Here is a 114527-nt window from a genome sequence, read left to right on the forward strand (position 1 = left end):
TGGCGACTTGTTTCGGCGTCAGATTATTAAGACCCTGCAAGCTCTTCCAGTGAAACTTGACGTAATGAACTTCACCCTTGGCGTTAATCAACTTGTAAGCATGTACGCCATTACCGTCCATCTCTCGATAACTGGCGGGAGTTCCCGAGTTCGAATACAACTCGGTCAATGTACGGGTTGCCTCCGGTACATGTGAGAAGAAGTCGAAACGGCGTGAGTCGTCGTCAAGGTTAGTACGCGGATCGGGCTTGAACGCGTGAACCATGTCCGGGAACTTGATCGCGTCACGAATGAAAAAGGTCGGGAAATTGTTGCCTACCAGATCCCAGTTGCCGTCAGCCGTGTAGAACTTGGTGGCGAACCCCCGCGGATCACGCAGGGTTTCCGGCGAGTGATTACCGTGCACCACCGCAGAGAAGCGCACAAACACCGGTGTGCTCTGGCCGGCGGCGAATACCTTGGCCTTGCTCAGGTCGCTGAGATCGTTGGTGACAGTGAAGGTGCCATGGGCGCCGGTGCCGCGGGCGTGAACCACTCGCTCAGGAATGCGCTCGCGATCGAAGCGCTGCAGTTTCTGAATCAGTTGTACATCCTGCAGCAGCACCGGGCCGCTGGCGCCGGCGGTCTGCGAGTTCTGATTGTCGCCGACGGCGGCGCCGTTATCGCGGGTCAGGGGCGCGGCGTTAACCGAAAAGGTCAACAGGCTGGCGGTGAGTACACCGAGGGTGCGGCGACGGGGAAAAGCCCCCAGTCCAAGTGCGGAGTTCATATCAGGATCCTCTGGTTATTTTGGGGCGCATCCAGATGCGCCAAGCCAAGGCTAGAGGCCTGAGACGTCGAACATAAATAGAAAGAACGTAACGCCATGATTGAGAAAATTGGCTGTTCGATCAGCGAGTTACCGTATATTTCGCGCGCGATTGATGGCACTTTGCAAACTAATCGTCGATTGATGTGTCGATAAAAACGGGCATTGTAAGAAGGTGTTTCGCGCAGGACGCGTTTTGCTGATTTACACTGCGTACACCAAACTCATCTGTAACAAGGAAATAACTATGGGCGTGCTAAGTGAGTTCAAGGCCTTCGCGGTCAAAGGCAATGTGGTCGACATGGCCGTCGGTATCATCATCGGGGCCGCGTTCGGCAAGATTGTTTCGTCGTTTGTCGGTGACGTCATCATGCCGCCAATCGGCCTGCTGATCGGTGGGGTGGACTTCAGTGATCTGGCCATCACGCTCAAGGCCGCCGATGGCGCTGCACCTGCGGTGGTAATGGCCTACGGCAAGTTCCTGCAGACCATTCTGGACTTCGTGATCGTCGCTTTCGCGATCTTCATGGGCGTCAAAGCCATCAACCGCCTCAAGCGCGAAGAAGCCGTGGCCCCTACGCTGCCACCGGTTCCGACCAAGGAAGAAGAGTTGCTGGGCGAGATCCGCGACTTGCTCAAGGCCCAGAACACCCGGCCTTGATCCTTTGCACGATAGAAACAACGGCGCCTTCGAGGCGCCGTTTGTTTACCAGTAGTTTTCCACGGCCACTTGGCCTGGCCGGCGGGTGAGGCTGAGGCTCATGTGGCGTTTTTTCAGCAACGCGCGCGTGTCATCGATCATCTGCGGATTGCCGCACAGCATGACCCGCGAGTGCTCCGCCGACAGCTCCACGCCCGCTGCGCGCTCCAATTCTCCGTTTTCGATCAGCGTAGTAATACGGCCGTGCAGTGCGCCGGGGTGCGCCTCACGCGTCACCGTCGCGATGAACTGCAATTTGTGGGCATGTTCGCTGAGGTACTCGCGCTGCTTGAGCCCGGCAATCAGATCGTGATAGGCCAACTCCCGCGCTTCGCGCACGCTGTACACCAGAATGATGCGCTCGAATTTTTCCCAGACTTCGAAGTCCTGCAAAATCGACAGGAATGGCGCCACCCCCGTACCCGTGGACAGCAGCCAGAGATCACGCCCGTCGACGAAGCGATCAAGGGTCAGATAGCCGAATGCCTGGCGCTCCACCAGCAAAGTGTCGCCAACCTGCAACCGGCTCAGCTCACTGGTGAACTCTCCCCCCGGCACCACGATGGAAAAGAACTCGAGAAACTCGTCAAACGGCGACGACACCATCGAATACGCGCGCCACACGGTACTGCCATCGGCCTTGGTCACACCGAGCCGGGCGAACTGCCCCGCACGGAAACGAAACCCGGCATCCCGGCTGGTGCGCAAGGTAAACAGGCTCGGCGTCAAGGTTTGAACATCGAGCAAGGTCTGCGTGGTGTATTTCTCGGCACTGGCGGTCATGGGGCACTCCATTGATCGGTGACGGCCAGTGTCGCGCAAATCGAGCCTGCGAAACACCGACGACTGATAATGGTATTCAACCGTTTCCAGACACCGTCAAAGCATTAAACTGTTAAAAAAGTCAGAATTAGAGCAACAACTTTACATGAAGACTCAAATGTAAAGTTTCTGAGCACTAAGAACTCTTTATAGACAGATCATCAATGTTCAATACCGAAAAAATTTAAAGCACTCCGTAAGAAACATCCTACACTTCGTTGCGTGCCGGATCCTTTGGATCCATTCCGCGCCCCCCCGCAACGTCGATGGAGTGTTCAGAAATGGAAACATGGAAGGAATCACAATTGAAACAACTGACGTTTGCCAAGGGAGTAGATGCTGCTTATCCGATTCTGCTGCGATTCGCCGAAAACCTCGGATTCAATTTTTGTGAAATTTCGGTTGTTTCACTCCATCGGGACCTGCCTCTTAAGACCTTGCAAATCAATAACTACCCTAAAGAATGGAACTTACAATATGAAGAAAACCGTTACAGTAAAGTCGACCCACTAATAGCACACTGCAATCACTCAATGACTCCCATTGTCTGGTGCGAATCAGTATTTGCCGAAGCCCGGCCGATATGGGAGGGATTACAGCAACATGGACTGCAGAATGGCTGGTCGCAGTCGTTCCATCACGAGCAGAGAGGCTTGTGCAGTATTATCAGCCTGGCGCGAAAACATTACTCGATCAGCCCTCTGGAGCTGTATGAGCATTTCGGTTACATGTTCTATGCCGCCAGTCACTTGAGTGAAATGTTTGCCCGGACACTGCCGCCTCATTCTCTCAAACCCCGCCATCCACACCTTTCCCCAAGGGAACTGGAGGTTTTGCAGTTATCCGCAGGTGGCAAAACGGCCTATGAGATATCGAAGATCCTTAGCCTGAGCGAACGCACGGTGAACTATCACGTGCAGAACGTGATCGAGAAGCTCAACGTCTGCAACAAGATTTCCGCTGTCATCGCCGCCGTCAGAGCGCACATCATCTAGTCGATCAGCCTTGCCTCCTTTACAAAACATGCGGGTAATAACAGCAAAAAAACCGTACCATTTGAGACCCTCTTGAGTGATGACGTGAACATTCTGCGTTGCATTACACTCAGTCGGTTCCGCCGCACATTGTCAGGCTGCGGAACACCCCGTTGATTACCCTGAGTTCCCGCCCGATGCCTTTGCTTGAAACACCCTTCGCCCAACTCGACCTGATCCGCCAGCCCGAGCAGCAGAATGAACCGTTGCAGGCCTTCGATGCGGCCGACGAATACCTGCTCAACCATCTGGCCGCGCAGCAACCGACGGCTGACACGCGGGTATTGGTGCTCAACGACAGCTTCGGTGCGCTGGCGGCCAGTCTGCTCGGCAAGGTCAAGGTCAGCAGCAGCGGCGACTCGTTTCTGGGGTTTCAGGGGCTGGAAAAAAACCTGCTGCGCAATGGCCAGGCGTTCGACGCCATTCGCGGGATACCCGCCAGCGGGCCATTGGTCGGACCGTTCGATCGTGTGCTGATCCGCGTGCCGAAAACCCTCGCGCTGCTGGAAGAACAACTGATCCGCTTGCAAGGGCAGCTCGCACCCGGTGCCGAAGTGGTCGCTGCAGCCATGGTCAAACACCTGCCACGCGCTGCCGGTGACTTGCTTGAGCGCTACATCGGCCCGGTACAAGCCTCTCTGGCGGTGAAGAAAGCGCGGCTGTTGATCGCCACACCTGAAGCGAAAGCCCCGGCCGTCTCGCCCTACCCTTCGCGGTATCGCCTCGACGAACCGTCGATCGAGTTGCTCAACCACGCCAACGTGTTCTGCCGCGAAGGCCTGGACATCGGCACGCGCGCCTTCCTCCCGCATCTGCCGAAAAACCTTGGTAGCGCCCGAGTTGCCGATCTGGGCTGTGGCAACGGGGTTCTGGCCATCGCGAGTGCGCTGCAAAACCCCGATGCGCATTACACGCTGATCGACGAGTCGTTCATGGCCGTGCAATCGGCTGCCGAGAACTGGCGCGCAGCGTTGGGTGATCGCGAGGTGATCGTGCGGGCCGGCGATGGTCTGGCCGGGCAGGAACCACAATCGCTGGACGTGGTGCTGTGCAATCCGCCATTCCATCAGCAGCAGGTGGTTGGCGACTTCCTCGCCTGGCGTATGTTCCAGCAGGCGCGCGAAGCGTTGGTGGTGGGCGGCGCGCTGTACATCGTCGGCAACCGTCACCTGGGTTACCACAGCAAACTGGCGCGGCTGTTTCGCGGCGTTGAGCAAGTGGCTGCCACGCCGAAATTCGTGATTCTCAAAGCCCGCAAGTAAACCGCCAGGCAAAAAAAACCCTCCGCAAGGAGGGTTGCAAAGCCGTACCCGAAGGCGCCGGGACGGGGAAGATTCAGTGTGTGGTCAGACCTGCGGCATTCATGAACATGCGCATCAGGCTGGCGGCGATAAACAGCACACCGACGCTACCGGCCCAGATCAGAGCCAACCAGCCGAGCCGCTGCCAAAGCGGCTTTTTTTCGGCTTCTTCAATGTCGTGCAGGGAATGTTTTCCAGTCATTTTCTTCAAACCTCTTCAAGATTGATGGCGCCATTGCCGACGCCATCGCGAGCAGGCTCGCTCCCACAGGTTTTGCTTAGTGATAGCCGTCTTCATGGGTAACCTTGCCGCGGAACACGTAGTAGCTCCAGAAGGTGTAACCCAGGATGAACGGGATGATGAACAGCGTCCCCACCAGCATGAAGCCCTGACTTTGCGGCGGTGCGGCGGCGTCCCAGATCGAGATCGACGGCGGCACGATGTTCGGCCACAGGCTGATGCCCAGACCGCTGTAGCCGAGGAAGATCAGCACCAGGGTCAGCAGGAACGGCATGTAGTTGGCGTTGCGCGCCACGGCGCGGATCAGACCGTACATGGTCACCAGCACCAGAATCGGCACCGGCATGAACCAGAACAGGTTGGGCATGCTGAACCAGCGGGTGGCAATATCCGGATGAGCCAGCGGCGTCCAGATACTGACAATACCGATCACGGCCAGCAGTACGAAAGCCAATGGCCGTGCCAGGTCATGCATCTGTTCCTGGAGCTTGCCTTCGGTTTTCATGATCAACCAGGTGCAGCCGAGCAAGGCATAGGCCACCACCAGCGCGGCGCCGCAGAACATTGTGAACGGTGTCAGCCAGTCCAGTGATCCACCGGCGAACTGCCGATTGACCACCGGCAAGCCATCGATGAACGCGCCCAGCGCCACGCCCTGAAAGAACGTTGCCGCCACCGAGCCGCCGATGAATGCCTTGTCCCACAGGTGACGCTTGTCATCCTTGGCCTTGAAGCGGAACTCGAAGGCCACACCACGAAAGATCAGGCCGATCAGCATGAAGATCAGCGGCAGATACAGCGCTGACAACACCACCGAATAAGCCAGCGGGAACGCGCCAAACAACGCCGCGCCGCCCAGTACCAGCCAGGTTTCGTTGCCGTCCCAGACCGGGGCGACGGTGTTCATCATCACGTCACGGTCGACTTTACCGGGGATGAACGGGAAGAGAATCCCGATCCCCAGGTCGAAGCCGTCCATGACCACGTACATCATGATGCCGAAGATGATGATCACGGCCCAGATCAGCGGAAGATCAATACCCATGAGTCAAATCTCCTTGGTCACGCGAATATCGTCGTCGCCGTGATCGGCATCGGCCGAGTCGTCGGCAGCGGACAACGGACGGGCCGGTGTGCGTTTCTTGCCTGGACCACCGTCCGGCGTTTCCGTGCCTTCGCTGATCTTCGGCCCTTTGCGCACCAGACGCATCATGTAACCGAGACCAGCACCGAACAGGGCGAAGTACACCACTACAAACATGATCAGGGTGATGCTCATCTGCATGAAGCTGTGGTTTGAAGACGCGTCCGCCGTGCGCATCAGCCCGTAGACCACCCACGGCTGACGGCCGATTTCAGTGGTGAACCAGCCAGCGAGAATCGCGATCAAACCGGACGGCCCCATCCACAACGCCAGATAGAGGAACGGCCGTGAGGTGTAGAGCGTGTCGCGCTTACGCAGCCACAGGCTCCACAAACCGGTGAAGATCATCAGGAAACCAAGGCCAACCATGATCCGGAACGACCAGAACACAATGGTCGAATTCGGCCGGTCTTCCGGCGGAAACTCCTTGAGCGCCGGCACCTGTTTGTCCAGCGAGTGGGTCAGGATCAGGCTGCCGAGGTATGGGATCTCCACGGCGAACTTGGTTTTCTCTTCTTTCATGTCCGGCCAGCCGAACAGGATCAGCGGCGTCGCTTCATCACCGTGGTTTTCCCAGTGACCTTCGATCGCAGCGATTTTTGCCGGTTGGTGCTTGAGCGTATTGAGACCATGGAAGTCGCCGATGACCGCCTGGATCGGCGCGACAATCAGCGCCATCCACATTGCCATCGACAGCATCGTGCGGATCGCCGGATTGTCCTTGCCGCGCAGCAAGTGCCAGGCCGCCGAGGAGCCGACGAAGAATGCCGTGGCGACAAACGCAGCCGTTGCCATGTGCATCAAGCGATACGGGAACGATGGGTTGAAGATGATCGCCAGCCAGTCAGTAGGAATTACCTGACCGTTGATGATTTCAAAGCCCTGCGGGGTCTGCATCCAGCTGTTGGAGGCGAGAATCCAGAAGGTCGAAATCAGCGTGCCGATTGCCACCATGACGGTGGAAAAGAAGTGCAGGCCGCGCCCGACCTTGTTCCAGCCAAACAGCATCACCCCAAGGAAACCGGCCTCGAGGAAGAACGCCGTGAGCACTTCATAGGTCAGCAATGGCCCGGTGACGGCGCCGGCGAAGTCCGAGAAGCGGCTCCAGTTGGTGCCGAACTGGTAGGCCATGACCAACCCCGAGACCACGCCCATGCCGAAGTTGACGGCGAAGATCTTCGACCAGAAATGGTAGAGGTCACGGTAGGTGTCGTTATGGGTTTTCAGCCACAGGCCTTCGAGTACCGCGAGGTAACTCGCCAGGCCAATGGTGATGGCCGGGAACAGGATGTGGAACGAGATGGTGAACGCGAACTGAATTCGGGCGAGATCTAGTGCCTCTAAACCGAACATATGGCTTCCTCTGTCAGGTAATACCGGCTGCGGACCCGGAGGCCTGCACCCACTGCCCCCACGGATATGGAGTGCGGCGAATTCTGATTCGTTCTTTTTAAACAACCATCGCAACGCAGGGAGTCTGGCCAACTGGCCACCGGATCAATTCCGTTCGGGGTCTTGATCTGGATCAATCAACGTTGAAAGAGTAGTCCCATTTTTGCCGATGAACTGCGTGGTCGTTTGCCGCGTGACAAGTTGCCTCACAACCTTGGCAAAGCCCTGCAACAAATCCCCAGAGCGCTGGCAGCGGGGAAAACAGTACAGATCGGGAAGGCGACACAAATCCGCGAACAGCAGAATCCATCTGCACCGTAAAAAATTCGATGTCCTCCTAACTAAATTTTTTGTCATAGCAACTTCCTGTTACAGACTGGTGATAACCTCGCGGTTCCCCTCGAGCCAGACCTGCCTTCAGATGCCCAGTCAAGAGCCCCTGCTGTTACGTCACCATCGTCCGTTTCTCGCTTTCTGGTTCGCACGGATCTTTACCGCCAGCGGATTTCAGATGCTCACCGTGGCGATCGGCTGGAACCTCTACCAATTGACCGGCAACGTCCTCGATCTGGGCCTGGTCGGGCTGGTCGAATTCGCTCCGCGCGTACTGTTCATGCTGCACACCGGGCATGTCGCCGACCGCTATGATCGACGCAAAGTGGCGGCGATCTGTCAGTCGTTGCAGGCGTTGATCGCCTTGGCGCTGGCGATTGGCAGCGCCACCGATCACGTGACCCGCGAGATGATCTTCATCCTCGCCTTCCTGCTCGGCGCCGCGCGCTCGTTCGAGATGCCGACCACACAGGCGTTGCTGCCAAGTATTGTGCCCAGCGCGCTATTTCCTCGGGCCGTAGCGGCGGCGCAATCGGCGCAGCAGTCGGCGACCATCGTCGCACCAGCGCTTGGCGGTTTGCTCTACGCGTTCGGAAGCGTCTGGGTGTACGGCCCGACAGTGCTGCTTTATGTGATTGCCTGCACGCTGATGCTCAACCTGCCCGCGCGGCAAATGCCGCTGAACAAAGGCAAAGCCACACTGGATTCGTTACTGGCGGGGATTCGTTTCATTCGCAGCCGCCCGGACATTCTCGGGGCGATTTCGCTGGATTTGTTTGCGGTACTGCTCGGCGGGGCCACGGCGCTGCTGCCGGTATTTGCCAAAGACATTCTGCTGACCGGGCCGTGGGGCCTCGGGTTGCTGCGTTCGGCACCGGCGGTCGGCGCACTGGGGATGTCGCTGTTCCTCGCGCGGTTTGCCGTGGAGCGCAATGTCGGTCGGGTGATGTTCACAGCGGTGGGCATCTTCGGCGTCGCCACCATCGCCTTCGGCCTGTCGACCTCGTTCTGGTTCTCCCTGGCAGTGTTGGTGGTACTCGGCGCGGCGGACATGATCAGCATGGTCATCCGCGCGTCCTTCGTACAACTGGAAACCCCGGACGAAATGCGCGGCCGGGTCAGCGCGGTGAACGGGCTGTTTATCGGTGCTTCGAATCAGTTGGGCGAATTCGAATCCGGCGTCACCGCCCACTGGTTCGGCACGGTGCCGGCGGTGGTGATGGGCGGAATCGGCACGCTGGTGGTGACGGGGACGTGGATCAAGTTGTTCCCGACGCTGGCGAACCGGGACCGGATGCATGTGCCGGTGGAAGAGGTGAAGGTCTGACAACCTCCAAAACACAAAATAACTAAAAAGGTGCGGTACATAGTTACCGCACCGAGTGTAATGTATCGCCTTACACTCCAGCCCATGATCAAATCCTTTCAGCACAAAGGCCTTCGAGGCTTCTATGAAACAGGTTCGACTCGCGGGATTCGTGCCGACCACGCAAAACGGCTGTCGCGCATGCTGCAGTTCATGGATCGCGCTACGATTCCCGCAGACTTGGATCTTCCGGGCTGGCGCCTGCATCCATTGAAAGGTGAGCTGACGGAGTACTGGTCGCTGAGCGTTTCAGGCAACTGGCGAGTGATCTTTCGTTTTGTCGGTTCGGACATCGAATTGGTCGATTATCTGGACTACCACTGACAGGAGGCAGGCTCATGCCCATGCACAACCCGCCACACCCCGGTGAAACACTGCTGATGGATGTCTTGCCCGAGCTTGGCATCAGCGTGACCGAATTGGCCCGACACTTGGGCTTCGCACGCCCGCATCTTTCACGTGTATTACACGGACATGCGCCAATCAGCCCGGATCTGGCTGTACGTCTTGAGCGTGCTGGCATTGGCAAGGCGCGCGTGTGGCTAGGCGTACAAACCGACTATGATCTGTGGCAAGCGGAGCATCGGGAGCAACCGGTTATCGAACTGATCGCTGTCCACGCCTGACACCTCCAGCCACTACAACTCCCCCGCCACTTTCACCCGCAAGGCCTTGCCGCCGAGTTGCTCGACCAGCGTCAAGGCAAACTCCAGCGCAGCGCTTGAGCCTTGTGCGGTGACGCAGTTGCCGTCGACCACCACCGGTTGATCAACAAACGTACAGCCCGAGAGTTGATGGCTGGCGCTGGGCAGGCAGGTCATGCGCCGCTGGCGCAGCACGCCGAAGGATTGCAGGGCGACGGCCGGAGATTCGGCGATGGCGGCGAACAGGCGTCCGGCGCTGGCCTGATCCTTGAGCAACTGTTGCAGAGGTTGGTGCGCGGCCAGATGTTGTGAACCGACAACACCGCCGGGAAGGACGATCAGGTCGAAAGTTTGCGCCAGCACATCGACCAGCATGCCGTCGGCGGTCAGGCGTGTGCCGCGCGCGCATGTGAGCATGCGCCGACCTTCGATGCTCGCCGCCACTACCTCAATACCGGCGCGGCGCAACACATCGATCAGGGTCACGCTTTGCAGATCATCGATGCCCTCGGCGAGGGTAATCAGGGCTCTAAAGGTCATGGGCGTTATCCGCTGGGTGATACGTGAAGCGTAGTCAGCTTCACCCGGATCGCGCTGCAACAGCCGTTACTTGATGTAAAGCTGGGTCGACATCGTGTTGCGTGGCGCGTTGATGGAAGTGTTGCTGAAGCTGAAGGTGCCTTCCTGCTTGCCCGCCAGATCGAAGGTATAAAGAGAACCGACGGTTTTATTACCGGGAGTGCATTCGGTCAGGTTGCCGTTATCAAAAGCACACACCGGGGCACGTGTGCCGTTCACTTCAAAACCGTCCAGTGCGACCTGAGGCTGGCTCTTGCCGTAGCCGACTTCGAGCACATAGACCTTGATATTCGGTCCGCTGTGATTGCACTGGGTCTGCGCCTGCCCATCGGCGATGTCTTCAAGGCCGCAGGCCGGCGATTGCACCTTGATGACTTTCACTTGTGTCAACGGCGGTGCCGATGCCGCCCAGGCTGTCGACATCCCGGCCATCAGTACGGCAATCAAACCCAAAACCTTCATCCAGCACTTGCTCATGCGCTTCCCACCCCGAAAAAATCAGCGCGCAGTATGGCGCAGTTGGCATCAACGCAAAACTTCGCCGACGATCGACACCAACAACCGCCATATTCCTCACGCTGCTGGTATGATGCGCGGCTTTTTCCGGCCCACCACAATTTTTCAGGCGCTTGCGACGGTCTGTGCTTTGCTGTTGAGGTCGATACATTCACGGCGCCACGCGCGCCACGGGGAGCAGACATGCTGGAAAGGCTGTTTCAACTCAAGGCACACAACACCAACGTGCGCACCGAGATTCTGGCGGGCATCACGACTTTCTTGGCCATGGCCTACATTCTGTTCGTCAACCCGAGCATTCTCGGTGAGACCGGTATGGACAAGGGTGCGGTGTTTGTCGCCACCTGTCTGGCGGCCGCCATCGGTTCGACCGTCATGGGTCTGATCGCCAACTACCCGATCGCCCTCGCCCCAGGCATGGGCCTGAACGCCTTCTTCACCTACACCGTCGTCTTGCACATGGGCCACACCTGGCAAGTGGCGTTGGGTGCGGTGTTCATTTCCGCCGTGCTGTTCTTCCTGCTGTCGATCTTCCGCATCCGTGAATGGATCATCAACAGCATCCCGCTGCCGCTGCGCTCGGCAATTGCCGCTGGTATCGGCCTGTTCCTCGCGCTGATCGCCCTGCACAACGCCGGTATCGTCGTCAGCAACCCGGCAACCATGGTCGGCCTCGGTGACCTGAAAGCGCCGGCACCGATTCTCGCCACCCTGGGTTTTGCCCTGATCGTTGCCCTCGAAGCGCTGAAAGTGCGCGGTGCGGTACTGATCGGCATTCTCGCGGTGACCATCATTTCCATCGTGATGGGCTTCACCCCGTTTGGTGGCGTTACCTCGATGCCACCTTCGCTGGCTCCGACTTTCCTGCAACTGGACATCAAAGGCGCACTGGACATCGGTCTGGTCAGCGTGATCTTCGCCTTCCTGTTCGTCGACCTGTTCGACAACTCCGGCACCCTGATCGGCGTCGCCAAGCGTGCCGGCCTGATGGGCAAGGACGGCCACATGCCGAAAATGGGCCGCGCCCTGATCGCCGACAGCACCGCGGCCATGGCCGGTTCGTTGCTGGGTACGTCGACCACCACCAGTTACATCGAATCCGCTGCCGGCGTGAGTGCGGGCGGCCGTACCGGTCTGACGGCCATCGTCGTGGCGATTCTGTTCCTGCTGGCGCTGTTCTTCTCGCCACTGGCGGCCAGCGTTCCGGCTTTCGCCACGGCACCGGCGTTGCTGTTCGTCGCCGTGTTGATGACTTCCGGCCTGGCGGAAATAGACTGGGACGACATCACCGTCGCCGCGCCAGTTGTCGTGACCGCGCTGGCCATGCCGTTCACTTACTCGATCGCCAACGGCATCGCGTTCGGTTTCATCTCCTGGACCGTGATCAAGCTGCTGTCGGGCCGCGCCCGTGAGCTGAACCCGGCGCTGGTGATTCTGTCGATTCTGTTTGTGATCAAGTTGGGTTGGTTCAACGCATGACTTTCGATTCCCAGGCTTACGCCGAGCAACTTGAAGCCAAGGTCACGCGCTTGCGTGATCTGCTGGCGCCGTTCGATGCCCCCGAGCCAACGGTGTTCGACTCGCCGCTGCAGAACTTCCGTCTGCGTGCCGAGTTCCGCCTGTGGCGCGAGGGCGGCGATCGTCATTACGCGATGTTCGCTCAGGACGACAAACGCACGCCGATCCTCATCGAAGAGTTCCCGATCGCCAGCCTGCGCATCAATCAGTTGATGCCGCAGTTGAAAGCGGCGTGGCAGGCCAGTTCGGCGCTGAGCCACAAGCTGTTTCAGGTGGAATTCCTGACCACGCTGGCCGGCGATGCGATGATCACCCTGTGCTATCACCGTCCGCTGGACGAACACTGGCACGCGGCAGCCACCAAGCTATCGGCGGATCTCGGCGTCAGCATCATCGGTCGCTCGAAGGGCAAACGCGAAGTGCTTGGCCTCGATTACGTGGTCGAGAAACTCGAAGTCGGCGGTCGCACCTTCAGCTATCGCCAGCCGGAAGGCGCGTTCACCCAGCCAAACGGCACCGTGAACCAGAAGATGCTGAACTGGGCGTACGAGGCATTGGGCGATCGCACAGACGATCTGCTGGAGCTGTACTGCGGCAACGGCAACTTCACCCTGCCGCTCGCCACTCGCGTGCGCAAAGTCCTGGCCACCGAAATCAGCAAGACCTCGGTCAACGCTGCATTGAGCAACCTCAGCGAAAACGCTGTGGATAACGTCACTCTGGTGCGTTTGTCTGCCGAAGAACTGACCGAAGCGCTCAACGAAGTGCGCCCGTTCCGCCGCCTGCAAGGCATCGACCTGAAGAGCTACGAGTTCGGCAGCGTCTTCGTCGACCCGCCGCGCGCCGGCATGGACCCGGACACCTGCGAGCTGACCCGCCGCTTCGACAACATCCTGTACATCTCCTGCAACCCGGAAACTTTGGCGGCGAACATCGCCCAGTTGCACGACACGCACCGTATTACCCAGTGCGCGTTGTTTGACCAGTTCCCGTGGACGCATCACATGGAATCGGGTGTGTTGCTGACCCGGCGTTGATGGCGGGATAGCAGATACGAAAAAGCCGTCGTGATTGACGGCTTTTTTGTGGGCGTTCATTTGTTTGTGCGATCACCGAACATAAATCGGCCAGACCATTTTTTGTTCAATTGACCATGGTAACCATCTAGTACATTTTATCTCCACAGGCTGAAACCCTCGGCCAAATCCAAAAACAATAAGTGGAGTTACCCCTCATGCCCCCTATCGTTCTGGTGCTTAACGGCCCGAACCTGAACCTGCTCGGCACCCGCGAGCCGGCCACTTACGGTCACGAAACCCTGGCGGATATCTCGGCCTTGTGCGGTCGAGCAGCCGAAGAATTCGGCCTGGCTGTGGAGTTTCGCCAGACCAATCACGAAGGCGAACTGCTTGACTGGATACACGCCGCCCGTGGTCGCTGCGCCGGGATCGTGATCAATCCGGCGGCGTGGACGCACACCTCGGTGGCGATTCGTGACGCGCTGGTGGCCAGTGAATTGCCAGTGATTGAAGTGCACCTGTCCAACGTCCACGCCCGCGAGCCGTTTCGTCATCACTCGTTCGTCTCGGCGATTGCCACGGCGGTGATGGCCGGTTTTGGCAGCAATGGCTATCGCCTGGCGCTGGAACATTTCAGTCAGCGGTTGAAGGGATAACTCGCATGTCTCGCTCTAACGTCATACTCGCCGGGCTGATCGGCGCCGGCATTCAGGCCTCGCGCACGCCAGCGCTGCATGAGCACGAAGGCGATGCCCAAGGCCTGCGTTATCTGTACCGACTGATCGATCTCGATCAACTGAAAATGGACAGCACCGCCCTGCCCGACCTGCTGCTGGCGGCCGAGCGGATGAACTACACCGGGCTGAACATTACCTTCCCGTGCAAGCAGGCGATCATCCCGCTGCTCGATGAGCTGTCACCGGAAGCCAAGGGCATCGGCGCGGTGAACACCGTGGTGTTGAAGGACGGCAAACGTGTCGGTCACAACACCGACTGCCTTGGATTCGCCGAAGGTTTTCGTCGAGGTCTGAAAGACGCCGCCCGCGAGCGCGTAGTCCAGATGGGCGCCGGTGGCGCCGGTGCGGCAGTGGCCCACGCATTATTGAGCGAAGGCGTGCAGCAACTGACTATTTTCGATGTCGACCGTGAGCGCGCCGAGAGCCTGGCGAACAATCTCAATGAGCATTTTGGCTTTGGTCGTGCGGTGGCGGGTCGGGATCTGCCGAGTACGCTGAATCTGGCTGACGGTCTGGTCAACACCACGCCGATGGGCATGGCCAAACTGCCGGGCATGCCGGTGCCGGTCGAACTGCTGCGCAAGGAATTGTGGGTGGCCGAGATTGTGTATTTCCCGTTGGAAACCGAGCTGCTGCGCAACGCCCGCGCATTGGGTTGCCGAACGCTGGATGGCGGCAACATGGCGGTGTTTCAGGCGGTGAAGGCGTTTGAATTGTTCAGCGGCGTGGTGCCGGATGCGCAGCGGATGCTCGCGCATTTTCAAAGCATGAATGGTTAACACTGTAGGAGTGAGCCTGCTCGCGATGGCGTCCTGTCAGCCAACACATTAGTTGCCTGACACACCGCCATCGCGAGCAGGCTCACTCCTACAGGGGGTCAGCGTCAGGCCTGCAGGTAGCGCAACACCGACTCGCAAATCATCTCGCGATGACGTTGCTTGACGCTTTCATCCGGCAGATCGATCTGAAAAATCTCGCCAAACGTGTGCCGGTTCGACACCCGGTAGAAGCAGAACGAACTGATCAGCAAATGCACATCCAGCGCGTCCAGCCCTGCACGGAACACACCCTCTTCAGCACCCCGACGCAGAATCTCGCCGAGTGAATCAAGAATGGTGTTGTTCATCGCCTTGATCGCATCGGAACGCTTCACGTATTCAGCGTTGTGGATATTTTCGATGCTGACGATGCGCACGAAATCGACGTTGCGGTCGTGGTGATCGAAAGTGAACTCAACCAATCGGCGAATCGCCTCCACCGGCGCCAGCTCGGCCAGGTGCAGACGGTTTTCGGTGCTGCGGATATCGCCGTAAAGCTTTTCCAGCACCTCGACGTACAACTGCTCCTTACTGCCGAAGTAGTAATAGATCATGCGTTTGGAGGTGTGGATACGCTCGGCGATCGCATCGACGCGAGCCCCCGACAAGCCTTGCTGGACGAACTCGACGATCGCCTCCTGCAGGATGTTCTCGCGGGTCTTTTCCGGGTTGTTCTTGCGACTCTTGCGCGGCTCTACAGCGGACACTTCAGGAGCTGCGGGAAGTTCTGTATTCATCGTCATTGCGGGCTCACGGCCATCACTGCACAGGCGGCGATTATGGGCCGCGCAGCACAGTGAAGGAAGCCGCGCGGCCTGTGTTTAATCCCGCGTTTACGAATTTCCTACAACTTCGCCTGGCGCACGGCGCCACTGCGTGATTTGGCCATCGCCGCCAGACGCACCGCGACGTTCGCCGCGCCGTAACCGGCATAGCCATTCTTGCGCTGGATGATCTCGAAGAAGAAGCGCCCTTCGAACGGTTCGGTGTAGACGTGGAACAACTCACCGCCCTGCGCATCACGGTCGTACAGAACGTTGTAATACGCCAGTTCACTGAGAAACTCGTCATCGAAATCGAAGCGCGCAGCAAGGTCGTCGTAATAATTGAGCGGGATGTCCAGCAACGGCACACCGGCCTCTTTGGCGCGACTGACTTCGGCGAAGATGTCGTCACAATCGAAGGCGATGTGATGCACACCGGAGCCACGATAACTCGACAGCGCGTGGGATATCGCGGTGTTGCGGTTCTCGGAAATGTTCAGCGGCAAGCGGATCGAACTGTCGCGGCTACGCAGCGCGCGACTTTTCACCAGACCGTACGGGTCGGGCAGTACCACTTCATCGTCCGCCTCGAAATCCAGCAGGCTCTTGTAGAACAGCACCCAACTGTCGAGGCTGTCGGCCGGCAGCGCCATGGCCATGTGATCGATACGCTTGAGACCACCGCGTGCCGGCGCATCTGCCAGCAGATTGAAATCGGTGCCGTAGACATCAGCCTGTTCATCGACCAGATAGATCAGGCTACCGTCCGGGGCGCGCACTGCCGCCAGCTCCAGTTCATTGGGGCCGACCAGTCCGCGATAGGGCTGACCTTTGTAGGCGACGGCGCGGGCCAGCGCACTGGCGCTGTCCTTGACCCGCACGGCGGTGGCGCACAGCGACGGGCCGTGAGCCTCGAAAAAGCTGTGAGCAAACGAATACGGTTCGGAGTTGAGGATCAGATTGATGTCGCCCTGACGCAGCAGGCTCACACTCTTGGAACGATGCTGCCCGGCCTTGACGAACCCGAGGCGCTCCAGCCAGTTCGACAGCTTGGCGCCAAGGCTTTCATCCACGGCGAACTCAAGAAACTCGATGCCGTTGTACTCACTGGCCTTCGGTGTTTCGAAGAGAATTTCACGGTTGGCCACAGGTTTGGTTTCCTGCTCCAGACGCTGGCGGGTCTTCTCTTCCAGATACAGCAGCGAACGCAAACCGTCAGCTGCATTGGCCCGTGGTGGCGCGGCGCGGAAGCCGTCATTGAAGATTTCCAGCGACAGCGGCCCGGTGTAACCGCTTTGAATAATCGGCGCGAGGAACCCCGGCAGATCGAACTCGCCCTGCCCAGGGAAGCAGCGGAAATGCCGGCTCCACTCCAACACATCCATCGCCAGGATCGGCGCATCGGCCATTTGCACGAAGAAAATCTTGTCGCCAGGAATGTCGGCGATGGCGCGAGGATCGCCCTTCAGCGACAACGTATGAAAGCTGTCGAGCAACACGCCGAGGCTCGGGTGATCGGCCTGACGCACGATGTCCCAGACCTGTTGATAAGTGTTGACGTGACGGCCCCAGGCCAGCGCTTCGTAACCAATGCGCAAGCCGCGCGCGCCAGCGTGCTCGGCCAACAGGCGCAGATCATCGACTAGAATTTGCTGATCGCCGACGCTGTCGGCGGAGGCATTGCTGCAGACCAGCACCAGATCGGTGCCCAGTTCCTGCATCAGGTCGAACTTGCGCTCGGCCCGCTCCAGATTGCGCGCCAGGCGATCGCGGCGGCAGCCTTCGAAATCGCGGAACGGCTGAAACAGCGTGATGGCGATGCCGAGATCGGCGCACATCTGTTTAATTTCCCGCGGACTGCCGTCGTAGTACAGGAGGTCGTTTTCGAAAATCTCCACCCCGTCGAACCCGGCGGCGGCAATGGCTTCAAGTTTTTCCGGCAGGGTGCCGCTCAAAGAAACGGTGGCAATGGAACGCTGCATGTTTCAACTCCCGGACTGCGCCGCTTTATCTTTACTGTAGGAGCCGCCGAAGGCTGCGATCGTTTGATCTTTATTCGTGAAAACAGAATCAAAAGATCGCAGCCTGCGGCAGCTCCTACATGGGATGGTTTTTATAGTAGGGAAATTATTGGCTGCATCGATCGCGGCAGCAATTTAAAGTGTACTACCCGGTTAGTTTTGCGTGCGATTATCGAACACAATGGCGGTTTGGCGAATTGACGATTTTTCGTCCACTGCCCAACATCGACTGCACATTGAGTCCGGATCTGAACCACCGGTCGCAGCGTGCAAGTAAAAAGCACACCAAATAACAAATCCAAAAACGGGTGGAACACATGATTCCTTCACAGACTTCCCGCATGGCTCCGGCCATGAGCACTGCCACGGGTGGCATCGGCGACAAGATCCGCGGCGCCATGGCCGTCGGCAAGACCCGTTGGGGCATGCTGGCGCTGGTGTTTTTCGCCACCACCCTGAACTATATCGACCGCGCCGCCCTCGGCGTCATGCAGCCGATCCTCGCCAAGGAAATGAGCTGGACGGCGATGGATTACGCCAACATCAACTTCTGGTTTCAGGTCGGCTACGCGATCGGTTTCGTCCTGCAGGGCCGCCTGATCGACCGGGTCGGCGTCAAACGCGTGTTCTTCTGCGCCGTGCTGCTCTGGAGCCTGGCCACTGGTGCCCACGGTCTGGCGACTTCGGCCGTTGGTTTCATGGTCTGCCGGTTCATCCTCGGTCTGACCGAAGCGGCGAACTACCCGGCCTGCGTGAAAACCACGCGCCTGTGGTTCCCGGCCGGCGAACGTGCAGTGGCCACCGGCATTTTCAACGCCGGCACCAACGTCGGCGCGATGTTCACGCCGATGCTGCTGCCATTGGTCCTGCACGTCTGGGGCTGGCAAGCGGCGTTCCTGTGCATGTCGGCACTCGGCGGGATCTGGTTGCTGTTCTGGGGCTTGAAGTACTTCAACCCGGAAGATCACCCGAGCGTCAAACAGTCCGAACTGGACTACATCCAGCAAGAAGTCGAACCGGAACAGGCCCGCGTACCGTTCTCGAAGATTCTGCGGATGCGCGGTACCTGGGCCTTCGCCCTCGCCTACTCGCTGACCGCGCCGGTGTTCTGGTTCTACCTGTACTGGCTGCCGCCGTTTCTCAATCAGCAATACAACCTGGGCATCAACGTCACCCAGATGGGCATTCCGCTGATCATCATCTACGTCACGGCGGACTTCGGCAGCGTCGGCGGCGGGATTCTGTCTTCGTTCCTGATCGGTCGCGGGATGAATTCGATCAAGGCGCGGCTGCTGTCGATGTTCCTGTTTGCCTGCTGCATCATCGGCGTGGTCATGGCGGCTGGCTCTGCCAATCTGTGGGTGGCGGTGGCGGCGATTTCTCTGGCGATCGGCGCGCACCAAGCCTGGACGGCGAACATCTGGAGCCTGGTGATGGACTACACGCCCAAGCACATGATGAGCACGGTGTTTGGCTTCGGTGGTATGTGCGCAGCGATCGGCGGGATGTTCATGACCCAGATCGTCGGTCACATCCTCACCGTCACCAACAACAACTACACCGTGTTGTTCACCCTGATTCCGGCGATGTATTTCATTGCGCTGACGTGGATGTACTTCATGGCACCGCGCAAGATTCCGACCATCACCGAATAACCTGCCTACACGACGCTAACTGTAGGAGTGAGCCTGCTCGCGATGGCTTAGTGTCAGTCAAAACTTCCATCGACTGACACACCGCCATCGCGAGCAGGCTCACTCCTACAAGGTTTTGCGTAACCTACTCAACGACGGCTCTGCTGCCACGCTGCCGCCAGTCCGCTGCAACAGATCACTGCGATGCCGATGATCGTCAACAGACTCGGCGTGTGATTGAACAGCAGCCAGCCCAACAACCCCGCAAACACAATCTGGCAATAACCGAACGGCGCCAGTAGCGCCGGCGCGGCATGGCGGAATGCCTGGGTGAGAAACAAATGCGCCGTCATCCCACAGCTGCCCAACGCCAGCATCAGCCCGGCGTGGGTCAACGTCGGCACCTGCCAGAAGAACGGCACCAGTGCACTCATCACCAGCGTGTTGCACAGCCCGGCAAAAAAGTTGCTGGTGGTCGGGCTATCGACTTCGGCGAGCTTGCGCGTCAGCAACTGATAAAAGCAGAAAAACAGCGCCGAACAGAATGGCAGTAACACTGCCGGTGTGAACAACTCACCGCCGGGATGGACGATGATCAGCACGCCGATAAAACCGCAAATCACTGCAATCCATTGGCCACGTGTTACCCGCTCTTTGAGCAGCGGCACGGACAATGCCGTCACCAAAACCGGCGCAAGAAAGTTGACCGCCGTGGCTTCCGCCAATGGGATGTACAACAGCGCCGTGGTGAAAAACAGGCTGGTGCCGAGCAGGCAAAGTGCCCGAACCAACTGCCACAACGGCTTCTTGGTGCGCAGGACGCGCAACCCGGACTGCGGCAGAAAAATCCCCGCCATGAGCAAGGTGTGCACCAGGTAGCGCGCCCAGACCACCATCACGATCGGATAGAAACCGGACAGGTATTTCGACAGCGCGTCGTGACTGGAGAACAGGAAGGTTGCCACGACAATCAGCAAGATCCCCTTGAAGGGTTGGTTGACTCCGGAGAGCGGGGTGCTGACGGTCATTGGATTTCCTTGTGTGCCCCAAAAAACAAAAATCTTCGCAGGCAAGTCTCGCCCCCAGGAACGGCACGTTCCCTGTGGGAGCGGGCTTGCCCGCGAAAGGTGCGCAGCAGCGCTTACAACCGCGCCAACAATTCCCGGGTTCTGTCGATGGCCCTCTGCGCTCGCTCTAATCCGCTCACGCCCTGCTCCAATAGTTTCACCGTGGGAATTTCCAGACTCAGTGGAATATTAGTCGGCAGCGCTTTCAACAACCCGAGCAGATCGCAATCGCCCTCGCCGGGAAACCGCCGCTCGTTGCGCGCCTGACGCAAGATCTCGGCCATGTCTGACGGTCTCGGCCCCGCGACATCACATAATTGTGCATAGCGCAGGCGTGACGCCGGCACGTTTGCCAGATCGTCCAAGCGTGACGACGAACGATCAAAGTGAAAGGCATCGACCAGCACCGCAGCGTTTTCCCGATCAGCATGCTCGACAATGCGCAGCGCTTGCTGAAGATCGCGCGCATCGGTCCAGGGCATGAACTCCAGATGCGGGTGCAACCCGTAAGGCGCGGCCAGATCGCACAGGGCGGCGAAGTTGTCGGTGAGTCGTTGCTCGTCAGGATCATTACCGGCGATGAGTAATTCCGTGGCGCCAAATTCCGCGCCCACTGTCAGAAGTTTCGCGAAATCGGCGACGACGGTCTGCGGTTTCAAACGCAGGATTTCCACGTCGAGCACACGGATGCCGGTATCGCGCAGGCGCTGCAAGGTCTGACGGCGCAATTCAGCATCAGCGACCAACGGGAAATGATGCTCCTCAGGCGTCGCCGGTTCCAGGCGCAAGCCGACATGGCTGTAACCGGCGCGCGCGGCCACTTCAACCATTTGCGGCGGCGACAACTCCAGTACCGTAAGGCTGGCCAAGGAGAGGATTCGTTCACTCATGTTCAAGCCTCGATCAACGCAGGGGAGCAGGTACGACCGGTGGCGGCGGCCTCGCGTATGGCTTCGATCAGCGCCAAAGTGCGCGCCGCGTCGGCCGCACTCACCAGCGGCTCGACTTCACGCCGTGCCACGCGTACGAAATGCTGTAACTGCAAGCGCAAAGCATCGTCACCGCTGTAGGACTCTTCGACCATCAACAACGGTTCATGCCAACCGGCGTCGACCTGATCAGCGGCGTAATGCCAACGCTTGAGTTGCGGAATGCTCAAGGCACCAGCGGTCCCGGCCAGCAGATAACAGGGCTGACCGGCCTGACGCGGATAGACTGGGTTCTCACCGGAACCCAGCTCCCAACTCCACGGCGCAGCCACTGCGTCGGACCCGCTCAGGGTTGCCAATGTGCCACCTTCGAATTGCAGCAACACCGCCGCGCTGTCTTCATTGGCAAAACCGCGCACGGTGTTGTCGGTGATCGCTTGCACCGAGCGCACCTCACCGCACAGATGGCGTAGCAGGTCGAGGTCGTGAATCAGATTGGTCAGCAACATCCCGGCACCCGGTTCGCGGCGCCAGGGGATCTCGAAATAACTGTCCGGCTTGCGCAACTGGAACAGTGCGGTCACCGTGGTTAGCCGCCCAAGCGCCCCGCTCTGCACCAACTCATGAGCGCGAACGATCAGCGGATTGTGGCGTCGGTGGTGGCCGACCAGTACCGGAACGCCGCTGCTTTTGACCGCCGCGACCAGCTTGCGCGCTTCGTCCAGATGCACACCGACCGGTTTTTCCAGCAACACCGGCACACCCGCCGCCAGGCAATCGAGCGCTGTGCTGACATGTTGATTATTCGGATTGGCGACGATCACCGCGTCTGGCCTGATCTGCTCAAGCATTTGACGATTATCGGCGAAATGTCTGACGCCCCATTCAGCCGCAAGCGCTGCGACTTGCGGCCCGGGATCAGCCACTGCGCACAGCGTCGCTTCGCTGAGGGTTTGCAGGTGCCGATAATGTTGCTGGCCCATGTTGCCGGCGCCGATCAGGGCGATTCGAAGGGGCGAATTCAAGGTGCGGTCCTCTTGTGATTGTTCTCGGAATAACACTCCGCAAACAATTTAGAACCGAGTTCCAGAATCAAACACCCATCAACCGCAAAACCGTGCGAACACCGCACAATTTTCCTGATCAACCCAAAATCAAATGTGGGAGCGAGCCTGCTCGCGAATGCGGTACGTCAATGAAATAAAAAGTGACTGACACACCGCTTTCGCGAGCAGGCTCGCTCCCACAGGGGGCCTATGTGAATTGTGAATTCGGATCAGATAAACAGTTCTGAGGCCAGGCTTGCTGCTGATAATTCTTCGGTGAATGTCAGCAACAGCGGCGCCAGTTCATGCAACCGCGCCCCCGGCATCCGCGCACTCGGCCCGGCGATACTCAGCACTCCGATCACCCGCCCATCCGCAGGGTGTTTCACCACCGCCGCAATCGCCGAAGTGCCGACCGCCGAACTCTCCTCAACGCAGGCATAGCCTTGTTCCCGCGCCAGACGCAGCCGTTCCAGCAGTTCGATATTCGAGCGCGGCGCGTTTGGCCCCACGCCCACTGGAACTTCCGCCGCCTGACGCTCGACCATCGACAACGCCTCGGCATCGCTCATGCACGCCAGCCACGCATGCCCGGACGCGGTGTAGAACAGCGGCGCATCGCGGCCCATGTCCGGGTCGTAACGCAGACCGCTGCGCGCGCCTTGCGCCTTGGCGATCCAGGTCTGGCGCTCGCCGTCGATCACGCCCAGACGCACCAGTTCACCGGTTTCCTGCGCCAGTCGGTCGAGTACCGGCTGGACGATGTCGGCACCGCTGCTCGACAGGTATTGAAAGCCCATCGCCACCAGTTTGGTCGACAAGTGATAACGCAAGGTTTCCGGATTCTGCCGCACGTAGCCCAGACGGATCAGCTCGGCGAGCAGGCGGTGTGTCGCGCTTTTCGGAATATCCAGTTGCTCGGCCAAGGTCTGCATCGGCAGCCCGCGCGGATCACTGGTGAGGCTTTCCAGCACGCTGAAAACCCGTTCGATTTGACTGCCGGCCATGGGGATATCCAAAGGAAATTTTGCCGATTCTAGAAGACATCAGCGGCAAAGCGAAATCTGGAACCGTCTGTTCGATAACCGCCCGTTTTGTTTGATCGAGGCTTGTCGATCGAGTTCATCACTGGTTATTTTCTGGAATCAAATTCCAAAAATAATTCACCGCTGGAGCGTTGCTTTCATGTCTGCCGAACTTCCCGATATCGACTGCGACGTATTGGTCGTCGGTTCTGGCGCCGCCGGGTTATCGGCCGCCGTCACCGCTGCGTGGCATGGCTTGAAAGTCATCGTTGTCGAGAAAGACCCGGTGTTCGGTGGCGCCACTGCGTGGTCGGGTGGCTGGGCTTGGGTGCCGTGCAATCCGCTGGCCCGTCGCGCTGGAATCGTCGAAGACATCGAACAACCGCGCACCTATTTGCGCCATGAACTGGGTGAGCATTTTGATTCGGCGATGATCGACGCCTTCCTTGAAGCAGGGCCGCGCATGGTCGCGTTTTTCGAGCAGCACACCGCGCTGCAATTTGCCGATGGCAATGCCATTGCCGACATTCATGGCGACACGCCGGGGGCCGGCACTGGCGGTCGCTCGGTCATCGCGGCGCCTTACGACGGACGCAAGGTCGGACGTTTGCTCAGGCGCCTTCGTACCACCCTGCGCGAAACGTCCTTCATGGGCATGCCGATCATGGCCGGGGTGGATCTGTCGGCCTTCCTCAATCTGACGCGCTCAATGAAAGCCGCATGGCATGTGACCCAACGTTTCACTCGGCACCTGTTCGACCTCGCAGTGCATGGCCGGGCGATGCAACTGGTCAACGGCGTGGCACTGGTGGCACGGCTGGCGAAGTCCGCCGAAGACCTCGGCGTGTTGCTGTGGGAATCGGCGCCTGTGACTGAATTGCTGCGTGATGGCTCGCGCGTCTCGGGCGCGCTGGTCAACACCCGCAAGGGCCCGATCCGCATTCATGCACGCAAAGCCGTAGTACTCGCCGCGGGTGGTTTTGCCAATGACATCGAGCGGCGCAAAAACTTGTTTCCGCGCACGCCGACCGGTCACGAGCATTGGGCGCTACCACCGCTGGCCGTCAACGGCGATGGTTTGCGTCTGGGCGAAAGCGTCGGTGCGCGGGTCAATACCGATGTGGCTTCGCCCGTGGCGTGGGCGCCGGTATCGCAAGTGCCACATTCCGACGGCAGCATTGGTCATTTCCCACACATCATCGAGCGCGGCAAACCCGGGATCATCGGGGTTCTGCGCAACGGCCAACGTTTCGTCAACGAAGCCAACGGTTACTACGACTACGTCAGCGCCATGGTCGCTGCTGCGCCGGAAGGTGAAGAAGTTGCTTCCTGGCTAATTTGCACTCGCGCCTTTCAACGTCGTTATGGCTTGGGCATATCGCGGCCATTTCCGCTGCCCGTGTCAGCATTTATCCGCAGCGGCTATCTGAAAACCGGCAACACCGTTGAAGAATTGGCCCTCGCCTGCGGCATCGACCCGAGCGGCTTGCGCCAGACTGTGGATAACTACAACCGCCATGCCCGTCACGGCGAAGACCCGTTGTTCGGTCGCGGCGCAACTCCCTACAACCGCAAACAGGGTGATCCGGCGAACCTTCCCAACCCCTGCGTTGCCCCAATAGATACCGGCCCGTACTACGCCGTGAAAGTCCAGCCGGGCTGCTTTGGCACGTTTGCCGGCCTCAAGGTCAATCCACATGCGCAAGTGCTGGATGCCAACGAACAGCCCATCGCCGGCCTCTACGCGGCGGGTGGCGACATGGCCAGCATCATGGGCGGCCACTATCCGGCGGGCGGGATCAACCTCGGCCCGGCACTGACTTTCGGTTACATCGCCGCCCGGCATATTGCCGACATCACTGCTTTCGAACAGGAGATCGACCATGCAGCACATCGTTAACGCCCAGGGTTTGAACATGCCAAAACTTGGCCTCGGCACCTGGCCAATGCTCGGCGACGAATGCACCCACGCAGTAGAGCAGGCGCTGGAACTGGGTTATCGCCACATCGACACGGCAGCGGCCTACAACAACGAAGACGCCGTCGGACAAGCGTTGGCGAATACGCCGACACCGCGCGAACAGATTCATGTCACCACCAAGGTCTGGTGGGACCAGTTGCAACCCGACGCGATGCGCCACTCCATGGATCGCAGCCTCACAGCCCTGCGCAGTGATTACGTCGACCTGTTCATGATCCACTGGCCGACCACCGACTGGGATTTGCCAAGCACCCTCGCCACGTTGGCCTCGTTCAAGGAGCAAGGCCTGGCGCGCAACATCGGCGTGGCGAATTTTCCGCTGCCCCTGCTACGCAAAGTCGTCGAGGAATATGGGATTGGTCTGTCAGCGATTCAGGTCGAGTACCACGTCCTGCTCGGGCAAAACGCCCTGCTCGACTACGCTCGTCAACACGACATGGCACTGACGGCCTACACCCCACTGGCACGCAACAAGGTCTCGGACATCCCGCAGATTCAACAGATCGCCAAAAAGCACGGCGTACTGCCGACGCAGGTCGCACTGAAATGGTTGCTCGATCAGCCCAACGTCGCGGCCATTCCCAAGGCCAGCAGCCAGACCAATCAACTGGCCAACCTCGCCTCGCTGAAGGTCGAACTCGACGATGAGGATCGGGCGCTGATCGCCGCGCTATCGAAACGTGAACGTCAGGTCAGTCCGGATTTCGCCCCTGAGTGGGATGCGTTTGATCGCTGATTGATAATCCAGCGATAGAAATCCTGCGCGGGATTGAATTTGCCGCGCGCCAGACCGTCAATAACAGGCCCGACCTCGTCAGCACGAGGCCGGGCCTGTTTGCGTGTGGCCAATAGACGGACGACCGGACTGGCGCCACACTCACACAACAGCAACACTCATCACCACCCGATACACACAGAGGATTCCCACATGCTATGGAAAAAAGGCCGACGCAGTGACAACGTCGTCGATGCCCGTGGTGATGATGCCGGCGGCGGTGGCGGCATGCGTTTCGGCGGTGGCAAGGGCCTGAGCCTGGGCGCGATTCTGCTGATCGTCGGTATTGGCTGGATCACCGGGCAAGACCCGTTGCAGATTCTCGGCCAGCTCGCCGGGCAATCCACCCAACAATCGGCGCCGACCTCGCAAACCCGTCAGGCGCCGCCAGCCAACGATGAGCAAGCCGAATTCGTCCGCTCGATCCTTGGCGATACCGAAGACACCTGGGGCACGATTTTCCAACAGGCTGGCCGGCAATATAAAGACCCGACCCTGGTGCTGTTCAGTAATCGGGTCAATTCCGCCTGCGGTCTCGCGACCTCGGCGACCGGCCCGTTCTATTGCCCGGCGGACCAGAAGGTCTATCTGGACATGGCGTTCTTCCAGGAAATGTCACAACGCTTCAAAGCCGCCGGGGACTTTGCTCAGGCCTACGTAATCGCGCATGAAGTCGGACACCATGTGCAGACGCTTCTTGGCGTTTCGGCGAAAATTCAGACAGCCCGCCAGCAAGGCCGGCAGATGGAAGGCGATGGCGGCTTGCTGGTGCGCCAGGAACTGCAGGCCGACTGCCTCGCTGGTGTCTGGGCCTACAGCGCACAGAAGCGCTTGAACTGGCTGGAACCGGGCGACATCGAAGAAGCCTTGAATGCGGCCAACGCCATCGGTGATGATCGCCTGCAACAACAGGGTCAGGGCCGTGTGGTGCCGGACTCGTTTACTCACGGTACGTCGGCGCAAAGGGTGCGCTGGTTCAAAACCGGATTCGCGCAGGGCCAGGTCGGCCAGTGCGACACCTTCGCGGCGAAAAACCTGTAAATGCATAAATGGCTTTTGGCGTTACTGATTGTTGGCAGCACCGCGCACGCCGCTGGTGTCGATGCGATCAGCCCCGGTCGCTTGCAACTCAAGGCCGGGGAAATGGCGGTAGGCATCGGGCCTGCGCCGGAGAAGATCGAGCGAGTGCTGATCGTCATTCATGGCCGATTACGCAACGCCGAGACCTATCGCAAAAGCGCCGAGAGTGCGGCCGAGCTGGCGGGACAAACCACGCACACCTTGGTGATTGCCCCGCAGTTTCTCAATGAAAGCGACGTTGCCCTGTACTCGTTGCCCGCCACAGTCCTGCGCTGGCAGGGCAACGACTGGATGGGCGGCGGGTTATCCACAGGGCCGAATCCGTTGAGTTCCTATGCGGCGCTCGACGAAATCATCGGACGGATCAGCGATCGCAAACAGTTTCCGGACGTAAAGCAGATCGTAATCTTCGGTCATTCCGGCGGCGGCCAGGTTGTACAGCGCTATGCCCTGCTGGCCAAGGATCAACCGGCGCTGAAGGCCAACGGCATTGGTCTGCGCTATGTGGTGGCCAATCCGTCTTCTTATGCCTACTTCAATGAACAACGGCCAGTGGCGTTTGATCATGCGAAGTGTGCGGGCTTCAACCGCTGGAAGTACGGTCTGTCAGACATGCCGGTGTATGCCGGTGGGCAAACGCCGTTGCAGCTTGAAAGCAGTTACGTCAAACGCGAGGTGATTTATCTGCTTGGGCAGCAGGACGTCGATCCCAAGCATCCAGCGTTGGACAAGCGTTGTGAAGCCGAGGCGCAAGGTGCGTATCGCCTGGAGCGGGGGAAGTTGTACTTCGGGTATTTGCTGCGCCGCCATCCGGAAGGGGTGAATCAGCGGTTGGTTGAAGTGCCCGGGGTCGGGCATAACGGCGATGGGATGCTGACCTCGCCGGAGGGGCAAAAGGCGTTGTTCGAATAAGTTTTGTGCTGATTGATCTGACGCCATCGCGAGCAGGCTCACTCCTACAGGGGAACGCATTCCAATTGTAGGAGTGAGCCTGCTCGCGATGAGGCCCGCTAAGGCACCCAAGATTTCAGGCCAGAAGCATCCGCCGCAACTCGACACAATCCTTCGCATGCCAATCGGTCAACTCCGGCCACGGGTTATCCGGCAAATTCACCAACACCGTCCGCGCCCCCGCCGCTCGGCCGCAATCCAGATCAAAGCGGTAATCACCGACCATCACCATCTCGCTGGCCGGCACGTCCCAAGCGTCTGCCAGTTTCAGCAAGCCACCCGGATGCGGCTTCGGCGGCGCTTCATCGCGGCCCAACACATCGTCCACCGCAAAGCAGTCAGCCAAACCAATGGCATCCAGCGTCACATGCGCCAATTCCCGCGCATTGCGAGTGAGGATGCCGAGGCGATAACCGCGCGCATGCAGATCACGCACCAGCTCCACCGCACCGGTCGCCGGGGTCGAACCCAGCGCCAGATCGCGTTCATGCTCCAACAGCCATGCGTGTTTCACTGCCGCCTCATCCGCCGGCAATGCGGCGAGATGAGTGAGGATGTCGTCTTCCGGCGGAATCGCCAGCGCCACGCGAATTGCCGCGAAATCATGCACGGCGACCGTCAGCGTGCCGTCCATGTCGAACACCCAGTGCTTCACCTCTTTCAGGCTCATGCCCAATCCTTGCGATGACGGATCAAGCCTTCCTGCGTCACCGACGCGACCAGTTGCCCGGCACGGTTGTACACGCTGCCACGGGAGAAACCACGGGAATTACCGGCCCACGGGCTGTCCATCGCGTAGAGCAACCAGTCATCGGCGCGCAGATCGTTGTGGAACCACAGCGCGTGATCGAGGCTGGCGACCTGCATGTCTTTCTGCCAGACCGATTTGCCGTGAGGCAGCATCGAGGTGGTCAGCAGGCCAAAGTCCGAGGCGTAGGCCAGCAGGTATTTGTGCAGCGCCGGGATGTCGGCCAATGCGCCGTCGGCACGGAACCACACGTACTTCACCGGATCGGCCGGCTGCGGGTTGTACGGGTCTTTTTCGGTGACCGGGCGTACTTCGATCGGTTTCGGGCACAGCAGTTTTTCACGCATGTGCTCGGGAATCAGTTGCGCGCGTTGCTGGAACAACTCCAGCTCCGACGGCAGGTTTTCCGGGCCGACCACCTGGGGCATCTGGCTCTGGTGTTCGAACCCTGCCTCGTCGTATTGAAACGATGCGCTGCAGGTGAAGATCGGATGGCCCTTCTGGATCGCCGTGACGCGGCGGGTGCTGAAGCTGCCGCCATCACGCACGCGATCAACCGAATAGACCACCGGCAACTTGGCGTCGCCCGGGCGCAGGAAATAGCCGTGCATCGAGTGCACATGACGCGCCTCTTCAACCGTCTGACTGGCCGCCGACAGCGACTGGCCGAGCACCTGACCACCGAACAACTGGCGGAAACCCAGGTCCTGGCTACGGCCACGGAACAGGTTTTCTTCGATCGGTTCCAGGGTCAGCAAGTCGACCAGATCTTCCAACACTTGGCTCATTCAGACTCTCCTCACACAAAGCTATATGCCGCGCAGTCTTGGCTGCGGCGGCCGATTCAGATTATGGCGCGGGCCAATGATATGGCGGCCATTGTAAACGTCCGTGTCGGCTTATCCATGCAAGGTTTGCAGCCATTGTTCCCGAGTGATGCGGTACAGCACATGCCGACGCAACGGATGATCGACGGCCAGTTTCGGATGATCGAAATCATCTTCCGGGGCGTGATGCATGCCGATCGCCTGCATGACTTTCTCTGAGGGCAGATTGGATTGCGCGGTGAAGGAAACTATTTCCTTGAGCGCCAACCGATCAAAGCCGCAACGCAGAGCGGTCCACGCCGCTTCGCTGGCATAGCCCAGGCCCCAATGTTCCTTGGCCAGACGCCAGCCGATCTCCACTGCCGGAGTGAACGGCGCATCAAAGCCAACCACGCCGAGCCCGGTGAAACCGATGAATTCACCGCTGTCCTTGCGCTCCAGCGCCCAAAGGCCAAAACCGTGCTCGGCAAAATGCCCACGCACGCGGCCGATCATCGAGGCGCTTTCCAGTCGGCTCAACGCTGCCGGGAAGTAGCGCATCACCTGAGGATCGGCGCACATCGCTGCAAATGCTGGCAAATCCTCGTCCTGCCACTGACGCATCAGCAAGCGTGCGCTTTGCAGTTCCAGTATCGGCTCCATCGTGCCCCTCCGTTTCCATGCCGCAAGTCTACATCGCTGGTAGGATCCTTCACTCATTCCTACGTTCCTACACGAAATCGCCATGCCATTGCCGCTGATCTACCACGAAGACTACAGCCCCGAGTTTCCGGCGGATCACCGCTTCCCGATGGACAAGTTTCGTTTGCTGCGCGATCACCTGGTCGACAGCGGCCTGACCCGCGATGGCGATCTGCTTCGACCCGAGATTTGCCCCAACGACATCCTCGCCCTCGCCCATGACCGTGCGTATATCGAACGCTACATGAGCGGCGAGTTGTCCCGCGAAGACCAGCGGCGTCTAGGCTTGCCATGGAATGAAGCACTGGCCCGGCGCACGGTGCGAGCGGTCGGCGGTTCGATTCTGGCCGCGGAGAAAGCCCTCGAACATGGCCTGGCCTGTCATCTGGCCGGCGGTACTCACCATGCGCATTACGACTACCCGGCAGGATTCTGCATCTTCAATGACCTGGCGATCATCAGCCAATACCTGCTGCAAAGCGGTCGAGTGAATCGCGTGCTGATCTTCGATTGCGATGTGCATCAGGGCGACGGCACCGCACGAATCCTGCATGACACGCCGGAGGCGATTACCGTTTCCCTGCACTGCGAGAAGAATTTTCCCGCACGCAAAGCGCAAAGTGACTGGGACATTCCGCTGCCCAAAGGCATGGGCGATGCCGATTATTTGAAGGTGGTCGACGATACGCTCAACTACCTGCTGCCGCTGTACCAACCGGATCTGGTGCTGTACGACGCCGGTGTCGATGTGCACAAGGACGACGCCCTCGGTTACCTGCAACTGACCGACGAAGGCGTCGCCGCCCGCGATGAAAGCGTGATGCGCCATTGCCTGGGCCGCGACATTCCGGTGATGGGCGTGATCGGCGGCGGCTACAGCAAGGACCGCCACGCCCTCGCCCGCCGCCACGGCATCCTCCATCACAGCGCACAGCGGGTCTGGCAGTCACACGGTTGTCATTGAGCTGTGCTGCGTTACCCACAATCGCTGTGGAACGGCCTGTGGATAACCTGAGTGAAAGGGACTACAGGCCATACCTACTGTGGCCTACAGAACACTGGCTAATTTTTAACCAGATACTGATCCACAGAAATCCCCGTGGGAGCGAGCCTGCTCGCGAAGGCGCCAGTACATTCAAATTCAAACTGACTGACCCACCGCTTTCGCGAGCAGGCTCGCTCCCACAGGGATCTCCCACATTGGTTTGCGCTGTTAGAATGCGCGCCTTATCCCGCCATACCGCAGCGCATGCCATGACCCAGACTTCCGCCTCCTCCCCCGCTCACGTCGCCATCATCGGCGGTGGCCCCGCCGGCCTGATGGCCGCTGAAGTGCTGAGCCAGGCCGGAGTTCGCGTCGATCTCTACGACGGCATGCCCTCGGTGGGCCGCAAATTCCTGCTGGCCGGCGTCGGCGGGATGAACATCACCCACTCCGAAGCCTACCCGGCGTTCCTCTCGCGCTACTCCGAGCGCGCACCGCAGATCGCACCGTTACTGCGCAGCTTCGACGCCGATGCGTTGTGCCAATGGATTCATGATCTGGGCATCGAAACCTTCATCGGCAGCTCCGGCCGCGTGTTTCCCACCGACATGAAAGCCGCGCCACTGTTGCGTGCCTGGCTCAAACGCCTGCGCGACAGTGGCGTAGTTATCCACACCCGCCATCGCTGGCTCGGTTGGGATGAACACGGCGCGCTGCGCATCGACAGCCCGGAAGGTGAAATCACCGTCAAACCCGACGCCACCCTGCTCGCCCTCGGCGGTGGCAGTTGGTCGCGGCTCGGTTCCGACGGTGCGTGGATGCTGGCTCTGGAGCAGCACAGTGTAGGACTGGCGCCGTTGCAGCCGAGTAATTGCGGCTTCGAAGTGCAGGCCTGGAGCGAACTGATGGTCAGCAAATTCGCCGGTGCGCCGCTGAAAAATATCGCCATCGGCTTGAACGACGACGTTCCGCGCTTGGGCGAATGCGTGATTACCGCGACCGGGATTGAAGGCAGTCTGATTTATGCGCTGTCGGCGCCGATTAGAGAGGCGATCAATCAGTATGGCGCGGCGGTTGTTCACATCGACCTGCTGCCCGGCCGGCCTGTGGATAAATTGCAGGCGGCATTGAGCAAGCCACGCGGATCGCGCTCGATGGCCAAGCATCTGCACAGTCAGGTCGGCATTGATGGGGTGAAAGCGGCGTTGTTGCGTGAACTGACTGATGCTGCGACGTTTGCTGATCCGGCGCTGTTGGCGCGGGCGATCAAAGCGTTGCCGCTGACTCTGCTCAAAACGCGGCCATTGGACGAGGCGATCAGCAGTGCCGGGGGCGTGACGTTCGAGGCGATGGATGAGCGCTTGATGCTCAAGGTGTTGCCGGGGGTGTTCTGCGCAGGCGAGATGCTCGATTGGGAGGCGCCGACGGGCGGCTATTTGCTGACGGGGTGTTTTGCCAGCGGGCGGGCGGCGGGGTTGGGAATTGTGCAGTGGCTCAAGTCCGAGGCGTCTGCCTGAACCCTCACCCCAGCCCTCTCCCAGAGGAGAGGGAGCTGACCGAGGTGTCTGACGTCATCCGTCGACCTGAAACAACGAGTCGATTATGGCTTCGGCCAGCCGACCGAGGTATCTGGCGCCATACATCGACCTGAAACACCGAGTCGATTATGGATTTGGTCAGACGACCTAGGTGTCAGGCGAAAGCTTTGTCGATTATGGATTCACAGCCATAGGATCAGGTCGGCGTACTTCGGGAGCATCCCCCAATCAGTCCCCTCTCCCTCGGGGAGAGGGCTAGGGTGAGGGGCTTTTGACCTTAAGGTTTACGCTTGCGCGGTCCAGTGTTGAACACCGGCACTTTACGCACAGGCTTGATCGAAGGCTCCGGCGCCTGCGTCTCGCCGCTGTCGACCCACTTGCCCAGATTGCGCTTGCCGCCACCACCGGAAGCTTTCGGCTTCTTCGGTTTCTTCGGCTTCTTGATCACCTGACCACTGGCATCGGTATCCGGCACACGGTGCTCCGGTTCGAAATCCGGCTCGTTCTGACGCTTCAAGGTCTGACGCGTCAGCATCTCGATCGCCGACAACATGTTCACTTCATCCGCGCATACCAGCGAGATTGCCTCACCGGTTGCACCCGCACGGCCGGTACGACCAATGCGGTGAATATAGTCTTCAGCCACGATCGGCAGATCGAAGTTGATCACCAGCGGCAGATCTTCGATATCCAGACCTCGCGCAGCAACGTCGGTGGCCACGAGAATCTGCACTTCACTGAGTTTGAAACGGTCCAGCGCGCGCTGACGGGTGGCCTGTGGTTTGTCGCCGTGGATACCGTCGGCATTCACACCGAGGCCCTGAAGTTTTTCCACCAGCGCATCCACACCGTTGCGGGTCTTGGCGAACACCAGCACCTGCTTCCACTTGTTCTTGCGCATCAGGTGCACGAACAGTTCAGCCTTGCGCTTCTTGTCCACCGTGACGATCCACTGCTTGACGGTGTTGGCGGCGACGTTGCGCGGGCTGACTTCGATGCTCAGCGGATCGTTGAGCATTTGCCCGGCCAGCAGGCGGATGTCATCGGAAAAGGTCGCGGAGAACAGCAGGGTCTGGCGCTTTTTCGGCAGCATGCGGTAAATGTTCGCCAGTTCTTCGGAGAAGCCCAGGTCGAGCATACGATCGGCTTCATCCAGCACCAGAGTCTGCAGCTGATCGAGTTTCAGCGCGTTCTGGCGGAACAGGTCGATCAGGCGACCGGGCGTGGCGACCAGCACATCGACGCCGCCGCGCAGCTTCATCATTTGCGGGTTGATGCTGACGCCGCCGTACACCGCGTAAGTGCGCAACGGCAGATTTTCGGCGTACTGGCGCACGGCTTCGTGAACCTGCTCGGCCAGTTCGCGGGTCGGCACCAGAATCAGCGCACGCGCCGAATTGGCAGCGACTTTCGGCCCTTCCATGGCCAGCAACTGCAGCAGCGGCAAGGCGAAACCGGCGGTCTTGCCGGTGCCGGTCTGGGCCGCTGCCATCAGGTCACGACCGGCCAGCACGGCCGGAATGGCTTGCGCCTGAACCGGCGTCGGGGTCTGGTAGCCGAGCTTCTCGAGGGAGCGCAGCAAGGGTTCGATCAGGCCAAGGGTGGCGAAAGTCATGGAAGTACCGTAGGAAAAAATGACGCGGGCATGCAATGCCGCGCAGTTTACCCTAATTCGTACGCTGTTCCGCGGGAACGGCTGTCGGCGCTGCGACTGGCGGCTGTACCGGGCGGCGCCACTGCGGCAAACCAATCAACACCACGGCGCTGATGATCACCAGCATCGCCAGCGCTTCTTCGATCCCGATGGTCTCGCCGACAAACACAATCCCCAGCAACACCGCCACCGCCGGGTTGACGTAGGCATAACTGGTCGCCGCCGCCGGGCGTACGTGCTTGAGCAGGTACATATAAGAGTTGAAGGCGATGATCGAGCCGAAGAAGATCAGGTACGCCAGCGCCAGCCAACCTTCAACCGGAGGCATCGCTTGCAGATGCTCGCCACTGACAGCGCTGCCGATCAGCAGCACCACGCCGCCAACCAGCATTTCCACCGCGCTGGCCATCGCGCCCTGCGGCAACGGCAGATGTCTGCTCCATACCGAACCGAACGCCCAGGTCGCCGCCGCGAAAATCAGCAGCGCCGCGCCCATCGGACTCGATTGCAGGTTGGAACCCATGTTGAGCATGGCAATGCCGATAATCCCCAACGCCACCCCGGCCCATTCCAGGCGGGTGTTACGCGCACCCCAGAAATAACCACAGAGCAAAGTAAACAACGGCACCGTCGCCACCGCCAATGCCGCCACCCCCGAAGCCACGCCAGTATGCTCGGCCACACTCACCGCGCCGTTACCGAAACTGAGCAGCAAAATCCCGATGATCCCCGCCGCTTTCCACTGCGCCCAGGTCGGCGCCGGAGCCCCGCGCCAGCGCAGAAAGGCGTACATCAACGTACCGGCAATCACGAACCGCACACCGCCGAGCATCAGCGGCGGCCAGTACTCGACGCCGATGCGGATCACCAGATAGGTCGACCCCCAAATCACATACAGCGCAAAAAACGCGGCGATCAGCGGTAAGGAAAAACGGCGCACGGCAGACATGGGCAGCTCGACAGTCAGATTCGGGGACTGCTTATTCTAGAAAGGCCAGAGAGCAAAAATAAGTTACAAAACCTGTTTATCAGGGCAGTACACTTTTGAAATCACGGAGATCGACGGAATAAACCGAGATTTCGAAAGTCTGGCATTTTCAGGAGATTTCCCTTGGACAAATACGACCGCATGCTGCTCAGCGCCCTGCTGGAAAATGGCCGAGCGTCCTACGCCGATCTGGCGCGTAAAGTGAACCTCTCCGCCCCCGCCGTCGCCGAGCGCGTGGCCAAGCTTGAAGTCTCCGGGGTAATCACCGGATATGAGGCAAAAATCGACCTGTCGAAAATCGGCCTGCCGATCCAGTGCATGATCGAATTGCGCCTGCACCAGAACGGCAGTCAGAAGGTCTACGACGAACTGGTAAAAATCCCGCAGCTGACCGAATGCTTTCGGGTCACGGGCGATCCGTGCGTGATGATGAAAGCCGCAGTGGGATCAATGACGGAGCTGGAGGAGTTGATCAATCGCGTGGCGAAGTTTGGCTTCAGCAAGACCTCGATTGTGTTGTCGAGCGCGATCGAAAAGCGCGTGCCGTTAGGCCAGATCGAAGGCAACGGCAAATAGTTCGGCTCCCCCCGAATGATCGTTCCCACGCTCTGCGTGGTAATGCAGCCCGGGACGCTCCGCGTCCCGTTCAAAGCCGAACGCGGAGCGTCCGTTGAGGCATTCCCACGCAGAGCGTGGGAACGATCGGTCTGTGGGATCAGCGATAGCGTTGGAGGTGTTCGGTGACTTTCGCGGCCGGGACTTTTTGCAGTTTGCACAGCAGGTCGTGCGATAGCTCGCTGACGCCGTGCTTGTGCCGCAACTCATCAGCCAAATGCGCCATCAGATTCGCGGCCATCTCGGCATCGGCCATGGCCCGGTGAGCCTGGCCGGTATGCGGCAAACGCGCAAACGTGGTCAGCGTACCGAGCTTGTGATTCGGCGCCGCCGGCATCAGCCTCCGCGCCAGCAGCAGCGAACAGGCAAAGTTCTGCAACCGCGTGCGCTTGATCCGACCCAGTTCAAAGTCCCAGAACTTCTGGTCGAACGATGCGTTATGCGCTACCAGCGGCGTGCAGCCGACGAACTCGTTGACCTCGTTCATCACCTGCTCGGCCGGCGGCGCGGTGCGCAGCATGGCGTTGCTGATGCCGGTCAGTTGTTCGATGAACGCGGGGACGCGTACGCCGGCGTTCATCAGGCTCTGGTAACGCTCGACGATGCGGCCGTTTTCCAGCATGACCACGGCGATTTCCGTGGCGCGGCAGCTGCTGTTCGGCGACAGGCCGGTGGTTTCAAAGTCGATGACTGCAATGCGTTCCAAACCGGGTTCAACTCCGTTCAATTCTTGAGTAACAACGCGCCTTCGATCGGCACGTAACGGCTGGCGGCGCGGATCAGCGAGTTGGCCGTCAGGCCGGGCACGCCATAGGCGACCGCTTGCACGCCGTGTTTGCTGATGATGCGTTCGAGCAGCATGTCGAAATCGCCGTCACCGGAGGCCAGGACAATTTCGTCGACGTGGTCGGCGGCGTCCATGATGTCGAGGGTGATGCCCACGTCCCAGTCGCCCTTGGCCGAGCCGTCGCTGCGCTGGATGTAGGGTTTGAGCTTCACGGTGAAGCCCAGATTGCGCAGGATCTGCTGGAACTGCTGCTGCTTGCTGTCGCCACGGTCGATCGCGTAGGCGTAGGCCTCGACGATCTGCCCGTCCTTGCTGATGTCTGCCCACAGCGCGGCGTAGTTGAAGTGACAACCATAGGCCTGACGCACGGTGTAGTAGAGGTTCTGCACGTCGGCGAACACTGCGATTTTTTTCACCGGAGTTCCTGTGGGCGCGCAAGCGCACGAAGCGGGATCAGGCGCCAGGCCCGAAAAAGGCGCTCAGTATGCCAGTCCGAAGGAGGGTTCCGCGAATAATCGGCCCGGAACCCTCAGGGGCTCCGGACGAATGGTGAATCAGACGAAGGAATCGTCGTCATCAAAGAAGGAAGAATTGTCGTTGCCGTAGTCGGTGTCGGTGAATCCGCCCTGGTCGTTGCCAGAGAAGCCGTTATCGGCCACACGCTGATCTTCGCCCCAGCCATTGCTGCTCTGGTCAGCGACCTGCGCCGGCTCTTCCTTGATCACTTCAACGATTTCTTCCGGCTGCTGGTTGTGATGGAACAGGCTGCTGATGCCCTGCGCCAGCATCACGCCACCAGCTACACCGGCCGCAGTTTTCAAGGCGCCGCCGAGGAAGCTGCTGCCGGCCGCCGGAGCGGCTTGTTGCGCATAACCAGGCGGCGCTGCGCCGAAGTTCTGTTGTGGCGCCGGGGCCGCATAATTCTGCTGCGGTGCCGGTTCGCGCCAGCCGCCAGTCGAGGCCGGGGCGCTCTGGGTTGGCGCCGGACGCGGGCTGCCACCAAAAATGCTCGACAGGAAACCACCGCCACCGCTCGGCGCCGGTGCGGCACTCTGAGTCTTGGCCGATTGCAACTCGGCCTGCAACTGCTGGACTTGCCGGGTCAACTGCTTGTTCTGCTCGTCGAGGCTCTTGAGCGCCGCCTCTTGCACCAGAATCGCCTGGGTCATGAAATAACCTGCCGCCGGCTGGCGGGTCAGGTGTTCCTTGATCCGCGTCTCGGCCTGGGCGTCGCGCGGGGCTGCCTCCGTTTCGGCCTGCTGCAGCCGGGAAAACAGTCCATCGATCAGGGTTTGCTCTTCGCTGTTCATGGCGACCTCGTAGATTGCCGGGGATAACATTGCCCTCGTCCACGTTGGCCGAGGTGCTCTCCTGTAATGGAGACGGTGACAAAACGTTTCAATGACCTTTACCGAATGTTTACGTTTGTGTCGCGCCGGCGATCATCGGTTAAAGTGAGCCACTGTTTTCCACCTGCGATACCGACTGATGAATGCCCTCGAAGTACTGCGCGACTCTCTGTATTTTTTCAAACGCCATTTGGGCAGCATCGTGCGGTTGTGCCTGCCGCTGGTGATTTTCGAAGCGTTCTTGCAACAAGTGGTCGATCACGCCAGCGGGCCGGAAAACATCTCGGCAATTAGCATCGTCGTCGGTCTGCTGGTGTATCCGCTGTACACCGCAGCGCTGATCCTGTTCCTTGATGCGCGCAGCCGTGGCGAGGCACCGCGCAATCGTGATCTGCTGGCGATGGCCGCCACTCTGTGGCCACGCTTCGCATTACTCACGGCGCTGAACACTTTGTTGATTCTGTTGGGCCTGTCGCTGTATTTCCTGCCGGGCCTGATGTTGATGGTCATGCTCGCGTTCGGCGAATACCTGCTGGTGCTGCGCGGCATGGGCCCCTTGCAGGCAATGAAAGAAAGCCTGCGCCTGACCCGTGGGCACTTCTGGCGGATCCTGCTGTGCATTCTCTGTGTGATGACGCCGCTGTGGTTGCTCAAAGGCGCGACACTGGCGGTGTACCCCGAGCCGCAGAATCCTGTGATCGCCATACTGATCGACAGCGCTCACAGCTTCCTGCAACTGTTCACCAGTGTGGTGTTGTTCCGCCTGTTCATGCTGATCAGCGAATTGCCTGACAAACGTGACAGAGCAATCTGACAGCACTGCGCTTGGGCTTCGAGACGACCGTCAGGTATGCTCGGGGCCACTTTCTGTAACGCTATAAGCCGAGCCATGACCCGTCTACTGCGCTACACCCTGTTGCTTGTTGTGCTTGCCATCGCCCTGATCGGTGGGCTGCTGTTCAGCCTGACCTGGCGCCCCGACACTCGCGAAACCCTGCCGGTCAGTTGCACGGGGACGCCACCGACACTGGTGCCGGGCCAGGCGCTGAAAGTCATGACCTGGAACGTGCAGTACCTGGCCGGCAAGCGTTACGTGTTCTGGAATGATCTGGCCCAGGGCAACGATGAAGCGCCGACACCGGAAGACATGGCCTTCAGCCTCGACGAAGTGGCGCGAGTGATCCGCGATGAGCAGCCCGATGTGGTGCTGCTGCAGGAGCTCGATGACGGCGCCAAGGCCAGCGATTATCAGGACCAGCTCAAGCTCTTGCAGGAACGGGTCGCCGACCTGTACCCATGCAACGCCAGTGCGTTTGACTGGAAAGCCGAATTCGTCCCTGATCGACACATCTTTGGCAGCGTCGGCCGGCAACTGGCGACGTTGAGCCGCTATCGCATAGAGCACGCCGAGCGCCTGCAATTGCCAGTGGCTGCCGCCAACTTCATCAGCCGCCAGTTCCAGCCGAAAGACGCCATGCTCGCGACCAAACTGCCACTGAGCGATGGCGGGCAACTGACTGTGTTCAATACGCATCTGGAACGCTCCAGCCAAGCAAATGACACCGCGCTGGCACAAGTGAGTGCCGTGGCCAAAGTGCTCGACAAGTACGAAAGCCAGGGCCTGCCGTGGTTGATTGGTGGTGATTTCAATCTGTTGCCGCTCGGCCAGTACCGCCGCCTGCCTGCCGAACAACGCACGCCCTACTCCGCCGACAGCGAACTGCACCTGCTGTGGGACAAATACCCGATGATCCCGACCAACAACGAAGCCAGCGGCATCGACCGGGCGCAATGGCTGACCCACTACCCCAACGATCCTGGCCTGAACGGCCCGGATCGCACGGTCGACTATCTGTTTTACAGCCCGAAGATCAAGCGGGTGGAAGCGATGGTGCGCCAGGACGATACCTTGCGCATCTCCGATCACTTGCCGGTGATTGCGCGCTTCCTGCTGCCGGCGGCGCTCTAGGCAGGGCCAAGGAATATCGACCCGTTGCCCGAATTGACGATATGGAATCCCATGAAAATCTTATTGGTGTGCAAGGACATTGGTGGTTACGCGCGCAAACTGGCGGACTATCTGATGATCGACAACGACGTGTGTTTTATCGATACGTCATCGATGCAGAACAGTTTTGAGCGGGCGCCGAAGATCCTGCGCCGCCCGCTGAAACGCTGGGCGCAGTTACGCCAGTTCAACAAAGCCATCGCTGCGCATGGACGTTTCGACGTCGCACTCATCATCAACCCGGCCCAGATCGATGCAAACCAGTTGGCCGCCGGACTCAAGGTCTCCGACCACAAGATCGCCTACCTCTACGACAGCTTCAGTCGCTGGCCGATGACCCGCGAAGCGCTTGCCGGTTATGACGAGGTGTTTTCCTTCGACCCGGAAAATGCCGAAAGCTACGGGCTGAAAAAACTCTACAACTTCATTTACGACGACTACATCGCGGACGGAGAGCCCGGTGAGTACTCGGCGTTTGTGGTGATGGCGGGCAAGGATCGGGTGCCGGCACTTGCCGGTCTGGCAGAGGAATTCGATCGCCTCGGGGTGACCGATTACAAGTTTCTGGTTCAGTCCAAACCGGTTCCGGGGGCGCATCCGGGTATCACCTTCTTCGAGCAGAGAATGTCACTGCAATCCGTCGGCGAGCTGGTCAAGCGCTCGCGGATCATTCTCGATATAGCCAAGCCCGGTCAGGCCGGGTTGAGCTTCCGTTTCTTCGAAGCCATGGCTTCACGGAAAAAAGTCATCACCACCAACCAGAGGGTGGTCGATTATGACTTTTACAACCCGGCGAACATTCTGGTGATCGATGAGGCCAACCCGGTGATTCCGGAACGGTTCATCAGCGAGCCGTATGTGGATGTGCCTGAACACATCTATCAGAAGTACACCCTGCAGGGATGGGTTAAAACCGTGTTTGCCCAGCAGTGAAATCACATCGCCGGCTGCCCCACCACGAACCCTGTGGGAGCGAGCCTGCTCGCGAAAGCGGTGTGTCAGGCACCCTATTACCGACTGACACTACGTCTTCGCGAGCAGGCTCGCTCCCACAATGGCCAGGTGATATGACCGTTGGATCAATGCACCTCTTCCAGGTCGTCATGCAGCAGCCCGAAGATCTGTCGTTTCATGTCGATGAACGAGCGGTCCATGACCATGTCCAGTGAGCGTGGACGTTCGATCGGTACGTCGAGAATCTGTTTGATCCGCCCCGGTTTGGCGCCCATCACATAGACCCGGTCGCCGAGCAGAATGGCTTCGTCGATGTCATGGGTGACGAACAACACGGTTTTCTTGCTGTTGCCCCAGACGCGCAGCAACAACTGCTGCATCTGCAAACGTGTCTGGCTGTCGAGGGCGCCGAACGGTTCGTCCATCAGCAGAATCTGCGGGTCATTGGCCAGCGCCCGGGCGATCGCCACACGCTGCATCATCCCGCCCGACAACTGCTTGGCGTAGTTGTTGGCGAACCCGGCGAGGCCGACTTCGTTGACGTAATAATCGACGATCTCCCTGCGCCGCGCCGCCGGCATGCCACGACGCTTGAGACCGAACTCGACGTTCTGGCGCACCGTCAGCCACGGGAACAGCGTGTAGCTCTGAAAGACCATGCCGCGATCCGCGCCGGGGCCCTGTACTTGCTGGCCGCCGACGTAGATATCACCGGAGGTCGGCTCAGCCAGTCCGGCGGTCAGATACAACAGACTCGACTTGCCGCAACCCGATGGCCCGACCAGTACGGCGAATTGCTGATCCGGCACCTCGAACGAGACCTCTTCCAGCGCAGTAAACGTCCCGCCGTCAGGCTTCTTGTAACGCAGGCTGACCTTGTCGACCTGCAAGCGTGACGCCGCTTGCGCCGGGGTCGCGACAGGTTCGATGAAACGATGATTGGCAGCAGTCACTGAGCCCATGCGGCAACCCTCAAACGAAGAAAACGGAACAGTTGATCGGTGACCAGACCGAGCAGGCCGATGATCGCGATGGCGAGAAAAATCACATCCACCTGAAAACCGCGCATGGCCTTCAGGCTCAGGTAACCCAAACCGCTGGAAGCGGCGACCAGTTCAGCCACCACCAGATACGTCCAGGCCCAGCCCATCGTTACCCTTAGGGTATCGAGCACGCCCGGTACCGAGGCCGGCGCGATCACATGCAACACCGCATCGCGGCGACTGGAACCCAAGGTGTAGGAGGCGTTGATCAAGTCCTTGGAAATGCCTTTGGATACATCGGCGATCATCACCAGTTGCTGAAAGAACACGCCGAAGATAATCACCGAAACCCGCTGCTCCAGACCGATGCCGATCCACAGGATGAACAGCGGCACGAATGAGGTCACCGGCAGGTAGCGAATGAAATTCACCAGCGGCTCAAGGAATGCCTGGACGATGCGGAAGCTGCCCATCAGTAACCCCAACGGCACCGCCACCAGCGACGACACGATGAAGCCGACCATCACCACTTCGACACTCGCCCAGACATGCGTGCCGAGGGTGCCGTCGCGGCCCAGGCGCACGGCGGCTTCAACCACCGCGCCCGGCGTCGGCAAAAACATCCCCGGCACGACGCCGCCGTAAGACAACCCGGCCCACAGACCGACCAACAACACCCAGGCCAGAGCGCTGGCGCTCCACACCACTTGCACCGGCAAAGCGGTTTTTGGCGTAAGGCTGCGGCTCAGCCATGAATTGCGCTTGAACATGGCAAACCTCCTAGAGCGGGCTGACGAAACGGTTGTCGACCAGTTCGTCGTTGCTGACGTTGTAGGGTTTGCCCTGCAGTTCGCTGGCGGTTTCGTTGGCCAGTTTGATCAGCGCTGCGCTGTCACCCGGTTTGCCCGGCGAGCCGAGAAGTTTCTCGCTCATCGCTTGATCGTAGAAACGCACGCCTTGTGCGGCGGCGGCCAGTTCCTTCGGATCGGACAGGTAGCCGCCGACGCCTTTGGCCATGATTTTGTACGCGTCTTCCGGGTGATCCTTGGTGTACTGCACGGCTTTGTACAAGCCGGCGACCAACGCCTTGACGTCTTCCGGCTGTTTTTCGATAACCGTGCAATTGAGCGCGACCACATCGACGATCACCCCGGGGGTGCTGCTGCTGTCGATCAATACTTTGCCCTGCTGCTTGTCGCGAACCATCGACAAGTGCGGCTCCCAAGTCACGGCGGCGGGTACGCGACCGGCGATGAACGCGGTGGCGGCGTCATCAGCGGTCATGTTCTGCACGGTGATGTCGCTCATCTTCATGCCGTTCTTTTTCAGCAGGTAGGAAAGCCAGAACTGCGACGTGGAGCCTTCGTTGACTGCCACGGATTTACCCTTGAGTTCTTGCAGGCTCTTCACATCCTTGCCGACCAGCACGCCGTCGCCGCCATGGCTGTCATCCAGCGCCGCGACCGCTTTGAAGCAGAACTGCGGGCGATACTTGAGCACTTCATCGATGGTCGACGCCGAGCCGGACAATTGCCCGGAGGCCTGCGCGGCCATGTACATCGACGCCTCTTCGACCACTGGCAGTTCGACGGTCAAACCGTTTTCCTTGAAGTAGCCCAGATCCTGAGCCAGATAGAGCGTGCCGTAGCCGACCCATGTGGTGTGACCGATAGACAAGGTGCCAGCCTGGGCGCTGGTCGCGACCGTGGCCGCCAGGGCGGTGATTGCCAAAGGGTGAGTGAGGCGAATACACAAGGACTTGATCATGGAGCACTCCCGACGCTGTTGATTTAGTTTTGTCATGGGCAGTACGGTCGCCGGCCGTTGTGCAGTTGCTGCCGTTGGACTCTCGCGGACGCTTGGGCGGACAACATTCGGCTGGCGGGCAAGATCGATGGTGGCCCATGTGCGCGGTGAGGAAAATCAGGAAATTGTTGGCTGCAAATGATGAAAAAACTGGGTAGTGCGCACTGCTAAAGGGCGGGGATTGCGGGGGTGCGCGAGGTGGGTGCAGATCGGGGATTTTCTGTGACCGGGAGAATGTCATCGCTGGCAGGCCCGCTCCCACAGGGATCTCGAGCGAACCCCGGATTTTGTGAACACCGCTGAAACCTGTAGGAGTGAGCCTGCTCGCGATGGCGTCAGGTCAGTCGATTGCTTGGCTGCCTGACCCACCGCAATCGCGAGCAGGCTCACTCCTACAGGGGATCTTCGGTGTGACATAGATCCAGTGTGGGAGCGAGCCTGCTCGCGAAGGGGGCGACTCGTCTCAGCGCAACTGGAACCAGGTGGTTTTCAGTTGGGTGTATTTGTCGAACGAGTGCAACGACAGATCGCGTCCAAACCCTGACGGTTTACCACCGCCAAAAGGCACCGTCACATCCAGCGCATCCACCGTGTTGACCGACACCGTACCCGCGCGCAGCTGCCGCGCCACGCGGTGTGCGCGGTTGAGGTCATCGGTCCACAACGACGCCGCCAGTCCATACGCACTGTCGTTGGCCAGCCGTATAGCCTCGGCTTCATTATCGAACGGCATCACCGCCAGCACCGGTCCGAATACCTCGTCGCGAAACAGCGGCATGTCGGCGGTTACACCGGTAAAAATCGTCGGCTCAATAAAATTGTCCGACCCGTTAAACCGCCGCTGCTGCCCGCCACAAACCCGCGTCGCACCGGACTGCTCGGCACTGCGAATAAAACGCATGATGCCCGCCGTCTGCTTGTGATCAACAATGGCGCCAGCACTGCTTTGCGGATCCAGCGGATCCCCCGGCAACCAACGCTCAGCCTGCGCTTTCAAGCGCTCGACAAACTCATCGTGAATCGAACGCTCCACCAGCAACCGCGAATTGGCCGAGCAGACTTCACCCTGATTGAAGAAGATCCCGAACGCGGCTTTTTCCGCTGCCAGATCGAGATCCTGACAATCGGCGAACACCAGATTGGCGCTCTTGCCGCCGCACTCCAGCCACACCTGTTTGAGGTTCGATTGCGCGGAATACTGCATGAAATATTTGCCGACCTGAGTCGAGCCGGTGAACACCAGACAATCGACATCCGCGTGCAAACCCAACGCCTTGCCAGCCTGTTCGCCAAGCCCCGGCAACACGTTCAGCACTCCCGCCGGCAGCCCTGCTTCCAGCGCCAGATCGGCCAGACGCAATGCCGAAAACGGTGACTGCTCGGCCGGCTTGAGGATCACCGAATTACCCGCCGCCAACGCCGGCGCGAGTTTCCACGCGGCCATGTCCAACGGGAAATTCCACGGCACCACAGCGGCGACTACACCGAGTGCTTCACGGGTGATGGTCGCCAGCACATTCGGCGCACTGGGCGCGACCTGATCGTAGAGTTTGTCGATGCTTTCGGCGTACCAGCGAAACACCCCGGCGGCGCCCGGCACGTCGATGTTGTAAGCGTCCATCACCGGTTTACCCATGTTCAGCGAGTCGAGCAAGGCCAGCTCTTCGCGATGACTCATCAGCAAATCAGCCAGACGCAGCAGCACTTGCTTGCGCTCGGCTGGCGAGCGCTGCGACCAGATGCCAGCTTCGAACACCTGACGCGCATTGCGCACCGCCGCGTCCACTTCCTCTTCGCCACACGCAGCGACATTCGCCAGACACTGCCCGGTCGCCGGGTTGATCGCGGCAAAAGTCTGCCCCGATATCGCGGCGCAATGCTTGCCGTCGATCACGGCCTGATCGGGAAACTTCAATGCAACGGCGCGGCGCTGCCACTCTGCAAGCTCGAACACGACGGATGCTCCTGAGACGTTATTGTGCCTCGATGGTCGCTCAGGCCCGCAGGGGCTAAAAATAGTAAAAATGTCTTCGCAGGCAATAAAAACACTGGGCAATGACTTCCCCCAAACGCTGCGCAGGTGGCTATGGTTGAGGGATAACAACATCGTCGCGCAACGGACGTGGCGGCGCACAAATTGCTTGGAAGTCGAGTCCGCTCGTCCAGAGGTTTGCCGTGGCCGCCTACAATTTGCGTCAGCTGAAATACTTCATCACCACCGTCGAGTGCGGCAGCGTTGCCGAGGCTTCGCGCAAGCTGTACATCGCGCAACCGGCGATCTCCACCGCGATCAAGGCGCTGGAAGACAGCTTCGCCGTGCAACTGCTGATCCGTCATCACGCGCAAGGGGTTTCCCTTACGCCAAGCGGTGCGCGTTTTTTGCGCAAGGCGCAGGAACTGTTGCGCATGGCCAAGGAGTTCGAGCAGAACGCCCTCGCCGACAATGATGTGGTCGCGGGGCAGATCGATATCGGTTGTTTCGAAACGGTTGCGCCGTTGTACTTGCCGCAACTGATTGCCGGGTTCTCGGCGCTGTATCCGGGGGTGAAAATCCGCATCCGCGATGGCGAGCAGCAAGAGCTGGTGCAAGGCCTGACGTCAGGCGCGTTCGACCTGGTGATTCTTTATGAACATGAACTCGACGCGACCATCCAGACCGAACCGTTGATGCCGGCTCAACGGCCCTACGCGCTGTTGCCGGCGGATCATCGTTTTGCCCAGTACAAGCAAGTGTCACTGCGCGACTTGTGTCTGGATCCGATGATCCTGCTCGATGTGCAGCCGAGCCGGACCTACTTCGTCAGCCTGTTTGAAGAGCTCGGGCTGACCCCACGCATCGAGTTCAGCTCACCATCGATTGAAATGGTGCGCGGGATGGTCGGCCAGGGTTTCGGCTTTTCGATTCTGGTGACCAAACCCCATTCGGAATGCACCTACGACGGCAAGAAAGTCGTGTGCGTGGACATCGTCGAGGACGTCACCGGTTCAGGTTTGGTGGCGGCGTGGCTCAAACGCGGGCAGTTGACCAAACCGGCGCAGTTGTTCGCCGATTATTGCCGCGAACAACTGACCGCGAAGACTCACTTTTAATCATAAAAGATCGCAGCCTTCGGCAGGTCCTACGCAAAACCTGTGGGAGCGAGCCTGCTCGCGAATGTAGATGTTCAGTCAGCGGATGTATCGACTGACACGACCTTCGCGAGCAGGCTCGCTCCCACAGTAGATCGGTGTCGTACCGTTATTATGTGGCCGACTTCAATTCTGTAGGAGCTGCCGAAGGCTGCGATCTCTTGCTCTTCAGGTGCCACGCGGCTTGGCCCGTGCGGTCGCCTCGGCCACCAGCGGATCATCCGGCCAATAGTGCTTCGGATACCGCCCCTTCAAATCCTTCTTCACCTCGGCATAGGTACTGCGCCAGAAGTTGGCCAGATCCTGCGTCACCTGCACCGGGCGCCGCGCTGGCGATAGCAGATGCAATTTGACCACCTGCCGCCCACCGGCGATTCGCGGCGTATCGGCCAGCCCGAACAGCTCCTGCAAACGCACCGCGAGAATCGGTGGAAACTCGCTGTAGTCCAAACGAATCGACGACCCCGACGGCACGCTCAGATGATGCGGCGCCAGCTCATCAAGCTTCTGCGGCAACGGCCACGGCAGCAGATTGCGCACGATGCTCGACAGATCGAGATTGACAAAATGGCTGAGTCGCGAAACCTTGCCCAGATAGGGCATCAACCAATCTTCGAGGGTGTTGAGCAACGTCGCATCACTGACATCCGGCCACTGACTGTTTTCCTGAATGTTCAATTCCAACTGCCGCAACAACGCCACTCGCGCCTGCCACTGACGCAGTTCCGGCGTCCATGGCAGCAGCTCCAGACCTTTGCGCCGCACCAGATTGACCAGCGCCTGACTGCGCGCATTTTCGTCGAGACCGGTCAACGGCTCACGGCTGAGAATCAGCTCGCCGACCTTGCGCTGACGCTCGGCGCGCAACACGCCTTCGCGCTCGTCCCAGTCCAGTTGATCGACGTTGCGCACCTGTTCGGCCAACACCGAATCGAACAGCGCCGGGTCGAAATCCGCCGCCAGATAAATCCGCTCTTCACGCTGGCCCTGACGGCTGCCGAGATCGGCGATGACGATCCACGGCTCTTTCATCAGGCTGTCGGCTTCGGCGAACAACGCAGCGCGACCATTGGCCAGGCGATATTCGGCGCCACCGGCACGCCGCTGTTGCGCGACGCGATCCGGGTAGGCCAGCGCCAGCAACGCGCCGAGCCAGCGCGGATGATCAGGATCGCTGACCGGTTCACTGGCCTTGCCGCGCAGGTAACCGCGATATTGCCGGGCGAGTTGCTTAGCCCGTTGTACGCCGCCCTGCGCACCTCGGGCGGCACGTTCTTCGCCGGAGAGCAGCACCAGACGACTGTGCAGATCCGCCCCGGCGCCACGCAAGATATCGCGCTCACCAAGCAATGCGGCGACGTCGCAGGCCATGTTGGCCAAACCCAATGCCTGACCGCGCAACAGCAAATGACCGATGCGCGGATGCGCCGGTAACTCAGCCATGGCCTGACCGTGCGTGGTCAGCGCTTCACCTTCCAGCGCGCCGAGACGCTGCAGCAAATCCTGCGCCTGTGCATAAGCCGCCGCTGGCGGAACGTCGAGCCAGACCAGTTCGCCCGGCGTGACACCCCAGCGCCCCAGTTGCAGGGCGAGGCTGGCGAGATCCGCCGAAAGAATTTCCGCACTGCCATAAGCGGCGAGCTGTTCGTGCTGATCCTGCGACCACAAGCGATAGCAAACGCCCGGCTCCAGTCGCCCTGCCCGACCCGCCCGTTGGGTGGCGCTGGCCTTGGAAATCCGCTGGGTATCAAGGCGCGTCATGCCGCTGCCGGGATCGAAACGCGGCACCCGCGCCAGCCCGGCGTCGATCACCACGCGCACGCCGTTGATGGTCAGACTGGTCTCGGCGATGTTGGTCGCCAGCACCACTTTGCGCTGACCGGCCGGCGCCGGATCGATCGCCGCACGTTGCGCATTGAGGTCGAGTTCACCGTGCAGCGGGCACAGCAGAACATCACTGCGCTCACCGATTGCGTCGACCAATTGTTGATGCACGCGACGAATTTCCGCCTGCCCCGGCAGGAACACCAACAGGCTGCCGGTTTCATCGTGCAGCGCTTCGAGTACGGTTTGCGTGACGCGTTGATCGATGTATTCGCCGGGCTGAAACGGCCGGCCCCAGCGCATCGTCACCGGATACATGCGCCCTTCGCTGCGCAGGATCGGCGCGTCGTCCAGCAACCCGGCCAGACGCTCGCCTTCGAGCGTGGCCGACATCAGCAGAATCTTCAGCGGCTGTTCAGCTCGAAACAACTCGCGACCGTTCAGACTTAAGGCCAGCGCCAGGTCGGCGTCGAGGCTGCGTTCGTGGAATTCGTCGAAGATCAGCAGGCCCACGCCTTCCAGTGCCGGATCATCCTGCAAGCGCCGGGTGAGAATGCCTTCGGTGACCACTTCGATGCGCGTATTGGGGCCGACCTTGCTGTCGAGACGAATGCGATAACCGACGGTTTCCCCGACCTTCTCGCCCAGCTCACTGGCCAATCGCTCTGCGGCTGCACGCGCGGCGAGACGGCGCGGCTCAAGCATCAGAATGGTCTGCCCGGCCAGCCACGCTTCATTGAGCAAAGCCAAGGGCACGCGGGTGGTTTTACCGGCGCCGGGCGGTGCTTCGAGCACGGCTTCGTGGCGCGTCGCCAAGGCTTCACGCAGGGCGGGTAAAACGTCATCGATTGGCAAAGAATTCATGCTGGCTCCAAAACAGAGGCCCGAGTATAACGGCGAACTGGCGGGCGTTCGTCAGGGTCTTAACTTCACACGACGACGCTTCGTTCTTAGATCAATCAGGAGATTTTCCCATGCGCTTACCTTTTCGCCTGATCGGCGGTGTACTGGTCGCCACCCTGCTCACGCAAATCACCGCGTGCGGTTCGATTTTCTACCCGGACCGACGCGGTCAGATCGACGGCAAGATTGACCCGGCGATTGCCGTGCTCGACGCCGTGGGCCTGCTGTTCTACGTCATTCCCGGGCTGATCGCGTTTGCCGTCGACTTCGCCACCGGCGCGATCTATTTCGAACCGGGTCACACCGCGCAGATCGATCCGGCCAAACTCAAACAAGCCATCGGTCCGGACGGTCAGGTCGATAATCACAAGCTGCAGGCTATTCTCGAAAGTGAACTTGGGCGGGACTTTCCTCTGGACGACCCGCGCCTGATTCAACACAAGGGCGGCACTCAGCAACTGGCGATGTTCGGCCTGCAACCCGCCGCTTAAAAAGGAAGTTAAATGACATCCAGCCCCGAACACGCCCGCCTGCTACGGCTGGCGACCCGCGCCTCGGTGGCGGTCGCGTGCACGCTGATCGTCGCCAAAGCCATTGCCTGGTGGCTCAGCGGTTCGGTGAGCATGCTCGCCGGCCTCACCGACTCGGCGCTGGATGGTGTCACCTCGATGCTCAATCTGCTGGCGGTGCATTACGCGCTACGCCCCGCCGATGACGATCACCGTTATGGCCACGGCAAAGCGGAATCGCTGGCGGGCATGGCGCAGGCGCTGTTCATTGGTGGCAGTGCGGTGTTGATCGCGTTTCAGGCGTTCGAACGGTTGAAGACGCCAGAGCCGCTCGGCGCACCGTGGCTGAGCATCGGTGTGATCGTGTTTTCGCTGCTGCTGACGGCGGCGTTGCTGGTGTTGCAGCATCGGGTGATCAAGCAGACCGGCTCCAACGCGGTGCGCGCGGACTCGCTGCACTATCGCTCGGACATGTTGCTCAACGGCAGCATTCTGATTGCGTTGATCCTTGCCGGTTTTGGTTTTGAACAACTGGATGCCTGGTTCGGCCTGGGAATTGCCGCATACATTCTGTGGAGCGCGATACAAATCGCCCGGGAAAGTTTTTCGGTGTTGATGGATGAAGAACTGCCGACGGATGTCAGTCAGCACATGCTCGAACTGGCGTGCAGTGTGCCGGGCGTGTTGGGCGCGCATGACTTGCGCACGCGAATCTCCGGCAACCACTGGTTTGTGCAGTTGCACCTGGAATTGCCGGGGGAACTGACCCTGTCAGTGGCGCACGGCATCAGCGATCAAGCGGCCGATGCCATTCACAACGCCTACCCGCGAGCCGAAGTGCTGGTGCACGCCGACCCGCAGGAAGTGGTCAAATCTGAACGGGCGCAAACCCGGCTTCAGTAACTGACCTGATAACCGCGACTGCTCAGGCAATTGCCCTGAGCCTGCCGGTACGCCTGAACCACTTCTGGCGCCGGTTGATACGTCGCGGTGCGTGGGTCGAAACCGCTTTGCTGCACCGCGTACTGATAGCACTGGTAACCGTCCTGCTGTACCTGCTCCGGCGACTGGCCATTGGCCGGATACGCTTCGACGTCATAGCCTTGGGATTGCGGCTGCGGCTGTTGCTGCACCGGCGGTTCGACCACGATGTAATCCTGGGTCGCTTCCTGATAGGCATAGTAGGAACCAGCGGCGAGGAACAGCAGCGAACCACCGATCCACACTTCTCGGGCGTAATCCGGCAAATACTGAATGCGGATCCCGCGCGGCGGCTGCACGACGATGTAGCGCGGGCCTTGCGGGCGATACCAGTAGCCGCCCGAATAGAAGTAATCCTGACCACGATACGGCACGCGGTAATCGCGATCCGGGAAGCGGTCGATCACATGTCCCGGCCGGTATTGCGGGCCTGGGCCCCAACCGTTGCCGTGACCGTCCGGACGCCCCGGCCAGCGATTGTCGTTAGGTCGGTTGTTGGTCTGCCAATGCTGATTGTTGTAGCCGTTCTGCGGGCGCTCATCGCGGTAGTAACCCTGACGCGGCTCTTGGGTCTGGCGCACGGTGTCGGGCCGTGGCTGGATCGGCAGGCTGTTGGCCGGCAGTTGCGGCGGCGGTGGCGGTTGGCGCACCGGATTGGGATTGTAGGCCGGGCGATTCTGATCGCGGTTCTGCCACTGGCCATTGTTGTTGCCGTTGTGCTCGAACTGGCGGCTGTTGTCGCCACGAATGATCTCGTTGTTCTGCGGGCGCGGCTGATTCTGTTGCGGCTGATTCTGCGATGGATTGTTCTGCGGACGCGGCTGATTGTTGCCGCCACGGCCCTGATTGTTGCCCTGATGATCCGGACCGTGGCCGCCGCCATCCGGGCCGCGATTCTGTGGCTCATCGGCAAGCGCTTGCACACTGACACTCAAACACAGCAAACCAACACCAGCCAGACGCCAGATGCGCGAATTCATGCTTTTTCTCACTGCGGGGCCTGCAAATGTAAGAGGACTTGTCACTAAGACCGGGAATACACACGCCCGGTTCTGCAACAGGTTATCAGTCGCGCAACTTATTTATTGAGCGCCCGGCATGAAATCGCAGGCAAGAAAAAAGGGAGACCCGTCGGCCTCCCTTCTAGAGAACTTCGTCCTGGCTCGACGCTTTTGACGTCGGCTCACCTCACGCCGTCTTCTGGACAGTGTGCAGCTCGGGGGCCGGCACAACCCCGGTGGGGGTGGCGGCCGCGGCAGGCCGGATAGGGCGGGCCGCGTGGACTGTGTTACCGAGCAGTGATTCTGGTGATAAGAATAGGTCTGAGACCGCGACAGAGGATTGCGAAGATTGCTGAAATAAACACCACTTGCGCAATTTTTAACCCTGGATAGATAATCCGCCGCAATAGTTACAACCAAGGACAGATTGATGAGCAAACTCGACCGTTACGACCTGAGCATTTTGGCGGAATTGCAGCGCGACGCCCGCATCTCCAACCAGGAATTGGCCGAGCGCATCGGTCTGTCGCCCTCCCCTTGCTCGCGTCGGGTCAAGCAACTGGAAGACGATGGCTATATTTCGCGTCAGGTGGCGTTGCTTGATCGCAAGATGCTTGGGCTGAGCCTGACGGCGTATGTGCTGATCGGCATGGATCGGCATACGCCGGAGCGTTTCGAGAATTTCGAGGCGGCGATTCGGACGTTGCCGCAAGTGTTGGAGTGCAGCCTGGTGACGGGGGTGGATGCCGATTACCAGTTGAAGGTGGTGGTGCCGGATATGGATCACTATCAGAAGCTGTTGCTGGGGCATTTGACCCGGATCGAAGGGGTGACCAGCGTTCGGTCGAGTTTTGTGCTGAATCAGGTGCTCAACAGCACTGAACTGCCCTTGACCCACCTGCGCAACTGATCAAAAGCCCCTCACCCCAGCCCTCTCCCAAAGGGAGAGGGGGCCGACCGTGAGATGCTGAAGAAGTACGCCGACCTGAGCGTTCTGCTGTGAATCCATAATCGACTCGATCTTTCAGGTCGATGTATGACGCCAGACACCTCGGTCAGTCCCCTCTCCCTACGGGAGAGGGCTAGGGTGAGGGCAAAGGCTTCGGTTCAGACCCAGATCAATGCCACCCCACACACCTTGGCGTATACTCGCCGCGCCCTTTTAGCCCCATGCGCGCCGGAGAAACCCAATGGATCCAGCATTATTAGAAGAGTGGATGATGACCGGTCTGGTCAGCACCCTGATCATTTTCATGGGTTTCATCGTCTGGGATCTGGCGAAGAAGTCCAAGGCCGGGCGCTTTGGTTCGTTCATTCTGTTTTTCGTACTGGGCCTGGGCGTGGCCGCGTTCATCATCAAGAGTGTGGTGATCGGCCTGATCGAATCCGGCGCTCTATAAGCGCGCCGGCACTTCCTTCCACTGGCCCTGATCGAGGCCTTCGATCGTCCAGTCGCCAATCCTGACCCGCACCAGCCGCAACGTCGGCAGACCGACCGCCGCGGTCATGCGCCGCACCTGACGGTTGCGCCCTTCGCGAATCACCAGTTCCAGCCACGAAGTCGGTATGGTCGCGCGAAAACGCACCGGCGGATTGCGCGGCCACAACTCAGGCTCATCCAGTTGTCGCGCTTCGGCGGGCAAGGTCATGCCGTCATTCAGCTCAACGCCGTCACGCAAACGCTGCAGCTGTTCGGCCGTCGGCACACCTTCAACCTGCACCCAATAGGTCTTCGCCAATTTGTGTTTCGGATCGGCGATGCGCGCCTGCAACTGCCCGTCGTTGGTCAGCAGCAACAAGCCTTCACTGTCACGATCCAGGCGTCCGGCCGGATATATGCCGGGCACATCAATGTAATCCTTGAGCGTCGCCCGCCCTTCGCCGTCGCTGAACTGCGTCAGCACATCGAACGGTTTATTGAACAGGACCAGTTTCGGCTCGGCCGGGGGTGCCTTGGCAACACGGCGCGGGGAAGCAGACTGAGGCTTCGCGCCAGGGCGGCGGGAAGGTGGACGCGGGGGACGGGACATGGCGAAAAGAACATCTAACGGTCAGGGCTGCCAATGCTAGTAGCCTGACCGTTAAATGACCATCAACAAATCAGCGGAACGGCGGTTCGTCGAAGCTGCGCAGTTTGCGCGAGTGCAGCGAGTTGAGTTCGGTGCGCAGCAGGTCCACCGCTTCGATGCCGATCTTCAAGTGCTGGCTGACCGCGCGTTCATAGAAGGCGTTGGCCGAACCCGGCAGCTTGATTTCGCTGTGCAGCGGTTTGTCCGAAACGCAGAGCAACGTGCCGTACGGCACTCGCAAGCGGTAACCCTGCGCGGCAATCGTGCCGCTTTCCATGTCCACCGCGACCGCGCGGGACAGGTTGATCAACGGCCGCTCCTGGGCCCAACGCAACTCCCAGTTACGGTCGTCGTAGGTCAGCACGGTGCCGGTACGCAGGCGTTTTTTCAGGTCGTCGCCCTTCTCGCCAGTGACATTCGCCGCTGCTTGCTGCAGCGCCATTTGCACTTCGGCCAGCGCCGGGATCGGAATGTTCGGTGGCACCACGCGGTCGAGAATGCCGTCGCGACGCATGTAAGCGTGAGCCAGCACGTAGTCGCCAATGGTCTGCGACTGACGCAAACCGCCGCAGTGACCGATCATCAGCCAGCAATGCGGACGCAACACCGCCAGGTGGTCGGTGATGTTCTTGGCGTTGGACGGACCAACACCGATGTTGACCAGCGTCACGCCGTGGCCATCGCTGGCGATCAGGTGATAGGCCGGCATCTGGTAACGGTGCCAGACCACACCGGCAGCAATCGCCGACGCTTCGCCGTGATCCATGCCCTTCTCGATGATCACGTTGCCCGGCAAGACCATGCGCACAAAACGCGGGTCGCGGCGCAACTGCTCCAGACCATGGACGATGAACTGATCGACGTAGCGGTGATAGTTGGTCAGCAGAATCCACGGCTGCACATGACGCCAGTCGCTGCCGGTGTAGTGCACCAGACGGCGCAGTGAGAAGTCCACACGGGCGGCGTCGAACAAGGCCAGCGGCAGCGGATCAGTGTTTTCCCAGTCATAGAGGCCGTCGGCGATGCCATCGGTGGCGGCGGACAGGTCGGTACTCGGGAACACCCGCGCAAGCACCGCAGCGGTGACGCCGGAGCCGGCCAGTTCATCGCCCTGCTCGACCACGTACGGATACGGAATGTTCTGCTGGCTGACACCGACTTCCACGGTCACGGTGAAGTCGTGCATCAACGGCACAAGTTGTTCGAGCAGGTATTTGCGGAACGCCGCCGGGTGGGTGACGGTGACGCTGTAAGTGCCCGGCAGTTGCACCTTGGCGTAAGCGCGAGTGGTCTGCGGGACTTCGCCCTGGCAGTGATAGGTCAGACGCAGTTCGGGATAACGAAACAGAGCACGCTGCGCAGCGTCGGGTTCGACGCGATCCTTGAGGTAACGCTTGAGCGCCGAGTTCAGCGCAGTGGTGGCTCGCTCATGCAGCTCGGCCAGACGATCCACGGCTTGTTCGGCGGTTTGAACGACAATAAACGCTTCGGTCACGATCAGCTTCCTGTGTTCTGACTTGCAGAGCTTCATCTTGCCTGCATCGTGGCGTCACGGGAACAGTGGCGTTGTGGGTGTACCCAAATCTCCCCATCAACGGATATCCCATGTGGGAGCGAGCCTGCTCGCGATAGCGGTCTATCCGTCGACATTTGCATTGACTGATACACCGCTATCGCGAGCAGGCTCACTCCTACAGGGGATGTGTGGTGGGTCAGAGAATCTGTGGGGTTGCGCGGGCGACGATGGCTTCGACGTCCAGCCCACGCGGCAAGGCGCCGTAAACCCGGCCACCACCGCTCAGGCGGCTGGCAATGAAGGCATCGCTGACCGCCGAGTTACCGGCCTCAAGCAACAGTTTGGCCTGCAAACCAAGCGCGATATCTTCAGTCAGTTGCCGCGCCCGATACTGAATATCGCTCGTATCCTTGAACTGCGCCTGCAATTGCTGAATATGCGCGGCCAGCCGTTTGTCACCATGCCCATCGCCCAACTCGCTGAACAACACATCCAGCACACCCGGCTCTTTCGACAAGGCTCGCAGCACGTCGAGGCACTGCACATTGCCCGAGCCTTCCCACGTCGAATTCACCGGCGCCTCGCGGTACAGACGCGGCAGAATGCTCTCTTCGACATACCCGGCACCGCCCATGCACTCCGCTGCTTCGTTGATCATCCCCGGCGCGCGTTTGCAGATCCAGTACTTGCCCACCGCCGTCACCAGCCGCGCAAATTGCGCTTCGTGGCGATCGTCCAGATGATCCAGCGCCTTGCCCATGCGCAAGCTCAGCGCCAGCGCGGCTTCGCTTTCCAGGGCCAGATCAGCCAAGACGTTCTGCATCAATGGCTGTTCGCTGAGCAGTTTGCCGCCGACCTTGCGGTGCGCGCAGTGATGGCTGGCCTGGGTCAGCGCCTGGCGCATCAGCGAACTGGAACCGACCATGCAATCGAATCGGGTCATCGCCACCATCTCGATGATGGTTGGCACGCCGCGCCCTTCCTCACCGACCATCCACGCCAGCGCGCCACGAAACTCCACTTCACTGGAGGCGTTGGACTGGTTGCCGAGTTTGTTTTTCAGACGCTGGATATAGAACTGATTGCCCGTGTCGTCCGGACGATGGCGAGGGAGCAGGAAGCAGCTCAAACCCTTGTCGGTCTGCGCCAGCGTCAGGAAGGCATCGCACATCGGCGCCGAGCAGAACCACTTGTGCCCGACCAGTTCATAGGCCTGACCCGGACCACTGGCGCCGACCGGATACGCCTTGGTGGTGTTGGCGCGCACGTCGGTGCCGCCCTGTTTCTCGGTCATGGCCATGCCGATGGTCACGCCGGCCTTGTGCGCCATGCCGACGTTGCGCGGATCGTATTCCGTGGCGAGGACTTTCGGCAGCCATTGCTCTGCCAGATTCGGTTGCAAACGCAGGGCCGGCACGCTGGCGAAGGTCATGGTCAACGGGCAACCGCTGCCGGCCTCGGCCTGGCTGTGCAGATAAGTCATCGAGGCGCGGGCGACATGGGCGCCATCCTGCGGGTGCGCCCATGGCAATGAGGTCAAACCGTGCTCGATCGCCGTGCGCATCAGCTCGTGATAGGCAGGATGAAATTCCACCAGATCGATGCGATGGCCGTAGCGGTCATGGCTGGCGAACACGGGTTTGTTCTGATTGGCCAGGAAACCGGCTTCCATCAACGGCCCGCCGGCGAGCGCGCCGTAAGCATCGATCCGCGACTCGGCCCAACCAGCACCAAAGCGCCGCGACCACTCCTGCAACGGCAGGTCGATGCGGTACAGATTGATGCCGTCCAACGACGGTGGCTGGTTGGTGACTTCGTGAGTTTCGGCGAACTGATGCAGGTTCATGACGGGGCTCCTTTGGGCAACCAAGGAACTCAGTTAAGCACCGCACCGCGACGGGTCAAAGTGTCATACCAGCCGAATTTGCGGCGCTTTTACCCTGTCAGCAGCACAGTACCCGACGCTCCAGAGCCGACTGCAAATCTTCGAATTTGACCGGTTTGTTCAAGTAATCGACCGGCGCCCCCGTGGCGCAAAGCTCTCGGTCAGCGGTCAACGCCAACATGAACACCGGCAAATTCGTGCAGCCCGGCAAGGCGTGAATCTGGCAGCACAACGATGCGCCATCGTGAGCGGGTAGCTGACAATCGATCAGCACTGCGTCGAAGGTCTCTCGTTGCAAGCAATCCAATGCCGCCGCGCCGTTGTCGGCTGTACGCACGCGAAAACCGAGCTTGAGCAACATACCGCGCATCACCAGTTGATTGATGCTGTTGTCGTCCACCAGCAGCACCGTGCAATCCTGTGGTGCACGCACGCAATCGCGCGAAGGCGCGCAGATCGGCGCAGTTTCGACCACTGGCAGTTCAAACTCGACGTCCAGTTGGAAGCGACTGCCACGCCCGGGCTCCGAGCGATGTGTGAGCTTGCCACCGAGCAACTCGACCAACTGTCGGCAAATCGCCAGACCTACGCCCAGGCCGCCGTATTCGCGGGTCATCGAACCGTCGAGCTGGAAGAAGCGCTGGTACATCGTCGCTTCGCCCAGATCGGTAAAACCGATACCGGTGTCAATCACCGCAAAGGACAACGCCAAACGATTATCCGTCGACGGTTTACCAGTGACGCGCAATGCCAAACCACCGATGCGAGTGAACTTGATCGCGTTATCCAGCAGACACTCCAGGCATTGCGCGAGTTTGGCGCTGTCGCCGTGCAGGCGATCCGGCAGGGTCGGCAGCACCTCGACTTTGAAGTCCAGCGACTTGCTCGACGCATTGCCCTCGAACTGCACCCGCAACGCCTCGACCACACCACGCAGGCTGAAACTGCCCGGCGCGGCCTTGAGCTTGCCGGCCTGCAATTCGGTGAGGGTGAGAATGCCGTTGACCATGCGCATCATGTCTCGCGCCGAACCGGCAGCGGTCTGCTGGTATTGCTCAAGTTCCGGATCCAGCTCGACGGTCTGCATCAATTCCAGCGAACCGATGACACCATTCATCGGCGTGCGCAGTTCGTGGGTCAGGGTCGCCAAAAACTCATCTTTGAGCTTGTTGCTGTGGGCCAGTTGCTGGTTGAGCACTTCGAGTTTCTGCCCGGCGTCGTACAGCGTCTGCGCCTGTTGCTCGCGCATGGCGTTGATGCGATCGGCCAGCGCCAGCGACAGCAGCGCCACTTCGATGGCCGAACCGATCTGGCTGGCGTACATGGTCAGGAACACGTTCGGCAGCAGGCCGAGCACCATCAGCGTGTTGACGATGCCGCCGAGCAGGAACGCCGACCAGGCGATGATGAAATAGCGCGCCACCCGCAAGCCGCGCCACCAGGCCAGAATCCCGGCGGCGAAAATCACTACGGTGAAGGTCAGCGCCAGCGTCGTTGCCAGGCGCAGGGCCAGGGCGTAACTGGTCATCAGCGACAGGCCGATGACCAACGCACCGAATGCAATCAGGCCGATCAACAAGCGGTCGAGCCAGCGGCTGTGGGTTTTGGTCTGCAGAAAGCTGCGGGCGAACTGGCTGCCGAACAGGCCGGCGCAGCCAATGAAGAATGGCGTCGCGGCGTTGGCCCACCACGGGTTGTCCGGCCAGAAGTACTCGACCGCCGCACCGTTCACCGACAGTTGATAGAGACCAAACGAGGCAATGTAGAAGATGTAATAGAGGTAACTGGTGTCGCGCACGCTGAGGTAGATGAACAGGTTGTAGACCACCATCCCCAGCAGCACGCCATAAATGATGCCGAGCACATACAGGCGCACCGGTTGGTCTTCGAGGTACGCGGTGCTTGACCACAACGTCACCGGTGCCTGGATCGAGCCCTCGCTGGCCAGTCGCAGGTACACGGTTTGCTGTTGATCCGGTTTGAAGGAAAGGTCGAACAAATAGTTGTTCTGACGGATCTCGCGGCTGGCGAACGGCAAGGCATCACCGGTTTGCCGGACGAGGCGGTAGTCGCCACTGGCGTCAGGCATATAGAGGTCGAGATGATCGAGCGGTGGATACGCCAGTTCCAGCAGCCAAGTACGCTGGGCGGCGGGATTGCTCGGGCGGTAATGCAGATCGATCTTCAGCCAGAACGCCGAGCGCGAATAACCGGCATTGAGCGTGGCTTTATCGTGAGGTTTAAAATTGCCGGCGGCAGCCTGCGCGCGAACATCGGCAATGCTCGCCTGACCGCTCGGGTCTTCGAACACTTGCAGCGACCGGCCCAGAGGCAGGCTCTGGGTAAATTCGTCGAATTCGACGGCGCTCGCCAGGAGGGGCAAGCAGAACAGCAACATCAGCAAATAGCGCATTGAAGCCCCAGCGTGGCTCGTCCGGTTGTGTCAGGAAGCCCCCCATTCCCTTTGAGTAGACGTAAAACCGGTATTACCTGTTATTGGTTTGGATCCAGACTAGCATAGCCGTTGATGGCCATTGAGCACCATCGAAATATTTCCTACAAAGGCTCTAGAACGGGCGTTTCAGAGCAAAGCAGCGAGCTAGAGCTGTTGAGTCGGTCAGGTTGTGACAGTACGGTTGAATTCTCTTGCCAGGTTATCGGCCATGCATAACGGCACTGAACCCGAAAATCAGCTTTGGTGGTAAGCTCGCGCACCATGAATATCTACAGCTCCCGCCCCGTTGTCCTCTGTCTCTCCGGCCACGACCCAAGTGGTGGCGCCGGCTTGCAGGCAGATATCGAAGCCCTGCTCGCGCAGGGTTGCCATGCGGCTCCGGCCGTCACCGCCCTGACCGTGCAAGACACCGTCAACGTCACTGACTTCCGCGTCCTCGACCGTGAGTGGGTGTTGGCTCAAGCCAATGCCGTACTCAACGACTCCGAAGTCGCCGCGGTCAAACTGGGCATGCTCGGTTCGCTGGAAATGGTCGACACCGTTGTCGAACTGCTCTCGGCGCACCCGCACTTGCCAGTGGTCTGCGACCCGGTGCTGCGCGCCGGTGGCGGCGGTCGCCTGGGCAAGGACGAGGTCGGCTATGCGATGCGCGAGCGTCTGCTGCCGCTGTCGATCATTGCCACCCCTAACCTTCCTGAAGCGCGAATCCTCGCCGAGCTGCCCGAAGGCACTGCGGACGAGTGCGCTGAAAAACTCCTGCCGTTCGTCAAAAACCTGCTGATCACCGGCGGCCATGGCGACGAAACTGAAATCCACAACCGCGTGTACAGCCGCGACGGCCTGCGTGAAACCTTTATCTGCCAGCGTCTGCCGGGCAGCTATCACGGTTCCGGTTGCACACTGGCCAGCGCCCTCGCCGGTCGTCTGGCCCAGGGCGAACACCTGGCCAGCGCTGTACGCAGTGCTCTGGATTACACTTGGCGCACCCTGCGCGACGCTGAACAACTGGGCAAAGGCCAGTTCGTCCCGCGTCGCCTGCCGCTGGATTTCTGCTCGTAACGTCGTGAGGTCTGCCCGATGAAACTACGTGGCCTGTATGCCATTACCGACAGCCAATTGCTGGCGGGCAAGTTTCTGTCTTACGTGGAGGCGGCGCTGGAAGGCGGCGTCACCCTGCTGCAATACCGCGACAAGAGCAGCGACGAGGCCCGCCGTTTGCGCGAGGCCGAAGCGCTGCGCGATTTGTGCGAGCGCTACAAGACGCAGCTGATCATCAACGATGATGCCGAACTGGCCGCGCGGCTTAACGTCGGCGTGCACCTTGGTCAGACCGACGGCCCACTGTCACCGACCCGCGCCCTGCTCGGTTCAAAAGCGATCATCGGTTCGACCTGCCACGCGCAAATCGCACTGGCCGAACAAGCCGCCAAAGAAGGGGCGAGTTACGTCGCCTTCGGCCGCTTCTTCAACTCCAACACCAAACCCGGCGCGCCGACCTGCAGCCTCGAACTGCTCGACGACGCCAAGCGCACGCTGCACCTGCCGATCTGCGCGATTGGCGGCATCAGCCTCGACAACGCCGCGCCGCTCGTAGCCCACGGGGTCGACCTGCTTGCCGTGGTTCACGGTTTGTTCGGTGCCGAGAGCACCGCCGAGGTGACACGCCGCGCCCGCGCGTTCAACGAATTGTTCAAATCCTGAAGATTGAGAGCCCGATCATGTCTCGTTCCGAAACCCTGTTTGCCAATGCTCAGAAACACATTCCCGGTGGCGTAAACTCGCCAGTCCGTGCATTCAAGAGCGTTGGCGGCACACCGTTGTTCTTCAAGCACGCTGAAGGTGCTTACGTTACCGACGAAGACGACAAGCGTTATGTCGATTACGTTGGTTCGTGGGGCCCGATGATCCTCGGCCACAGCCACCCGGACGTACTGGACGCCGTGCGCAATCAGCTGCAACACGGCTTGTCGTACGGCGCGCCGACCGCGATGGAAACCGAAATGGCCGATCTGGTCTGCTCGCTGGTGCCATCGATGGACATGGTGCGCATGGTCAGCTCCGGCACCGAAGCGACCATGAGCGCGATCCGTCTGGCCCGTGGTTACACCGGCCGCGACAGCATCATCAAGTTCGAAGGCTGCTATCACGGTCACTCCGACAGCCTGCTGGTCAAGGCTGGTTCTGGTGCACTGACCCAAGGCGTTCCAAGCTCGGCCGGTGTGCCGGCGGCATTCGCCAAACACACCCTGACCCTGCCGTTCAACGACATCGACGCGGTGGAAAAGATGCTCGCTGAAGTCGGCGAGGAAGTGGCGTGCATCATCGTTGAGCCGGTCGCCGGCAACATGAACTGCGTACCACCGGCACCGGGCTTCCTCGAAGGCCTGCGTTCGCTGTGCGACAAACATGGCGTGGTGCTGATTTTCGACGAAGTGATGACCGGTTTCCGCGTCGCCCTCGGCGGTGCCCAGGCGTACTACGGGGTCAATCCTGACCTGACCACCTTCGGCAAGATCATCGGTGGCGGCATGCCGGTCGGCTGCTTCGGCGGCAAGCGCGAAATCATGGAGCGCATCGCACCACTGGGCCCGGTGTATCAGGCCGGTACGCTATCGGGTAACCCACTGGCCATGGCCGCTGGTTTGACCACCCTGCGTCTGATCAGCCGTCCAGGCTTCCACGCTGAGCTGACCGACTACACCACGCGTCTGCTCGACGGTCTGCAACAACGCGCCGATGCTGCTGGCATTCCGTTCGTGACCACCCAGGCCGGCGGCATGTTCGGTCTGTACTTCAGCGGTGCCGACGATATCGTCACCTTTGAAGACGTGATGGCCAGCGACGCAGCACTGTTCGGGCGCTTCTTCCATCTGATGCTGGAAGGTGGTGTTTACCTGGCCCCGAGCGCTTTCGAAGCCGGTTTCACCTCGATCGCCCATGGTGAAGCCGAGTTGCAACTGACGCTGGACGCTGCCGAGCGTGCCTTCGCTGCACTGAAATAATTGTCGTACCGCTGACGTTGGCTATCGCCAGCGTCAGCATTCACCTACATCCGCGCTGTTTTTCCGATGCCCCTGCTAAAAATCTCCCCTAAAGTGGGCGATATATTCCCCACGCAGCAGAAAAACGAGTAAAGACTTTGTAAGGTTGGCCCTGCTTATTTCATAATGCGCGCTTATTGGATCCCTCGATGGGTCCGCGTGCCCTTCAGAGGTAAGTCGATTCCCATGAACCGCACCGGCCGCACCCTTGCCTTGGGCTGCCTGTTGCTCCTTCAGCCCCTGCTCGCGCATGCACAAGCAGGCGGCAACTCGTTGTTGATCCCGGCGATGGGTCGTTGCACCCTCAATACTCAGCCGCAAGACGTCACGCAGGCACTGGCCGCCTGCCAGAAAGCGGCGGATGAAGGGGATGCGCAAGCGCAATACGAGTTGGGTGAGTTCTACTACGACGGCAAGAATGCGCCGCGCGACCTCAATCAAGCCCTGAGCTACTTCGAAAAAGCCTCGCTGCAAGGCCACGCTCAGGCGCAATTCAAACTTGGCACCATGTTCTTCCACGGTGAAGGCGTGCAAGCCAACAATATTCAGGCGTACATCGTGCTGAAGATGGCCGCGGTCAACGGCGCTGAAGACGCGCTGGACACGGCCGACGAAGTCTCCGAAAAAATGTCCCGCGAAGACCTCGAAACCGCCACGCAGGTGCTCGGGCAAATTTTCCGTAAATACCTGATGGAACTGCAGAGCGCCGATGGGCGTACGCCTTTCTCGCCTCTCCCCTGATTTTTGCGCCGACCTTTCCGGCCCCTTCGCGAGCAAGCTCGCTCCCACAGTAGATCTCCAGTGTTCAGAAGATCCCCTGTGGGAGCGAGCCTGCTCGCGAATGAGGCGACTCGGTTTTAAGGCTTACTTCTCAGGCATCGGCACCGGGAACGGCATTACATTGCCGACCGCGCCACGGGCTTCGCTGATTTTCGGGGTGCCCAGACGCTCCACTTCGTCGATGCGCACAATCGAGTGCATCGGCACAAAGCTGCGCACCACGCCTTCGAACTGCGCCTTGAGCTTTTCTTCGCTCGGATCGACGACCACTTGCGTGCGCTCGCCAAAGACGAACTCTTCCACTTCCAGAAAACCCCACAGATCACTTTGATAGATCTGCTTGGCGTACATTTCGAACACCTGGCCCTGGTTGAGGAAAATCACCTTATAGATTGGAGCTTCGCGTTTGGTCATGGCGGGGGGATAACATCGGGGATAAAAATGAGGGCGCAAACTATAGCATAGCCACCGGACGCGCAGCGGTAGGAACCTGAGGGCTTGTTCCCTATAATGCCGGGTTCTTTGAATCACGTGACGACCCTACTCCATGGCCAAGAAGCTTTACATCGAAACCCACGGTTGCCAGATGAACGAGTACGACAGCTCGCGCATGGTCGATCTGCTGGGCGAACATCAGGCCCTGGAAGTCACCGCGCGTGCGGAAGACGCCGACGTGATTCTGCTCAACACCTGCTCGATCCGCGAGCGCGCGCAAGATCGCGTGTACTCGCAGCTGGGCCGCTGGCGCGAACTGAAACTGGCCAACCCGGAAATGGTGATCGCTGTCGGCGGTTGCGTAGCCAGCCAGGAAGGCGCGGCGATTCGCGATCGCGCGCCGTACGTCGACGTGGTCTTCGGCCCGCAGACCCTGCACCGCCTGCCGGAAATGATCGACGCCGCGCGTATCACCAAACTGCCGCAAGTCGACGTTTCGTTCCCGGAAATCGAAAAATTCGACCACTTGCCCGAGCCGCGTATCGATGGCCCGAGCGCCTATGTGTCGGTGATGGAAGGCTGCAGCAAGTACTGCACGTTCTGCGTGGTGCCTTACACCCGTGGCGAAGAAGTCAGCCGACCGTTCGATGACGTGGTCGCCGAAGTCATTCACCTCGCCGAAAACGGCGTGCGTGAAGTGACGCTGCTGGGGCAGAACGTCAACGGCTATCGCGGTACGACCCATGACGGTCGTCTGGCTGATCTCGCCGAACTGATCCGCGTTGTCGCCGCCATCGACGGCATCGACCGCATTCGCTACACCACTTCGCACCCGCTGGAGTTCTCCGACAGCCTGATTCAGGCCCACGCCGATGTGCCGGAACTGGTCAAGCACCTGCACTTGCCGGTGCAATCGGGTTCCGACCGGATTCTGGCGGCAATGAAGCGCAACCACACGGCGCTGGAGTACAAATCCAAGCTGCGCAAACTGCGCGCGGCGGTGCCGGGAATCTGCATCAGTTCGGACTTTATCGTCGGTTTCCCCGGCGAGACCGAGAAAGACTTCGAACAGACCATGAAGCTGATTGCCGACGTCGGTTTCGACTTCTCCTACTCGTTCGTCTACAGCCAGCGCCCGGGAACTCCGGCTGCCGATCTGGCCGACGAGACCCCGGAAGAGTTGAAGAAGGAGCGCCTGAACGCGCTGCAACATCGCTTGAACCAGCAGGGCTTCGAGATCAGCCGACAAATGGTCGGTTCGACGCAACGCATTCTGGTCACCGATTATTCGAAAAAAGACCCGGGCGAGCTGCAAGGGCGTACCGAGAATAATCGTATCGTCAACTTCCGCTGCGACAATCCAACCCTGATCGGCCAGTTTGCTGATGTGCACATCGATGCCGCACAACCGCACTCGCTGCGTGGCTCGCTGATCCAGTAACACTGCATTTCCCTGTGGGAGCGAGCCTGCTCGCGAAAGCGGTCTGTCAGACACATCAATGTTGAATGTGTCGCCGCCTTCGCGAGCAGGCTCGCTCCCACAGGTACAGCGTCAGAGGCATGAATCGGGCGACCTCATATAAGAGCTTTCGCACCCAGGCCTCTGGCGTTATCCTTGATTTCATCTTAATTGCCCCAGGGCGGCTAAATACGACCTTGAACGCACCCATAGAACCACATCGTTTTATCCTCGAGCCCTTTGAGGCTCGCCGCTTCGCCAATCTGTGCGGGCAATTCGACGAGCATTTGCGCTTGATCGAACAGCGCCTGACCATCGAGATCCGCAACCGCGGAAACCAGTTCGAGCTGATCGGCGACCCCAAACACACCACGTCTGCGGAAAATCTGATTCGTCGCCTGTACCGGGAAACCAAAGGTTCAGAGCTGTCGCCAGATACGGTGCACCTGTTCCTGCAGGAATCGGCCGTGGTCGAGCTGGACAATCACGCCCCCGCCGAAGCCTCCGTCGCCCTGCGCACCAAGAAAGGCATGATTCGCCCACGCGGCTTGAATCAGTTGCGCTACGTGAAGGAAATCCTCGGCAACGACATCAACTTCGGCATTGGCCCGGCCGGTACCGGCAAGACCTACCTGGCCGTCGCTTGCGCTGTCGATGCACTGGAGCGCGAGCAGATCCGGCGCATCCTGCTGGTGCGTCCGGCGGTTGAAGCGGGTGAAAAACTCGGCTTCCTGCCCGGCGACCTGTCGCAGAAGATCGACCCGTACCTGCGCCCGCTCTACGACGCGCTCTACGAGATGCTCGGTTTTGAATACGTGGCCAAGCTGATCGAACGTCAGGTGATCGAAGTTGCGCCACTGGCCTACATGCGCGGTCGCACGCTGAACAACAGTTTCATCATTCTCGACGAAAGCCAGAACACCACCGTCGAGCAGATGAAGATGTTCCTCACGCGTATCGGCTTCGGCTCTACAGCGGTTATCACCGGTGACATCACCCAGGTCGACCTGCCGAAAGGCACCAAGTCGGGCCTGCATCATGTGATCGAAGTGCTCAAAGACGTGCCGGGTATCAGCTTCACCCACTTCCAGCCTAAAGACGTCGTACGCCATCCTTTGGTCCAGCGGATCGTCGAAGCCTACGAGCGCTTCGAAAATCGTGACGAAGCACCCAAGGACACCTCGCGAAATGCTTGAGCTAGACCTGCAAATCGCGACTGACGCGAACGCGCCGAGTGAAGCCGACTTCCGTCTGTGGTGCGAACTGGCCCTGCGCCAACGCACCGCCGACTCGGAAATGACCATTCGTCTGGTCGACGAGGAAGAAGGCCGCGAGCTGAATCACACCTGGCGCCACAAGGATTACGCGACCAACGTCCTGTCATTCCCGGCTGAAGTGCCTGACGAGTTTCTCGACATCCCGCTGCTGGGCGATCTGGTGATCTGCGTGGCGGTGGTTGAGCGCGAAGCTGCCGAACAAGGCAAGGAACTAAAGGCCCACTGGGCACATCTGGTCATTCACGGCTGCTTGCATCTGCTCGGTTACGACCATATAGATGACGAAGAAGCCGAAGAAATGGAAGCACTGGAACGCGAGTTGCTTGCCGAATTGGGCTATCCCGATCCGTACGCGGACGACGAACCCGAAACATCCCCTATCGTTACAACAAAGGATTCAGAGTAATCGCTATGAGCGAAGATCGATCGAGCAACGGGCAGAAGTCATGGCTGGGTAAACTGACCCAGGCTTTTGCCCACGAGCCGAAGAACCGTCAGGAGCTCCTCGAGCTGCTGCGTGATGCACATCAGAACAAACTGCTGGACAGCGAAGCGCTGGCCATCGTCGAAGGCGCCATTCAGGTGGCTGACCTGCAAGTTCGCGACATCATGGTGCCGCGTTCGCAGATGATCAGCATCAAGGCGACCCAGACACCGCGTGAATTCCTCCCCGCCGTGGTCGACTCGGCCCACTCGCGCTATCCGGTGATCGGCGAAAGCCATGACGACGTGATGGGAGTGCTGCTGGCCAAGGATCTGTTGCCGCTGATCCTCAAGGAGAACGGCGACAGCTTCAACATCAAGGATCTGCTGCGCCCGGCCACGTTCGTGCCGGAGTCCAAGCGTCTGAACGTATTGCTGCGTGAATTCCGCGCCAACCACAACCACATGGCCATCGTCATCGACGAATACGGCGGTGTGGCCGGTCTGGTAACGATTGAAGACGTACTGGAGCAGATCGTCGGCGACATCGAAGACGAGCACGACGTCGAGGAAGACAGCTACATCAAGCCGCTGCCCAGTGGCGACTTCCTGATCAAGGCCCTGACGCCGATCGAGAACTTCAACGAGTTTTTCGACAGCGAGTTCTCCGACGACGAGTTCGACACCGTCGGCGGTCTGGTGATGAGCGCGTTCGGGCACTTGCCAAAACGCAACGAAATCACTGAAATCGGCGCCTATCGTTTCCGCATTCTGAACGCCGACAGCCGTCGGATTCATTTGCTGCGACTGACCCCTATCGCCCGGTAAGAAATCTAAGGACTGAAATGCGCTGGACAACCCGCCCCGGCTGGCCCGGTAACCTGCTGGCCGTGGCGGCCGGTGCTATCACCACCCTCGCTCTGGCACCTTTCAACATCTGGCCGCTGGCTTTGCTCGCGGTCGGCTTGTTCTATGCCGGGTTGCGCGAGCTGAGCCCGCGTCAGGCGCTAGGCCGTGGCTGGTGTTTTGGTTTCGGCCTGTTCGGCGCCGGCACCAGCTGGATTTACTACAGCATTCACCACTTCGGCGGCGCTTCGGTACTGCTGGCCGGTTTCCTGATGCTGCTGTTTACCGCAGCGATTGCCTGGTTCTTCGCGCTGCCCGCCTGGATTTGGGCGCGCTGGTTGCGCCGTAACGAAGCGCCCGTGGCGGATGCTTTGGCGTTTGCTGCGTTGTGGGTCGGACAGGAAGCCTTTCGTGGCTGGTTCCTGACCGGTTTCCCTTGGTTGTACTCCGGTTACAGTCAGCTGGATGGGCCATTGGCCGGGCTCGCACCGGTGGGGGGCATGTGGCTGGTGTCGTTCGTGCTGGCATTAACCGCCGCGCTGATCTACAACGCGCGGCGCCTGCTGCAAAGCGGCCGCAAGGCCTTTGTCGTTGCCGGCCTGGTGTTGTTGGCTGGGCCATGGGTGGCCGGCATTGCGCTCAAGGGCCACGCCTGGACCAGCCCGTCCGGCGCACCATTGAGCGTCGCAGCTATTCAGGGCAACGTCGCACAGAGCATGAAATGGGATCCGGCCGAGCTCAACGCGCAGTTGGCGCTTTACCGCGATCTGAGTTTCCGCTCGAAACCGGTCGATCTGCTGATCTGGCCGGAAACCGCCGTGCCGGTACTCAAGGAGTCCGCCGAAGGTTACCTGAGCATGATGGGCACCTTCGCCGCCGAACGTAAATCGGCGCTGATCACGGGTGTGCCGATCCGCCAGACGGTGCACGGCGAAAGACGCTTCTTCAACGGCATCACCGTAGTAGGCGAAGGCGATGGCACTTACCTGAAGCAAAAACTGGTGCCATTCGGCGAATACGTGCCGCTGCAGGATGTGCTGCGCGGGCTGATCGCCTTCTTCGATCTACCGATGTCGGACTTTGCCCGCGGCCCCGCCGATCAGGCACTGCTGCAAGCCAAGGGTTATCAGATTGCGCCGTTCATCTGCTACGAGGTGGTCTATCCGGAATTTGCCGCCAGCCTGTCGGCGCGCAGTGATCTGCTGCTGACAATCAGCAATGACACGTGGTTCGGCACCTCGATTGGCCCGCTGCAACATTTGCAGATGGCGCAGATGCGGGCACTTGAAGCGGGACGCTGGATGATCCGCGCAACCAACAACGGCGTGACCGGGCTGATCAACCCGTTCGGGCAGATCACCGAGCAGATCCCGCAGTTTGAACAGGGCATTCTGTACGGGGAAGTGGTGCCGATGCACAACCTGACGCCGTATCTGCAATGGCGCTCGTGGCCGTTGATCATCGTGTGCGTGCTGCTGTTTGGCTGGGCACTGATGGCGAGCCGGATGTCGAAAACCCTCTAAAGCAAAAGATCGCAGCCTGCGGCAGCTCCTACAGGGAAAACGCAAATCCCAATGCAGGAGCTGCCGCAGACTGCGATCTTTTGATCTTCAGCGGTAGAACAACGAATACCCCACCTGCCCCACCGCTTCATTGAGCAACTGCCCGCTCTGCCAGATCGATTTGAACTCCGGCAGCCAGCCACCAAAGGGTCTTGCGTTATCAGTGCCCAAAAAGCCCACCGGCGCCGGCACCACTTCAAATCCTGCCTGTTCAAAACTCCAGACTGATCGCGGCATGTGCCAAGCCTGCGTCACCACAACCACGCGCTTGATCCCCTGCGGCAATAAAATGTCAGCGCTGAACTTGGCGTTTTCCCACGTGGTACGGCTTTCACCTTCCTGCCAGCGCACCGTCACGCCAAAATCGTCGCGCAATGAATCCGCCATCAGTTTCGCCTCGGTCGGCGGTGTACCGTAATGCAAGCCACCCGTGGTCAGAATCGGCAGGCCGGACGCTTTAGCCAGCCGCGCCGCGTAACGCTGACGCTCAAGACCCACGCCGGTCGGCTGATCCTCGCCCCACGCCAGATCGCCGCGCTCACGACCGGAGCCCAACACCACAATGGCGTCAGCCCGCTGCGCCAGCGTTGCCCACTCTTCACGGGCCAACGGTGGCTCGCGCTCCAGCGCTTTTGCGCCCCACTGCACGACCACTGGCAAGCTCATCAGCCACAATCCGCCAAAGCCAAGCGCAAAGCACACACCAGCCAGGCGCGGCCGAGAGCGGCGCAGCCACCACGCAGCCAGCAATAGCAGCAAGAGAATGCCGGGCGGCAATAAAAGTTGTTTGATCAAATAACGAAAAGGCATCGAGCATCTCCAGAGATGCCCGAAGCCTAAGAGTGTTAATAAAGCGTTACAACCAATAGGTGGGATCCTGTTGAAAAAGATCCGGTTCTTGACCTGCCATGCGCTTACTTGGCCTGCAAAGAGCGAACCTTGACGGTGTCTCTGCCGGGTGCCTTGTCCTTGAGCCAGATGACCTTGGCCGAATGTGCTGCATCGAGCTGCTTCACTGCCTGTGACAAGCATCCGTGCGATTCACGTTCACTGCGATCCAGATAGGCCTTGACCAGTTTGAACTCAGCGGGGCTCAAGCCACGCAATTCCAGTTCCAGGGGGCGCTCGTCGCGCAGCCGGTCAGCGGTTTTTACAGCGTCCAGGGCCATACCCAGACGGTCGATCAACCTTTCGTACAACTCGGGTTTAGTCACTTTTTTCTGCCGTTGCTCCACCATCCCTCACCTCATTGAAGATAAGACTCACTCCCCAGTTAGAGCTTAGCTTCGCTGCACAAACCGGCTGCACGCCGCGACCAACGGCCCTCGCCACGGATTGGCCGGGGAAAACAGCTGTAATCAGGGTTTCCCTAGGCCAAGCGCGGTCATGTATGCTACGGCGCTTCCTGTAATTCCACTTCCAGCTCGTCCGGGCCAACCCCGGAACCTGCGTTGAAGAGGATTAGGCCACCCCTATCCAGTACAAAAGTAGCCATGCACGAACAATATCAGCCCCGTGAAATCGAAGCCGCCGCCCAGTCGTTCTGGGACGAGCAAAAGTCCTTTGAAGTCAGTGAACAGCCAGGCAAGGAAACCTACTACTGCCTGTCGATGTTCCCTTACCCCAGCGGCAAACTACACATGGGGCACGTGCGCAACTACACCATCGGCGACGTGATCTCCCGCTACCAGCGCATGCTCGGCAAGAACGTTCTGCAACCGATGGGTTGGGACGCTTTCGGCATGCCGGCGGAAAACGCCGCGATGAAGAACAATGTCGCCCCTGCCAAGTGGACCTACGAAAACATCGCCTACATGAAAACCCAGCTGCGCAGCCTGGGTCTGGCGGTCGACTGGTCGCGCGAAGTCACCACCTGCAAGCCGGATTACTACCGCTGGGAACAATGGCTGTTCACTCGCCTGTTCGAAAAAGGCGTGATCTACCGTAAAAACGGCACCGTGAACTGGGACCCGATCGACCAGACCGTTCTCGCTAACGAGCAGGTGATCGACGGTCGCGGCTGGCGTTCCGGCGCGCTGATCGAAAAGCGCGAAATCCCGATGTACTACTTCAAGATCACCGCTTACGCGGATGAGCTGCTGGAGAGCCTCGACGAGCTGACGGGCTGGCCGGAACAGGTCAAGACCATGCAGCGCAACTGGATCGGCAAATCCCGCGGCATGGAAGTACAGTTCCCGTACAACGTCGACTCGATCGGCGAAGCCGGCACGCTCAAAGTCTTCACTACCCGTCCGGACACCCTGATGGGCGCGACCTATGTCGCCGTGGCTGCCGAGCACCCACTGGCCACACTGGCGGCAAAAAACAACACCGAGCTGCAAGCGTTCATCGCTGAATGCAAGGGCGGCAGCGTCGCCGAAGCCGACGTCGCCACTCAAGAGAAAAAAGGCCTGCCAACCGGCCTGTTCGTCGAGCACCCGCTGACCGGTGAGAAACTCCCGGTGTGGGTCGCCAACTACGTACTGATGCATTACGGCGACGGCGCTGTAATGGCAGTACCGGCGCACGACGAGCGCGATTTCGAATTCGCTCACAAGTACAACCTGCCGGTGAAATCGGTCGTGCGAACCAGCTCTGGTGACAGCAACCCGGCCCCGTGGCAAGACGCCTACGGCGAGCATGGCACGCTGATCAACTCCGGTGAGTTCGACGGTCTCGACTTCGCTGGCGCGTTCGACGCCATGGAAGTCGCCCTGATCAAGAAAGAACTGGGCGCCTCGCGTACCCAGTTCCGCCTGCGCGACTGGGGCATCAGCCGCCAGCGCTACTGGGGCTGCCCGATCCCGATCATCCACTGCGATGCGTGCGGTGACGTGCCGGTACCTGAAGATCAATTGCCTGTCGTCCTGCCGGAAGACGTGGTGCCGGACGGCGCCGGTTCGCCGCTGGCACGCATGCCTGAGTTCTACGAGTGCAGCTGCCCGAAATGCGGCCAGCCTGCCAAGCGTGAAACCGACACCATGGACACCTTCGTCGAGTCGTCGTGGTACTACGCCCGTTACGCCTCGCCGCACTTTGAAGGTGGCCTGGTAGAAAAATCCGCAGCCGACCACTGGTTGCCGGTGGATCAGTACATCGGCGGTATCGAACACGCGATTCTGCACCTGCTCTACGCGCGCTTCTTCCACAAACTGATGCGTGACGAAGGTCTGGTCAGCTCCAACGAGCCGTTCAAGAACCTGCTGACCCAAGGCATGGTGATCGCTGAAACCTACTATCGTCGTGAAGCCAACGGTGCCTACACCTGGTTCAACCCGGCGGACGTGGAACTGGAGCGTGACAGCAAAGCCAAGGTCATCAGCGCCAAGCTGAAATCCGACGGCCTGCCGGTGGAAATCGGTGGCACCGAGAAGATGGCCAAGTCGAAGAACAACGGCGTCGACCCTCAGTCGATGATCGATCAGTTCGGCGCTGACACCTGCCGCCTGTTCATGATGTTCGCTTCGCCACCCGACATGAGCGCCGAATGGTCCGACTCCGGCGTTGAAGGTTCGCACCGCTTCCTCAAGCGCGTCTGGCGTCTGGCGCAGGCCCACGTCACTCAGGGCCTGCCGGGCAAAATGGACATCGCCGGCCTGAACGACGAGCAGAAAGCTGTTCGCCGCTCGATCCACGTGGCCATCAAGCAAGCCAGCCACGACGTCGGCCAGAACCACAAATTCAACACCGCCATCGCTCAGGTGATGACGCTGATGAACGTGCTGGAAAAAGCCGCACAAGCTACCGAGCAGGATCGCGCGCTGATTCACGAAGGTCTGGAAGCCGTGACGCTGTTGCTGGCGCCAATCACGCCGCACATCAGCCACGAACTGTGGAACAAGCTGGGTCACGCTGACGCCGTCATCGACGCTGGCTGGCCGGCTGTCGACGAAAGCGCTCTGGTGCAGGACAGCCTGACCCTGGTGATCCAGGTCAACGGCAAGCTGCGCGGCCAGATCGACATGCCTGCCAGTGCGACGCGTGAAGAAGTGGAAGCGGCAGCCCGCGCCAACGAAAACGTATTGCGTTTCGTCGATGGTCTGACTATTCGTAAAGTGATCGTAGTGCCCGGGAAACTGGTCAATATCGTCGCCAGCTAATTGGATCGGGCGTCAGGTTCGCCTGACGCCAAGTAAAACCTTTCGGGCCGTACAGTCGGCCCACGTGGTTTCAAGGGGAGCAACACAATGATCAAACGCAATCTGCTGGTGATGGGCCTCGCCGTTCTGTTGAGCGCCTGCGGTTTCCAGCTGCGCGGTACCGGCACCAACGAACTGTCGATCAAGGAACTCGACCTGAGCGCCCGTAACGCCTATGGCGAGACGGTCACGCAACTGCGTCAGGTACTGGAGTCGAGCGGCGTCAAGGTTTACAGCGGTGCTCCGTACAAGCTGTACCTGGCTGACCAGCAGGAGAGCCAGCGCATCCTCAGCTACGCCGGTGCCGGTCGTACGGGCGAGTATCAGGTCAACACTGTTCTGAAATATGAGATCAGTGGCGAAAAGAACCTGCAGCTGCTCAGCGACAAACTTGAAGTTCAGAAAGTGTTTATCCACGACGGTAACAACCTCGTGGGCTCCGATCAGGAAGCCAACGACGCCCGTCGCGAAACCACTCGCGAACTGGTTCAGCGCATGATGCTGCGTCTGCAGCAACTGACGCCGGGCCAGCTGCAACAACTGCAGCAAGCCGCCAATGACCGCGCCAAGGCAGAAGCCGATGCGCTGCAAGCGGCGCAAAAGGCTGAAGCGGAAACCCCGCGTCAGTCGCCGCTCGAAATACCGCAGCAGTAAGACGTTCGGGGCGCTCAGGCGCCCCGTTCGACATTTATTATGAAGCTCGCTCCCGCCCAACTCGGCAAACACCTGCAAGGCGCTCTCGGCCCGGTCTACATCATCAGTGGCGATGACCCGCTGCTGTGCCAGGAAGCCGCCGACGCCATCCGCAGTGCTGCGCGCCAGCAAGGTTTTGACGAACGCCAGGTCTTTGCCGCCGACGCCAATTTCGATTGGGGCACGCTGTTGCAGGCCGGCGCCAGCATGTCGTTGTTCTCGGAAAAACGCCTGCTGGAACTGCGCCTGCCTTCGGGTAAGCCCGGTGACAAAGGTGCCGCGGCACTTATCGAATACTGCTCGCGCCCCGCTGAAGACACAGTGCTTCTGGTCAGCCTGCCCAAGCTCGATGGCAGTGCGCAGAAAACCAAGTGGGGCAAGGCGCTGGTTGAAGGCCAGCAAACCCAGTTCATCCAGATCTGGCCGGTGGACGCCAATCAATTGCCGAGCTGGATTCGTCAGCGCCTGTCGCAGGCCGGTTTGTCGGCCAGCCAGGACGCGGTCGAGTTGATTGCTGCACGCGTCGAGGGCAATTTGCTCGCCGCCGCGCAGGAAATCGAAAAGCTCAAGTTGATGGCCGAAGGTGGCCAGATCACCGTCGAAACCGTGCAGGCCGCTGTGGCAGACAGTGCGCGGTTCGACGTGTTCGGCCTCACCGATGCCGTGCTCAATGGCGAGCCGGCCCACGCCTTGCGCATGCTTGAAGGGCTGCGCGGCGAAGGTGTCGAACCGCCGGTGATTCTCTGGGCGCTGGCGCGGGAGTTGCGCCTGCTGGCTAATATTTCGTTGCAATACAGCCAGGGCACGCCGCTGGACAAGTGTTTCAGCCAGGCGAAACCACCGGTCTGGGACAAGCGCAAACCGTTGATGAGTAAAGCCCTGCAGCGCTACTCGGCGCAACGCTGGGGGCAGCTGTTGCTCGAAGCGCAGCGTATCGATGCGCAAATCAAAGGTCAGGCGGCCGGTTCGCCGTGGATGAGCCTGAGCCGCTTGGCGTTGTTGATGTCCGGCCAGCGTCTGACACTCCCCGCCGAATAACCTGTTCTACCGCATAACGGCCATTCGCGAGCAGGCTCACTCCCACATTGAAATGCATTCCAAATGTGGGAGCGAGCCTGCTCGCGAAAGCGTCAGAACATTCCTACACAACAGGCACTGGACAGACGCCCGACATCGGCAGATTATTTCCCGCGCAAAACCCACTCACTCGAGAGAACCCTAATGAGCAAAAAGCCAGCAAAGCATGGCCCCAACAAGGCCAAATCCATCGTCGCCCAGCCCCTGTTCCGCAGTCGTCAGGAACGACCAACCAAGGGTAAAGGCAGCTACCGCCGCGAAGCCTTCCAGTCTGACAGCTGGGAGGCTTCTTACTTTCTGGCCGCTTAAAGCGCAGTACCCCCCGGTCATGTTAAGGTCTGCACCTGATTCGTTTTCCTGGAACTGTGCATGCCCCTAAGTCTTTCCCGTCGTTGGCCTGTTCGCCAACTGATCGCTGCCTCCAGCTTCATTCTGCTTGTCGCCTGCGCGGAAAAACCGACCGCCGCCGATGCACAACCCCTTCAAGCCGCGCCTGTCGCCACGGCCCCAGCGATCATCCCGCCGGTAGTGCCGTCCGCCGACCCTCTCGATCTGCAACCGACTCAAACCTTCGCTGAATGGCAGGCCGGTTTCCGCAAGGATGCCCTGGCCGCCGGGATTCGCGCCGATCTGTTCGATCGCGCATTCACCAATGTCAGCTTCGACGCCAGCGTGATTCGCGCTGACCGCAGTCAACCGGAGTTCTCCCGGCCGGTATGGGAATACCTCGATGGCGCCCTCTCGCCGCTGCGGGTACGCAAAGGTCAGGCACTGATCAGCCAGTACGCCGATATTCTGCAAAGCATCGAACAGCGATATGGCGTTGACCGTCAGGCGCTGGTCTCGGTGTGGGGCATGGAAAGTAATTTCGGTCAGTTTCAGGGCAGCAAGTCGGTGATCAACTCGCTGGCCACCCTCGCCTACGAAGGCCGTCGCCCGGGCTTTGCCCATGCACAGCTGATCGCCGCGCTGCAGATCCTGCAACAAGGCGATATCACGCCGGACAAGATGCTCGGCTCGTGGGCCGGCGCCATGGGGCAGACCCAGTTCATTCCGACCACCTACAACACCCATGCTGTGGACTTTGACGGCGATGGCCGCCGCGATATCTGGGGCAGCCCTGCTGACGCACTGGCCTCGACCGCGCACTACCTGCAAAGCTCAGGCTGGCAGCGTGGCCAGCCGTGGGGTTTTGAAGTACAGCTGCCGAGCAGCTTCAACTACACCCTGGCTGATGGCGCGATTCGCAAGAGCGTCGCCGAATGGCGTCAATTAGGTGTGATCCTGCCAAATGGCGCTCAGGTGCCTGCCGGTTCGGAACAATTGTCAGCCGCCCTGCTGCTGCCGGCTGGTTATCGTGGGCCGGCGTTTCTGATCCTCGATAATTTCCGCGCGATCCTCAAGTACAACAACTCGTCGTCGTATGCATTGGCGGTGAGCCTGCTGTCCGAGCGTTTCAACGGCGGCGGCCTGATCAACGGCACCTGGCCGAAAGACGATCTGCCACTGAGCCGTACCGAGCGTATGGAATTGCAGACCCTGTTGAGCGCGCGCAATTACGATGCCGGCACCGCGGACGGGATTATCGGCGCCAATACGCGCAAGGCGATTCGCAGTGCGCAGCAGTCATTTGGCTGGCCGGCGGACGGGTATCCGACGCACAAATTGCTGGAAAGCCTGCGTAGTCAATAGAACGAATACCGTATGGCTGATATCGCTTTCGCGAGCAGGCTCGCTCCCACATTGAAATGCACGCCAAATGTGGGAGCGAGCCTGCTCGCGAAGACTGACTATCAGGCAATAAGCCTTTAAGCCTTGATCACCACATCCTGCTCCAGCGTCAATTCCTGCTTCCCCGCATCCAGCCGCACCAGCGCGCCCATCGGCAGCGTCAGGTTCGGATCGCAATGGCCGCTGCGCCAGCCAGACAAAACCGGAATTCGTAAAGGCTCGAAGGTCTGTTTGAGCAAGCGGTTCAGCGCTTCGACATCCACGCCTGCAATATCCCCGACCAACACCCCGCGCAACTTGGCCAACTTGCCGGCCAGGCGCATCTGGGTGAGCAGCCGGTCAATGCGATACAGCGGCTCGTTGATGTCTTCGATCAGCAGAATCACCCCTTCAACATCAATTTCATAAGGCGTGCCCAAGGTTGCAGCAATCATCGCCAGATTGCCGCCAAGCAAGCGCCCATGCGCGACACCAGGCTCTACCGTGATCAACGGATAAGCCACCGGATGGCTCAGCACACTCCCCGCCTTCAATTGCCCGCGCAGCATGGCGAAGAACGAAGTCACCGTCGGCGGCTCCTTGTCGCCCAGCAGGTCGGCGTTGAGTAGCGGCCCGTGGAAGGTCACGAATCCGGCATAACGGCTGATGGCCAGGTGCAGCGCGGTGATATCGCTGTAGCCGACGAATGGCTTGGCGTTGCGACTGAGCAGGTCGTAGTCGATCCGGTCCAGCAGGCGCGGCGTACCATAGCCGCCGCGCAGGCAAATGATCGCGTCGACCTCGGGGTCAGCGAACGCCGCGTGCAGGTCACGCAGGCGTACATCGTCACTGCCGGCCAGATAGCCATCCTTTTCATAGACACCCGGAAACACCTTCAGCCCATAGCCACGGGCGCGCATCCATTGCACCGCTTTATCGGTGTCCAGGGTTCCTGGACCAGCAGGCGCAATGACGCCGATCAGCCCTTCTGAGGGCAGTGCGGGCACGGCTCTGTGCGGACAAAGTGTGTGGGTCGGTCGAACGGTCATCCTTGGATCTCCCTGTGAGTCATGCACACACAGTAGTCAGGAACGGCGGCAAACAGAAGAGGGTCGGCCACGCCGCAGGTTGCAGGAAAAATCAGCATCGAATGTAAGACGGGCAAAAAAATGCCCGCCGGGCGTTAAAACCTCGGCGGGCATTTTTTATTCAGCGCCGGATCAGGAACCCAGCAGCTCAGCCTTGACCAGCTTGGCTTGCTCGTCGGCGTGGTACGAAGAACGCACCAGCGGGCCCGACGCGACGTTCTTGAAGCCCATCTTGTAACCTTCTTCGGCGAACCAGGCGAAGGTGTCCGGGTGCACGAAACGCTGCACCGGCAAGTGGCTGCGCGACGGCTGCAGATACTGGCCAAGGGTCAGCATGTCGATGTCATGCTCGCGCATGCGCTTCATGACTTCGATGACTTCCTCGTCGGTCTCGCCCAGACCCAGCATCAGGCCGGACTTGGTCGGAATGTGCGGCATCATCTGCTTGAAGCGTTGCAGCAGAGTCAGCGACCACTGGTAATCCGAACCCGGACGCGCAGCCTTGTAAAGACGCGGCACGGTTTCCAGGTTGTGGTTGAACACATCCGGCGGCTCGGCGGCGGTGATTTCCAGCGCGACGTCCATACGTCCACGGTAATCCGGAACCAGAGTCTCGAGCTGCACGTTCGGCGACAGTTTGCGGATTTCGCGGATGCAGTCGGCAAAGTGCTGGGCACCGCCGTCACGCAGGTCGTCGCGGTCAACCGAGGTGATCACCACGTACTTGAGCTTGAGGTCGGCGATGGCGATGGCCAGGCTTTCCGGCTCATTGACGTCCAGTGGCTTCGGACGGCCGTGGCCAACGTCGCAGAACGGGCAGCGACGGGTGCAGATGTCACCCATGATCATGAAGGTCGCGGTGCCACCGGAGAAGCACTCGCCGAGGTTCGGGCAGGACGCTTCTTCGCAGACGCTGTGCAGTTTGTGTTTGCGCAGCAGGCTCTTGATCCGGTCGACTTCCGGCGAAACCGGGATACGTACACGAATCCAGTCAGGTTTCTTCGGCAGCTCGGTGGTCGGAATGATCTTTACCGGGATGCGTGCAACCTTCTCGGCACCGCGCAGCTTGACGCCGGCTTCTACCTTGGGACGCGGGGCCGGGCGCTCGGTCACGTCGAGCGTCGGGATCATGGTTTGCACTGCATCAGTAGTCATATCAGTCGATTCCGCCCGTCAGGGTCGTCTGCTCAGCATAGTCGAGGTGTTTGACGAGCTGCGCGCGCAGCCGGGCACTTACCTCGGCAAATTCAATCGATCCTGCGTGATCGCTCAGCTGGGTCATCGCCAGCCCGGCATAGCCGCAGGGATTAATCCGTCGAAACGGTTCCAGGTTCATATCCACGTTCAGGGCCAGGCCATGAAAGGAGCAACCGTGGCGAATCCGCAAACCCAGAGAAGCGATTTTCGCTCCATCGACATAGACGCCGGGAGCATCTGGCTTGGCTGCGGCGGTCACGCCGTAGCTGGCCAGCAGTTCGATCAGGCACTGTTCCATGCGACTGACCAGATCTCGTACGCCGAAACCCAGTTTGCGCACATCCAGCAGCAGGTAAGCCACCAACTGGCCGGGGCCATGATATGTCACCTGCCCGCCGCGATCGACCTGCACCACCGGGATATCGCCCGGCAGCAACAGGTGTTCGGCCTTGCCGGCCTGGCCTTGAGTGAACACCGGCGGGTGCTCGACGAGCCAGATTTCGTCGGCGGCATCGCTGCCGCGTTCGTTGGTAAAACGTTGCATGGCATGCCAGACCGGCTCGTAGGCCATCTGGCCGAGCTCGCGAAAGCCCAGCGTGCCCGGCATCACAACACCATGTGCACGAAGCCGGTCGCCCGCAGTTCGCTGTTGATGTTGTACAGCTGATCCTGATCGGTCGCGACGATGTGCAACTGAATGGTGGTGTATTTGCCGTTGGTGCTTTGACGCTCGTCGATGCGCTCATCGTTGATGGTCGCGTGTTTCTTGACGATGTCGATGATCTTGTCTTTGTTGCCCACACCGGTATCGCTGATCACCTTAACGGGATAATCCGTCACTGGGAATTCGATCTTTGGCGCCTTTACTTCGGTATCGGTCATGGCGTAACGGCCTCTAGAGCGCAAGCCGTGGTAACGCACATGGCCCCGCTCCGGATCGGGGCGGGGCCATGCAGGTCAACACAAATCAGTTGAACAAGCCGTAGAAGAATAGACGGATGCTATCCCACATGCGGCGGAAGATACCACCCTCCTCGACGCCATCCAGAGCGATCAGGTCGGCGCTGTGCACCACCTTGTCTTCCAGTTTGACTTCGACTTTACCGATCACGTCGCCCTTGGCGATTGGCGCGGTCAGTTGCGGGTTCATGGTCATGCTCGCAGCAAGCTTCTTCAGCTGGCCTTTTGGCAGGGTCATGGTCAGGTCTTCAGCCAGGCCGGCCTTGACTTGATTGGTGGTGCCTTTCCACACCGGAGCCTGAGCCAGTTCGGTGCCCTTCTGGTAGAAGGTCTGGGTTTCGAAGAAGCGGAAACCGTAGGTCAGCAGCTTCTGGGTTTCAGCGGCGCGAGCCACTTCGCTGTTGGTGCCAAACACGACGGCGATCAGGCGCTGGCCATCACGTACAGCCGAGGACACCATGCAGTAGCCGGCTTCGTCGGTGTGACCGGTTTTCAGACCGTCAACGGTCTTGTCGCGCCACAGCAGCAGGTTGCGGTTAGGCTGCTTGATGCCGTTCCAGAAGAACTCTTTCTGCGAGTAGATCGCGTAGTGAGCCGGGTCTTCGTGGATGATCGCACGGGCCAGGATCGCCATGTCGTGGGCCGACGAGTAGTGCTCAGGATTTGGCAGACCGGTCGGGTTCATGAAGTGGGTATTGGTCATGCCCAGATCGGTGACAGTCTTGTTCATCAGATCGGCGAACGCATCTTCGCTGCCGGCGATGTGCTCGGACAGCGCCACACTGGCGTCGTTGCCGGACTGGATGATGATGCCGTGCAGCAGGTCGCTGACAGTCACCTGCGAGCCGACTTTGATGAACATCCGCGAACCGCCGGTGCGCCAGGCGTTTTCGCTGACGGTCACCGGATCGTTTTCACCGATCTGGCCACGACGGATTTCCAGCGTAGCAATGTACGCGGTCATCAGTTTGGTCAGGCTGGCCGGCGGCAGACGCTGGTCACCGTTGTTCTCTACCAGCACGTTGCCGCTGGCGGCATCCATGAGTACGTAGGCTTTGGCGGCCAGTTGCGGTGGCGACGGCATCATCTCGGCCGCGAAGGCGGCTGGCGAGAGGAGCAGCGGGACTAGCAGACACAGGCGTTTGGCAAAGGTGGTGATGTTCATCCGTCTCTCGAAATCGCTAATGGAAACTGTCCTTGCGGACAAAATTTAATCAGATGACTTTCTAACGAGCCATCGCGTGTTCAGTTGCTCACTCCAGTCACCCTTGCCGGGCTTTTGTTCTTCGACGAGCCAACAACCTGATTCACCCCCCAATCGCTGGCGAATCGTCAATCAAGTTCTACGTATTACTCGGTGACCACACTTGGCGAACCAAGGTTGGCCAGGCGCACGCTGTTCTGCACCTGGGCAATTTCACCCGGCGAACCGATCGGCCCCAGACGTACCCGATGCAGGGTCTGCTGATTGCGCACGATCGAACTGATGAACACCGGAGCGCTCACCATCCCGCTGAGCTTCGACCTCAGCAGTTCTGCAGCGTCCGGGTTGGCGAACGCGCCCACCTGCAGATACTGGCCAGACGCTGTTGCAGAAGCGTTTTTTTTTGCGCTCATTGGCACCGGGACGGTGTCAGAGGCATGTTGCTGCGGCGGTGGCGTCCATTGCTCAACGGTGCCGGCCGAGGCCGTGATCACCGGTGCGCTATTCTGCGCGACTTGCGGCTCGTTGAGCATCAAAGGCGCCGGACGGCCCTTGGCGGCCCACCATTGCTGAGGATCGATGCCTTCAACCTTGACCCGCGCAGTGCCGGTTTCGGCGTAACCGAGTTTTTTCGCCGCCGCGTAGGACAAGTCGATGATGCGGTCGGAATAGAACGGCCCACGGTCGTTGACCCGCAGGATCACCGTGCGGTTGTTGTCCAGGTTGGTCACCCGAACGTAACTTGGCAATGGCAGAGTCTTGTGGGCAGCGCTCATGCCGTACAGGTCATAGACCTCGCCGTTGGCGGTGTTCTGACCGTGAAACTTGGTGCCGTACCAGGACGCCGTACCGGACGCGACGTAAGTCTTGGATTCCTGCAACGGGAAGTAAGTCTTGCCCAGCACGGTGTACGGGTTGGCCTTGTACGGGCCAGTGTGCAGGGTCGGGGTGGCATCGGGGATGCGCGACACGTCGACGTCCCACCACGGCGCGCCATCTTTGTGCGCACGGTTGATGTCCAGGCCCGGCTGCGCCCGCACGGCGGTATTCGTGGTTTTCTGGGTCGGCGAACGGCTGGTCGAACAACTGGCGACCAGCACTGCCAACGCAGCGAATGCCACCAGCTTCAGGGGTTTACTGTTAGGCAATGCCTGCATTACTTGACGCCCCGTGCTTGTACCAGCTGTTCAGACAGTTGATGTACGGCCATGGCGTACATCACGCTGCGGTTATAACGCGTGATCGCGTAGAAATTCTTCAGGCCCATCCAGTATTCGGGGCCATTGTCGCCTTCGAGGCGAAATGCAGTCACCGGCATATCATCGCGCAGCGCATCATGACTTGACCAGCCCAGCGCCCGCAACTCTCCGACCGTCTTCGTCGGCTCGATGCCGGTGGTCAGGCCTTCATCAACCTGCTCGCCCCGCACATCGGCGCGGCTGACCACCGGCTCGCCGGCCACCCAGCCATGTCGTTTGAAGTAACTGGCAACGCTGCCAATCGCATCATCCGGGTTGTTCCAGATATTGATGTGGCCGTCACCGTCGAAATCCACCGCGTAAGCGCGGAAGCTGCTCGGCATGAACTGCGGCAAGCCCATGGCCCCGGCGTACGAGCCTTTCAGGGTCAGTGGGTCGACCTGTTCTTCACGCGCCAGCAGAAGGAACTCACGCAGTTCCTTGCGGAAAAATTCGGCACGGGGAGGATAGTCGAAACCGAGCGTGGACAACGCATCGATCACCCGGAAATTACCGGTATTACGTCCGAAAAAGGTTTCAACGCCGATAATCGACACGATGACTTGTGCCGGCACCCCGTATTCCTGCTCGGCACGGGCCAGGGTCGCCTCGTGTTGACGCCAGAAATCCACACCACGAGCAATGCGCGCGTCAGTGATGAACATCGGACGGTATTCTTTCCACTGCTTGACCCGTTCGGCGGGCTTGGAAATGGCGTCAAGAATCGACTGCTTGCGCTCTGCCTCGCGGAACACCCCCATCAGTTGTTCACCGGCGAAACCATAGTCGCGGGTCATTTCACCGACGAACTCGGCCACCTGCGGCGAGCCTTCGTATTCGCCGGCCAGCGCTTCCTGCACGCTCCCCAGGAGGCCCATCAGGCCAACCAGCGGCGCGCATCGAGTCGCCCAGCCACGCATTACTTGCATTGAACTCTTCACCTTATTCAAACCTGTGCGATCCACTTGCGATGGGTATGGATCGACATCAAAACCCCAAACGCTGACAGCAGTGTCACCAGCGAAGTTCCTCCGTAGCTAATGAACGGCAACGGCACCCCTACAACCGGCAACAGGCCACTGACCATACCGATGTTGACGAAAACGTAAACAAAAAACGTCATGGTCAACGCACCGGCGAGCAATTTGCCGAACAGCGTTTGTGCCTGGGCGGTGATCACCAGCCCCCGGCCAATCAGCAAGAGATAGATCAGCAGCAGCGCGCAGATGCCCACCAGGCCGAACTCTTCACCGAGTACGGCAATGATGAAGTCCGTGTGGCTTTCAGGCAGGAAGTCCAGGTGCGACTGGGTGCCAAGCAGCCAGCCCTTGCCGAACACGCCGCCGGAACCGATCGCGGCTTTCGACTGAATGATGTTCCAGCCGGTGCCGAGCGGATCGCTTTCCGGGTCGAGGAAGGTCAGGATTCGCTGCTTCTGGTAGTCGTGCATGATGAAGAACCACATCGCCACCGACACCGGAATCGCCGCCGCCAGCACGCTGAGAATCCAGCGCCAGCGCAGCCCGCCCATGAACAGCACAAACGCGCCGCCCGCCAGAATCAGCAGCGAAGTACCGAGGTCAGGCTGGCGCACGATTAGCGCGAACGGCACGCCGATCAGCATCAGGCTGATGCCGACATGCTTGAGTTGTGGCGGTAACGTGCGCTTGGACAGGTACCAGGCGATGGTCGCCGGCATCAGGATCTTCATGAACTCCGAGGGCTGGAAGCGGATCACCCCGGGGATGTTGATCCAGCGCGTCGCGCCCATCGCGTTGTGGCCCATGATGTCCACCACCAACAGCAGCACCACGCCAATCACATAACCAAGCGGCACCCAGCGCGCCATGAAACGCGGCTCGAACTGGGCGATGATGATCATCGACACCAGACCGATACCGAACGAAGTGGCCTGTTTAGCCAACAGATCCCAGCTCTTGCCGCTCGCCGAATACAGCACGAACAAACTGCCGGCGGCGAGGATCAGCAGCAGGATCAGTAACGGGCCATCGATATGCAGTCTTTGCAGCAACGTCGCGCGGCGACGCATCACATCCTCACTGGAGAGCATGCGATCAAAGTTATTCATCACGGGCCGTAGCCTCCGCACTGATTGGGCTGGCGTATTCGGCCTTCAAACGTCCGTCCTGATCGAGCAGCCAGGCGTCCATGACCTGACGCACCACCGGCGCCGCAACGCCGGAGCCGGACTCACCGTTCTCGACCATCACCGAAACAACAATTTTCGGGTCATCAGCCGGGGCAAAACCGACGAACAAGGCGTGGTCGCGGTGACGCTCCTGAACCTTGGAGCGGTCGTACTTCTCACCCTGCTTGATCGCCACGACCTGCGCCGTACCCGATTTGCCGGCGATGCGGTATTGCGCGCCGATCGCCGCTTTGCGCGCAGTACCGCGCGCACCGTGCATGACCTGCTGCATGCCGTGGTTGACCTTGTTCCAGTCGGACGGATCGCGCAGGACAATGTCCGGAATCGGGTTTTCATCTACCGGCTTCACCCCTTCGAGGGATTTGGCCAGGTGCGGACGATTCCAGATGCCTTTGTTGGCCACCAGCGCGGTGGCCTGGGCCAACTGCAGCGGGGTTGATTGCATGTAGCCCTGGCCGATCCCGAGAATCAGGGTTTCGCCCGGGAACCACGCCTGTTTACGCGTCGCCCGCTTCCATTCGCGGGACGGCATCAGGCCGGGGGATTCTTCGAACATGTCCAGCGAGACCTTCTGGCCGATGCCGAACTTGTTCATATAAGCCGACAACCGATCAATGCCGAGCTTGTGCGCCAGGTCATAGAAGTAGGTGTCGTTGGAACGCATGATCGCGGTATCGAGATCGACGAAGCCGTCACCGGTGCGGTTCCAGTTACGGTATTTGTGATCGTAGTTGGGCAGCATGTAGTAGCCGGGGTCGAATACCCGGCTCGATGCGGTGACTACACCGGAATCAAGGCCGGCAATCGCCACCGCCGGTTTGATCGTCGAGCCCGGCGGGTATAGACCGCGCAATACGCGGTTGAACAACGGCCGGTCGATCGAATCGCGCAACTCGGCGTAGGCCTTGAAGCTGATGCCGGTGACGAACAGGTTCGGGTCAAAACTCGGCTGGCTGACCATTGCCAGAACTTCGCCGGTCTTCGGATCGAGCGCCACGACCGCGCCGCGACGTCCGCCCAATGCCGCCTCGGCCGCTTCCTGCAATTTGATGTCCAGACTGAGGACGATGTCCTTGCCGGGAATCGGATCGGTGCGCTTGAGCACACGCAACACGCGGCCACGGGCGTTGGTCTCGACTTCTTCGTAACCGACCTGACCGTGCAATTCCGGCTCGTAGAAACGCTCGATGCCGGTTTTACCGATGTGATGGGTGCCACTGTAGTTGACCGGATCGAGGGTCTTCAGCTCTTTCTCGTTGATCCGCCCCATGTAGCCGACCGAGTGCGCAAAATGCGCGCCCTGCGGGTAGTGACGAACCAGTTGCGCAACCACCTCCACGCCTGGCAGGCGGAACTGGTTCACGGCGATTCGGGCAATCTGCTCTTCGCTCAGCTCGAACAGGATTGGCACCGGCTCGAACGGCCGGCGCCCCTGACGCATGCGCTTCTCGAAGATCACCCGATCCTCGGGCGTCAGTTCGAGCACTTCGACGATCACGTCGAGCACTTGCTGCCAGTCGCCGGAGCGCTCACGGGTCATGCTCAGGCTGAAGCTTGGACGGTTGTCCGCCACCACCACGCCGTTGCGGTCGAAAATCAACCCACGGGTCGGTGGAATCGGCTGCACATGGACGCGGTTGTTTTCCGAGAGTGTCGAGTGGTACTCATACTGGATCACCTGCAAGTAATACAGCCGCGCAATCAACACGCCGATCAACAGCATGATCGCAATGGCCCCGAACACGACGCGGCTACGCACCAGGCGTGCGTCCTTTTCGTGGTCCTTGATGCGGATCGGCTGAGACATGAGGGCTGGATTACTTGTGGTAAGGGTGACCGGACAGCACGGTCCAGGCACGATACAACTGTTCGCCGATCAGGATCCGCACCAGCGGGTGCGGCAACGTCAGCGGCGACAACGACCAGCGCTGATCGGCACGGGCACAGACTTCCGGCGCCAGCCCTTCCGGGCCACCGACCATGAAATTGACCGTGCGCGAATCCAGCCGCCAACGGTCGAGTTCGACCGCAAGCTGCTCGGTGCTCCAGGGCTTGCCGTGGACTTCCAGCGTGACGATCCGCTCGTTCGGCCCGACCTTGGCCAGCATGGCTTCGCCTTCCTGGCGGATGAAACGGGCCACGTCGGCATTCTTGCCACGGGTATTGAGCGGTATTTCCACCAGTTCCAGCGCCAGCTCGGACGGAAGACGCTTGGCATATTCATGCCAGCCTTCTTCCACCCACTTGGGCATGCGTGAACCGACGGCGATCAGGCGCAGTCGCACAGCAATCCCTTACAGCTGGTCTTTGTTGAGCTTGGTGAAATGCTCGTGGGTGTTTTCCGGGCTGTGGTGTTTGGCGTCGGCCGCACGGCTCTGCTCGGCACCGGCCCACAGGCGCTCCAGGTCGTAGAACTGACGTGCCGAGGCAGTCATCATGTGCACGATCACCAGGTCCAGGTCGAGCAGCACCCAGTCGCTGTCGCCCTTGCCTTCTTCGCCCAGCGGCTTGGCGCCCTGCTTTTTGACTTCTTCGCGAACCTTGTCGAGCATCGCGTTGATCTGGCGGTTGGACGTACCGGTGGCGATGATCATGTAGTCAGTGATGCTCTGCTTGTCGCGAACATCGATGATCTGGATGTCTTGCGCCTTGACGTCTTCCAGGGCGGCTACGGCCAGTTTGACCAGCTCGTCGCCCTTCAGCGGCTCGTTGGTGTTGACCGGTTCAGGCAGCGGGGCGCTCTTGAATGTGCCTTTGCGCTTTACTTTGGTTTGGTCTTTGTCAGTCATATAAAACTCGTTTTGCTCATATATTCGGCGGCTTGGCGATACGTGTATTCGTATCAGTGAAGCACGCCTTGCTCAGTTCGACGCACGGTAAAGACCGTGCGCATCGATGTAGGCCAGGACCGCGTCGGGCACCAGGAAACGTACCGACTTACCGCTGGCCAGCAGTTGACGGATCTGGGTGGCGGAAACCGCGAGCGGTGTCTGCCAGACGAATGCAATCTGTCCGCTCGGCCCTTTCAGGGCCAGCGGGTCGCTCACCGAACGCGCTGCCAGCAGGTTGCGCAAGGCATCCGGCGGTTCGCTGTCGGCGTCCGGGCGCTGTAGCACCAGGATGTGGCAATGCTGGAGCAACTCTTCCCAGCGATGCCAAGTGGGCAGGCCGCAAAATGCGTCCCAGCCCAAAAGCAGAAAAACCTGGGTCTCGGCGGGCATTTCGGCACGCATCGACTCCAGGGTATCAATGGTCCAGGACGGCTTGTCCCGCTGCAATTCGCGGGCGTCCACCACCAGCGACGGCAATCCGGCCACCGCACACTCGACCATCGCCAAGCGATCCTGCGCCGACACCTGCGGCGTACCGCGATGTGGCGGCCGCGCATTCGGCATCAGGCGCAACTCGTCGAGCGCCAGCGCTTCGGCAACTTCCAGCCCACCACGCAAATGGCCGATGTGCACCGGGTCGAACGTGCCGCCCAATACGCCGATGCGTCGGGGGCGGGACTCGCTGCCGGTCTGCGGCGCTGTCAGGTCGAGGTCGGTCAAGTCAGACCGTCGCCTGGCCGCGCAACTGGCCATCACCGACCACGATGTACTTCTCGCAGGTCAGTCCTTCGAGACCCACCGGGCCGCGGGCGTGCAGCTTATCAGTAGAAATGCCGATCTCGGCACCCAATCCGTATTCAAATCCATCGGCGAAGCAGGTCGGGGTGTTGATCATCACCGACGCCGAGTCGACTTCCGCCACAAAGCGCCGGGTATCGGCGAGGTTTTCGCTGACAATCGAGTCGGTGTGATGGGAGCCGTAATGGTTGATGTGTTCAATCGCCTGATCCAGACCCTCGACCACACGGATCGACAGGATCGGCGCCAGGTACTCGGTGCTCCAGTCGTCTTCGCTGGCCGCAACGGCGTCAATAATCGCCAGGGTGCGCTCGCAGCCGCGCAATTCGACGCCTTTTTCGCGGAACTGGGCGGCCATCGACGGCAGGAAATCCTTGGCAACCGCCTGATCAACCAGCAGCGTCTCCATCGCACCGCAGATGCCATAACGATAAGTCTTGGCATTGAAGGCGATGCGCTGGGCTTTCGGCAGATCGGCGTTTGCACTGACGTAAACGTGGCAGATGCCGTCGAGATGCTTGATCACCGGCACCCGGGCATCACGGCTGATGCGTTCGATCAGGCCACGGCCACCACGCGGCACGATCACGTCGACGTACTCGGGCATGGTGATCATCGCGCCGACGGCGGCACGGTCAGTGGTTTCGACCACTTGCACCACAGCAGCGGGCAGTTCGGCTTCGGCCAGACCACGCTGAATGCACGCGGCAATCGCCCGGTTGGAATGAATCGCTTCGGAGCCACCGCGCAGGATGGTCGCGTTGCCAGACTTGAGGCACAGGCTGGCGGCATCGATGGTCACGTTCGGACGGGACTCGTAGATGATCCCGATCACACCCAGCGGCACGCGCATCTTGCCGACCTGAATCCCCGACGGACGGAAGCTCATGTCGCGGATCGCACCGACCGGATCCGGCAGCGCGGCGACCTGACGCAAACCGACGATCATGCCGTCGATGCGCGCCGGGGTCAGTTCCAGACGTTCCAGCAAAGCGGGTTCCAGACCGTTGGCGCGACCGGCGGCCAGATCCTGCTCATTGGCGGCGGCAAGCTCGGCGCGCGCGGCGTCGAGGGCATTGGCAGCAGCCTGCAAGGCGCGGTTTTTCTGCGCGGTGCTGGCACGGCCGATGACCCGGGAGGCTTCGCGGGCGGCGCGACCCAATCGGGTCATGTAGTCAAGAACGGACTCAGTCATGGTCTGCTGGGGTCTTGGCAAAGAGGAAAGCGGCAGATTATAGCTGTCGCGTCCCGGGACTAACAGCGGTGACGGGCGGATGGTCGAAATGAACGCGGATTCGCCGGCGTTCAGGCCCAATTAAGCCGTGCGTTGTTATCATCACGACCTCCTGAGCCTGGATAAACGTTACCTGCCATGTCCAACCTGACCGTTCGCAACCGCGCCGAACGCCTGCCGCTGGGGCTCCCGGACGCCTTTTTCGACCGAGATGCACAAGTGCTGGCGCAGGACCTGCTCGGCAAAGTCATTCGCCACCGGGTCGGCGACCTGTGGCTAAGCGCGCGAATCATCGAAACCGAAGCCTATTACTGCGCCGAAAAAGGCAGCCACGCTTCGTTGGGCTACACAGAAAAGCGTAAGGCTTTGTTTCTGGATGGCGGCCACATCTATATGTATTACGCCCGTGGCGGTGACTCATTGAATTTCAGCGCGCAAGGGCCGGGCAATGCGGTATTGATCAAATCCGCTTATCCGTGGGTCGATGAAGTCAGCGGGCCGGCGAGTCTGGCGCAAATGCTGTTGAATAACCCCGACGCTCAGGGACGTGCGCGTCCTTCGCAAAAACTCTGCGCCGGGCAAACCCTGCTGTGCAAAGCGCTGGGGCTGAAAGTGCCAGTGTGGGACGCCAAGCGTTTCGATCATGACGTCCTTTTGGTAGAGGACACCGGGCCGGCACCTTCGCGCATCATTCAAACCACACGCCTGGGCATTCCCCATGGCCGCGATGAACATCTGATGTATCGCTTTGTCGACGCTGCCTACGCGCAATGGTGCACGCGGAACCCGCTGCGCCGCGGTCAGGTCGAAGGCCGGGATTATTTTCTGCTGTAAACACAAACCTGTGCAGGAGCTGGAGGAGGCTGCGATCTTTTGACTTTGTTTTAAGGATCAAGATCAAAAGATCGCCGCCTGCGGCAGCTCCTGCATAGGGATCATCAATGGTTTGGAGTTTTTCTGTATGGGCCCATGGCTCGATAGCGTGACCGGGTGGCTGGCGGCCAACCCACAATGGCTGGCTGCGGCGGTATTCATTGTTGCCTTTGTGGAATGCCTGGCGATTGCCGGTCTGATCGTGCCGGGCACCGTGCTGCTGTTTGCCGTCGCCGTTCTGGCCGGCAGCGGCGCATTGTCGCTGAGCGAAACCCTGCTGCTGGGTTTTCTCGGCGGGATTCTCGGCGACGCTGTTTCGTATCTGCTCGGCCGCCATTTCCACCAAAACATTCGGCGCCTGCCGGGGTTACGCCATCATCCGGAATGGATGGCCGGCGCCGAGTCGTATTTCCAGCGCTACGGCATTGCCAGCCTGTTGGTCGGCCGCTTCATCGGGCCGCTGCGGCCGATGCTGCCAATGGTCGCCGGCATGTGCGACATGCCCTTCCCGCGTTTCGCCGCTGTCAGCCTGCTGGCCGCCGCCGGCTGGAGTCTGGCCTATCTGCTGCCAGGCTGGGCCACTGGCGCGGCCTTCCGCCTGCCCTTGCCTGAAGGGTTCTGGCTGCAAGCCGGCATTGTCGCCGGGAGCATCGCCGCAATGGTTGGTCTCAGCGTGAACAGCAGCTTGCGCCGTCACCGTCGCGCGACGATCTGGATCAGCAGCATGAGCCTGTTGATTCTGACGGGCCTGTTCGTCGGCTATCCGTATCTGACAGCACTCGATCAGGGCGTGATGACACTGGTGCAGGAGCATCGCCAGCCAATGCTGGATGAAATTGCAGTCACGCTGACGCTGATCGGCGAGTTCCGCAACATGCTCATGTTCAGCGCTTTGCTCGTCGTCCTGCTGTTGATCTGCCGGCAATGGCGTCACGCGCTTTTTACCGCAGGCACGTTGCTGGTTACCGCACTGGCCAACACCGCAACCAAATACTTCTTCGCCCGCGTGCGCCCGGAAGTCCTGACCGACCCGCTGACCACCTACAGCATGCCCAGTGGCCATGCCTCGGGCGCGTTCGCGCTGTTTCTGAGCCTCGCTGTGCTGGCCGGTCGCGGGCAACCGCCGCGCATGCGTCTGACCTGGCTGCTGATCGGTTGCATGCCCGCACTGGCCATCGCCCTGTCGCGGGTTTATCTCGGTGCGCACTGGCCAACTGACGTGCTCGCCGGCGCCATGCTGGCCAGTTGCGTGTGTGCGGCGAGCCTGTGGCTGAGCCAGCGTTCGACATCGCTCAATGCCATGCCCTTCAAAGTCTGGTGGCTGATCCTGCCGGCGATGCTGGCAATGTTCGGTTTCTTCGTACTGCGGCATCTTCCGCATACGTTGTTGCGTTACGCTTATTGATTGAAACTTCACAAGCGTTATTTTCTTGCGCGGCTCTTTTCGGAAACTTCCGACGAGAGCAGCGCTCTTGCCCTATTCAAACTTGCTTGTCATGGGAAAGTTTTCAGGCAACCAACTATCAACTTTCGTACATATAAACCCGGCATAAACCGAGTTACATAATTGCCCGCACAACACCGAGATAAAGCATTCCACCCCGCGGAAAAACCATTAGATTGACTCAGCCAATTCAATAACTTTCGATCATCAAAACACTTCAACCAACGCAACGTTAACTACGGCGCGTGTTTTGGTTATCTATTGATTCGAGTCATTCATGAGTCCGAAGATACCGCGCAAACCAACATCGACCCTTCGACAACCCGACCCGCAGACACCTGCGCCATCCCCAGGGGGCCCTGCGGCCTGGCGGCTGCCCGGTTTTGCCGACTCCGTCGGCCCGCCGCGCAGCATCGAGGCTCCGGGCGCGACTGACCCGGTCCTTCCTCCCGCCATTACGATCAGTGCCCTGCCCTCGCAACCCCCTGGGACATCCCGTCACGACGGGACGGGAAATCGATACTGGTTGAAACAAGACTTTCTGCACGGCATGCAGCCGGCGGACGAAGACGGCTTTCGCTGGATTGTCGGCCGCCGTTTTGTCGACGTCGAATACGAGGGCCGTCTCGAAACGACCCATGCCGGCACCGACGATTACGGTGTCTGGCGGAGCAAACTGCTGACCGAGCGTCATCCCTCTGGCCCCAGGCTTTATAAAAACCAGGACCGTGCGACCTGGCGTCTGAGCGAACAGGTCAGCGAGATCCCGCCAGTCAGTGCTGAGCGGCTGACACCCGAAGCGGCTTCGCAGAAGCGCCCCGGGATGCCTAGCGTCAGGCCGATTGCTCCGAAGCAGCCTCGAACGACCGATACACCCACCGAGATCGATCAGGCTCGCTACAGGCCTACCTATCGTTCACCGGATGCTCAAGGCTATTACGAGTTCACGCCCTTCCTGAGCACGAATCCGGCCGACATCCAGTTTGCCTTCAGGAACAAATACGGCAACCCGGTCCGGGTCGATCCGCCTGCGGCAGGGTTTGGCGCAGAACCCGCCCACCTGAAACACTGGACCGATCACGAAATTTGGCAGGTGTACAGCCTCGTAGGCCAGGACATCTTGAGGTTTCGTGCCGAAGCGGGGTCCAGCGGCAGACCGCCACAATGGGCCGAAGCCCGAGAGACCGGCAACCCGCACAGTGACTTGCTGAGCGACGCCCTGCGCTGGCTGCAGCCGACCATGACTCGCCAGCAAAGCGAAACTTTCCTGCAGGCCTACAATCTGCTGCCGAGCCAGTTGACGCGCTTGCGCCAGGAACTCAAAAACACCTTGGCAATCCCCGAGTGGGCCGAGGCGCACAAGCGCTTGACCGAGGACACCGGCAATCCTCAGCGCCTCGAACAATTGAGCCGCGATGCCGTCAGCGAACTCAATCTCAAACGCGATGCCAGACACGATTGGTACGACCCCGAAAGCAGCCTGACCCCTGAAGTGCGCGAAGCGCTCCTGACGAAGCTCGGTTACCTGCGCAACAAGAATAACTGCCTGTACCGCACCGACATTCCGGCCCTGTTTCGCGGCGATGAGCGCACACCGTTCGAACTGGCCAATGACGGCGCCATGCTGCCGCGCTACCACCACGAACCGGGGGCGACTACGCACAAGCCGATCAGTGCCACGTTCAGCCTCGATGAGGGGCAGACGTATGCCAGCAAACCTGATCCCGAATATCTGCGTTACAACAGCCAGACCAACAAGTACCCGGGACGCAGGGCCGATGAGTCGTCTTCGGACAGTGATGCCAGTGATACGGAAAGTACGGCGTCGTCCGACTGGTCCAATCCGGACAGCCCGATTGCCTGGGATCACGACCGGCATTACCGCAGCACCCGCGAAAAACAAAAAGAGATGTTTGTGTATGTCCTCGATACCCGCCACCTGGAAGTGGTCCCGCATGAAGAGAACATGCTGTTCAACTCCGCAGCCCGCGATACCCGCCCTACCTGGTTCCCCTCCGACGACTTCGAAGGGCTGATTTCGGTTACCCGCAGCGGATTGGCGGCAGAACGCATCTGGCTGCTGAACTCATCCCAGACCAAAGGCGCCAAGGTCGACGACATCAAAACTCAGGCCGGCGACCGCGCCGAGCGCATCGAGGCAGCCACCCATGCCGGACATGCCAACGCCTTCGAATATGACCGCTTGATCGACAGCGTCGAAGCGGCGGGTCAACCGATCATCAGACTCTCGGGCAACCGCAACGAATTCGCCTACGACATCGCCTGGCCGTAAGTGCCGGCAGTCATCTGCGCAACGTGCCTTACAGAAACGCACCGGCTCGGATGCCGGTTCATAGCGCAACTCATTAAAGGACTAATACGTGTCAACACTCATAGTACCCAGCATCGCAGCCCTTGAGGCCCGGGCACTGGGAATGGAGCAGATCGAAGCCTCGGCCAATCCCCATGGACGCCAGCCGCGTCCTGTCGTGCGCAAAAGCATCGCCACCCAGACGGATCCGGATGCCCCCTTCATGCGCACACTGGAATCCCTCGACAAACATTTTGGCCCCTTACGCATTGGCGAAGTCACGACCACTCGCGTCGAACTGCAGGCCTTCGGCGCGACAGTGCATGGTCAGCCCATCAGCCCAGCGAATGCCGGCATGCAAAAGGTCGATCAGGCTTTTCTGGACGCTCTCAACTTCGATGCGAACAAGGCCCACGCACGACTGAAGGCCATCGATACCGCCGACATCGATGGCCCCGGACTGTTGTTCTTTGAAATTTCCAGCCAGCGCTCGTTCAATGCCGGAAAACTCTTCGTCGGCACCGCCGGCCTTGAGCCGGGCAGTGTGATGGAACGCCTCAATCGTTTGTGTCACGCCGCGCAGAAACTGGACATCCAGAAAGTCGACTCATTTGAAAACTCGCCAGGTTGGGTCAACAGAGGCAAAAGCTATCTGATGAGCGGCGCCGGTGTCGGCATGCAGGCGTTCGGTATCTACAGCGGCTACCGGGCCATGCTCGATGCCATCAAGAACGGAGAGACCCGGGAAGCCTGGATTCAGGGTGGCTCGATTGCCGCCGAGCTGGGCTCGTTGATCCTGGAACAGGGTTTCAGCAAAGGCGGCCAGGCCATGCTCACCCAGAGTGGCAATGTATTCCGGTACTTTCCGCGGACTTCCTTTGGCAAATACCTCAGCCGCGGCGCCGGGTTGTTTGCCAGCATTATCACCTTGCCGTTCGACATCAATGATGCAGTGACATCATTCAATGCCGCAGCAGTCACCAGCGGCAAAGAAGCCCAGGACCACTACGTCAGCGGTGGGCTGAGTGTCGCCGGCGCGGCCATCAGTCTGGCGCTGGGCATGGCGGCTGTGGCCGGTTTCGGCAGCGTTGCCGGCCCTCTTGGCCTGGCCGCCGCCGGGCTGCTGATCGCCACCTCGTTGATTTACCAGGCCGCGCGCGTGGTCGATGACATCGACGACTACATCGAACTGACGTTTCACGAGCGTCTGCGCTCCGGCTGGTTCGCCTTCACCCGTCAGGAACTGGACAAGGACGTCATGGACCGTTTCAAGCTGTCCAAGGGCTATCGCGACCATAAGGGCCAACTGGAGATGTCCGCCCGCCAGATGCTCGACGGCGCGTACAAACACTCCCTCGAACACGTCGTCAACGGTGCGTTTCGGGTAGAACTCAAACCCGTGGAAATCTGGCGCTACCGATGGGATGAAAGCGCGGATGAACAGCCGTTCAAAGTCGATAGTTATGCGGCGGTCGTGGAAGGCGACGACGTCATCGATGCCGGCAAGGGTCTGCCGGCAGACCTCGAGGGCAAGGTCTCCGGCAGTGCCGGCGATGGCAAAGGTGTGTTCTGGCGCCTCGGTGATGGCAATGACCGGGTGATCGGGCTGGAGAACCAGCCCAATATTTTCACCTATCGAGCGGATCACAAAGCGCTGACGGGCGGCGCCAAAAGCGACGCGTTCTATCAAGAGGTCACCGAGGCGGAACTCGACCGGACAAGCAAACCGGCGCATCTGAGCGTGCTGGATGGCGGCGCGGGTTCCGACACTCTGGCGTTCGAGGGCAACCGCCCGCGCAACGACACGCGCAATATCGGCCATGACATCAACCTGCAAAGCGGCAAGGTCAGCCTGCGCGGCCTTGATCCCGATGTCGATGCCCTCCACGTCACCCAACTGACATCGATTGAAAACGTGTCGACGTTGCGCAAAGGCACCAGCCGCGTGACCGGCAGCGATGAAGCCAACCGCATCGCTGCGAATGGTTACGACCAGGTCAACGCTGGCGGCGGTGACGACACCATCGCCATCGGCGGCATCGACTGCCGGGTCGATGGCGGCAGCGGGATGGATCGCTATTACATTGCCGATACCTGCGCACGCACGACGATTGTCGAAGATGGCGAACACGCCAGCCTGATCGAGTTTGGCTGGCCGCAGGACATCATCCAGCACTGGGAAATCAACGACACCGCACTGCGGGTCCGCTCCCTGCGCGGCAAGGATGGCAGCGACCCCGAGCACGTCCTCACCGTCGAAAATGTCTACCAATGGGTCGATGGCCAGCGCCAGCTGAAAAACGACAAACTGGTGTTCAAGACTCAGGACGAATACGAACTGCTGGCGCTGCTGCCAGTGAAACCGGGCGAGGCCCTGATCGAGCGTGTCGATGTGGCAGTGAGCGTTGCCGGCAAACCGGCCCCCGCTGCAGAAATCGTCAATGGCGGTACGGTGGAGATCAATGACCTGGGGCGCAAACGGCATTATCTGTCGCGCATGGCGGGCAACGTCGAGTTCGTCGCCAGGCAACAGGTTGCGCAGACCTCGCGTACGATCCATCTGGATTTCAAAAGCACTGAAATCAGCGACGTGGTCGTTAGCTACAACGTCGAAGTGCGCCAGGGTGTGTCCGGCAACACGCATCTCACCTACAAGAACATCGATCTGGCGCTGCACTTGCCAGAGAAGATCGTGACATTCAAAGGAGTGATTCAGACTATCCCAGCAGCCACCGGTTACAGCGGCCGAAACAGCCTGAAAGTGACGACACCACTGCTCCCACAGGACGTCGTGTTGATCCTGCAGGATGAAGTTTCGTATCGCCTGCAAGTGCCGGATCTGGATTACGAAGACGATGCCCGCAATCCCGGCACCCGCAGCCAAAGCACGCGCAGTTGCCTGAAGCGGCGTAAGGGAAATTATCTGTTCACCCGCCCCGTGCCCGGCGAAAAGCTCTCGCTGCCAGCACAGCCCAGCAAAGTGGTGATTCCGCCAGGCCCACATACCGGCATCTACGTGCTCGATGGGCAAAGCTCGAGTTACGACGTGTACCTTGCCAGCAACTCGATCGTGCGCCTCTCGACGCCGGGTGCCGCCGCCAACACCGCTGATGCTTCTATCTGGAACATTTTCACCAGTGCCCTGAAGGAAACGGTCAAGCGCGACGATATTCAACTGAACGCCAACCGCTTGCGCATCGGTAGCGCGATGGTTGAGTTGCCGACTATCAACGCTGAATCACCCGTGGAGTCAGTCAGCGTCGTGACGTCTGCGGGAAACATCTATGAAGTGTCGCTGCTGTTCGAAGTCTTCCAGTTGTACGTCATCGACGCCCGCCGTTTTGCCAGTGTCGAAGCACTGCTGGCAGACATCGAAGCGCATCGACAGCGTAACGAACTGGCCGCCAACGTTCATGTCACCCACCTCAGCGCCAAGGGCACAACCGGCAAGGTGGTTTACCGCTCGGCGAAAAAGTACTGGAGCGTCGACAGCGATCCGCAGAGCCAGGTCAGGGCTGAGGACTTGCTGATCAGTTCAAACCAGAAAACCTGATCACGTCTACCCAACATTGAATGCGCGCCGATGTGGCTATGACTGCTGCGCCGGCGCTCGTTCCACTCAGCCAACGGACAGGCTGCGTCATGTTTCAAGGAGTTCATCGCATGCGCCAAAAACCGGGACCTCGCCCCAAGTCACCGACCACCAGTCCACCGCAACCTGCAACACGGCATCCGGCTGACAGCCCGATACTCGCCAGACCGGAAAGCGTTCCGGGCCAATCATCCGTGGACTTGCCTTCTGCCTCCAAGCGGCTGCGCCTGGATGAGCCGGACACTTCGCGCCAGCAGGCTGCGTCCATCGCAGTCAGTGTTCTGCCAACGACATCTGCACAAAGCCGCTCTTTTTCGATGACGTCGCTGGAGGATTTCGCCCATCCGTATTTCGGCGACTTGCCAGCGTCAAATGCATCCGGGGTCAGGCACTACCTCGGCCGGGATTGGGTCGATGTTCAGCTACCCGACATCGAAGGCCGACGACACGTTTGTGTTCGCTATGATGCCGAAGTCAAGGCGTATCGAGTGATCTCGTTCCGGCGTACGGCCCCTGGCCCACCGATTTATCGCACCACGCAAGACAATCTCTGGAGTCTGGATCGACACCTGACGTTCCTTAACGCCGATGATCATGCGATCTCCGCGACGCCGAATGCGGATGGCTACTACCCGTTTCACGCTGCCGGATCGAACAGCGACACGGCTGTTCTCGGCTATGCCTTCAGGGATAGCGAGCAGCGCTGGATCGCAATCGATCCGGCGCGGGCAAAGGCTGATGCGCCGCTTGCGCAGTGGTCGGATCAGGACATCCGGCAACTGTATATCGTCGAAGACTCGCAGGTTTCCGCTTTTCGCACAGCCGCGCAACAGTCTGGAAAAGCACCGGAATGGGCGCAGCGGGCACAGAACGTCGAGGATCACACCTTTGTCGCCGACTCGTTGAAATGGTCGCATCCACAACTGGATTCCGCTCAGCGCGCGCAGTTGCTGCGCAGCTATAACCTGAGCAAGGCCCAGTTGAGCCGTTTGCGCAAGGAATCCAGTGACGGCCAGATGCCGGAATGGGCGCAGCAACACAAGCGCCTGACGCTCGACGCCGGCAACGAACAGCGCTTCAAACTGATCGCCGAAGAACTCGAAAACTACCTTCACGACCTGCGCACCCAAGGCCTGGACTTCAATCATCAATGGCCAGCGACGCGATACAGCGATGTGTTTTTAGCTGACTACGCCGCCCATCTCGGCTATCTGCGCACGCGCCACAACATGCTCTTCCGCACCGATATTCCAGCGCTGTTCAGGGGCGAAACCCGTTTGCCGTTCGAACTGGCCAGGGATGGCCGGATGATGTACCGCAAAGGCAATCCCACGGGCACCACGAACAAGCGCGCCTTGAGTGCAACGTTCGGGTTGCACGACGCCACTGCCTACGCAGCGACCAGGGGCGGCTTCTATCACGAGCTGCATTACAACACCCAGGCCAATCGCTTTCCGGGCGTGAATCCGCAGAGTTCCAAAGTGCGCACCGGCGAGTCCTCGGATTCCGCAGACAGTTCCGTGTCGGACGGCAAACGAACCGGAGACGAGGCCGACTCGGACAACTCGTTCGTGTTCGATGATACGACGGGCTATGCGTCCACCCGCCGCCAGCAAACCACCACTTTTGTCTACGCCATCGATACTCGCGGGCTGGAAGTGGTACCGGGCGCGGAAAACAAGGCATTCAACCCCGGCCAGGGCAAATTTCTCTTCGACGCCATGGAGGGGCACATTTCCACACCGACACGCGGCATCAGCGCCGAACGGCTCTGGCTGGTGCGCTCTGACCTGAGTAAAGCGGCGCGGGTCAAGGACGTGCTGGAACAGGCGGGTGATCGTGCCGCAACAATCGAACAGGCCACCTGGGCGGGCACCGACAGCCGAGCGGCCGGCTACTTTGGCGCTAATGCCTACGATCGCCTGATCGATGAAATCGCCGGCTCGGGTGGTGTGATTCTGGACTTGCCAAAAGGCGACAAGACCTTTGCCGACGACGTCGTCTGGCCGGTCCCCGAGCATGATCGGGCCTGAGATAAAGCGCCATTCATCCAATAATGAATGGCGCGTTTTTAAACGGTAACTTGCAGCTATCCGACCACCTTGATCACGAAGATCGCCGGGATGCTATTGAACGCGTTGTGCCCCGTCGGGTTGGGGTCTACGTCCAGAAATGTGCTCATGCCACTGCTCACGCTGCGGTATAACGGCTTGCTTGAGGATTTTTTGTCATCTGTTTCGCGGTTCAATTCAAGATAAGCCGGACCTGCTTCGAAGTGGCCAAGCGAAGCTTTCGGCACGCCAGACGTACTGACTGAAAAGTCCTGCAGCGGAGCGCTGGTACTGGCCAACAGATTATGCGTCTTGTCTTCGATGAATAACCGCGCACCGTCGAACACGCCCGGATGCACGAGGCTGATTGCGTAACGCTCGCCCTGCGGGACGAACTTCAGCAGCAGCGGTTTATCGTCATCGTGGTTCGCCAGCGTGATGAAACTTGCGACGCGCGAATCAGCCAGTCCGACCTCGGCTTCCAGTTGCTCACCTCTGGTAATCCGCAGGTCGCGAAGCACCTGTTGCAGGCGTTGTTGATTAAGCACCAGCGGCCGGCCATTGAGATAAAGATGCGCGGTGAATGCTTTGCTGTTTACTGTTGCTATAGACATGGGGCGCCACCTGTAAACGTCCCGCCCTCGGTAACACCAACGGCAGGCAAATGCTGAAAAAAGGAAAGAATCAAACGGCGGCTTCAGCCATTACGGCTTTGGCTGTTGCGGCCATGCGCGGAATATCGCCGACCGGGACTTTTTCGGATTTTCGCTTACGTCGGGCAATCACCATGCGATCCGCATAATTCGAGGCGGCTTCAATAACATTGTTAACGTTATGATCAGTTCCGGCATGTTTCATAATGTACTTGCCGGCAATATCGTCCCAAAACGCCCATTCATCTTCATATACAGTCATGACTTCGTCCTTGTTTTTATAAAAGTCGCCCGCGTCCTGCGGGCAACTTGAAATTAAGGCAAAGCCATAAGCGAGACAATACTGGCAAATACGAACAGTTGATTCGAAGTGCAACTACGCAAACAACTCGCCCTGCAACTCATCGAGCAGGGCCTGAATCGCATCCAGACGTTGCTGAGGATCGTCGAGTTGCAACAGATCGATCTTGTCTTCTTCGGCGAACGGCAACAGATAGGCCAATTGATTGGCCAGCGATTGCTGACCGAGCGCATCGGTGCCCATGTTCAGCGCTTCGACCATCGGGTGCTCGGCCAAGGCCTTGAGCAGCGCCACCAGATCGGCGTCCTCATCCTGCAGCGGTTGCTCGGGATCGTCATCCAGCCACTCGACATCGGCGAGAAGCAACTGATCGCGCTGCACCTCGGTGCGCAATACATTGAATCGGCGTCCGCCCTGCACGCGGATCCCCAACAAACCGTTGTCCTGCTGCTGGAAATCAGTGATCCGCGCTTCACAGCCGACCAAGGCAAAACCTTCTGGCGCGACGCCGACTTCACTGCCCTCGAGGATGCACACCACGCCGAATCCACCGCCCTGCTTCATGCAGCGGCCGATCATATCCAGATAGCGTGCCTCGAAAATCTGCAAGTCGAGGTTGCAGCCGGGAAACAGCACTGTATTGAGCGGAAAAAGCGGCAAACTCATAGACATTTCCTTACACCACCATCGACACCGCCAACGGCAGGAACACTGCCGTGGCCACGCCCATCAGACTCATCGCCAGCGCCGCAAAGGCGCCGCACTCATCGCTTTCCTGCAACGCCACCGAGGTGCCGACCGCGTGCGCGGTCATGCCCAGCGCCATGCCACGCGCCTCAGGGCTATGCACACCGAGACGGGTCAACAGCGCCGGACCGAAGATCGCGCCAATCACCCCGGTGATCAACACGAACACCGCCGCCAGCGCCGCAACGCCGCCGATCTGTTCGGCCACCAGCATGGCGATCGGTGAAGTCACCGACTTCGGCGCCATGGTCATCAGGATCATGTGCTCGGCGCCAAACCACCAGCCCAGCAACACGCCCATGCCCGTTGCCACCACCCCGCCTATCACCAGCGTAGTAAAAATCGGCCAGAACAATTGCCGAATACGTCGCAGGTTGAGATACAGCGGCACCGCCAGCGCCACAGTCGCCGGGCCAAGTAGAATGCTGAGGATCTCGGTGCTCTTGCGGTACTCCGCATAGGTCAGGCCGCAGCCGACCAAAACGCCAATCACCAACAGCATGGAGACCAGCACCGGTTGCAGAAAGATCCAGCGGGTTTTCTCGAACGCCGCCAGCACCAGTTGATAGGCACCGAGGGTGATGCCGATACCGAACAGCGGATGATGAATCACCGAAGCCCAGGCGCCCTGCCAGTCAAAAAGCATCAGGACTCCTCCGATGACGACGGCGCGTGACGCTTGACCAGACGCTGCATCAGCACGCCGGCGAAGGCCATCGACAGGATCAACGACAGCACCAGCGCGCCGACGATTGCCCAGAAGTCCGCGGCAATTGCCGTGGCATAGACCATCACGCCAACGGCGGGCGGCACCAGCAGCAACGGCAGATAACGCAGCAGACTGCCCGCCGCAAGGTTCAGCGGCTCGCCGACTTCACCGCGAACGATCAGGAATACGAGCAACAGCAACAGACCGATGATCGGCCCCGGCAGCACCGGCAACAGCAAATGATTGAGCGCCGTGCCGAGCAGTTGAAACAGCACCAGCAGGGTCAGGCCACGTAGCAACATCCGACATCTCCGTCTTACTTTCCACTGTGCAAGTCGTCCGCATTATAAGCACGCCTGCGCTATGGATCGGCATTCGCCAAAAGCATGGTCGGTTGACCGGAGCAAATCGCCATGATGATCTACAGTGGTTCGCAGGGAGGTCAAATCCCCCCACCTGAAAAACTATAAAACCGATGAACCCAAGGAGAGTCTCAATGCCCTATGTTCCCGTTGCAGAGCTCAAAGATTATGTCGGCAAGGAACTCGGACGTTCCGAATGGCTCACCATCGATCAGGAACGCATCAACCTGTTCGCCGAAGCCACCGGTGATTATCAGTTCATTCACGTCGACCCGGTCAAAGCCGCGCAAACACCATTTGGCAGCACCATTGCCCACGGTTTCCTGTCGTTGTCGCTGATCCCGAAATTGATGGAAGACATCCTGATCCTGCCGCAAGGCGTGAAGATGGTGGTCAACTACGGTCTGGACAGCGTGCGTTTCATCCAGCCAGTGAAGGTCAACTCGAAAGTCCGCCTGAAGGTCGATCTGGGCGAAGTGACCGAGAAAAAACCGGGCCAGTGGTTGCTCAAAGCCACTGCAACGCTGGAGATAGAAGGCTCGGACAAACCGGCCTATATCGCCGAGCCACTGTCGCTCTGCTTCGTGTAAACGTTCCGGATGCGAAGCAGCGCACGCTGTTTCGCGTCACGTCTCTATATATGCCACGCATAGCTGCGGCATACTCGGTCGCCTAATTGCCCGGATCCCGCTATGCGCTCACTTGCTCGTCTTGCACCCCTTGCCTTGACCCTGATGCTCACCGCGTGCGGCGACGGCGAATCGCTGCTGCCCCCGGATGCGCGCCTGCCGGACGGCGGACGCTATCGCGGTGAACTGGTCGATGGCTTGCTGCAAGGTCAGGGCCGTGTCGACTACCCCAACGGCAGTTGGTATGCCGGCCAGTTCGACAAAGGTCAGTGGCATGGTCAGGGCGAATGGCACGGCAGCAATGGCGAGATCTATCGCGGCCAGTTCCAGCAAGGCCTGTTCGACGGTCAGGGCAGCCTGACCACCAACGCCAGCAGTTACACCGGCGGCTTCAAGCAGGGCCGGCGCGAAGGCGAAGGCACGCTGAAAGAAAACGCCATGACCTATCGGGGCGAATTCAAGGCTGACCAGTACTCCGGGCTCGGCCGTCTGGAAATGGACGACGGCAGCTCCTATCAAGGCCAGTTCGCCCACGGCAAACCCAACGGTGAAGGCCAGCGTGGCGATGCCAGCGGCAACACGTTCAGCGGGCATTTCGTTAACGGGCAGCTGGAAGGCAACGGCACCTTCAACAGCGCTGACGGCGATATCTACGTCGGCGGCTTCAAGAACAATCAATTGCACGGCAAGGGCCGCTACGAAAACGCTGACGGCGATGTCTGGCTCGGTCAGTTCAAGGAAGGCGCGCTAACCGGTAAGGGTGAACTGATCGGTGCCGACGGCAGCCACTACATCGGCGCATTCAGTGACTGGCGCTTCAGCGGTCAGGGCCGCTTGAACCTGTCCGATGGCAGCTTCTACATCGGCGGTTTCGATAACGACAGCTACGCCGGACGCGGCACCCTGGTGCTGACCGATGGCAGCGTGATGAGCGGCACCTGGATCAACGGCCAGCGCGTGCGCGACGCCGACGGCAAGTTACTGCCCGACACCCTCGAACTCGGCTTGCTCGCTCAGGGCCGCTTGCTCGACGACGCATTGGCCGCCATCCCCGCGTCGACCCCGGCGGTCGAGTTGTACACCCTGACCCTCGGCGGCGACGGCAAGCAAAGCGTATTCCTGCGCGAATCCGACTACGTCGCCAACATGCTCAGCACGCGCTTCGGTGCTTATGGCCAGATCCGTCTGGTCAACCACCGCGACCACCTCGGCGACCGGCCGATGGCCACCCGCGAGAACCTGCGCCGCGCCGCACAAACACTGGCCGAGCGCAGCGGTCCGGAAGATCTGCTGTTTATCTACCTGACCAGCCACGGCACTGCCGAACACGAACTGGTGCTCGACCAACCGCGCATGGAGCTGGCCGACCTGCCTGCCGACGAACTCGCTGCGGTGCTGGCACCGCTGAAAAATCGCGACAAGATCATCGTGATTTCCTCGTGCTACTCCGGCGGTTTCATCCCGGCGCTGAAAGACGAACGCACGCTGATCATGACCGCCTCGCGTGCGGATCGGGTTTCCTTCGGCTGCTCGGAAGAAGCCAACTTCACCTATTTCGGCGACGCGCTGTTCGCCCAAGCGCTGAACCAGACCGATGATCTGGAACAAGCCTTCAAACTGGCCAAGGCCACCGTCGCCGAGCGTGAACTGGCGGACAATTTCGAAGCCTCGGAGCCGCAGATCTGGGCGCCGAAAACCGTGCTGTCGCACTGGCAACTGCTGCGTAAACAGCAAGCCAGAAAAGCATTGCAAAGTGCTGCGTTGAACGACGGAGCGACAAAGAGCAACTAAGCTGAACAGTATCAAGGGAGAGACACTATGTACTTGACGCCTCAGCACGTATTGCTTGCCGGAGCCACCGGTTTGACCGGTGAACATCTACTCGACCGTTTGCTCAACGAGCCAACGATTTCTCGCGTGCTCGCCCCTTCGCGTCGGCCATTGGCGGAACATCCACATCTGGAAAACCCGGTGGGTGATCCGCAGGTGTTTCTGCCGCAGCTCAGTGGCCGCGTCGATATCGCCTATTGCTGCCTCGGCACCACGATCAAGCAGGCCGGATCGGAAGCGGCGTTTCGCGCGGTGGATCTGGACATGGTCGTGGCGTTTGCCAAACGTGCGCGGGAGATGGGCGCGCGGCATCTGATCGTCATCAGTGCGATCGGCGCCGACCCGAAGTCGTCGGTTTTCTACAATCGGGTCAAAGGCGAAATGGAGCAGGCACTGCGCGCGCAGGACTGGCCGCAACTGACCATTTGCCGGCCATCGCTGTTGTTGGGTGAGCGGACTGAACCGCGTCTGGCCGAGCAATTGGCCGGGCCGTTGTCGAAGCTGATTCCGGGTAAATACCGTGGTATCGAAGCATGCCAATTGGCGCGGGCGATGTGGCGGTTGGCGCTGGAAGAGCAGGATGGCGTGCGGGTGATCGAGTCGGATGATTTACGCAAGCTCGGCAAATAATCTATAGCGCCCGGAAGAAAGTTTTCGCGAGCAGGCTCGCTCCCACATTTGCACCGCGTCCCCCTGTGGGAGCGAGCCTGCTCGCGAATGGAGTGCGCAGCGCTCCCCTACAATCCGCCAGTCGCCTGAAAACTCACGCCAATCACCGTGAGCAATGACAGCGGCAACAGCAGCGTATCGAGCAAGGCACTCGCCGGCAGATCCACCCCCGGATAGCTCGGCGCTTCAGCCCCGAACCGATCCATCGCGCAACAGCCGCCATTCATCGCGTACAAGTCCAGCCGCGTCCCGGAATACACCACCGGCGCCCCCGGTTTCGCCGCATCCAGGGTGCGCGCCGTCGCGCACCCGGTCAGCAACAACACCAGCCCGATCGCCAGCAGCTTATTCATCGCTGCTCAGATGATGCTCACCCCAACGCGGCAGCATGTCCTGGGGAATGCCGAGCAGATTGAGAATCCGCGCCACCACGAAATCGATCAAATCATCGATAGTCTGCGGCTGATGATAGAACCCCGGCGAGGCCGGCAGAATCGTCACGCCCATGTTCGACAACTTGAGCATGTGCTCCAGATGAATACTCGAATATGGCGCTTCGCGCGGCACCAGAATCAATTGGCGGCGCTCCTTCAAAGTGACGTCGGCGGCGCGTTCGATCAGGTTGTTGCAGGCGCCGGTGGCAATCGCCGACAACGTCCCGGTGGAACATGGCACCACGACCATCGCCGCCGGTGCGCCGGAGCCCGAAGCTACCGGCGACATCCAGTCTTCCTTGCCGTACACGCGGATCTGCCCGGCGGCAGCCCCGGTGTATTCGGTCAGGAAGGCCTGCATCATCTGCGGCTTCGGTGGCAGCGTGACATCCGTCTCGGTGGCCATGACCAATTGCGCAGCCTTGGAGATCAGGAAGTGCACTTCGCGATCTTCCCGCACCAGGCAATCGAGCAGGCGCAAACCGTACTGGGCGCCGGAGGCACCGGTCATGGCCAGCGTGATGCGTTCCGGGCCATTGCTCTCAAAACGAGTGTTCATTGCAGCGCCTCGGCGAGTTTGCCGTGCAGGCCGCCGAAGCCGCCGTTGCTCATGATCACCACGTGAGTGCCAGGCTGGGCCTGGCTCTTCACGCGCTCGATGATGCCTTCCAGCGAATCGCTGACAATCGACGGCACTTTGCACAGCGCGGCGGTGCCAGCCAGGTCCCAACCGAGGTTGGCCGGGGCGTACCAGATCACCTGATCGGCATCGACCACACTGTCCGGCAAACCGTCACGGTGGGCGCCGAGCTTCATCGAGTTGGAGCGCGGTTCGATGATCGCGATCAGCGGTGCGTCGCCGATGCGTTTGCGCAAACCGTCGAGGGTGGTGGCAATCGCCGTCGGGTGGTGGGCGAAGTCGTCGTAAATGGTAATGCCGCGGACTTCGGCGACTTTCTCCATGCGGCGTTTGACGTTCTTGAACTCGCTCAGGCCGGCGATGCCCATCGACGGCACCACGCCGACATGACGTGCAGCGGCCAGCGCGGCCAAGGCGTTGGCGACGTTGTGCTGACCGGTCAGCTCCCACTCGACGGTGCCTTGCGACACGCCTTCGAACATCACCTCAAACGCCGAACCGTCTTCGCTCAACAGTTTGACCTGCCACTGACCGCCGGCACCGGTGGTTTGCACCGGTGTCCAGCAGCCCATTTCGATCACACGCTGCAAGGCTGGCTCGGTGGTTGGATGAATGACCAGGCCTTCACTCGGGATGGTGCGCACCAAGTGATGGAATTGCCGCTCGATCGCCGGCAGATCCGGGAAGATGTCTGCGTGATCGAACTCAAGGTTATTGAGGATCGCGGTGCGCGGACGGTAGTGCACGAATTTCGAGCGCTTGTCGAAGAATGCGCTGTCGTATTCGTCAGCCTCGATCACGAAGAACGGCGTACCGCCCAAGCGTGCCGACACCGAGAAATTCTGCGGCACGCCACCGATCAGGAAACCCGGGCTCATGCCGGCATGTTCCAGTACCCAGGCGAGCATGCTGCTGGTGGTGGTTTTACCGTGCGTGCCGGCCACCGCCAGCACCCAGCGACCTTGCAGCACGTGGTCAGCCAGCCACTGCGGGCCGGAGACGTATGGCAGGCCTTTGTTCAGCACATATTCCACCGCCGGATTGCCGCGGGACATGGCGTTGCCGATCACCACCAGATCCGGTGCCGGATCGAGCTGCGCCGGGTCATAGCCCTGCGTCAGCTGAATGCCTTGGGCTTCAAGCTGCGTGCTCATCGGCGGATAGACGTTGGCGTCGGAGCCGGTCACGTGATGGCCCAGCTCTTTGGCCAACACCGCCATCGAGCCCATGAAAGTCCCGCAGATACCCAGAATATGAATGTGCATAGTCGACCTCGTAAAACATGGCCGCAGGTTAGCGTAGGGAGGGGGAAATCGCACTCTTTAGGTGAGGGGCGGGGTGGGTGGGTCGTAACATCTCGACTCGACTGCAGACTGCCGCCCTCACCCCAGCCCTCTCCCAGAGGGAGAGGGAGCCGATCTGCGTCGTTTTCAAATCCTGAGTTCGGCTCGATAACTCAGGTCGGCGTAGATCAGTAGAGCAACTCGGTCAGTCCCCTCTCCGGCGGCAGAGGGAGCCGATCTCGGTCGCTTTCAAATCCTGAGCTCGGCTCGATATTTCAGGTCGGCGTAAATGGGCAGAACACCGCGGTCAGTCCCCTCTCCCTCTGGGAGAGGGCTAGGGTGAGGGCCTTCTAACTGACTCGCCGCTCAATCCCATGCTTACGCAGCTTTCTATAAAGGGTATTGCGACTGACCCCAAGCTGCTCAGCCGTTTGAGTCATATGCCACCGCGTCTGCTCCAAAGTTTTAAGCAGTGCAATCCGCTCGGCATCTGCCAGTGGATGTTCGCCAGACTCGGCTGGCGGAAGGACTGGACGCCCCTGCCGAATCATCACCGGCAAATCCTCAACCCCGATCCGCCCTTCATCACACAACGCCGCCAGCGTGCGCAGCACATTGCGCAACTGCCGCACATTGCCCGGCCAGTTGAACGCCAGCAACGCCTGACGCGCCGGCTCGTCGATCAGGATCGTTTCACCGCCCGCCTCCTCGGCCAGCAGGAAATCCAGCAACTGCGATTTATCGCTACGCTCACGCAACGCCGGCAACGCTACTTCCAACCCATTGAGCCGGTAGTACAAATCCTCGCGGAAGCTACCATCGGCGACTCGCTCCAGCAGATTGCGGTGCGTCGCACTGATAATCCGCACGTTGACCGACTCCGGCTCGCCGCCAATCGGCACCACTTGCCGATCCTCCAGCACACGCAACAAACGCGTTTGCAGCGCCAGCGGCATGTCGCCGATTTCATCGAGAAACAGCGTGCCGCCATCAGCCTGCTGCAACTTGCCGCGCATGCCGTCCTTGCGTGCGCCGGTGAAACTGCCGCCGCGATAGCCGAACAGTTCGCTCTCGATCAGGCTTTCCGGGATGGCCGCGCAGTTAAGGGCGACGAAGGCTTTGTTTGAGCGCTGGCTGGCGTGATGCACAGCCTTGGCAAAAGCCTCTTTGCCAGAGCCGGTTTCGCCATTGATCAGCAGTGGCACATCACGTTCGAAGACGCGCAGGGCTTTGCGGAAATCGGCCTGCAGCGCCTCGTCACCGAGACAGATGCCCGACAAGCGCGGCGCTTCAGCTACTACCGGCGTCGATACCATCGGTACAGCTTTGCGCGACTCGCCGCGCAACACAGCAAACAGATGTCGCCCGTCACGGGTACGCAGCGGCCAACTGGCGCTGGCATTGGCGCTCGCGCGGCCAAGCAACTCATCCAGCGAACAATCGAAGAACGCCTCGACCGGTTTACCGAGCAAGCCGCCACGAATATGCCCGAGCAAATTCAGCGCACTCTGGTTGACCGCACTGATCCGCCCTTCGCCGTCAAACGCCAGCAAGCCTTCGCTGAACAACCCGACCGATTCGGCCTGCAAATGAAAGCGCAGCAACCATTGATTATCAAAACAGCGCAGGAAGTAGCAACTCTCGATCATCTTCGCCGACAGATTGACCAGCGCCATGGTGTGGAACTGGCTTTGCCGCGAGACATCGTGGCGCGCCGACGACACATCGAGCACCGCAAGCAGTTCGCCATGCGGGTCGAACACCGGGCTCGCCGAACAGGTCAGGCCGGTGTGACGACCGCGAAAGTGTTCGTCCTGATGGATGGTCAGGGCCTGACGCTCGACCAGGCAGGTGCCGATGCCGTTGGTGCCTTCGCAGGCTTCGCTCCAGTCCGCACCGAGCCACAGGCCGGCGCGTTCGAAGATCTTGCGTTCGGCCGGCGCGGTGACGCAGTTGAGGATCACCCCGCGCGCGTCGGTCAGCAATACCGCGTGGCCGGCGCCGGAGAGTTGTTGATGCAGGCTGCTCATTTCATTGCCGGCGATCTGCAACACCTGTTGCAGACGTTCGCGGCTTTCCAGTACCCGGCCGTGTTCGAGCACGGTCGGCGCCATGCTCAGCGCCGGGTCGAGGTGGTAGTCCTCAAGACAGCGCAGCCACGAACGGGCAATCGACGGATCGGCACCGGGCCCGTGCAGGTGCGGTTTGCCCTGGGTAGCAGTGAGAACCTGTTGGGCATGGCGACTCAAATGGTTGTCGTGCATTTCTTATTGTTCTCCCCGAGGCTCGACGGCCCAATGCTGAGGTGACGCCCAGCATCCCCCAGCCACCGACGCATTGCAATGCTGGCAAGACTGTCCGGTCACGGGCTGTACCGAAAGCGGTACAAACTGTCATCCCATCTGTACCGAAACCGTCACAGGCAAAATCCACTCGTCCGACAAAAACCTGCCAAGCCCTTGATTTACCTGCCCTACACGGCAGTGGCCCGACCTTTGCTCTACGCTTATAGCAAGCGCACTTGCGCGTTTCTCTAATAAGTACAAAGCCAAGGAGAACATCATCATGCGTTACGCTCACCCCGGTACTGAAGGCGCCAAAGTCTCGTTCAAGAGCAAGTACGGTAACTACATCGGCGGCGAGTTCGTCGCGCCTGTCAAAGGTCAGTACTTCACCAACACCTCGCCAGTAAATGGCCAGCCGATTGCCGAATTCCCCCGCTCCACTGCCGAAGACATCGACAAGGCACTGGACGCCGCCCATGCCGCTGCCGACGCGTGGGGCTCCACTTCCGTGCAGGCACGCTCGCTGATCCTGCTGAAAATCGCCGACCGCATCGAAGCGAACTTGGAACTGCTGGCGATCACCGAAACCTGGGACAACGGCAAAGCCATCCGCGAAACCCTCAACGCCGACATCCCGCTGGCCGCCGACCATTTCCGCTACTTCGCTGGCTGCCTGCGCGCCCAGGAAGGCAGCGCTGCCGAAATCGACGGCAACACCGTGGCCTATCACATTCACGAACCGCTGGGCGTGGTCGGCCAGATCATCCCGTGGAACTTCCCGATCCTGATGGCCGCGTGGAAGCTTGCGCCGGCCCTGGCGGCGGGTAACTGCGTTGTGCTCAAACCCGCCGAGCAAACTCCGCTGGGCATCACCGTGTTGCTGGAACTGATCGGCGACCTGCTGCCACCCGGTGTGCTGAACATTGTTCAGGGCTATGGCAAAGAAGCCGGCGAAGCGCTGGCGACCAGCAAGCGCATCGCCAAGATCGCCTTCACCGGCTCGACCCCGGTCGGCTCGCACATCATGAAATGCGCGGCCGAGAACATCATCCCGTCCACCGTGGAACTGGGTGGCAAATCGCCGAACATCTTCTTCGAAGACATCATGCAGGCCGAGCCGACGTTCATTGAGAAAGCCGCTGAAGGTCTGGTGCTGGCGTTCTTCAACCAGGGCGAAGTCTGCACCTGCCCTTCCCGCGCATTGGTGCAGGAATCGATCTACGACGAGTTCATGGCCGTCGTGATGAAGAAAGTCCTGCAGATCAAGCGCGGCGATCCGCTGGACACCGACACCATGGTCGGCGCGCAGGCGTCCGAGCAGCAATTCGACAAAATCCTTTCGTACCTGGAAATTGCCAAGGGCGAAGGCGCCGAGCTGCTGACTGGCGGCAAGGTGGAAAAACTCGAGGGCAATCTGTCGACCGGTTATTACATCCAGCCGACCCTGCTCAAGGGCACCAACAAGATGCGCGTGTTCCAGGAAGAAATCTTCGGGCCGGTGGTGAGCATCACCACGTTCAAGGACGAAGCCGAAGCCCTGGCCATCGCCAACGACACCGAGTTCGGCCTCGGCGCCGGCCTGTGGACTCGTGACATCAACCGCGCCTACCGCATGGGCCGCGCGATCAAGGCCGGTCGTGTGTGGACCAACTGCTACCACCTGTACCCGGCGCATGCCGCGTTCGGTGGCTACAAGAAGTCCGGCGTTGGGCGTGAGACGCACAAGATGATGCTCGATCACTACCAGCAGACGAAAAACCTGCTGGTGAGCTACGACATCAATCCGTTGGGCTTCTTCTAAACCTGCAGCACTGATCGTTCCCACGCTCTGCGTGGGAATGCCGCCCGGGACGCTCCGCGTCCCGCCAAAGCCGAACGCAGAGCGTCCGTTGAGGCATCCCCACGCAGAGCGTGGGGACGATCATGCTACCCACCGGCAAAAAAGCCGGGCCAATACAACAATAAGAAAGGTAAACCCTATGCCTAGCGAATCCCCGGCTGGCGCTCCGGCGACCGGCGCCTCCGTCGACTTTGAAAAAGTCGGATCGGATTACTTTCAACAACGCGAACTGAAAAAAGGTGCCGCCGGCTGGGTACTGCTGGTGGGTCTGGGCGTTGCCTACGTGATTTCCGGTGACTATGCCGGCTGGAACTTCGGTCTCGCTCAGGGTGGCTGGGGCGGCATGTTCCTGGCGACGCTGCTGATGGCCACTATGTACCTGTGCATGTGCTTTTCTCTGGCCGAATTGTCTTCGATGATCCCCACCGCTGGCGGTGGCTACGGTTTTGCCCGCAGTGCATTCGGGCCGTGGGGCGGGTTTCTCACCGGCACCGCGATCCTCATCGAATACGCCATTGCCCCTGCGGCTATCGCGGTGTTTATCGGTGCCTACTGCGAATCGCTGTTCGGCATCGGCGGCTGGATGATCTATCTGGCCTTCTACATCATTTTCATTGCCATCCACATTTTCGGGGTCGGCGAAGCGCTCAAGCTGATGTTTGTCATCACCGCCATCGCCGCGCTGGCGCTGGGGGTGTTTCTGGTGGCCATGGTGCCGCACTTCGACGTCGCCAACCTGCTCGACATTCCGGTCACCGCCGCAGCGGGCGCCAGTCCGTTTCTGCCATTTGGCTATGTCGGCGTCTGGGCGGCGATACCCTATGCGATCTGGTTCTTCCTTGCTGTTGAAGGCGTGCCGCTGGCCGCCGAGGAAACCAAGAACCCCAAACGTGACCTGCCGCGCGGCTTGATCGGCGCCATGTTGGTGCTGCTCATGTTTGCCCTGCTGATTCTGATCGTCGGCCCCGGCGGTGCGGGCGCCAACTCGCTGCTGACCTCCGGTAACCCGTTGGTCGAAGCCTTGAGCAAAGCCTACGGCGGCTCGACCTGGATGGGCAGTTTCGTCAACCTCGTCGGGCTGGCCGGACTGATCGCGAGTTTCTTCTCGATCATCTACGCGTACTCGCGGCAGATTTTCGCGCTGTCCCGGGCCGGCTACCTGCCACGCAAACTGTCCGAAACCAATAAAAGCAAGGCACCGGTCCTGGCGCTGGTGATTCCCGGCATCATCGGTTTCGGCCTGTCGCTGACCGGCCAGGGCGATCTGCTGAT

106 protein-coding genes (2 of these 106 running past the window's edge) are annotated in these 114527 nt (G+C 60.1%); 50 read left to right on the forward strand and 56 right to left on the reverse strand.

What is annotated here, in order from left to right; translation table 11 throughout:
• On the reverse strand, positions 1-769 hold the start of the coding sequence (katB, locus tag QOM10_RS25315; RefSeq protein ID WP_127929853.1) for a catalase KatB. Its footprint begins 773 nt before the window's first position; only the first 769 of its 1542 coding nucleotides appear in the window; its start codon is at positions 767-769; its stop codon lies beyond the left edge, outside the window.
• Between the two features lie 286 nt (positions 770-1055).
• On the opposite strand from katB, the gene mscL reads away from it, so the two are divergent.
• A complete protein-coding gene (gene mscL, locus QOM10_RS25320; protein WP_038361758.1) occupies positions 1056-1469 on the forward strand; it encodes a large-conductance mechanosensitive channel protein MscL in 414 nt (137 codons plus the stop codon).
• A 45-nt stretch (positions 1470-1514) separates the two neighbouring features.
• On the opposite strand, the gene QOM10_RS25325 is transcribed toward mscL, so the two are convergent.
• Positions 1515-2291 (reverse strand): ferredoxin--NADP reductase, encoded by a 777-nt coding sequence (locus QOM10_RS25325; RefSeq protein WP_150751717.1) that lies wholly within the window; start codon positions 2289-2291, stop codon positions 1515-1517.
• A gap of 320 nt (positions 2292-2611) precedes the next feature.
• Between QOM10_RS25325 and QOM10_RS25330 the strand changes: the two genes are divergently transcribed.
• Both QOM10_RS25330 and QOM10_RS25335 read left to right on the forward strand, forming a co-directional pair.
• Positions 2612-3325 carry an autoinducer binding domain-containing protein gene (locus tag QOM10_RS25330; RefSeq protein WP_316917140.1) on the forward strand — a complete coding sequence of 238 codons (714 nt, stop codon included), beginning with the start codon at positions 2612-2614 and terminating at the stop codon, positions 3323-3325.
• Between the two features lie 176 nt (positions 3326-3501).
• Positions 3502-4626 carry a class I SAM-dependent methyltransferase gene (locus tag QOM10_RS25335; RefSeq protein ID WP_316917141.1) on the forward strand — a complete coding sequence of 375 codons (1125 nt, stop codon included), beginning with the start codon at positions 3502-3504 and terminating at the stop codon, positions 4624-4626.
• 73 nt (positions 4627-4699) lie between these two features.
• Here QOM10_RS25335 and QOM10_RS25340 read toward each other — a convergent pair whose 3' ends face one another.
• The 3 genes from QOM10_RS25340 to QOM10_RS25350 form a co-directional block, all read right to left on the reverse strand.
• The gene (locus tag QOM10_RS25340; protein ID WP_103303628.1) at positions 4700-4867 is read right to left on the reverse strand and encodes a DUF2474 domain-containing protein; all 168 of its coding nucleotides are present in this window, start codon (positions 4865-4867) and stop codon (positions 4700-4702) included.
• 76 nt (positions 4868-4943) lie between these two features.
• Positions 4944-5951 carry a cytochrome d ubiquinol oxidase subunit II gene (cydB, locus tag QOM10_RS25345; RefSeq protein WP_007909749.1) on the reverse strand — a complete coding sequence of 336 codons (1008 nt, stop codon included), beginning with the start codon at positions 5949-5951 and terminating at the stop codon, positions 4944-4946.
• A 3-nt stretch (positions 5952-5954) separates the two neighbouring features.
• The gene (locus QOM10_RS25350) at positions 5955-7403 is read right to left on the reverse strand and encodes a cytochrome ubiquinol oxidase subunit I (protein WP_127929857.1); all 1449 of its coding nucleotides are present in this window, start codon (positions 7401-7403) and stop codon (positions 5955-5957) included.
• Between the two features lie 460 nt (positions 7404-7863).
• Here QOM10_RS25350 and QOM10_RS25355 point away from each other — a divergent pair, with 460 nt between their 5' ends.
• From QOM10_RS25355 to QOM10_RS25365, 3 genes are all read left to right on the forward strand, one after another.
• A complete protein-coding gene (locus tag QOM10_RS25355) occupies positions 7864-9102 on the forward strand; it encodes an MFS transporter (protein WP_316917142.1) in 1239 nt (412 codons plus the stop codon).
• Positions 9103-9186: 84 nt separating this feature from the next.
• Positions 9187-9465: a type II toxin-antitoxin system RelE/ParE family toxin gene (locus tag QOM10_RS25360; RefSeq protein WP_127929858.1), complete on the forward strand. Its 279-nt coding sequence runs from the start codon at positions 9187-9189 to the stop codon at positions 9463-9465.
• 14 nt (positions 9466-9479) lie between these two features.
• On the forward strand, positions 9480-9767 hold the full coding sequence (locus QOM10_RS25365; RefSeq protein ID WP_095048728.1) for a HigA family addiction module antitoxin: 288 nt from the start codon (positions 9480-9482) through the stop codon (positions 9765-9767).
• A gap of 12 nt (positions 9768-9779) precedes the next feature.
• Here the strand turns inward: QOM10_RS25365 and QOM10_RS25370 are convergent, their stop codons facing one another.
• Together QOM10_RS25370 and QOM10_RS25375 are read right to left on the reverse strand one after the other, a co-directional pair.
• Positions 9780-10325: a DJ-1 family glyoxalase III gene (locus QOM10_RS25370; RefSeq protein ID WP_316917143.1), complete on the reverse strand. Its 546-nt coding sequence runs from the start codon at positions 10323-10325 to the stop codon at positions 9780-9782.
• A gap of 66 nt (positions 10326-10391) precedes the next feature.
• Positions 10392-10841 (reverse strand): DUF4879 domain-containing protein, encoded by a 450-nt coding sequence (locus QOM10_RS25375; protein WP_127929860.1) that lies wholly within the window; start codon positions 10839-10841, stop codon positions 10392-10394.
• A gap of 222 nt (positions 10842-11063) precedes the next feature.
• Here QOM10_RS25375 and QOM10_RS25380 point away from each other — a divergent pair, with 222 nt between their 5' ends.
• From QOM10_RS25380 to QOM10_RS25395, 4 genes are all read left to right on the forward strand, one after another.
• Positions 11064-12359 carry an NCS2 family permease gene (locus QOM10_RS25380; protein WP_316917144.1) on the forward strand — a complete coding sequence of 432 codons (1296 nt, stop codon included), beginning with the start codon at positions 11064-11066 and terminating at the stop codon, positions 12357-12359.
• Complete coding sequence (trmA, locus tag QOM10_RS25385) at positions 12356-13435, forward strand: tRNA (uridine(54)-C5)-methyltransferase TrmA (protein ID WP_160041902.1); 1080 nt, start codon at positions 12356-12358, stop codon at positions 13433-13435. Before QOM10_RS25380 ends, trmA begins: the two co-directional genes overlap by 4 nt.
• Positions 13436-13632: 197 nt before the next feature.
• Positions 13633-14073 carry a type II 3-dehydroquinate dehydratase gene (gene aroQ, locus QOM10_RS25390; protein WP_064118766.1) on the forward strand — a complete coding sequence of 147 codons (441 nt, stop codon included), beginning with the start codon at positions 13633-13635 and terminating at the stop codon, positions 14071-14073.
• A gap of 5 nt (positions 14074-14078) precedes the next feature.
• Positions 14079-14933, forward strand: coding sequence for a shikimate dehydrogenase (locus QOM10_RS25395; RefSeq protein ID WP_223026663.1), 855 nt, complete (start codon positions 14079-14081; stop codon positions 14931-14933).
• 104 nt (positions 14934-15037) lie between these two features.
• Here the strand turns inward: QOM10_RS25395 and QOM10_RS25400 are convergent, their stop codons facing one another.
• Entirely contained in the window at positions 15038-15715 is a 678-nt protein-coding gene (locus QOM10_RS25400; RefSeq protein WP_316917145.1) for a TetR family transcriptional regulator, read from the reverse strand.
• A 101-nt stretch (positions 15716-15816) separates the two neighbouring features.
• Positions 15817-17718, reverse strand: a complete 1902-nt coding sequence (gene quiC, locus QOM10_RS25405) for a 3-dehydroshikimate dehydratase QuiC (RefSeq protein WP_160041910.1) — start codon at positions 17716-17718, stop codon at positions 15817-15819.
• 356 nt (positions 17719-18074) lie between these two features.
• Here quiC and QOM10_RS25410 point away from each other — a divergent pair, with 356 nt between their 5' ends.
• Positions 18075-19412 (forward strand): MFS transporter, encoded by a 1338-nt coding sequence (locus tag QOM10_RS25410; protein WP_064118770.1) that lies wholly within the window; start codon positions 18075-18077, stop codon positions 19410-19412.
• A 128-nt stretch (positions 19413-19540) separates the two neighbouring features.
• Here QOM10_RS25410 and QOM10_RS25415 read toward each other — a convergent pair whose 3' ends face one another.
• The 4 genes from QOM10_RS25415 to QOM10_RS25430 all read right to left on the reverse strand — a co-directional run bounded on the left by QOM10_RS25415 (position 19541) and on the right by QOM10_RS25430 (position 23440).
• Positions 19541-20419 (reverse strand): DMT family transporter, encoded by an 879-nt coding sequence (locus QOM10_RS25415; RefSeq protein WP_034153813.1) that lies wholly within the window; start codon positions 20417-20419, stop codon positions 19541-19543.
• A gap of 113 nt (positions 20420-20532) precedes the next feature.
• Positions 20533-21348, reverse strand: coding sequence for a sugar phosphate isomerase/epimerase family protein (locus QOM10_RS25420; protein WP_127929866.1), 816 nt, complete (start codon positions 21346-21348; stop codon positions 20533-20535).
• Positions 21349-21350: 2 nt separating this feature from the next.
• Complete coding sequence (locus QOM10_RS25425) at positions 21351-22412, reverse strand: Gfo/Idh/MocA family protein (RefSeq protein ID WP_127929867.1); 1062 nt, start codon at positions 22410-22412, stop codon at positions 21351-21353.
• Positions 22413-22663: 251 nt separating this feature from the next.
• Positions 22664-23440: an IclR family transcriptional regulator gene (locus tag QOM10_RS25430; protein ID WP_150751724.1), complete on the reverse strand. Its 777-nt coding sequence runs from the start codon at positions 23438-23440 to the stop codon at positions 22664-22666.
• A gap of 178 nt (positions 23441-23618) precedes the next feature.
• Here QOM10_RS25430 and QOM10_RS25435 point away from each other — a divergent pair, with 178 nt between their 5' ends.
• The 4 genes from QOM10_RS25435 to QOM10_RS25450 all read left to right on the forward strand — a co-directional run bounded on the left by QOM10_RS25435 (position 23619) and on the right by QOM10_RS25450 (position 28206).
• A complete protein-coding gene (locus tag QOM10_RS25435) occupies positions 23619-25358 on the forward strand; it encodes an FAD-dependent oxidoreductase (RefSeq protein ID WP_316917146.1) in 1740 nt (579 codons plus the stop codon).
• Positions 25342-26175, forward strand: coding sequence for an aldo/keto reductase (locus QOM10_RS25440; protein ID WP_150751726.1), 834 nt, complete (start codon positions 25342-25344; stop codon positions 26173-26175). The genes QOM10_RS25435 and QOM10_RS25440 overlap by 17 nt, the downstream gene beginning before the upstream one ends.
• A 192-nt stretch (positions 26176-26367) precedes the next feature.
• On the forward strand, positions 26368-27255 hold the full coding sequence (locus tag QOM10_RS25445; RefSeq protein ID WP_095121652.1) for a neutral zinc metallopeptidase: 888 nt from the start codon (positions 26368-26370) through the stop codon (positions 27253-27255).
• Entirely contained in the window at positions 27256-28206 is a 951-nt protein-coding gene (locus tag QOM10_RS25450; RefSeq protein WP_316917147.1) for an alpha/beta hydrolase, read from the forward strand. It abuts the gene before it with no gap.
• Positions 28207-28321: 115 nt separating this feature from the next.
• Here the strand turns inward: QOM10_RS25450 and QOM10_RS25455 are convergent, their stop codons facing one another.
• The 3 genes from QOM10_RS25455 to QOM10_RS25465 form a co-directional block, all read right to left on the reverse strand.
• Positions 28322-28915, reverse strand: coding sequence for an HAD family hydrolase (locus QOM10_RS25455; protein WP_127929872.1), 594 nt, complete (start codon positions 28913-28915; stop codon positions 28322-28324).
• Positions 28912-29781 carry an acyl-CoA thioesterase II gene (tesB, locus tag QOM10_RS25460; RefSeq protein ID WP_122592730.1) on the reverse strand — a complete coding sequence of 290 codons (870 nt, stop codon included), beginning with the start codon at positions 29779-29781 and terminating at the stop codon, positions 28912-28914. Before tesB ends, QOM10_RS25455 begins: the two co-directional genes overlap by 4 nt.
• Before the next feature lie 111 nt (positions 29782-29892).
• A complete protein-coding gene (locus QOM10_RS25465) occupies positions 29893-30462 on the reverse strand; it encodes a GNAT family N-acetyltransferase (protein WP_127929873.1) in 570 nt (189 codons plus the stop codon).
• Between the two features lie 82 nt (positions 30463-30544).
• Here QOM10_RS25465 and QOM10_RS25470 point away from each other — a divergent pair, with 82 nt between their 5' ends.
• Positions 30545-31465 carry a histone deacetylase gene (locus tag QOM10_RS25470; protein WP_150751729.1) on the forward strand — a complete coding sequence of 307 codons (921 nt, stop codon included), beginning with the start codon at positions 30545-30547 and terminating at the stop codon, positions 31463-31465.
• A 290-nt stretch (positions 31466-31755) separates the two neighbouring features.
• Positions 31756-33003, forward strand: a complete 1248-nt coding sequence (locus QOM10_RS25475; protein WP_316917148.1) for a TIGR03862 family flavoprotein — start codon at positions 31756-31758, stop codon at positions 33001-33003.
• A gap of 298 nt (positions 33004-33301) precedes the next feature.
• Here the strand turns inward: QOM10_RS25475 and QOM10_RS25480 are convergent, their stop codons facing one another.
• Both QOM10_RS25480 and yedA read right to left on the reverse strand, forming a co-directional pair.
• Positions 33302-34639 carry a DEAD/DEAH box helicase gene (locus QOM10_RS25480; RefSeq protein ID WP_316917149.1) on the reverse strand — a complete coding sequence of 446 codons (1338 nt, stop codon included), beginning with the start codon at positions 34637-34639 and terminating at the stop codon, positions 33302-33304.
• Positions 34640-34691: 52 nt separating this feature from the next.
• Positions 34692-35627 (reverse strand): drug/metabolite exporter YedA, encoded by a 936-nt coding sequence (gene yedA / locus QOM10_RS25485; protein ID WP_316917150.1) that lies wholly within the window; start codon positions 35625-35627, stop codon positions 34692-34694.
• A 162-nt stretch (positions 35628-35789) separates the two neighbouring features.
• Here yedA and QOM10_RS25490 point away from each other — a divergent pair, with 162 nt between their 5' ends.
• A complete protein-coding gene (locus tag QOM10_RS25490; protein WP_127929878.1) occupies positions 35790-36242 on the forward strand; it encodes an Lrp/AsnC family transcriptional regulator in 453 nt (150 codons plus the stop codon).
• 139 nt (positions 36243-36381) lie between these two features.
• Here the strand turns inward: QOM10_RS25490 and QOM10_RS25495 are convergent, their stop codons facing one another.
• The 3 genes from QOM10_RS25495 to QOM10_RS25505 form a co-directional block, all read right to left on the reverse strand.
• The gene (locus QOM10_RS25495; RefSeq protein WP_150776461.1) at positions 36382-36987 is read right to left on the reverse strand and encodes a PolC-type DNA polymerase III; all 606 of its coding nucleotides are present in this window, start codon (positions 36985-36987) and stop codon (positions 36382-36384) included.
• Between the two features lie 17 nt (positions 36988-37004).
• Positions 37005-37484, reverse strand: coding sequence for an NYN domain-containing protein (locus tag QOM10_RS25500; protein WP_007949802.1), 480 nt, complete (start codon positions 37482-37484; stop codon positions 37005-37007).
• Between the two features lie 138 nt (positions 37485-37622).
• Positions 37623-38378 carry a DUF2076 domain-containing protein gene (locus QOM10_RS25505; RefSeq protein WP_316918400.1) on the reverse strand — a complete coding sequence of 252 codons (756 nt, stop codon included), beginning with the start codon at positions 38376-38378 and terminating at the stop codon, positions 37623-37625.
• 178 nt (positions 38379-38556) lie between these two features.
• On the opposite strand from QOM10_RS25505, the gene QOM10_RS25510 reads away from it, so the two are divergent.
• The 3 genes from QOM10_RS25510 (at position 38557) to QOM10_RS25520 (ending at position 41358) form a co-directional block, all read left to right on the forward strand.
• Positions 38557-39231 carry a YciC family protein gene (locus QOM10_RS25510; protein WP_311883536.1) on the forward strand — a complete coding sequence of 225 codons (675 nt, stop codon included), beginning with the start codon at positions 38557-38559 and terminating at the stop codon, positions 39229-39231.
• Between the two features lie 75 nt (positions 39232-39306).
• Positions 39307-40386 (forward strand): endonuclease/exonuclease/phosphatase family protein, encoded by a 1080-nt coding sequence (locus QOM10_RS25515; RefSeq protein ID WP_127929881.1) that lies wholly within the window; start codon positions 39307-39309, stop codon positions 40384-40386.
• A gap of 51 nt (positions 40387-40437) precedes the next feature.
• A complete protein-coding gene (locus QOM10_RS25520) occupies positions 40438-41358 on the forward strand; it encodes a hypothetical protein (RefSeq protein ID WP_316917151.1) in 921 nt (306 codons plus the stop codon).
• Positions 41359-41504: 146 nt separating this feature from the next.
• Here the strand turns inward: QOM10_RS25520 and QOM10_RS25525 are convergent, their stop codons facing one another.
• The 4 genes from QOM10_RS25525 to QOM10_RS25540 form a co-directional block, all read right to left on the reverse strand.
• Positions 41505-42341: an ABC transporter ATP-binding protein gene (locus tag QOM10_RS25525; RefSeq protein ID WP_316917152.1), complete on the reverse strand. Its 837-nt coding sequence runs from the start codon at positions 42339-42341 to the stop codon at positions 41505-41507.
• The gene (locus tag QOM10_RS25530) at positions 42329-43132 is read right to left on the reverse strand and encodes an ABC transporter permease (RefSeq protein ID WP_127929884.1); all 804 of its coding nucleotides are present in this window, start codon (positions 43130-43132) and stop codon (positions 42329-42331) included. The genes QOM10_RS25525 and QOM10_RS25530 overlap by 13 nt, the downstream gene beginning before the upstream one ends.
• Before the next feature lie 10 nt (positions 43133-43142).
• Positions 43143-44129 (reverse strand): ABC transporter substrate-binding protein, encoded by a 987-nt coding sequence (locus QOM10_RS25535; protein WP_064118792.1) that lies wholly within the window; start codon positions 44127-44129, stop codon positions 43143-43145.
• Positions 44130-44631: 502 nt separating this feature from the next.
• Positions 44632-46122 (reverse strand): aldehyde dehydrogenase, encoded by a 1491-nt coding sequence (locus tag QOM10_RS25540; protein WP_316917153.1) that lies wholly within the window; start codon positions 46120-46122, stop codon positions 44632-44634.
• Positions 46123-46343: 221 nt separating this feature from the next.
• On the opposite strand from QOM10_RS25540, the gene QOM10_RS25545 reads away from it, so the two are divergent.
• Positions 46344-47258, forward strand: a complete 915-nt coding sequence (locus QOM10_RS25545) for a LysR substrate-binding domain-containing protein (protein ID WP_127929887.1) — start codon at positions 46344-46346, stop codon at positions 47256-47258.
• Positions 47259-47465: 207 nt separating this feature from the next.
• Here the strand turns inward: QOM10_RS25545 and hrpB are convergent, their stop codons facing one another.
• Positions 47466-49985: an ATP-dependent helicase HrpB gene (gene hrpB / locus QOM10_RS25550; RefSeq protein ID WP_316917154.1), complete on the reverse strand. Its 2520-nt coding sequence runs from the start codon at positions 49983-49985 to the stop codon at positions 47466-47468.
• 110 nt (positions 49986-50095) lie between these two features.
• Here hrpB and QOM10_RS25555 point away from each other — a divergent pair, with 110 nt between their 5' ends.
• On the forward strand, positions 50096-50515 hold the full coding sequence (locus QOM10_RS25555; RefSeq protein WP_316917155.1) for a polyribonucleotide nucleotidyltransferase: 420 nt from the start codon (positions 50096-50098) through the stop codon (positions 50513-50515).
• Between the two features lie 12 nt (positions 50516-50527).
• Positions 50528-51436: a cation diffusion facilitator family transporter gene (locus QOM10_RS25560; protein ID WP_127929889.1), complete on the forward strand. Its 909-nt coding sequence runs from the start codon at positions 50528-50530 to the stop codon at positions 51434-51436.
• Here the strand turns inward: QOM10_RS25560 and QOM10_RS25565 are convergent.
• Positions 51430-52494, reverse strand: a complete 1065-nt coding sequence (locus QOM10_RS25565; protein WP_127929890.1) for a DUF6515 family protein — start codon at positions 52492-52494, stop codon at positions 51430-51432. The two genes, QOM10_RS25560 and QOM10_RS25565, sit on opposite strands and share 7 nt — an antisense overlap.
• 451 nt (positions 52495-52945) lie before the next feature.
• On the opposite strand from QOM10_RS25565, the gene QOM10_RS25570 reads away from it, so the two are divergent.
• Both QOM10_RS25570 and QOM10_RS25575 read left to right on the forward strand, forming a co-directional pair.
• Positions 52946-53425 carry an Lrp/AsnC family transcriptional regulator gene (locus QOM10_RS25570; protein WP_008081091.1) on the forward strand — a complete coding sequence of 160 codons (480 nt, stop codon included), beginning with the start codon at positions 52946-52948 and terminating at the stop codon, positions 53423-53425.
• A 280-nt stretch (positions 53426-53705) separates the two neighbouring features.
• Positions 53706-53915, forward strand: a complete 210-nt coding sequence (locus tag QOM10_RS25575) for a DUF2788 domain-containing protein (protein ID WP_127929891.1) — start codon at positions 53706-53708, stop codon at positions 53913-53915.
• On the opposite strand, the gene QOM10_RS25580 is transcribed toward QOM10_RS25575, so the two are convergent.
• The 4 genes from QOM10_RS25580 to QOM10_RS25595 all read right to left on the reverse strand — a co-directional run bounded on the left by QOM10_RS25580 (position 53910) and on the right by QOM10_RS25595 (position 60398).
• Positions 53910-54545, reverse strand: a complete 636-nt coding sequence (locus QOM10_RS25580; protein WP_316917156.1) for a pseudouridine synthase — start codon at positions 54543-54545, stop codon at positions 53910-53912. The two genes, QOM10_RS25575 and QOM10_RS25580, sit on opposite strands and share 6 nt — an antisense overlap.
• 70 nt (positions 54546-54615) lie before the next feature.
• Positions 54616-56115: an AMP nucleosidase gene (amn, locus tag QOM10_RS25585; protein ID WP_016986142.1), complete on the reverse strand. Its 1500-nt coding sequence runs from the start codon at positions 56113-56115 to the stop codon at positions 54616-54618.
• Between the two features lie 181 nt (positions 56116-56296).
• Positions 56297-57946: an acyl-CoA dehydrogenase family protein gene (locus tag QOM10_RS25590; protein ID WP_316917157.1), complete on the reverse strand. Its 1650-nt coding sequence runs from the start codon at positions 57944-57946 to the stop codon at positions 56297-56299.
• Positions 57947-58043: 97 nt separating this feature from the next.
• Positions 58044-60398, reverse strand: a complete 2355-nt coding sequence (locus tag QOM10_RS25595) for a hybrid sensor histidine kinase/response regulator (protein WP_127929894.1) — start codon at positions 60396-60398, stop codon at positions 58044-58046.
• A gap of 303 nt (positions 60399-60701) precedes the next feature.
• On the opposite strand from QOM10_RS25595, the gene QOM10_RS25600 reads away from it, so the two are divergent.
• The 4 genes from QOM10_RS25600 to QOM10_RS25615 all read left to right on the forward strand — a co-directional run bounded on the left by QOM10_RS25600 (position 60702) and on the right by QOM10_RS25615 (position 64222).
• Positions 60702-61499: a hydroxymethylpyrimidine/phosphomethylpyrimidine kinase gene (locus tag QOM10_RS25600; RefSeq protein WP_007909650.1), complete on the forward strand. Its 798-nt coding sequence runs from the start codon at positions 60702-60704 to the stop codon at positions 61497-61499.
• Between the two features lie 18 nt (positions 61500-61517).
• Positions 61518-62141 (forward strand): thiamine phosphate synthase, encoded by a 624-nt coding sequence (gene thiE, locus QOM10_RS25605; RefSeq protein ID WP_127929895.1) that lies wholly within the window; start codon positions 61518-61520, stop codon positions 62139-62141.
• Positions 62142-62158: 17 nt separating this feature from the next.
• Positions 62159-63442 carry a glutamate-1-semialdehyde 2,1-aminomutase gene (gene hemL / locus QOM10_RS25610; RefSeq protein WP_127929896.1) on the forward strand — a complete coding sequence of 428 codons (1284 nt, stop codon included), beginning with the start codon at positions 62159-62161 and terminating at the stop codon, positions 63440-63442.
• A 225-nt stretch (positions 63443-63667) separates the two neighbouring features.
• Positions 63668-64222, forward strand: coding sequence for a tetratricopeptide repeat protein (locus tag QOM10_RS25615; protein WP_003228518.1), 555 nt, complete (start codon positions 63668-63670; stop codon positions 64220-64222).
• A gap of 123 nt (positions 64223-64345) precedes the next feature.
• Here QOM10_RS25615 and QOM10_RS25620 read toward each other — a convergent pair whose 3' ends face one another.
• On the reverse strand, positions 64346-64675 hold the full coding sequence (locus QOM10_RS25620; protein WP_077045543.1) for a DUF1820 family protein: 330 nt from the start codon (positions 64673-64675) through the stop codon (positions 64346-64348).
• A gap of 133 nt (positions 64676-64808) precedes the next feature.
• Here QOM10_RS25620 and miaB point away from each other — a divergent pair, with 133 nt between their 5' ends.
• The 5 genes from miaB (at position 64809) to lnt (ending at position 70224) form a co-directional block, all read left to right on the forward strand.
• Positions 64809-66137 carry a tRNA (N6-isopentenyl adenosine(37)-C2)-methylthiotransferase MiaB gene (gene miaB, locus QOM10_RS25625; RefSeq protein WP_316917158.1) on the forward strand — a complete coding sequence of 443 codons (1329 nt, stop codon included), beginning with the start codon at positions 64809-64811 and terminating at the stop codon, positions 66135-66137.
• A gap of 215 nt (positions 66138-66352) precedes the next feature.
• On the forward strand, positions 66353-67351 hold the full coding sequence (locus QOM10_RS25630; RefSeq protein ID WP_038361873.1) for a PhoH family protein: 999 nt from the start codon (positions 66353-66355) through the stop codon (positions 67349-67351).
• Entirely contained in the window at positions 67344-67838 is a 495-nt protein-coding gene (gene ybeY / locus QOM10_RS25635; RefSeq protein WP_095122053.1) for an rRNA maturation RNase YbeY, read from the forward strand. Before QOM10_RS25630 ends, ybeY begins: the two co-directional genes overlap by 8 nt.
• Positions 67839-67843: 5 nt before the next feature.
• On the forward strand, positions 67844-68683 hold the full coding sequence (locus QOM10_RS25640) for an HlyC/CorC family transporter (RefSeq protein WP_007909641.1): 840 nt from the start codon (positions 67844-67846) through the stop codon (positions 68681-68683).
• Between the two features lie 17 nt (positions 68684-68700).
• A complete protein-coding gene (lnt, locus tag QOM10_RS25645) occupies positions 68701-70224 on the forward strand; it encodes an apolipoprotein N-acyltransferase (RefSeq protein WP_160041944.1) in 1524 nt (507 codons plus the stop codon).
• An 87-nt stretch (positions 70225-70311) separates the two neighbouring features.
• Here lnt and QOM10_RS25650 read toward each other — a convergent pair whose 3' ends face one another.
• Positions 70312-71073: a YdcF family protein gene (locus tag QOM10_RS25650; protein ID WP_316917159.1), complete on the reverse strand. Its 762-nt coding sequence runs from the start codon at positions 71071-71073 to the stop codon at positions 70312-70314.
• A 104-nt stretch (positions 71074-71177) separates the two neighbouring features.
• Positions 71178-71501, reverse strand: a complete 324-nt coding sequence (locus QOM10_RS25655; protein ID WP_127929899.1) for a hypothetical protein — start codon at positions 71499-71501, stop codon at positions 71178-71180.
• A 255-nt stretch (positions 71502-71756) separates the two neighbouring features.
• Here QOM10_RS25655 and leuS point away from each other — a divergent pair, with 255 nt between their 5' ends.
• The 5 genes from leuS to QOM10_RS25680 all read left to right on the forward strand — a co-directional run bounded on the left by leuS (position 71757) and on the right by QOM10_RS25680 (position 77864).
• Entirely contained in the window at positions 71757-74363 is a 2607-nt protein-coding gene (gene leuS, locus QOM10_RS25660; protein WP_316917160.1) for a leucine--tRNA ligase, read from the forward strand.
• 87 nt (positions 74364-74450) lie between these two features.
• A complete protein-coding gene (gene lptE, locus QOM10_RS25665; RefSeq protein ID WP_127929901.1) occupies positions 74451-75056 on the forward strand; it encodes an LPS assembly lipoprotein LptE in 606 nt (201 codons plus the stop codon).
• 39 nt (positions 75057-75095) lie between these two features.
• Positions 75096-76133: a DNA polymerase III subunit delta gene (gene holA, locus QOM10_RS25670; RefSeq protein WP_127929902.1), complete on the forward strand. Its 1038-nt coding sequence runs from the start codon at positions 75096-75098 to the stop codon at positions 76131-76133.
• A 183-nt stretch (positions 76134-76316) separates the two neighbouring features.
• The gene (gene arfA / locus QOM10_RS25675; RefSeq protein WP_053124158.1) at positions 76317-76481 is read left to right on the forward strand and encodes an alternative ribosome rescue factor ArfA; all 165 of its coding nucleotides are present in this window, start codon (positions 76317-76319) and stop codon (positions 76479-76481) included.
• A gap of 60 nt (positions 76482-76541) precedes the next feature.
• Positions 76542-77864 carry a lytic murein transglycosylase gene (locus QOM10_RS25680; protein ID WP_127929903.1) on the forward strand — a complete coding sequence of 441 codons (1323 nt, stop codon included), beginning with the start codon at positions 76542-76544 and terminating at the stop codon, positions 77862-77864.
• A gap of 116 nt (positions 77865-77980) precedes the next feature.
• On the opposite strand, the gene QOM10_RS25685 is transcribed toward QOM10_RS25680, so the two are convergent.
• The 13 genes from QOM10_RS25685 to QOM10_RS25745 all read right to left on the reverse strand — a co-directional run bounded on the left by QOM10_RS25685 (position 77981) and on the right by QOM10_RS25745 (position 90563).
• Positions 77981-78931 carry an LD-carboxypeptidase gene (locus tag QOM10_RS25685; RefSeq protein WP_127929904.1) on the reverse strand — a complete coding sequence of 317 codons (951 nt, stop codon included), beginning with the start codon at positions 78929-78931 and terminating at the stop codon, positions 77981-77983.
• A 171-nt stretch (positions 78932-79102) separates the two neighbouring features.
• Entirely contained in the window at positions 79103-80101 is a 999-nt protein-coding gene (gene lipA / locus QOM10_RS25690; RefSeq protein WP_161986515.1) for a lipoyl synthase, read from the reverse strand.
• Positions 80102-80126: 25 nt separating this feature from the next.
• On the reverse strand, positions 80127-80774 hold the full coding sequence (gene lipB, locus QOM10_RS25695) for a lipoyl(octanoyl) transferase LipB (RefSeq protein WP_127929905.1): 648 nt from the start codon (positions 80772-80774) through the stop codon (positions 80127-80129).
• The gene (locus QOM10_RS25700; RefSeq protein WP_039761816.1) at positions 80774-81049 is read right to left on the reverse strand and encodes a DUF493 domain-containing protein; all 276 of its coding nucleotides are present in this window, start codon (positions 81047-81049) and stop codon (positions 80774-80776) included. The genes lipB and QOM10_RS25700 overlap by 1 nt, the downstream gene beginning before the upstream one ends.
• 85 nt (positions 81050-81134) lie before the next feature.
• Positions 81135-82292 carry a D-alanyl-D-alanine carboxypeptidase family protein gene (locus tag QOM10_RS25705; RefSeq protein WP_016986121.1) on the reverse strand — a complete coding sequence of 386 codons (1158 nt, stop codon included), beginning with the start codon at positions 82290-82292 and terminating at the stop codon, positions 81135-81137.
• Positions 82293-82477: 185 nt separating this feature from the next.
• The gene (locus QOM10_RS25710; RefSeq protein WP_127929906.1) at positions 82478-83488 is read right to left on the reverse strand and encodes a septal ring lytic transglycosylase RlpA family protein; all 1011 of its coding nucleotides are present in this window, start codon (positions 83486-83488) and stop codon (positions 82478-82480) included.
• A complete protein-coding gene (gene mltB / locus QOM10_RS25715) occupies positions 83488-84498 on the reverse strand; it encodes a lytic murein transglycosylase B (protein WP_316917161.1) in 1011 nt (336 codons plus the stop codon). The genes QOM10_RS25710 and mltB overlap by 1 nt, the downstream gene beginning before the upstream one ends.
• A gap of 17 nt (positions 84499-84515) precedes the next feature.
• Positions 84516-85619 carry a rod shape-determining protein RodA gene (gene rodA / locus QOM10_RS25720; protein WP_049802149.1) on the reverse strand — a complete coding sequence of 368 codons (1104 nt, stop codon included), beginning with the start codon at positions 85617-85619 and terminating at the stop codon, positions 84516-84518.
• Positions 85620-85650: 31 nt separating this feature from the next.
• Positions 85651-87546, reverse strand: a complete 1896-nt coding sequence (gene mrdA, locus QOM10_RS25725; protein WP_316917162.1) for a penicillin-binding protein 2 — start codon at positions 87544-87546, stop codon at positions 85651-85653.
• Positions 87547-87556: 10 nt separating this feature from the next.
• Entirely contained in the window at positions 87557-88024 is a 468-nt protein-coding gene (gene rlmH / locus QOM10_RS25730) for a 23S rRNA (pseudouridine(1915)-N(3))-methyltransferase RlmH (protein ID WP_003185785.1), read from the reverse strand.
• A 9-nt stretch (positions 88025-88033) separates the two neighbouring features.
• The gene (gene rsfS, locus QOM10_RS25735; RefSeq protein ID WP_016986117.1) at positions 88034-88528 is read right to left on the reverse strand and encodes a ribosome silencing factor; all 495 of its coding nucleotides are present in this window, start codon (positions 88526-88528) and stop codon (positions 88034-88036) included.
• A 72-nt stretch (positions 88529-88600) separates the two neighbouring features.
• Entirely contained in the window at positions 88601-89323 is a 723-nt protein-coding gene (gene nadD / locus QOM10_RS25740; protein ID WP_127929908.1) for a nicotinate-nucleotide adenylyltransferase, read from the reverse strand.
• Entirely contained in the window at positions 89292-90563 is a 1272-nt protein-coding gene (locus QOM10_RS25745; protein WP_316917163.1) for a glutamate-5-semialdehyde dehydrogenase, read from the reverse strand. The genes nadD and QOM10_RS25745 overlap by 32 nt, the downstream gene beginning before the upstream one ends.
• A gap of 177 nt (positions 90564-90740) precedes the next feature.
• Between QOM10_RS25745 and QOM10_RS25750 the strand changes: the two genes are divergently transcribed.
• The 5 genes from QOM10_RS25750 to QOM10_RS25770 all read left to right on the forward strand — a co-directional run bounded on the left by QOM10_RS25750 (position 90741) and on the right by QOM10_RS25770 (position 100855).
• Positions 90741-91436: a DNA-3-methyladenine glycosylase gene (locus QOM10_RS25750; protein ID WP_150751747.1), complete on the forward strand. Its 696-nt coding sequence runs from the start codon at positions 90741-90743 to the stop codon at positions 91434-91436.
• A 127-nt stretch (positions 91437-91563) separates the two neighbouring features.
• A complete protein-coding gene (locus QOM10_RS25755) occupies positions 91564-92880 on the forward strand; it encodes a bifunctional DedA family/phosphatase PAP2 family protein (protein WP_127929911.1) in 1317 nt (438 codons plus the stop codon).
• Between the two features lie 565 nt (positions 92881-93445).
• On the forward strand, positions 93446-95212 hold the full coding sequence (locus QOM10_RS25760; protein ID WP_316917164.1) for a hypothetical protein: 1767 nt from the start codon (positions 93446-93448) through the stop codon (positions 95210-95212).
• A gap of 88 nt (positions 95213-95300) precedes the next feature.
• Positions 95301-98783, forward strand: a complete 3483-nt coding sequence (locus tag QOM10_RS25765; protein ID WP_316917165.1) for a calcium-binding protein — start codon at positions 95301-95303, stop codon at positions 98781-98783.
• A 38-nt stretch (positions 98784-98821) separates the two neighbouring features.
• Positions 98822-100855: a hypothetical protein gene (locus QOM10_RS25770; RefSeq protein WP_316917166.1), complete on the forward strand. Its 2034-nt coding sequence runs from the start codon at positions 98822-98824 to the stop codon at positions 100853-100855.
• A 56-nt stretch (positions 100856-100911) separates the two neighbouring features.
• Here the strand turns inward: QOM10_RS25770 and QOM10_RS25775 are convergent, their stop codons facing one another.
• The 5 genes from QOM10_RS25775 to QOM10_RS25795 form a co-directional block, all read right to left on the reverse strand.
• Entirely contained in the window at positions 100912-101487 is a 576-nt protein-coding gene (locus QOM10_RS25775; RefSeq protein ID WP_316917167.1) for a hypothetical protein, read from the reverse strand.
• Between the two features lie 70 nt (positions 101488-101557).
• Positions 101558-101788: a hypothetical protein gene (locus QOM10_RS25780; RefSeq protein WP_127929914.1), complete on the reverse strand. Its 231-nt coding sequence runs from the start codon at positions 101786-101788 to the stop codon at positions 101558-101560.
• Between the two features lie 114 nt (positions 101789-101902).
• Complete coding sequence (locus QOM10_RS25785; protein WP_127929915.1) at positions 101903-102493, reverse strand: LON peptidase substrate-binding domain-containing protein; 591 nt, start codon at positions 102491-102493, stop codon at positions 101903-101905.
• Positions 102494-102503: 10 nt separating this feature from the next.
• On the reverse strand, positions 102504-103220 hold the full coding sequence (locus QOM10_RS25790; RefSeq protein WP_053124192.1) for an LrgB family protein: 717 nt from the start codon (positions 103218-103220) through the stop codon (positions 102504-102506).
• The gene (locus QOM10_RS25795) at positions 103220-103585 is read right to left on the reverse strand and encodes a CidA/LrgA family protein (RefSeq protein ID WP_127929916.1); all 366 of its coding nucleotides are present in this window, start codon (positions 103583-103585) and stop codon (positions 103220-103222) included. The genes QOM10_RS25790 and QOM10_RS25795 overlap by 1 nt, the downstream gene beginning before the upstream one ends.
• A 194-nt stretch (positions 103586-103779) precedes the next feature.
• Between QOM10_RS25795 and QOM10_RS25800 the strand changes: the two genes are divergently transcribed.
• From QOM10_RS25800 to QOM10_RS25810, 3 genes are all read left to right on the forward strand, one after another.
• Complete coding sequence (locus QOM10_RS25800) at positions 103780-104235, forward strand: MaoC family dehydratase (RefSeq protein WP_007909575.1); 456 nt, start codon at positions 103780-103782, stop codon at positions 104233-104235.
• 102 nt (positions 104236-104337) lie between these two features.
• On the forward strand, positions 104338-106065 hold the full coding sequence (locus tag QOM10_RS25805) for a C13 family peptidase (protein ID WP_127929917.1): 1728 nt from the start codon (positions 104338-104340) through the stop codon (positions 106063-106065).
• A gap of 27 nt (positions 106066-106092) precedes the next feature.
• Complete coding sequence (locus QOM10_RS25810) at positions 106093-106734, forward strand: oxidoreductase (protein WP_008083662.1); 642 nt, start codon at positions 106093-106095, stop codon at positions 106732-106734.
• A gap of 107 nt (positions 106735-106841) precedes the next feature.
• Here QOM10_RS25810 and QOM10_RS25815 read toward each other — a convergent pair whose 3' ends face one another.
• The 4 genes from QOM10_RS25815 to QOM10_RS25830 all read right to left on the reverse strand — a co-directional run bounded on the left by QOM10_RS25815 (position 106842) and on the right by QOM10_RS25830 (position 111394).
• The gene (locus tag QOM10_RS25815) at positions 106842-107126 is read right to left on the reverse strand and encodes a YceK/YidQ family lipoprotein (RefSeq protein ID WP_127929918.1); all 285 of its coding nucleotides are present in this window, start codon (positions 107124-107126) and stop codon (positions 106842-106844) included.
• Positions 107119-107766, reverse strand: coding sequence for a flavin prenyltransferase UbiX (gene ubiX, locus QOM10_RS25820; RefSeq protein WP_007909567.1), 648 nt, complete (start codon positions 107764-107766; stop codon positions 107119-107121). Before ubiX ends, QOM10_RS25815 begins: the two co-directional genes overlap by 8 nt.
• Positions 107763-109112 carry a UDP-N-acetylmuramate:L-alanyl-gamma-D-glutamyl-meso-diaminopimelate ligase gene (mpl, locus tag QOM10_RS25825; protein WP_150776545.1) on the reverse strand — a complete coding sequence of 450 codons (1350 nt, stop codon included), beginning with the start codon at positions 109110-109112 and terminating at the stop codon, positions 107763-107765. The genes ubiX and mpl overlap by 4 nt, the downstream gene beginning before the upstream one ends.
• A gap of 368 nt (positions 109113-109480) precedes the next feature.
• Positions 109481-111394 carry a sigma-54-dependent Fis family transcriptional regulator gene (locus QOM10_RS25830; RefSeq protein WP_160041960.1) on the reverse strand — a complete coding sequence of 638 codons (1914 nt, stop codon included), beginning with the start codon at positions 111392-111394 and terminating at the stop codon, positions 109481-109483.
• Positions 111395-111695: 301 nt separating this feature from the next.
• Here QOM10_RS25830 and QOM10_RS25835 point away from each other — a divergent pair, with 301 nt between their 5' ends.
• Together QOM10_RS25835 and eat are read left to right on the forward strand one after the other, a co-directional pair.
• Entirely contained in the window at positions 111696-113216 is a 1521-nt protein-coding gene (locus tag QOM10_RS25835; RefSeq protein ID WP_316917168.1) for an aldehyde dehydrogenase family protein, read from the forward strand.
• Positions 113217-113394: 178 nt separating this feature from the next.
• Positions 113395-114527 carry the 5' portion of an ethanolamine permease gene (eat, locus tag QOM10_RS25840; RefSeq protein WP_127929921.1) on the forward strand. Its footprint extends 319 nt past the window's final position, so only the first 1133 of its 1452 coding nucleotides appear in the window; it begins with the start codon at positions 113395-113397; its stop codon lies off the right edge, out of view.

It is taken from the genome of Pseudomonas sp. P108, from assembly GCF_032613195.1.
GTDB lineage: Bacteria > Pseudomonadota > Gammaproteobacteria > Pseudomonadales > Pseudomonadaceae > Aquipseudomonas.

Bases quoted from the DNA above. Each gene is read 5' to 3' on its own strand.
- QOM10_RS25470 (WP_150751729.1), top strand. From the start codon at position 30,545: ATGCCATTGCCGCTGATCTACCACGAAGACTACAGCCCCGAGTTTCCG.
- QOM10_RS25785 (WP_127929915.1), bottom strand. From the start codon at position 102,493: ATGAGTTTGCCGCTTTTTCCGCTCAATACAGTGCTGTTTCCCGGCTGC.
- QOM10_RS25340 (WP_103303628.1), bottom strand. From the start codon at position 4,867: ATGACTGGAAAACATTCCCTGCACGACATTGAAGAAGCCGAAAAAAAG.
- QOM10_RS25755 (WP_127929911.1), top strand. From the start codon at position 91,564: ATGGGCCCATGGCTCGATAGCGTGACCGGGTGGCTGGCGGCCAACCCA.
- QOM10_RS25380 (WP_316917144.1), top strand. From the start codon at position 11,064: ATGCTGGAAAGGCTGTTTCAACTCAAGGCACACAACACCAACGTGCGC.
- QOM10_RS25465 (WP_127929873.1), bottom strand. From the start codon at position 30,462: ATGGAGCCGATACTGGAACTGCAAAGCGCACGCTTGCTGATGCGTCAG.
- QOM10_RS25600 (WP_007909650.1), top strand. From the start codon at position 60,702: ATGAATATCTACAGCTCCCGCCCCGTTGTCCTCTGTCTCTCCGGCCAC.
- QOM10_RS25415 (WP_034153813.1), bottom strand. From the start codon at position 20,419: ATGACCGTCAGCACCCCGCTCTCCGGAGTCAACCAACCCTTCAAGGGG.
- QOM10_RS25515 (WP_127929881.1), top strand. From the start codon at position 39,307: ATGACCCGTCTACTGCGCTACACCCTGTTGCTTGTTGTGCTTGCCATC.
- QOM10_RS25440 (WP_150751726.1), top strand. From the start codon at position 25,342: ATGCAGCACATCGTTAACGCCCAGGGTTTGAACATGCCAAAACTTGGC.
- QOM10_RS25325 (WP_150751717.1), bottom strand. From the start codon at position 2,291: ATGACCGCCAGTGCCGAGAAATACACCACGCAGACCTTGCTCGATGTT.
- hrpB (WP_316917154.1), bottom strand. From the start codon at position 49,985: ATGAATTCTTTGCCAATCGATGACGTTTTACCCGCCCTGCGTGAAGCC.
- QOM10_RS25375 (WP_127929860.1), bottom strand. From the start codon at position 10,841: ATGAGCAAGTGCTGGATGAAGGTTTTGGGTTTGATTGCCGTACTGATG.
- QOM10_RS25700 (WP_039761816.1), bottom strand. From the start codon at position 81,049: ATGACCGATACCGAAGTAAAGGCGCCAAAGATCGAATTCCCAGTGACG.
- mltB (WP_316917161.1), bottom strand. From the start codon at position 84,498: ATGCAAGTAATGCGTGGCTGGGCGACTCGATGCGCGCCGCTGGTTGGC.
- QOM10_RS25565 (WP_127929890.1), bottom strand. From the start codon at position 52,494: ATGAATTCGCGCATCTGGCGTCTGGCTGGTGTTGGTTTGCTGTGTTTG.
- QOM10_RS25535 (WP_064118792.1), bottom strand. From the start codon at position 44,129: ATGATCAAGTCCTTGTGTATTCGCCTCACTCACCCTTTGGCAATCACC.
- QOM10_RS25420 (WP_127929866.1), bottom strand. From the start codon at position 21,348: ATGAGTGAACGAATCCTCTCCTTGGCCAGCCTTACGGTACTGGAGTTG.
- QOM10_RS25710 (WP_127929906.1), bottom strand. From the start codon at position 83,488: ATGCAGGCATTGCCTAACAGTAAACCCCTGAAGCTGGTGGCATTCGCT.
- lipB (WP_127929905.1), bottom strand. From the start codon at position 80,774: ATGCCGGGCACGCTGGGCTTTCGCGAGCTCGGCCAGATGGCCTACGAG.
- ybeY (WP_095122053.1), top strand. From the start codon at position 67,344: ATGCTTGAGCTAGACCTGCAAATCGCGACTGACGCGAACGCGCCGAGT.
- QOM10_RS25580 (WP_316917156.1), bottom strand. From the start codon at position 54,545: ATGTCCCGTCCCCCGCGTCCACCTTCCCGCCGCCCTGGCGCGAAGCCT.
- cydB (WP_007909749.1), bottom strand. From the start codon at position 5,951: ATGGGTATTGATCTTCCGCTGATCTGGGCCGTGATCATCATCTTCGGC.
- QOM10_RS25445 (WP_095121652.1), top strand. From the start codon at position 26,368: ATGCTATGGAAAAAAGGCCGACGCAGTGACAACGTCGTCGATGCCCGT.
- QOM10_RS25750 (WP_150751747.1), top strand. From the start codon at position 90,741: ATGTCCAACCTGACCGTTCGCAACCGCGCCGAACGCCTGCCGCTGGGG.
- QOM10_RS25570 (WP_008081091.1), top strand. From the start codon at position 52,946: ATGAGCAAACTCGACCGTTACGACCTGAGCATTTTGGCGGAATTGCAG.
- QOM10_RS25680 (WP_127929903.1), top strand. From the start codon at position 76,542: ATGCCCCTAAGTCTTTCCCGTCGTTGGCCTGTTCGCCAACTGATCGCT.
- lipA (WP_161986515.1), bottom strand. From the start codon at position 80,101: ATGATCCCGACGCTCGACGTGACCGAGCGCCCGGCCCCGCGTCCCAAG.
- holA (WP_127929902.1), top strand. From the start codon at position 75,096: ATGAAGCTCGCTCCCGCCCAACTCGGCAAACACCTGCAAGGCGCTCTC.
- QOM10_RS25835 (WP_316917168.1), top strand. From the start codon at position 111,696: ATGCGTTACGCTCACCCCGGTACTGAAGGCGCCAAAGTCTCGTTCAAG.
- QOM10_RS25480 (WP_316917149.1), bottom strand. From the start codon at position 34,639: ATGACTTTCGCCACCCTTGGCCTGATCGAACCCTTGCTGCGCTCCCTC.
- QOM10_RS25400 (WP_316917145.1), bottom strand. From the start codon at position 15,715: ATGACGATGAATACAGAACTTCCCGCAGCTCCTGAAGTGTCCGCTGTA.
- QOM10_RS25505 (WP_316918400.1), bottom strand. From the start codon at position 38,378: ATGAACAGCGAAGAGCAAACCCTGATCGATGGACTGTTTTCCCGGCTG.
- QOM10_RS25560 (WP_127929889.1), top strand. From the start codon at position 50,528: ATGACATCCAGCCCCGAACACGCCCGCCTGCTACGGCTGGCGACCCGC.
- lnt (WP_160041944.1), top strand. From the start codon at position 68,701: ATGCGCTGGACAACCCGCCCCGGCTGGCCCGGTAACCTGCTGGCCGTG.
- QOM10_RS25335 (WP_316917141.1), top strand. From the start codon at position 3,502: ATGCCTTTGCTTGAAACACCCTTCGCCCAACTCGACCTGATCCGCCAG.
- arfA (WP_053124158.1), top strand. From the start codon at position 76,317: ATGAGCAAAAAGCCAGCAAAGCATGGCCCCAACAAGGCCAAATCCATC.
- QOM10_RS25350 (WP_127929857.1), bottom strand. From the start codon at position 7,403: ATGTTCGGTTTAGAGGCACTAGATCTCGCCCGAATTCAGTTCGCGTTC.
- QOM10_RS25685 (WP_127929904.1), bottom strand. From the start codon at position 78,931: ATGACCGTTCGACCGACCCACACACTTTGTCCGCACAGAGCCGTGCCC.
- QOM10_RS25745 (WP_316917163.1), bottom strand. From the start codon at position 90,563: ATGACTGAGTCCGTTCTTGACTACATGACCCGATTGGGTCGCGCCGCC.
- QOM10_RS25620 (WP_077045543.1), bottom strand. From the start codon at position 64,675: ATGACCAAACGCGAAGCTCCAATCTATAAGGTGATTTTCCTCAACCAG.
- QOM10_RS25410 (WP_064118770.1), top strand. From the start codon at position 18,075: ATGATTCCTTCACAGACTTCCCGCATGGCTCCGGCCATGAGCACTGCC.
- QOM10_RS25575 (WP_127929891.1), top strand. From the start codon at position 53,706: ATGGATCCAGCATTATTAGAAGAGTGGATGATGACCGGTCTGGTCAGC.
- QOM10_RS25615 (WP_003228518.1), top strand. From the start codon at position 63,668: ATGAACCGCACCGGCCGCACCCTTGCCTTGGGCTGCCTGTTGCTCCTT.
- QOM10_RS25775 (WP_316917167.1), bottom strand. From the start codon at position 101,487: ATGTCTATAGCAACAGTAAACAGCAAAGCATTCACCGCGCATCTTTAT.
- tesB (WP_122592730.1), bottom strand. From the start codon at position 29,781: ATGAGCCAAGTGTTGGAAGATCTGGTCGACTTGCTGACCCTGGAACCG.
- QOM10_RS25525 (WP_316917152.1), bottom strand. From the start codon at position 42,341: ATGGGCTCAGTGACTGCTGCCAATCATCGTTTCATCGAACCTGTCGCG.
- QOM10_RS25530 (WP_127929884.1), bottom strand. From the start codon at position 43,132: ATGTTCAAGCGCAATTCATGGCTGAGCCGCAGCCTTACGCCAAAAACC.
- rsfS (WP_016986117.1), bottom strand. From the start codon at position 88,528: ATGACTGACAAAGACCAAACCAAAGTAAAGCGCAAAGGCACATTCAAG.
- QOM10_RS25395 (WP_223026663.1), top strand. From the start codon at position 14,079: ATGTCTCGCTCTAACGTCATACTCGCCGGGCTGATCGGCGCCGGCATT.
- leuS (WP_316917160.1), top strand. From the start codon at position 71,757: ATGCACGAACAATATCAGCCCCGTGAAATCGAAGCCGCCGCCCAGTCG.
- QOM10_RS25805 (WP_127929917.1), top strand. From the start codon at position 104,338: ATGCGCTCACTTGCTCGTCTTGCACCCCTTGCCTTGACCCTGATGCTC.
- amn (WP_016986142.1), bottom strand. From the start codon at position 56,115: ATGAAGCTCTGCAAGTCAGAACACAGGAAGCTGATCGTGACCGAAGCG.
- mrdA (WP_316917162.1), bottom strand. From the start codon at position 87,546: ATGTCTCAGCCGATCCGCATCAAGGACCACGAAAAGGACGCACGCCTG.
- QOM10_RS25595 (WP_127929894.1), bottom strand. From the start codon at position 60,398: ATGCGCTATTTGCTGATGTTGCTGTTCTGCTTGCCCCTCCTGGCGAGC.
- QOM10_RS25810 (WP_008083662.1), top strand. From the start codon at position 106,093: ATGTACTTGACGCCTCAGCACGTATTGCTTGCCGGAGCCACCGGTTTG.
- nadD (WP_127929908.1), bottom strand. From the start codon at position 89,323: ATGGCCAGTTGCGCGGCCAGGCGACGGTCTGACTTGACCGACCTCGAC.
- QOM10_RS25365 (WP_095048728.1), top strand. From the start codon at position 9,480: ATGCCCATGCACAACCCGCCACACCCCGGTGAAACACTGCTGATGGAT.
- QOM10_RS25640 (WP_007909641.1), top strand. From the start codon at position 67,844: ATGAGCGAAGATCGATCGAGCAACGGGCAGAAGTCATGGCTGGGTAAA.
- QOM10_RS25435 (WP_316917146.1), top strand. From the start codon at position 23,619: ATGTCTGCCGAACTTCCCGATATCGACTGCGACGTATTGGTCGTCGGT.
- QOM10_RS25555 (WP_316917155.1), top strand. From the start codon at position 50,096: ATGCGCTTACCTTTTCGCCTGATCGGCGGTGTACTGGTCGCCACCCTG.
- QOM10_RS25360 (WP_127929858.1), top strand. From the start codon at position 9,187: ATGATCAAATCCTTTCAGCACAAAGGCCTTCGAGGCTTCTATGAAACA.
- QOM10_RS25355 (WP_316917142.1), top strand. From the start codon at position 7,864: ATGCCCAGTCAAGAGCCCCTGCTGTTACGTCACCATCGTCCGTTTCTC.
- QOM10_RS25590 (WP_316917157.1), bottom strand. From the start codon at position 57,946: ATGAACCTGCATCAGTTCGCCGAAACTCACGAAGTCACCAACCAGCCA.
- QOM10_RS25520 (WP_316917151.1), top strand. From the start codon at position 40,438: ATGAAAATCTTATTGGTGTGCAAGGACATTGGTGGTTACGCGCGCAAA.
- QOM10_RS25510 (WP_311883536.1), top strand. From the start codon at position 38,557: ATGAATGCCCTCGAAGTACTGCGCGACTCTCTGTATTTTTTCAAACGC.
- trmA (WP_160041902.1), top strand. From the start codon at position 12,356: ATGACTTTCGATTCCCAGGCTTACGCCGAGCAACTTGAAGCCAAGGTC.
- QOM10_RS25800 (WP_007909575.1), top strand. From the start codon at position 103,780: ATGCCCTATGTTCCCGTTGCAGAGCTCAAAGATTATGTCGGCAAGGAA.
- QOM10_RS25655 (WP_127929899.1), bottom strand. From the start codon at position 71,501: ATGGTGGAGCAACGGCAGAAAAAAGTGACTAAACCCGAGTTGTACGAA.
- QOM10_RS25455 (WP_127929872.1), bottom strand. From the start codon at position 28,915: ATGAGCCTGAAAGAGGTGAAGCACTGGGTGTTCGACATGGACGGCACG.
- quiC (WP_160041910.1), bottom strand. From the start codon at position 17,718: ATGCAGCGTTCCATTGCCACCGTTTCTTTGAGCGGCACCCTGCCGGAA.
- thiE (WP_127929895.1), top strand. From the start codon at position 61,518: ATGAAACTACGTGGCCTGTATGCCATTACCGACAGCCAATTGCTGGCG.
- lptE (WP_127929901.1), top strand. From the start codon at position 74,451: ATGATCAAACGCAATCTGCTGGTGATGGGCCTCGCCGTTCTGTTGAGC.
- QOM10_RS25780 (WP_127929914.1), bottom strand. From the start codon at position 101,788: ATGACTGTATATGAAGATGAATGGGCGTTTTGGGACGATATTGCCGGC.
- QOM10_RS25475 (WP_316917148.1), top strand. From the start codon at position 31,756: ATGACCCAGACTTCCGCCTCCTCCCCCGCTCACGTCGCCATCATCGGC.
- QOM10_RS25450 (WP_316917147.1), top strand. From the start codon at position 27,256: ATGCATAAATGGCTTTTGGCGTTACTGATTGTTGGCAGCACCGCGCAC.
- QOM10_RS25795 (WP_127929916.1), bottom strand. From the start codon at position 103,585: ATGTTGCTACGTGGCCTGACCCTGCTGGTGCTGTTTCAACTGCTCGGC.
- mpl (WP_150776545.1), bottom strand. From the start codon at position 109,112: ATGCACATTCATATTCTGGGTATCTGCGGGACTTTCATGGGCTCGATG.
- aroQ (WP_064118766.1), top strand. From the start codon at position 13,633: ATGCCCCCTATCGTTCTGGTGCTTAACGGCCCGAACCTGAACCTGCTC.
- QOM10_RS25790 (WP_053124192.1), bottom strand. From the start codon at position 103,220: ATGCTTTTTGACTGGCAGGGCGCCTGGGCTTCGGTGATTCATCATCCG.
- QOM10_RS25650 (WP_316917159.1), bottom strand. From the start codon at position 71,073: ATGCCTTTTCGTTATTTGATCAAACAACTTTTATTGCCGCCCGGCATT.
- ubiX (WP_007909567.1), bottom strand. From the start codon at position 107,766: ATGAACACTCGTTTTGAGAGCAATGGCCCGGAACGCATCACGCTGGCC.
- QOM10_RS25370 (WP_316917143.1), bottom strand. From the start codon at position 10,325: ATGACCTTTAGAGCCCTGATTACCCTCGCCGAGGGCATCGATGATCTG.
- QOM10_RS25705 (WP_016986121.1), bottom strand. From the start codon at position 82,292: ATGAACATCACCACCTTTGCCAAACGCCTGTGTCTGCTAGTCCCGCTG.
- hemL (WP_127929896.1), top strand. From the start codon at position 62,159: ATGTCTCGTTCCGAAACCCTGTTTGCCAATGCTCAGAAACACATTCCC.
- rodA (WP_049802149.1), bottom strand. From the start codon at position 85,619: ATGCGTCGCCGCGCGACGTTGCTGCAAAGACTGCATATCGATGGCCCG.
- QOM10_RS25330 (WP_316917140.1), top strand. From the start codon at position 2,612: ATGGAAACATGGAAGGAATCACAATTGAAACAACTGACGTTTGCCAAG.
- QOM10_RS25830 (WP_160041960.1), bottom strand. From the start codon at position 111,394: ATGCACGACAACCATTTGAGTCGCCATGCCCAACAGGTTCTCACTGCT.
- QOM10_RS25815 (WP_127929918.1), bottom strand. From the start codon at position 107,126: ATGAATAAGCTGCTGGCGATCGGGCTGGTGTTGTTGCTGACCGGGTGC.
- yedA (WP_316917150.1), bottom strand. From the start codon at position 35,627: ATGTCTGCCGTGCGCCGTTTTTCCTTACCGCTGATCGCCGCGTTTTTT.
- miaB (WP_316917158.1), top strand. From the start codon at position 64,809: ATGGCCAAGAAGCTTTACATCGAAACCCACGGTTGCCAGATGAACGAG.
- mscL (WP_038361758.1), top strand. From the start codon at position 1,056: ATGGGCGTGCTAAGTGAGTTCAAGGCCTTCGCGGTCAAAGGCAATGTG.
- QOM10_RS25770 (WP_316917166.1), top strand. From the start codon at position 98,822: ATGACTGCTGCGCCGGCGCTCGTTCCACTCAGCCAACGGACAGGCTGC.
- QOM10_RS25430 (WP_150751724.1), bottom strand. From the start codon at position 23,440: ATGGCCGGCAGTCAAATCGAACGGGTTTTCAGCGTGCTGGAAAGCCTC.